The 113676-nt window shown below is 72.6% G+C and carries 103 protein-coding genes (2 of these 103 cut by a window edge); 46 read left to right on the plus strand and 57 right to left on the minus strand.

Going from position 1 to position 113676, the window contains the following annotated elements; all coding sequences use genetic code 11:
• A protein-coding gene (locus ACA511_RS37320) for a beta-ketoacyl-[acyl-carrier-protein] synthase family protein (RefSeq protein ID WP_375029444.1) crosses the window boundary here: on the plus strand, nt 1-329 show its 3' portion. The gene continues 976 nt to the left of window position 1, outside the view; 329 of the gene's 1305 nt are visible here — the last part of the coding sequence; its start codon lies off the left edge, out of view; the stop codon is at nt 327-329.
• A gap of 247 nt (nt 330-576) precedes the next feature.
• On the opposite strand, the gene ACA511_RS37325 is transcribed toward ACA511_RS37320, so the two are convergent.
• Entirely contained in the window at nt 577-1071 is a 495-nt protein-coding gene (locus tag ACA511_RS37325; RefSeq protein ID WP_375029445.1) for a DUF3145 domain-containing protein, read from the minus strand.
• Between the two features lie 255 nt (nt 1072-1326).
• On the opposite strand from ACA511_RS37325, the gene ACA511_RS37330 reads away from it, so the two are divergent.
• The 4 genes from ACA511_RS37330 to ACA511_RS37345 are packed head-to-tail and all read left to right on the plus strand — an operon-like array spanning nt 1327 to nt 6184.
• Complete coding sequence (locus ACA511_RS37330) at nt 1327-2622, plus strand: S8 family serine peptidase (protein WP_375029446.1); 1296 nt, start codon at nt 1327-1329, stop codon at nt 2620-2622.
• A gap of 36 nt (nt 2623-2658) precedes the next feature.
• Nucleotides 2659-3183 carry an RNA polymerase sigma factor gene (locus tag ACA511_RS37335; protein WP_375029447.1) on the plus strand — a complete coding sequence of 175 codons (525 nt, stop codon included), beginning with the start codon at nt 2659-2661 and terminating at the stop codon, nt 3181-3183.
• A complete protein-coding gene (locus tag ACA511_RS37340) occupies nt 3180-3638 on the plus strand; it encodes a hypothetical protein (RefSeq protein WP_375029448.1) in 459 nt (152 codons plus the stop codon). The genes ACA511_RS37335 and ACA511_RS37340 overlap by 4 nt, the downstream gene beginning before the upstream one ends.
• On the plus strand, nt 3635-6184 hold the full coding sequence (locus ACA511_RS37345; RefSeq protein ID WP_375029449.1) for a CHAT domain-containing protein: 2550 nt from the start codon (nt 3635-3637) through the stop codon (nt 6182-6184). Before ACA511_RS37340 ends, ACA511_RS37345 begins: the two co-directional genes overlap by 4 nt.
• A gap of 29 nt (nt 6185-6213) precedes the next feature.
• On the opposite strand, the gene ACA511_RS37350 is transcribed toward ACA511_RS37345, so the two are convergent.
• The 3 genes from ACA511_RS37350 to ACA511_RS37360 are packed head-to-tail and all read right to left on the minus strand — an operon-like array spanning nt 6214 to nt 8880.
• Nucleotides 6214-7044 carry a sulfurtransferase gene (locus ACA511_RS37350; RefSeq protein WP_375029450.1) on the minus strand — a complete coding sequence of 277 codons (831 nt, stop codon included), beginning with the start codon at nt 7042-7044 and terminating at the stop codon, nt 6214-6216.
• Between the two features lie 50 nt (nt 7045-7094).
• A complete protein-coding gene (locus ACA511_RS37355; RefSeq protein ID WP_375029451.1) occupies nt 7095-8255 on the minus strand; it encodes an alkaline phosphatase family protein in 1161 nt (386 codons plus the stop codon).
• Nucleotides 8256-8298: 43 nt separating this feature from the next.
• Entirely contained in the window at nt 8299-8880 is a 582-nt protein-coding gene (locus ACA511_RS37360) for a DUF5998 family protein (RefSeq protein ID WP_375029452.1), read from the minus strand.
• 87 nt (nt 8881-8967) lie between these two features.
• Here ACA511_RS37360 and ACA511_RS37365 point away from each other — a divergent pair, with 87 nt between their 5' ends.
• Nucleotides 8968-9273, plus strand: a complete 306-nt coding sequence (locus ACA511_RS37365; protein WP_375029453.1) for a hypothetical protein — start codon at nt 8968-8970, stop codon at nt 9271-9273.
• Here ACA511_RS37365 and ACA511_RS37370 read toward each other — a convergent pair.
• Nucleotides 9270-11708 carry a GNAT family N-acetyltransferase gene (locus tag ACA511_RS37370; protein ID WP_375029454.1) on the minus strand — a complete coding sequence of 813 codons (2439 nt, stop codon included), beginning with the start codon at nt 11706-11708 and terminating at the stop codon, nt 9270-9272. The two genes, ACA511_RS37365 and ACA511_RS37370, sit on opposite strands and share 4 nt — an antisense overlap.
• Before the next feature lie 168 nt (nt 11709-11876).
• Between ACA511_RS37370 and ACA511_RS37375 the strand changes: the two genes are divergently transcribed.
• Nucleotides 11877-12800: a carbohydrate kinase family protein gene (locus tag ACA511_RS37375; protein WP_375029455.1), complete on the plus strand. Its 924-nt coding sequence runs from the start codon at nt 11877-11879 to the stop codon at nt 12798-12800.
• Between the two features lie 79 nt (nt 12801-12879).
• On the opposite strand, the gene ACA511_RS37380 is transcribed toward ACA511_RS37375, so the two are convergent.
• Nucleotides 12880-13899, minus strand: coding sequence for a LysR family transcriptional regulator (locus tag ACA511_RS37380; protein ID WP_375029456.1), 1020 nt, complete (start codon nt 13897-13899; stop codon nt 12880-12882).
• A 994-nt stretch (nt 13900-14893) separates the two neighbouring features.
• On the opposite strand from ACA511_RS37380, the gene ACA511_RS37385 reads away from it, so the two are divergent.
• Together ACA511_RS37385 and ACA511_RS37390 are read left to right on the plus strand one after the other, a co-directional pair.
• Nucleotides 14894-16039 (plus strand): serine hydrolase domain-containing protein, encoded by a 1146-nt coding sequence (locus ACA511_RS37385; RefSeq protein WP_375029457.1) that lies wholly within the window; start codon nt 14894-14896, stop codon nt 16037-16039.
• A 16-nt stretch (nt 16040-16055) separates the two neighbouring features.
• The gene (locus ACA511_RS37390; RefSeq protein WP_375029458.1) at nt 16056-16568 is read left to right on the plus strand and encodes a pyridoxamine 5'-phosphate oxidase family protein; all 513 of its coding nucleotides are present in this window, start codon (nt 16056-16058) and stop codon (nt 16566-16568) included.
• Between the two features lie 24 nt (nt 16569-16592).
• Here ACA511_RS37390 and ACA511_RS37395 read toward each other — a convergent pair whose 3' ends face one another.
• Complete coding sequence (locus ACA511_RS37395) at nt 16593-18686, minus strand: RecQ family ATP-dependent DNA helicase (protein WP_375029459.1); 2094 nt, start codon at nt 18684-18686, stop codon at nt 16593-16595.
• Nucleotides 18687-18879: 193 nt separating this feature from the next.
• Here ACA511_RS37395 and ACA511_RS37400 point away from each other — a divergent pair, with 193 nt between their 5' ends.
• The 3 genes from ACA511_RS37400 to ACA511_RS37410 are packed head-to-tail and all read left to right on the plus strand — an operon-like array spanning nt 18880 to nt 21740.
• Nucleotides 18880-20208 carry a threonine/serine exporter ThrE family protein gene (locus tag ACA511_RS37400; protein ID WP_375029460.1) on the plus strand — a complete coding sequence of 443 codons (1329 nt, stop codon included), beginning with the start codon at nt 18880-18882 and terminating at the stop codon, nt 20206-20208.
• Between the two features lie 44 nt (nt 20209-20252).
• Nucleotides 20253-20579 carry a hypothetical protein gene (locus tag ACA511_RS37405; RefSeq protein ID WP_375029461.1) on the plus strand — a complete coding sequence of 109 codons (327 nt, stop codon included), beginning with the start codon at nt 20253-20255 and terminating at the stop codon, nt 20577-20579.
• A gap of 9 nt (nt 20580-20588) precedes the next feature.
• Complete coding sequence (locus ACA511_RS37410; protein ID WP_375029462.1) at nt 20589-21740, plus strand: DUF6745 domain-containing protein; 1152 nt, start codon at nt 20589-20591, stop codon at nt 21738-21740.
• A 129-nt stretch (nt 21741-21869) separates the two neighbouring features.
• Here ACA511_RS37410 and ACA511_RS37415 read toward each other — a convergent pair whose 3' ends face one another.
• The 12 genes from ACA511_RS37415 to ACA511_RS37470 form a co-directional block, all read right to left on the minus strand.
• Complete coding sequence (locus ACA511_RS37415; RefSeq protein ID WP_375029463.1) at nt 21870-22724, minus strand: STM4011 family radical SAM protein; 855 nt, start codon at nt 22722-22724, stop codon at nt 21870-21872.
• On the minus strand, nt 22724-24004 hold the full coding sequence (locus tag ACA511_RS37420) for an STM4012 family radical SAM protein (RefSeq protein ID WP_375029464.1): 1281 nt from the start codon (nt 24002-24004) through the stop codon (nt 22724-22726). Before ACA511_RS37420 ends, ACA511_RS37415 begins: the two co-directional genes overlap by 1 nt.
• Nucleotides 24001-24801 (minus strand): STM4013/SEN3800 family hydrolase, encoded by an 801-nt coding sequence (locus tag ACA511_RS37425; RefSeq protein WP_375029465.1) that lies wholly within the window; start codon nt 24799-24801, stop codon nt 24001-24003. Before ACA511_RS37425 ends, ACA511_RS37420 begins: the two co-directional genes overlap by 4 nt.
• Nucleotides 24789-25895: an STM4014 family protein gene (locus tag ACA511_RS37430; RefSeq protein WP_375029466.1), complete on the minus strand. Its 1107-nt coding sequence runs from the start codon at nt 25893-25895 to the stop codon at nt 24789-24791. Before ACA511_RS37430 ends, ACA511_RS37425 begins: the two co-directional genes overlap by 13 nt.
• Complete coding sequence (locus tag ACA511_RS37435) at nt 25892-26020, minus strand: hypothetical protein (protein ID WP_375029467.1); 129 nt, start codon at nt 26018-26020, stop codon at nt 25892-25894. The genes ACA511_RS37430 and ACA511_RS37435 overlap by 4 nt, the downstream gene beginning before the upstream one ends.
• Nucleotides 26017-26979 (minus strand): STM4015 family protein, encoded by a 963-nt coding sequence (locus ACA511_RS37440; RefSeq protein ID WP_375029468.1) that lies wholly within the window; start codon nt 26977-26979, stop codon nt 26017-26019. The genes ACA511_RS37435 and ACA511_RS37440 overlap by 4 nt, the downstream gene beginning before the upstream one ends.
• A 121-nt stretch (nt 26980-27100) precedes the next feature.
• A complete protein-coding gene (locus tag ACA511_RS37445; RefSeq protein WP_375029469.1) occupies nt 27101-27916 on the minus strand; it encodes a MetQ/NlpA family ABC transporter substrate-binding protein in 816 nt (271 codons plus the stop codon).
• Between the two features lie 20 nt (nt 27917-27936).
• The gene (locus ACA511_RS37450) at nt 27937-28593 is read right to left on the minus strand and encodes a methionine ABC transporter permease (RefSeq protein WP_375029470.1); all 657 of its coding nucleotides are present in this window, start codon (nt 28591-28593) and stop codon (nt 27937-27939) included.
• Nucleotides 28590-29654, minus strand: a complete 1065-nt coding sequence (locus tag ACA511_RS37455; RefSeq protein ID WP_375029471.1) for a methionine ABC transporter ATP-binding protein — start codon at nt 29652-29654, stop codon at nt 28590-28592. The genes ACA511_RS37450 and ACA511_RS37455 overlap by 4 nt, the downstream gene beginning before the upstream one ends.
• A gap of 458 nt (nt 29655-30112) precedes the next feature.
• Entirely contained in the window at nt 30113-30985 is an 873-nt protein-coding gene (locus ACA511_RS37460; RefSeq protein ID WP_375029472.1) for a DUF4097 family beta strand repeat-containing protein, read from the minus strand.
• Complete coding sequence (locus tag ACA511_RS37465; RefSeq protein ID WP_375029473.1) at nt 30982-31629, minus strand: response regulator; 648 nt, start codon at nt 31627-31629, stop codon at nt 30982-30984. The genes ACA511_RS37460 and ACA511_RS37465 overlap by 4 nt, the downstream gene beginning before the upstream one ends.
• Entirely contained in the window at nt 31617-32873 is a 1257-nt protein-coding gene (locus ACA511_RS37470) for a histidine kinase (protein WP_375029474.1), read from the minus strand. Before ACA511_RS37470 ends, ACA511_RS37465 begins: the two co-directional genes overlap by 13 nt.
• Before the next feature lie 339 nt (nt 32874-33212).
• Here ACA511_RS37470 and ACA511_RS37475 point away from each other — a divergent pair, with 339 nt between their 5' ends.
• The 5 genes from ACA511_RS37475 (at nt 33213) to ACA511_RS37495 (ending at nt 36506) form a co-directional block, all read left to right on the plus strand.
• Nucleotides 33213-33662, plus strand: a complete 450-nt coding sequence (locus ACA511_RS37475; RefSeq protein ID WP_375029475.1) for a hypothetical protein — start codon at nt 33213-33215, stop codon at nt 33660-33662.
• A gap of 94 nt (nt 33663-33756) precedes the next feature.
• Nucleotides 33757-34332, plus strand: coding sequence for a hypothetical protein (locus tag ACA511_RS37480; protein ID WP_375029476.1), 576 nt, complete (start codon nt 33757-33759; stop codon nt 34330-34332).
• Between the two features lie 33 nt (nt 34333-34365).
• The gene (locus ACA511_RS37485; RefSeq protein ID WP_375029477.1) at nt 34366-34947 is read left to right on the plus strand and encodes a TetR/AcrR family transcriptional regulator; all 582 of its coding nucleotides are present in this window, start codon (nt 34366-34368) and stop codon (nt 34945-34947) included.
• An 80-nt stretch (nt 34948-35027) separates the two neighbouring features.
• Nucleotides 35028-35777 carry an SDR family NAD(P)-dependent oxidoreductase gene (locus ACA511_RS37490; RefSeq protein WP_375029478.1) on the plus strand — a complete coding sequence of 250 codons (750 nt, stop codon included), beginning with the start codon at nt 35028-35030 and terminating at the stop codon, nt 35775-35777.
• 39 nt (nt 35778-35816) lie between these two features.
• Nucleotides 35817-36506, plus strand: a complete 690-nt coding sequence (locus tag ACA511_RS37495; protein WP_375029479.1) for a class I SAM-dependent methyltransferase — start codon at nt 35817-35819, stop codon at nt 36504-36506.
• Nucleotides 36507-36534: 28 nt separating this feature from the next.
• Here the strand turns inward: ACA511_RS37495 and ACA511_RS37500 are convergent, their stop codons facing one another.
• From ACA511_RS37500 to ACA511_RS37520, 5 genes are all read right to left on the minus strand, one after another.
• Nucleotides 36535-37140 carry a response regulator gene (locus ACA511_RS37500; protein WP_375029480.1) on the minus strand — a complete coding sequence of 202 codons (606 nt, stop codon included), beginning with the start codon at nt 37138-37140 and terminating at the stop codon, nt 36535-36537.
• Complete coding sequence (locus ACA511_RS37505; protein ID WP_375029481.1) at nt 37137-38282, minus strand: sensor histidine kinase; 1146 nt, start codon at nt 38280-38282, stop codon at nt 37137-37139. Before ACA511_RS37505 ends, ACA511_RS37500 begins: the two co-directional genes overlap by 4 nt.
• 53 nt (nt 38283-38335) lie before the next feature.
• Entirely contained in the window at nt 38336-38980 is a 645-nt protein-coding gene (locus ACA511_RS37510) for an ATP-binding cassette domain-containing protein (protein ID WP_375029482.1), read from the minus strand.
• A gap of 91 nt (nt 38981-39071) precedes the next feature.
• Nucleotides 39072-40352, minus strand: a complete 1281-nt coding sequence (locus ACA511_RS37515) for an alpha-amylase family protein (protein WP_375029483.1) — start codon at nt 40350-40352, stop codon at nt 39072-39074.
• 28 nt (nt 40353-40380) lie between these two features.
• Complete coding sequence (locus ACA511_RS37520; RefSeq protein ID WP_375029484.1) at nt 40381-41556, minus strand: lactate 2-monooxygenase; 1176 nt, start codon at nt 41554-41556, stop codon at nt 40381-40383.
• A gap of 136 nt (nt 41557-41692) precedes the next feature.
• Here ACA511_RS37520 and ACA511_RS37525 point away from each other — a divergent pair, with 136 nt between their 5' ends.
• Nucleotides 41693-44182 (plus strand): DNA topoisomerase (ATP-hydrolyzing) subunit A, encoded by a 2490-nt coding sequence (locus ACA511_RS37525; RefSeq protein WP_375029485.1) that lies wholly within the window; start codon nt 41693-41695, stop codon nt 44180-44182.
• A gap of 55 nt (nt 44183-44237) precedes the next feature.
• On the opposite strand, the gene ACA511_RS37530 is transcribed toward ACA511_RS37525, so the two are convergent.
• Complete coding sequence (locus ACA511_RS37530) at nt 44238-44939, minus strand: ATP-binding protein (protein ID WP_375029486.1); 702 nt, start codon at nt 44937-44939, stop codon at nt 44238-44240.
• A gap of 258 nt (nt 44940-45197) precedes the next feature.
• Between ACA511_RS37530 and ACA511_RS37535 the strand changes: the two genes are divergently transcribed.
• Both ACA511_RS37535 and ACA511_RS37540 read left to right on the plus strand, forming a co-directional pair.
• On the plus strand, nt 45198-46076 hold the full coding sequence (locus ACA511_RS37535; protein ID WP_375029487.1) for a helix-turn-helix domain-containing protein: 879 nt from the start codon (nt 45198-45200) through the stop codon (nt 46074-46076).
• A gap of 19 nt (nt 46077-46095) precedes the next feature.
• Nucleotides 46096-46299 (plus strand): DUF397 domain-containing protein, encoded by a 204-nt coding sequence (locus ACA511_RS37540; RefSeq protein WP_375029488.1) that lies wholly within the window; start codon nt 46096-46098, stop codon nt 46297-46299.
• An 81-nt stretch (nt 46300-46380) separates the two neighbouring features.
• Here the strand turns inward: ACA511_RS37540 and ACA511_RS37545 are convergent, their stop codons facing one another.
• The 7 genes from ACA511_RS37545 to ACA511_RS37575 form a co-directional block, all read right to left on the minus strand.
• Nucleotides 46381-46590, minus strand: coding sequence for a hypothetical protein (locus tag ACA511_RS37545; protein WP_375029489.1), 210 nt, complete (start codon nt 46588-46590; stop codon nt 46381-46383).
• A gap of 68 nt (nt 46591-46658) precedes the next feature.
• Nucleotides 46659-47231, minus strand: a complete 573-nt coding sequence (locus tag ACA511_RS37550) for a dihydrofolate reductase family protein (RefSeq protein WP_375029556.1) — start codon at nt 47229-47231, stop codon at nt 46659-46661.
• Between the two features lie 396 nt (nt 47232-47627).
• The gene (locus tag ACA511_RS37555) at nt 47628-48176 is read right to left on the minus strand and encodes a flavoprotein (protein WP_375029490.1); all 549 of its coding nucleotides are present in this window, start codon (nt 48174-48176) and stop codon (nt 47628-47630) included.
• Between the two features lie 44 nt (nt 48177-48220).
• Nucleotides 48221-48583, minus strand: coding sequence for a nuclear transport factor 2 family protein (locus ACA511_RS37560; protein WP_375029491.1), 363 nt, complete (start codon nt 48581-48583; stop codon nt 48221-48223).
• A 66-nt stretch (nt 48584-48649) separates the two neighbouring features.
• Nucleotides 48650-49294: a response regulator gene (locus ACA511_RS37565; RefSeq protein ID WP_375029492.1), complete on the minus strand. Its 645-nt coding sequence runs from the start codon at nt 49292-49294 to the stop codon at nt 48650-48652.
• A gap of 11 nt (nt 49295-49305) precedes the next feature.
• Entirely contained in the window at nt 49306-50442 is a 1137-nt protein-coding gene (locus ACA511_RS37570; RefSeq protein WP_375029493.1) for a sensor histidine kinase, read from the minus strand.
• Nucleotides 50443-50717: 275 nt separating this feature from the next.
• Nucleotides 50718-52808: a type IIA DNA topoisomerase subunit B gene (locus tag ACA511_RS37575; protein WP_375029494.1), complete on the minus strand. Its 2091-nt coding sequence runs from the start codon at nt 52806-52808 to the stop codon at nt 50718-50720.
• Between the two features lie 266 nt (nt 52809-53074).
• Between ACA511_RS37575 and ACA511_RS37580 the strand changes: the two genes are divergently transcribed.
• The 3 genes from ACA511_RS37580 (at nt 53075) to ACA511_RS37590 (ending at nt 55397) form a co-directional block, all read left to right on the plus strand.
• Nucleotides 53075-53977 carry an ABC transporter ATP-binding protein gene (locus ACA511_RS37580; protein WP_375029495.1) on the plus strand — a complete coding sequence of 301 codons (903 nt, stop codon included), beginning with the start codon at nt 53075-53077 and terminating at the stop codon, nt 53975-53977.
• Nucleotides 53974-55047: an ABC transporter permease gene (locus ACA511_RS37585; protein ID WP_375029496.1), complete on the plus strand. Its 1074-nt coding sequence runs from the start codon at nt 53974-53976 to the stop codon at nt 55045-55047. The genes ACA511_RS37580 and ACA511_RS37585 overlap by 4 nt, the downstream gene beginning before the upstream one ends.
• Before the next feature lie 119 nt (nt 55048-55166).
• The gene (locus ACA511_RS37590) at nt 55167-55397 is read left to right on the plus strand and encodes a hypothetical protein (RefSeq protein WP_375029497.1); all 231 of its coding nucleotides are present in this window, start codon (nt 55167-55169) and stop codon (nt 55395-55397) included.
• Nucleotides 55398-55577: 180 nt separating this feature from the next.
• Here ACA511_RS37590 and ACA511_RS37595 read toward each other — a convergent pair whose 3' ends face one another.
• Nucleotides 55578-56309: a GNAT family N-acetyltransferase gene (locus ACA511_RS37595; RefSeq protein WP_375029498.1), complete on the minus strand. Its 732-nt coding sequence runs from the start codon at nt 56307-56309 to the stop codon at nt 55578-55580.
• 23 nt (nt 56310-56332) lie between these two features.
• Between ACA511_RS37595 and ACA511_RS37600 the strand changes: the two genes are divergently transcribed.
• Nucleotides 56333-57085: a YaaA family protein gene (locus ACA511_RS37600; protein ID WP_375029499.1), complete on the plus strand. Its 753-nt coding sequence runs from the start codon at nt 56333-56335 to the stop codon at nt 57083-57085.
• A 73-nt stretch (nt 57086-57158) separates the two neighbouring features.
• On the opposite strand, the gene ACA511_RS37605 is transcribed toward ACA511_RS37600, so the two are convergent.
• From ACA511_RS37605 to ACA511_RS37615, 3 genes are all read right to left on the minus strand, one after another.
• Nucleotides 57159-58814: an RNA polymerase sigma factor gene (locus ACA511_RS37605; RefSeq protein WP_375029500.1), complete on the minus strand. Its 1656-nt coding sequence runs from the start codon at nt 58812-58814 to the stop codon at nt 57159-57161.
• A 252-nt stretch (nt 58815-59066) separates the two neighbouring features.
• On the minus strand, nt 59067-61214 hold the full coding sequence (locus ACA511_RS37610; protein ID WP_375029501.1) for a SpoIIE family protein phosphatase: 2148 nt from the start codon (nt 61212-61214) through the stop codon (nt 59067-59069).
• Between the two features lie 320 nt (nt 61215-61534).
• Nucleotides 61535-62116: an HhH-GPD-type base excision DNA repair protein gene (locus ACA511_RS37615; protein ID WP_375029502.1), complete on the minus strand. Its 582-nt coding sequence runs from the start codon at nt 62114-62116 to the stop codon at nt 61535-61537.
• Nucleotides 62117-62210: 94 nt separating this feature from the next.
• On the opposite strand from ACA511_RS37615, the gene ACA511_RS37620 reads away from it, so the two are divergent.
• The 9 genes from ACA511_RS37620 to ACA511_RS37660 all read left to right on the plus strand — a co-directional run bounded on the left by ACA511_RS37620 (nt 62211) and on the right by ACA511_RS37660 (nt 72236).
• Nucleotides 62211-62915 carry a molybdopterin-dependent oxidoreductase gene (locus ACA511_RS37620; protein ID WP_375029503.1) on the plus strand — a complete coding sequence of 235 codons (705 nt, stop codon included), beginning with the start codon at nt 62211-62213 and terminating at the stop codon, nt 62913-62915.
• Nucleotides 62902-63591 (plus strand): cytochrome b/b6 domain-containing protein, encoded by a 690-nt coding sequence (locus tag ACA511_RS37625; protein WP_375029504.1) that lies wholly within the window; start codon nt 62902-62904, stop codon nt 63589-63591. Before ACA511_RS37620 ends, ACA511_RS37625 begins: the two co-directional genes overlap by 14 nt.
• Nucleotides 63592-64163: 572 nt before the next feature.
• Nucleotides 64164-65702 carry a hypothetical protein gene (locus ACA511_RS37630; RefSeq protein ID WP_375029557.1) on the plus strand — a complete coding sequence of 513 codons (1539 nt, stop codon included), beginning with the start codon at nt 64164-64166 and terminating at the stop codon, nt 65700-65702.
• Nucleotides 65703-65807: 105 nt separating this feature from the next.
• Entirely contained in the window at nt 65808-67439 is a 1632-nt protein-coding gene (locus tag ACA511_RS37635) for an SseB family protein (RefSeq protein WP_375029505.1), read from the plus strand.
• A gap of 63 nt (nt 67440-67502) precedes the next feature.
• Nucleotides 67503-69575, plus strand: coding sequence for an SseB family protein (locus tag ACA511_RS37640; RefSeq protein ID WP_375029506.1), 2073 nt, complete (start codon nt 67503-67505; stop codon nt 69573-69575).
• Nucleotides 69572-69940 carry a hypothetical protein gene (locus ACA511_RS37645; protein WP_375029507.1) on the plus strand — a complete coding sequence of 123 codons (369 nt, stop codon included), beginning with the start codon at nt 69572-69574 and terminating at the stop codon, nt 69938-69940. Before ACA511_RS37640 ends, ACA511_RS37645 begins: the two co-directional genes overlap by 4 nt.
• A gap of 87 nt (nt 69941-70027) precedes the next feature.
• Nucleotides 70028-70780: a LamB/YcsF family protein gene (locus ACA511_RS37650; RefSeq protein ID WP_375029508.1), complete on the plus strand. Its 753-nt coding sequence runs from the start codon at nt 70028-70030 to the stop codon at nt 70778-70780.
• Nucleotides 70777-71391: a 5-oxoprolinase subunit PxpB gene (pxpB, locus tag ACA511_RS37655; protein ID WP_375029509.1), complete on the plus strand. Its 615-nt coding sequence runs from the start codon at nt 70777-70779 to the stop codon at nt 71389-71391. The genes ACA511_RS37650 and pxpB overlap by 4 nt, the downstream gene beginning before the upstream one ends.
• A complete protein-coding gene (locus ACA511_RS37660) occupies nt 71388-72236 on the plus strand; it encodes a biotin-dependent carboxyltransferase family protein (protein WP_375029510.1) in 849 nt (282 codons plus the stop codon). The genes pxpB and ACA511_RS37660 overlap by 4 nt, the downstream gene beginning before the upstream one ends.
• A 16-nt stretch (nt 72237-72252) precedes the next feature.
• Here ACA511_RS37660 and ACA511_RS37665 read toward each other — a convergent pair whose 3' ends face one another.
• The 3 genes from ACA511_RS37665 to ACA511_RS37675 are packed head-to-tail and all read right to left on the minus strand — an operon-like array spanning nt 72253 to nt 76691.
• Nucleotides 72253-72948 carry a histidine phosphatase family protein gene (locus ACA511_RS37665; RefSeq protein WP_375029511.1) on the minus strand — a complete coding sequence of 232 codons (696 nt, stop codon included), beginning with the start codon at nt 72946-72948 and terminating at the stop codon, nt 72253-72255.
• Between the two features lie 55 nt (nt 72949-73003).
• Nucleotides 73004-74089, minus strand: a complete 1086-nt coding sequence (locus ACA511_RS37670) for a winged helix DNA-binding domain-containing protein (protein WP_375029512.1) — start codon at nt 74087-74089, stop codon at nt 73004-73006.
• A gap of 37 nt (nt 74090-74126) precedes the next feature.
• Nucleotides 74127-76691 (minus strand): AAA family ATPase, encoded by a 2565-nt coding sequence (locus tag ACA511_RS37675; protein WP_375029513.1) that lies wholly within the window; start codon nt 76689-76691, stop codon nt 74127-74129.
• 216 nt (nt 76692-76907) lie between these two features.
• Between ACA511_RS37675 and ACA511_RS37680 the strand changes: the two genes are divergently transcribed.
• The 3 genes from ACA511_RS37680 to ACA511_RS37690 all read left to right on the plus strand — a co-directional run bounded on the left by ACA511_RS37680 (nt 76908) and on the right by ACA511_RS37690 (nt 79307).
• On the plus strand, nt 76908-77816 hold the full coding sequence (locus ACA511_RS37680; protein ID WP_375029514.1) for a haloalkane dehalogenase: 909 nt from the start codon (nt 76908-76910) through the stop codon (nt 77814-77816).
• A gap of 105 nt (nt 77817-77921) precedes the next feature.
• On the plus strand, nt 77922-78626 hold the full coding sequence (locus ACA511_RS37685; RefSeq protein ID WP_375029558.1) for a ribonuclease HII: 705 nt from the start codon (nt 77922-77924) through the stop codon (nt 78624-78626).
• A 48-nt stretch (nt 78627-78674) separates the two neighbouring features.
• Nucleotides 78675-79307, plus strand: coding sequence for an endonuclease (locus ACA511_RS37690; protein WP_375029515.1), 633 nt, complete (start codon nt 78675-78677; stop codon nt 79305-79307).
• Nucleotides 79308-79362: 55 nt separating this feature from the next.
• Here ACA511_RS37690 and ACA511_RS37695 read toward each other — a convergent pair whose 3' ends face one another.
• Together ACA511_RS37695 and ACA511_RS37700 are read right to left on the minus strand one after the other, a co-directional pair.
• A complete protein-coding gene (locus ACA511_RS37695) occupies nt 79363-80847 on the minus strand; it encodes a TerD family protein (protein ID WP_375029516.1) in 1485 nt (494 codons plus the stop codon).
• A gap of 114 nt (nt 80848-80961) precedes the next feature.
• A complete protein-coding gene (locus tag ACA511_RS37700) occupies nt 80962-82011 on the minus strand; it encodes a biotin/lipoate A/B protein ligase family protein (RefSeq protein WP_375029517.1) in 1050 nt (349 codons plus the stop codon).
• Between the two features lie 105 nt (nt 82012-82116).
• Here ACA511_RS37700 and ACA511_RS37705 point away from each other — a divergent pair, with 105 nt between their 5' ends.
• The gene (locus tag ACA511_RS37705; protein WP_375029518.1) at nt 82117-83085 is read left to right on the plus strand and encodes a pirin family protein; all 969 of its coding nucleotides are present in this window, start codon (nt 82117-82119) and stop codon (nt 83083-83085) included.
• Nucleotides 83086-83270: 185 nt separating this feature from the next.
• A complete protein-coding gene (locus tag ACA511_RS37710; RefSeq protein ID WP_375029519.1) occupies nt 83271-83972 on the plus strand; it encodes a DoxX family protein in 702 nt (233 codons plus the stop codon).
• Between the two features lie 54 nt (nt 83973-84026).
• Here ACA511_RS37710 and ACA511_RS37715 read toward each other — a convergent pair whose 3' ends face one another.
• From ACA511_RS37715 to ACA511_RS37725, 3 genes are all read right to left on the minus strand, one after another.
• Nucleotides 84027-86843 carry a vitamin B12-dependent ribonucleotide reductase gene (locus ACA511_RS37715; protein ID WP_375029520.1) on the minus strand — a complete coding sequence of 939 codons (2817 nt, stop codon included), beginning with the start codon at nt 86841-86843 and terminating at the stop codon, nt 84027-84029.
• A 120-nt stretch (nt 86844-86963) separates the two neighbouring features.
• A complete protein-coding gene (gene nrdR, locus ACA511_RS37720; RefSeq protein ID WP_375029521.1) occupies nt 86964-87437 on the minus strand; it encodes a transcriptional regulator NrdR in 474 nt (157 codons plus the stop codon).
• A 319-nt stretch (nt 87438-87756) separates the two neighbouring features.
• Entirely contained in the window at nt 87757-88092 is a 336-nt protein-coding gene (locus ACA511_RS37725) for a LysM peptidoglycan-binding domain-containing protein (RefSeq protein ID WP_375029522.1), read from the minus strand.
• 176 nt (nt 88093-88268) lie between these two features.
• Between ACA511_RS37725 and lexA the strand changes: the two genes are divergently transcribed.
• Nucleotides 88269-88970 (plus strand): transcriptional repressor LexA, encoded by a 702-nt coding sequence (gene lexA / locus ACA511_RS37730; protein ID WP_375029523.1) that lies wholly within the window; start codon nt 88269-88271, stop codon nt 88968-88970.
• A gap of 84 nt (nt 88971-89054) precedes the next feature.
• Here the strand turns inward: lexA and leuS are convergent, their stop codons facing one another.
• Entirely contained in the window at nt 89055-91523 is a 2469-nt protein-coding gene (gene leuS / locus ACA511_RS37735; RefSeq protein WP_375029524.1) for a leucine--tRNA ligase, read from the minus strand.
• A gap of 336 nt (nt 91524-91859) precedes the next feature.
• Between leuS and ACA511_RS37740 the strand changes: the two genes are divergently transcribed.
• Entirely contained in the window at nt 91860-93404 is a 1545-nt protein-coding gene (locus tag ACA511_RS37740; RefSeq protein WP_375029525.1) for a long-chain fatty acid--CoA ligase, read from the plus strand.
• A 17-nt stretch (nt 93405-93421) separates the two neighbouring features.
• Here ACA511_RS37740 and ACA511_RS37745 read toward each other — a convergent pair whose 3' ends face one another.
• Nucleotides 93422-94264 carry a helix-turn-helix transcriptional regulator gene (locus tag ACA511_RS37745; RefSeq protein ID WP_375029526.1) on the minus strand — a complete coding sequence of 281 codons (843 nt, stop codon included), beginning with the start codon at nt 94262-94264 and terminating at the stop codon, nt 93422-93424.
• Nucleotides 94265-94377: 113 nt separating this feature from the next.
• On the opposite strand from ACA511_RS37745, the gene ACA511_RS37750 reads away from it, so the two are divergent.
• Nucleotides 94378-95118, plus strand: a complete 741-nt coding sequence (locus ACA511_RS37750; protein WP_375029527.1) for an SDR family NAD(P)-dependent oxidoreductase — start codon at nt 94378-94380, stop codon at nt 95116-95118.
• Nucleotides 95119-95143: 25 nt separating this feature from the next.
• Here the strand turns inward: ACA511_RS37750 and ACA511_RS37755 are convergent, their stop codons facing one another.
• Both ACA511_RS37755 and ACA511_RS37760 read right to left on the minus strand, forming a co-directional pair.
• Nucleotides 95144-96391 carry a cytochrome P450 gene (locus tag ACA511_RS37755; RefSeq protein ID WP_375029528.1) on the minus strand — a complete coding sequence of 416 codons (1248 nt, stop codon included), beginning with the start codon at nt 96389-96391 and terminating at the stop codon, nt 95144-95146.
• Between the two features lie 148 nt (nt 96392-96539).
• A complete protein-coding gene (locus ACA511_RS37760) occupies nt 96540-97931 on the minus strand; it encodes an aspartate aminotransferase family protein (RefSeq protein ID WP_375029529.1) in 1392 nt (463 codons plus the stop codon).
• A 162-nt stretch (nt 97932-98093) separates the two neighbouring features.
• Between ACA511_RS37760 and ACA511_RS37765 the strand changes: the two genes are divergently transcribed.
• Nucleotides 98094-98972 (plus strand): alpha/beta fold hydrolase, encoded by an 879-nt coding sequence (locus ACA511_RS37765; protein WP_375029530.1) that lies wholly within the window; start codon nt 98094-98096, stop codon nt 98970-98972.
• Here ACA511_RS37765 and ACA511_RS37770 read toward each other — a convergent pair whose 3' ends face one another.
• Entirely contained in the window at nt 98973-99980 is a 1008-nt protein-coding gene (locus ACA511_RS37770) for an ATP-dependent DNA ligase (protein WP_375029531.1), read from the minus strand.
• Between the two features lie 66 nt (nt 99981-100046).
• The gene (locus tag ACA511_RS37775) at nt 100047-100646 is read right to left on the minus strand and encodes a TetR/AcrR family transcriptional regulator (RefSeq protein ID WP_375029532.1); all 600 of its coding nucleotides are present in this window, start codon (nt 100644-100646) and stop codon (nt 100047-100049) included.
• Nucleotides 100647-100735: 89 nt separating this feature from the next.
• Between ACA511_RS37775 and ACA511_RS37780 the strand changes: the two genes are divergently transcribed.
• Both ACA511_RS37780 and ACA511_RS37785 read left to right on the plus strand, forming a co-directional pair.
• Complete coding sequence (locus ACA511_RS37780; protein WP_375029533.1) at nt 100736-101101, plus strand: DUF4267 domain-containing protein; 366 nt, start codon at nt 100736-100738, stop codon at nt 101099-101101.
• 108 nt (nt 101102-101209) lie between these two features.
• Nucleotides 101210-101704 (plus strand): cupin domain-containing protein, encoded by a 495-nt coding sequence (locus tag ACA511_RS37785; RefSeq protein ID WP_375029534.1) that lies wholly within the window; start codon nt 101210-101212, stop codon nt 101702-101704.
• Nucleotides 101705-101777: 73 nt separating this feature from the next.
• Here the strand turns inward: ACA511_RS37785 and ACA511_RS37790 are convergent, their stop codons facing one another.
• The 4 genes from ACA511_RS37790 to ACA511_RS37805 all read right to left on the minus strand — a co-directional run bounded on the left by ACA511_RS37790 (nt 101778) and on the right by ACA511_RS37805 (nt 106064).
• Nucleotides 101778-103043, minus strand: coding sequence for a class I SAM-dependent methyltransferase (locus ACA511_RS37790; RefSeq protein WP_375029535.1), 1266 nt, complete (start codon nt 103041-103043; stop codon nt 101778-101780).
• A gap of 77 nt (nt 103044-103120) precedes the next feature.
• Nucleotides 103121-104488 (minus strand): FAD-binding oxidoreductase, encoded by a 1368-nt coding sequence (locus ACA511_RS37795; protein WP_375029536.1) that lies wholly within the window; start codon nt 104486-104488, stop codon nt 103121-103123.
• 200 nt (nt 104489-104688) lie between these two features.
• On the minus strand, nt 104689-105204 hold the full coding sequence (locus ACA511_RS37800) for a DUF1707 and DUF4870 domain-containing protein (protein ID WP_375029537.1): 516 nt from the start codon (nt 105202-105204) through the stop codon (nt 104689-104691).
• 35 nt (nt 105205-105239) lie between these two features.
• The gene (locus tag ACA511_RS37805; RefSeq protein ID WP_375029538.1) at nt 105240-106064 is read right to left on the minus strand and encodes a polysaccharide deacetylase family protein; all 825 of its coding nucleotides are present in this window, start codon (nt 106062-106064) and stop codon (nt 105240-105242) included.
• 152 nt (nt 106065-106216) lie between these two features.
• Between ACA511_RS37805 and ACA511_RS37810 the strand changes: the two genes are divergently transcribed.
• Nucleotides 106217-106588, plus strand: coding sequence for a hypothetical protein (locus ACA511_RS37810; RefSeq protein ID WP_375029539.1), 372 nt, complete (start codon nt 106217-106219; stop codon nt 106586-106588).
• Nucleotides 106589-106974: 386 nt separating this feature from the next.
• Here the strand turns inward: ACA511_RS37810 and ACA511_RS37815 are convergent, their stop codons facing one another.
• A complete protein-coding gene (locus ACA511_RS37815) occupies nt 106975-107964 on the minus strand; it encodes a DUF4192 domain-containing protein (protein ID WP_375029540.1) in 990 nt (329 codons plus the stop codon).
• Nucleotides 107965-108120: 156 nt separating this feature from the next.
• On the opposite strand from ACA511_RS37815, the gene ACA511_RS37820 reads away from it, so the two are divergent.
• Nucleotides 108121-110190, plus strand: coding sequence for an ATP-dependent DNA helicase (locus tag ACA511_RS37820; RefSeq protein WP_375029559.1), 2070 nt, complete (start codon nt 108121-108123; stop codon nt 110188-110190).
• 43 nt (nt 110191-110233) lie between these two features.
• On the opposite strand, the gene ACA511_RS37825 is transcribed toward ACA511_RS37820, so the two are convergent.
• Nucleotides 110234-111445, minus strand: a complete 1212-nt coding sequence (locus ACA511_RS37825; protein WP_375029541.1) for a pyridoxal phosphate-dependent aminotransferase — start codon at nt 111443-111445, stop codon at nt 110234-110236.
• 110 nt (nt 111446-111555) lie between these two features.
• Nucleotides 111556-113676: the 3' portion of an ABC transporter permease gene (locus ACA511_RS37830; RefSeq protein WP_375029542.1), read on the minus strand. It continues 390 nt past the right edge of the window; 2121 of the gene's 2511 nt are visible here — the last part of the coding sequence; its start codon lies off the right edge, out of view; it ends in the stop codon at nt 111556-111558.

The following is a 113676-nucleotide window of genomic DNA, read 5'->3' on the forward strand; positions in this document are numbered from 1 at the left end:
CCCCGGCCGGCGACGTCGCCGAACTCGCCTCCATCAAGGCGGGGCTCGGCGAGGAGGCGGCCCGGCAGGTGGTCGTGACCGCCACCAAGTCGATGACCGGGCACCTGCTCGGCGGCGCCGGCGCGCTGGAGTCGGTGTTCACGATCCTCGCGCTGAAGGAGGGCCTCATCCCCTTCGTCGCCAACCTGGAGGACCTCGACGAGGAGGCCGACCTGGACATCGTGCGGGACGAGCCCCGCAAGATCTCCGACGGCCCGGCCGCGGCGCTGAACAACTCGTTCGGCTTCGGCGGCCACAACGTCTCGGTCGCCTTCCAGCGCGCCCTCTGACCCGCGGAGGGCATGCGCACAGAGAAGACCTACGCGTAGCGAAGGCGCACGCGCATAAGGGAACGGCCCGGCGGATCCATTCCGCCGGGCCGTTCCCTTGTGTCGCGCGTCCGCGGAGGCGTCCCGCCCCGCTCCCGTCCGGCCCCGGCCGTTCAGGCGGCGGGCGGCCCGGCGCCGGCCGGGGCGGTGGGGCGCGTCCGTTGCGGGGCGGGCACGCGCCAGGCCGCCGGGGCCGGCGGGCGGGGCGTCACACGGCGGCGTGCAGCCAGCGGACGGGGGCGCCGTCGCCGGCCCTGCGGAAGGGCTCCAGCTCGTTGTCCCACGGCGTGCCGAGGAGGCGTTCGAGCTCCGGCTCCAGTGTGATCTTGCCGACGGCGGCGTTGGCCATGACGGAGCGGAGCCGGTCCTCGGGGACGAGGATGTCGCCGTTGGCCCCGATCACGCCGGAGAACACCCCGAGGGACGGCGTGAAGCTGAACCGGACGCCGTCGGTGCCGGGCGTCGGGTCCTCGGTGGCCTCGAACCGCACGAGCTTCCAATTGCGCAGCGCCGAGGTGATGCCCGCGGCGGTACCCGGCCTGCCCTCCCAATGAAGCTCGGCGCGCAGCGTTCCCGGCGCGGCCGCCTGATCTGCCCATTCAAGGGAAACGGGCACACCGAGAACACCTGCGGCGGCCCACTCGATATGCGGGCTCAGCGCAGGCGGCGCGGAGTGGACGTAAAAGACGCCACGTGCGGTCACCGGACCTCCTGGATCTGTACCGAGGCTCGTCTTCCCCTACGGCCTCGTACGTCCCAAGTCGGCGTCCGCGTCCCTCATTGTGCATCATCGGCCCGTCTCGCACCACCGGGAGGCCGTTGTTTATTGAACGCTTGACCATGCGATGCGCGCCGTTAACCGGGCTCGCGCGACAAGGTTAGGCGCTTCGCGGCCGGTCCGCGGCGAAAGCACGCAACACGGTCGGCGACGGCGGCGGCGACTTTCCGTCCATTTCCGGTGACCCGGAGTCGCCGGTCCGGCACCATGGGCGCGGAGGCGGGCACGGGCGAGAGCGAGGGGACGATGTTCGATCAACAGGCGCGGCTGGAGCGGGTGCTCGCGCGCCATCCCGACGCGCGGGTGGTGGAGCCGCTGCCGGGGCGTCCGGCGCTGGTCCGGCGGGACGAGATCCTGGTCGCCGGGCAGGACGCCGGCGCGGTCCAGGACGTCGTGCGGCGCTGGTACGACTCGCGGCAGGACGAGCACGGCGTCACCCGGCTGCGGCTGCGCGCCCCCGCGAAGGTGGACGTGTGCGAACTGTCCGCCCTGCTCGCCTCGGGCGGGATCGGCGCCGGCGGGCGGCTCCGCAGCCTGAGCGCCGCGCCGAACCACCTCGTCCTCGGCCAGCCGATGTGGTGGAGCGGGCCGGCGGACCTGCCCCGTCCGGCCGCGCCCCTGCCGGCGCCCCGGGCGGCCGCGCCGAAGCGGGACGCGACGGTCGCGATCCTCGACACGGGCCTGTCGCCGCATCCGTGGTACGCCGGGGCCGACTGGTTTCGCGAGCAGCCCGCGGAGGACGCCGAGGTCCTGGACGCCGACCTCGACTTCGCGCTGGACGCCCAGGCCGGGCACGGCACGTTCATCGCGGGCGTGGTGCTGGCGCAGGCGCCGGCCGCCCGGCTGCGGGCCCGCCGGGTCATCGGCGGCGACGGGGTCGGCGACGAACTGGACGTGATCCGGGCGCTGCACGGGCTCGCGGAGCGGGGCCGCGCCGACGTCGTCAACATCTCCCTCGGCTGCCACACCTACGACGACCGTCCGTCGCCGGTGCTCGCACGGGCGATCGCCGCGCTCGGCCGCCGGACGGTCGTGGTGGCGTGCGCGGGGAACTCGGCGACCGACCGTCCCTTCTGGCCCGCCGCGATGAAGCCGGTCATCGGCGTCGGGGCGCTGGACGGCGGCGGCCGCGCCTGGTTCTCCAACCACGGCTGGTGGGTGGACGCGTGCGCGCAGGGCGTCGACGTGGCCAGCACGTTCGTGTCGTTCGACGGGCCGCGGCCGCCCGTGCGCGGCCTCGACCCCGACCTGTTCCAGGGGTACGCGACCTGGAGCGGGACGTCGTTCGCGGCGCCGGTGGTCGCGGGCCGGATCGCCGGTCGGGCGGCGGCGGACGGCGTCGACGCGGTCACGGCGGCGGACCGCGTCCTCGATCCGGCGTCCCGTCCGGTGCTCAGCGATCTGGGCGTGGTCGTCGAAGCGCAGAAAGACACCGAATCACAGAAAGACACCGACTGTCAGGGATCGATGGCATAGGGTCATCGGAGCGGGGGGCCTCGGGAGGAGACTTCGGTGGCCCAGAAGGACGGAACGGACGAGCTGGTGGTCCGGGCGCGCGACGGCGACGGTGACGCGTGGGCCCGGCTGGTCGAGCGGCACAGCGCGCTGCTGTGGTCGATCGCCCGGTCGCACGGATTGAACGACGCCGACTCGGGCGACGTGGTGCAGACCACCTGGCTGCGGCTGGTGGAGCGGATCGACGGGCTGCGCGATCCGGCGGCGACGGGGTGCTGGCTGGCCACGACGGCGCGGAACGAGAGCCTGCGGCTGGTGCGGCGGAGGGGCCGCGACCTGCCGCTGGTGCCCGCGCCCCGGCGGGCGGAGCCCGGCCCCGACCGGGTCGTCGCGGCGCGCGAGCGGCTCAGCCGGGTCGGCGCCGCGCTCGACACGCTGCCGCGGCGCTGCCGGACGCTGCTGCGGCTGTTCGCGCTGGCGCCGAGCCACGCCGAGCTCGCCGCCGCGCTCGGCATCCCCGTCGGCAGCGTCGCCCCGACCCGGGCGCGCTGCCTGGACGCGCTGCGGAGGCTCGTCCCGTGAACGACGACGAGCTGATGTCCGGGGTCCGGGAGGCGTTCGAGACCCTGGACCCCGTGCCGGCGGACGTGCTGGCGGCGGCGCGCGCGTCGATCGCCTGGCGGGCGCCCCACGCGACGCTGGCGGAGCTGGCGCACGAGCGGCCCGGCCGGACGGCGGCCGGGGTGCGCGGCGCGGCGGCCCGGACGCTGACGTTCGCCTGCCCCGGCTCGGGGATCGAGACGGTGGAGATCGAGGTCGCCGAGCACGGCCGGCACCGGGAGATCACCGGGCGGCTCGTCCCGTCCTCGCCGGCGCTCGTCGAGGTCCGGCACCGCGACCTGCCGCCGGACGGGATCACGGCGCGGGCCGAGCCGGCCGGGCTGTTCTGCGTCCCGCGCGTCCCGCAGGGCCTGGTCAGCCTCGTGTTCCGGCTGGACGACGGCTCCTCGATCGTGACGAGCTGGATCCGCCTGTGAGCCCGGACGAGCGCGCGCTGCTGTGGATGGCCGCGAGGGACCCGGCGACCGCCTTCGCGCGTGCGCTGGACCTGCTGGAGGACGGCGGCGGCGTCCTCCAGCAGGCGGCGGACGGCGGAAACGTCCTCGCGCTCCGGGTGGCCGGGCTGGCCGCCAAGGAGCTGGGCCGTCTGGAGGAGGGCCTCGCCTTCCTGCACCGGGCGCTGCGCGCGGCCGCGGACGGCGGCGACGGCTATGCGGCGGCGCAGGTGCGGATGAATCTCGTCGGCCTGCTCGCGGCGCACGGCGACATCACCGGGGCGCTCGACCACGCGCTCGCGGCGGGGGCCGTGCTGCGGGGCCCGGACGCCGACAGGCTGGCCGCGAACAAGGCGTGCGCCCTGGCTCGCGCCGGACGGCTGGACGAGGCGCGCGACGCCGCCGCGGAAGCCCTGCCCCGCCTGAGGCAAGGTCACGACCCCGCCGCGCTGAACGGCCTCCTCACCAACCTGGGTCTCGCACTGGCCTTCAGCCGCGACTACGACGCCGCGGAGGAGGCCCTGGAGGAGGCCGTCGCAGTCGGTGAGGCGGCTGGGTTACGCCACCAGACGGCCATGGCGAAGGGCAACCTGGCCTTCGCGGTGTCGCGGCGGGGGGACGTCCCGCGCGCGCTTCGGCTCTTCGCCGAGGCCGAACCGGGCCTGTCCGGTGAACGCCTGGCGCAATGCCGGTTCGACCAGGCGGAGACGCTCGTCATGGCCGGGCTGCCCGGCGAGGCGCGGCCCGTCCTCACCGCCGCCTTGGAGGCCGCCATGGCGAACGGGTACGGATGCGACGTCGCCGACGGTCACCTCCTCCTCGCCCACGCCGAACTGGCGGACGGCCACCCGGAACAGGCCACGGACGCGGCCGAACGGGCCCGCGCCCTGTTCGCTCGGCAGGAGCGGACCGGATGGATGCTGCTGGCCGAGCACGTGCTGCTCAGGGCCCGGTGGGCGTCCGGCGAACGGTCCGCCGTGCTGCTCCGCTCGGCGGTGGCCGCGGCCGGTCGGCTGGAGGGCGGCGGCTGGCCGGACGCCGCCGACGAGGCCCGCATCGTCGCCGCCCGCGTCGCGCTGGCGCTCGGCAGGCCCGCCGGGCACCTGCTGTCATCCGTCGGCGGTACGCGCGGCCACGCGTCCACGCGGATCGCCGCATGGCACGCCCTCGCCCTCGAACGCGCGGCGCGGGACGACCACCGGGGCGCGGTGGCGGCCGTCAGGTCCGGGCTCCAGGTCACCGAGGACCACGCGGAAGTCCTCGGCGCGCTCGATCTGCGCGCCCGCGCGGCGGGCTTCGCCGCCGAGCTGGCGGAGCTCGGCCTCGGCCTCGCCCATTCGGCGCAGGAGGTGCTGGCCGTCGAGGAGCGGCGGCGGGCGATCGCGCGTCCGGTGCGGGTCCGTCCGCCGAAGGACCTCGAGCGCGCCGCCGCGCTGGCCACGCTGCGCGTCCTCAGCGTCGACCACACGGCCGACACCGCCCGCGGCGGCGTCCCGTCCGCGCTCTCCGCCGACATCGCGGAGCTGGAGGCGGCGATCCGCTCCCGGACGCGCCGCCGGCCGTCCGGCGCGTCCGCGCCGGCCCGCTCCGCGGGGACGGCGGAGCTCGCCGCGGCGCTCGGTGAGCGCGCCCTGGTCGAGCTGGTCCCGATCGGCGGCGAGCTGCACGCCGTGACCGTCGCGGACGGGCGGCCCCGCCGCCACCACCTGGGGACGTGCGCCGCCGCGAGGCACAAGACCGACCTCGTCCGGCTCGCGGCGCGCCGCCTCGCCGGGGCCGACGACGAGGAGCTGCTCGCCGCCCTCACCGGCGCGGCCGGACGCCTCGACCGGCTCCTGCTCGCCCCGCTGGGCCCCGTCGTCGGCGACCGCGATCTCGTCATCGCCCCGACCGGTCCCCTGCACGGGCTTCCGTGGGCGGTGCTTCCGTCGCTCGCCGGACGTCCGTTCACGATCGTCCCCTCCGCGGGCGCATGGCTCCACGCACGCCGGCCGGCGCCCGCGGACGGGCACGCCGTGCTCGTGGCGGGCCCCGGCCTGCGGCACACCGGACGCGAGATCGCCGCTCTGCGGCGCCTCCACCCGCGAGCCCGCGTCCTGGACGGCATGGACGCGCGCGCGGAACCCGTCCGGGACGCCCTGGACGGCGCCGCCCTCGCCCACATCGCCGCCCACGGCGAGTTCCGCCAGGGCAACGCCCTCTTCTCCCGGCTGCGGCTCGCCGACGGCCCGCTGATGGTGCACGACCTCGACGAGCTGACCGCGCCGCCGCACCTGATCGTCCTGTCCGCCTGCGACATCGGCCGCGCCGACGAGGGCGACGCCGTCCTCGGCATGGCCGGCGCCCTGCTCGCCCTCGGCGCCGCCACGGTGATCGCCAGCGTGGTCCCCGTCCGGGACGAGGCCACGCCGGAGTTCATGTCCGCCTTCCACACCGCCGTCGCGGCCGGGCAGAGCCCCTCCGCGGCCCTGGCCTCCATCGCCCGCACCCCCGCGACGGCCGGCTTCCTCGCCATGGGCGCCGGGTGACGGCCTCGGCGCCGGCCCCCGGGGCCGGGTCAGTCGTCGCCGGTCGCGACCGGGTTGGACGGGTCGGTCACCCAGTTCGACCAGGAGCCGACATAGAGGGCGGCGGGGATGCCCGCGAGGTTGAGGGCGAGGATCTCGTGGGCGGCGGTGACGCCGGAGCCGCAGTAGGCGCCGACGTCCAGGGCGTCGGTCGCGCCGAGCTGCGCGAAGCGCTCGCGCAGCAGCTCGGACGGCAGGAAACGGCCGTCCACCCCCACGTTGCCGGACGTGGGGGCGTTCCGGGCGCCCGGGATGTGCCCGGCGACCGGGTCGACCGGTTCCTGGTCGCCGCGGTAGCGCTCCGCGGCGCGGGCGTCGAGCAGGACGCCCGCCCTGGCCAGTTCGGCGGCGCCCTCCGCGTCCAGGACGGGGAGGCGGCCCGGCTTCGCGATGAAGTCGCCCGGTTTCACCTCGGCTTCGGCGGTGCTCACCCGGTGGCCCGCCTCCGTCCAGGCGTGGTGGCCGCCGTTCAGGACGCGGACCCTGTCGTGCCCGAAATAGCGCAGCGACCACCAGACGCGGGCCGCGGACGTCGAGTCGGCGTCGTCGTAGACCACGACCAGGCCGTCCTGCGACACCCCGGCGCGGCGCATCGCCGACTCGAAGACGACGGGGTCGGGAAGGGGATGGCGGCCGCCGGGGCCGGGCGGCCCGGCCACGTCGCGGTCGAGGTCGACGAACACGGCGCCGGGCAGGTGCCCCTTGCGGTAGGACTCGATCCCCGGCGGCCCCGCCAGATGCCATCGGACGTCCAGCAGGACCACGGGCGTCTGGCGTCGCAGCAGCCGATCCAGTGCGGGCACTTCGATGAGAGGGTGCACACGGCCAGTTTGACCGCCGATGCCCCGATAAGGGAGGGGCGAGGCCTGGTTCATCTCACAACCGCCGGGTCTCCGGGGCGGGACGTGCTGAGCAGCGGGACGAGCTGCTCGGCCGGGACGAGGGAGCCGTGCATGCCGACCATCCGGTTCAGCCAGGGCTCCCGCTCCGACGCGACGATCGCGAGATCGCCGTGCGGGACGGCGAGCACGTCGCCGATGCGCTCCGCCATCCCGTCGCCGAGCGGGCCGAACCAGCCGTCCGCCACGGCCTGCTCGCGCGGCACGACCCAGGCCCGGTCGCCGAGCAGGGCCGTCCAGGTGGCGAGCACGTCGCCGTGGGCGCCCGGCTCGCTGTAGACGTAGCGGCAGCGGGCGTCCCCGCCGAGGAGCGCGACACCGTCCCGCAGTTCGGGGACGGTGTCGGCGTCCACCCGCTCGGACGGGTCGACCATGCCGTGGTCGGCCGTCACGTACAGCGCCGAACCCGGTGGCAGGACCGCCGCGATCTGCTGGACGAGCACGTCCACGAACCGCAGCTGGTGCCGCCAGTCGGCCGAGTCGACGCCGAACCGGTGGCCGGTGCCGTCGAGGTCGGCGTGGTAGGCGGTGACGTACGCGCGGTCGCCCCGGCGCAGCGCCGCCTCGGTGCGGCCGACGAGCTGCCCGAGGCCGTCGGCGGACAGGTAGTCGGCGCCGCGGGCGGTCGCGCGGCTCAGCCCGGAGCGCCGGTACTGGCGGAGCGACACGTAGCCGGTCTCCACGCCGTCCGCCGCCGCCCGCTCGTACGCGGTCGGGACGGGCTGGAACGTGGCCGGGTCGGGGTCGTCGTCCTTCCAGTGCAGGCAGTTCAGCAGCCGTCCCGCGCCGGGGATCGCCACCTGCAGGCCGAGCAGCCCGTGCCCGCCGGGCGGCGCGCCGGTCCCCAGCGAGGCGAGGCTGGTGACGGTCGTCGCCGGGAAGCCCGCCGTGATCGGGCCGCCGTCCATCGCGTTCAGGTAAGGCGCCTCGTCGGGGTGCGCCTTGAGCTGCTCCCAGCCGAGCCCGTCGACGATCAGGACGCAGGCGCGCGGCAGGGCGGGCAGCCCCAGCACGTTCGCCTCGCCGGCCACGCCCAGCGCGGCCAGCACCGACCCCGGAAGATCGGCCAGCGCGCCCGACCCGTACCGCGGAACGGGCGGCTCCGGCCCCACGCCGGTCACCGGACTGCCCATCCCATGGGAGCGGGCCCCCGCACCCGCCGAAGTTCCGCTCCGGTCACCGGGCGGTCGCGGCGGACAGTTCCTCGGCGAACGCCAGCACCTGGGCCACCGCGTCCGCGCCGTCGGCCGCCTCGCTGACCCGCAGGGACAGGTCGTCGGCCGTGACGCTGCCGGTGTAGCCGTGGTCGGCCTCGCAGTTCTCGTCGCCGCACGTCGCCGGTTCGAGGTCGATGTGGGCGATGGCGCCCCAGCCGATGGTCAGCACGACCTCGGTGGGCGGCACCCCCGGCACGTAGGACGCCGGGTCCGGGACGACCCGCGTCACCGCGACCGACTGGACGCGCTCCAGTTTGACGGCCTCGGTGGTGGTGGAGGCGTGCGGCTGGGCCATTCCCTCGCCGGGCGGGTGCTCGTCGGTGTGGCACACCAGCAGCCGGGCCGCGGACAGCACGAGCACCGTCACGTGGCGCCGCACCTCCATCGCGGGGTCGAACGTCGCCTCGTGGTGAACGACATAGGCGACGACGCGGTCGTCGCCCACGGCCGACTCGACCGCGTCCGCGACCAGGGCCGGGTAGTAACCGCTGCGCTCGATCGCCGTGCGCAACCCGCTTGCGGTCGCTCGGGTTTCCCTCATGGCCCCATCCTGCCCTGTCCGGGGCGGTGGCGCACATGACCGTCCCGGCGCGCGGTCATTCGCGCGCCTGGCGGGTAGGGGGCGGGCATGGACGAGCATCCACTGCCGACCCCGCCGCCGGTGCCGCCGCCCACCCCGGACCCGGCCCCCGCGCCGCAGCCGCCGGTGCCGCCGCAGCCGCCGCCCGGCCCGGCGCCGCGGCCGCCCGGTCCCGTCCCGCCGGGGCCGTCGCCCGAGCCCGTCCCGCCCGGTCCGCCGCCGGAGCCCACTCCGCCCGGTCCGGCTCCGGAGCCGACGCCGCCGTCCCCGCCGCCGGAGCCGATCCCGCCGGGTCCCGAACCCGACCCCGTCCCGCCCACTCCGGACCCGCGCCCGCCGGGGCCGCCCGGTTAGAGGCGGCGGGGCCCCATCTCCGCGCGGGGGCCGAGGGGGCGCTCGAGCGTCAGCCTCGCCTCGCGCACCGTGGCGCCGGCCCCGTCGACCACGACCGGGGCCAGCTCCAGCCGCGCCACCTCGGGAAGGTCGTAGCCGAGGCGGGACGCGCGCAGCAGCAGCCGCTCCAGGGCCCGCACGTCCACGGGTTCGGCGCCCCGGTGGCCGAGCAGCAGCGGGGCGGTGCGGATCGCGCGGATCATCTCCGCCGCCTCCACGTCCGCGAGCGGCGACAGGCGGTAGGCGCGGTCGTCCAGCAGGGCGGCGGTCTCGTCGGCGATGCCGAACGAGATCAGCGCGCCGAAGGAGCGGTCCTCCCTGACCACGATGCGGGTCGGCACCCCGTCCCCGCCGCCGCCGACCTCGATGCCGTAGCAGCGGAGCAGCTCGGCCGCCTGCTCGGGCGCGACGTCCACCGGGCCGCCGTCGCCGAGCCATTCCGCGACCAGGACGCGCGCGCGGTCGCGGTCGACGTCGTCGAACACCGGCGTGCGGCCCGCGGGCCGCTGCCGCCACTGCGCGTACCGGATCACGTACGCCAGCGCGCGTACGGCGTCCTCCGGCGAGGGATAGGACGGCACCGAGCCCTCGGCGGGCATCCCGTCCGGGCCGGGGACGCGCAGGTCGGCGGGCATGCCCTCGCCGCCCAGGTAGGTCGCCACGATCGGCTTGCCGGTGCCGGCGGCGAGCCGGAGGATCTTCTCGGGGACGCGCACGTCGTAGCCGCCGATCGTCGGCGGCGTGAACAGCGCCACGACCGCGTCGACCGTGTCGTCGGCCAGCGCGCCGGCGAGCGCGGCCTCGTAGTCGTCGGCGTCCGCGCGGGGGCCGAGGTCGATGCGCGGCCGGACGTCCAGGCCGAGCGCGGCGGCCTCGTCCTGCGCCAGCAGGCCCAGCGAGTTGGAGTTGTCGATGATCGCGATGCGGTCGCCGGCGGGGAGCGGCTGGTAGGCGAGCACCTGCGCGACGTCGAACAGCTCGGACAGGTCCTCGACGCGGATGACGCCCGCCTGCTCGAACAGCGCGCTCACCGCGTGGTCGGCGAGCGTGAGCGCGCTCGCGGCGTGCCCGAGGGGGACGCCCTGCGTGCTGCGGCCGCTCTTCACCGCCACGATCGGCTTGCGGCGGCCGAGCCTGCGCGCCAGCCGCGCGAACTTGCGCGGGTTGCCCAGCGACTCCAGGTACAGCAGGACGGCCTTGGTCGCCGGGTCCTCCTCCCAGTACTGCATGAGGTCGTTGCCGGAGACGTCCGCCCGGTTCCCGGCGGAGACGAACGTGGACAGACCGAGGCCGCGTTCGGCCGTCCGCTGCAGGATAGCGATGCCGAGCGCGCCGGACTGGGAGAAGAAGCCGACCGGGCCGCGTCCCGGCATGGTCGGCGCCAGGGTCGCGTTGAGGCGCACGTCAGGGTCGGTGTTGGCGATGCCCAGGCAGTTGGGACCGACGACGCGCATCCCGTAGGCGCGCGCGAGGCTCACCAGTTCCTTCTGGGCGGCGCGTCCCTCCTCCCCCACCTCGCCGAAGCCGGACGACACCACGACCAGGCCGCGCACGCCCTTGCTCGCGCACTCCTCCACGACCTCGTGCACGGCGTCGGCGCGGACGGCGACGACCGCGAGGTCGACATCGTCGGGGATCTCCAGGACGGACGCGTACGCGCGGACCCCCGCCACCGCCACCGCCGTCGGATGCACCGGGTAGACGGGCCCGGTGAAGTCTCCGGCGAGCAGGTTGCGCAGGGCCGTCTGCCCGACGCTGTGCTCCGCGCGGCTCGCCCCGATCACCGCGACCGACCCCGGGAACAGCAGCCGCTGGATCGAGCGCGACTCGGCCCGGTGCTCGCGGGCCGTCATGACCTCCAGCGAGGTGTCGGTCGGCTCCAGGTCGAGGACGAGCTCGATCACGCCCTCCTCGAACCGCTGCTCGGCCCGGTAGCCCGCCTCCCGGAACACCCGCGTCATCCGGCGGTTGTCGGGCAGCACGCTCGCCACGAACCGGCGCACGCCCCGCTCCCGCGCGGCCGCCGCGATGTGCTCCAGCAGCACCGCGCCGAGGCCGCGCCCCTGGTGCGCGTCCTCCACGAGGAAGGCGACCTCCGCGGTCTCGGGCCGGTCGCTGAGCCGGTCGTACCGGACGACCGCCACCATCACCCCAGCGATCGTGGCGATCAGCGCGACGCGCCGGTCGTGGTCGACCGTGGTGAAGTGCTCGACGTCGCGGTCCGACAGGTGCGGGCGCGGCGAGAAGAACCGGTAGTAGATCGACTCGGGGGACAGCCGGTCGTGGAAGGCGCGCAGCAGGTCCGCGTCCTCGGGCCGGATGGGGCGCAGGTGGGCCGTCCCGCCGTCGCTGAGGACGACGTCGGCCTCCCATTGGTCCGGGTAACGCTCGGTCACGTACCCGAGGGTAAGGCACGGACGCTCGCGGCCCGCGCGGGAAAAATCAGGCTTCCCCGCGTTTCGCTGCGCGTTCGAGACCTAATCGGGGCTCAGGAGCTGTTACGGTCAACCACACGTCCAAGAATTGCCGCTCGCGCGGGCCGTGTTGATCGAGGTGATGACTCCATGACGCGCGTGGTCGTGGTCGGCGATCTTATGACAGATACCGTGGCGCGTGCCGCGTTCCCGTTGGCCAAGGGAAGCGACACGCCGGCCGCCGTGACGACTCACGGAGGCGGCTCGGGTGCCAATGTGGCAGCCTGGCTCGCCCTGGAGGGGGTCGAGGTCGCGTTCGTCGGCCGCCGCGGCTCCGACATCGCGGGCCGGAACCGGGACATGGAGATGATGGGGTACGGCGTCGACGCCCGCCTCGTCATGGACCAGGAACGTCCCACCGGCACGTGCGTGGTGATGGTCACCCACAAGGGCGACCGGACCATGCTGTCGGACCCGGGCGCCAACGCCGCGCTCCTCCCCGAGGACATCGAGCGCTGCAAGGACCTGTTCTCGCAGGGCACCCATATGCACCTCTCCGGCTACTCGCTGATCAACGAGGGCTCCCGCAAGGCCGCCATCCACACCCTGGACCTCGCCCGCAAGGCGCAGATGTCCGTGTCGGTGGACGGCGGCTCGTCCTCGCCGCTCAAGCGCATGGGCGCGGAGCCCTTCCTGGAGTGGACGCAGGGCGCCCGCCTCCTCGTCGTCAACACCAAAGAGGCCGAGATCCTCACCGGCCGGGACACGCCGGAGCAGGCAGCCAAGGTGCTGACCGCCTGGTACCCGCAGGTCGTGATCAAGACCGGCCCGGACGGCGCCATCTGGTACACCAACGGCCGCCCGGAGCCCGTCACCGTCGCCGCCGAGCCCGTCGAGAAGATCGTCGACGGCACCGGCGCCGGTGACGCGTTCGTCGCGGGCTTCCTGCCGCCCTGGCTGGACGGCAAGCAGCCCGCCGACGCCCTCACCGCCGGCTGCCGCCTCGCCGCCCAGGCCATGAAGCACCTGGGCGCCCGCCCCTCCCTCGACGTGATCGACAACCAGATCAACTGACCCGCTCGGAGCGCGGGCCGGAGTCCGGCCCGCGCGGTCGCCGTTGCCCGGCGGCGCGCTGGAAGTGGTCCGGCCGCGGTCAGGCGAGCGGGGTGTAGGTGCGGACGTCCTCCTTCACCGCCGCCCAGAGGCGGTTGAGGGGATGGCCGGCGTCGTAGCGCTCCAGGTCGGCGCGGCGGACGAAGGCGCCGGTCATCAGCTCGGCCTTGGGCTCCAGGTCGTCGTGGAGTCTGATGGCGCGGAGCGGGACGGCGTCGGGGTCGTCCTGGGCGGCCATGCCCCGGCCGATCGAACCGGTGACGATCATGCAGCCGCGGACGAACCCGGACCGCAGCAGCGACAGCCCGTAGTGGACGTCGTCGATGTCGGCGACGACGTTGAGCCGGTCGCGGAAGTTCGCCCCGTACCAGGTCGCCAGCAGGTCGGCGACCAGGCCGGCGGGCGGCACCACCAGCGGGACGCGGCCGAGCCCGCTGGTGTCGACGGGCGCGTCCGGCAGCTCGCCCTCCGGCAGGTTGGTCAGCAGCAGCGCCTGGCCCCGCGCGTACTCGATGACCTCGTACTCCTTCAGCCGCAGGTCGCCCTCGGGGGTGCTGACGATGCTGCCGCAGATCAGGTCGACCTGCCGGTTCTCCAGCCGCGACCACACGTCCTTGGTGCGGACGTGGGCGACCTTGAACTCCACCTCGCGCTGCCGGAACTCCTCCGAGACCCGGTTCCAGGCGCGGGAGACGATCGGCAGGGTGAACTCGGTGGTGCCGACGGTCAGCATCCGGCCGAGGCGGCGCCGGCTCAGATGAACGGATTCCAGCCATTTGTCGAACGTCATGCGCGCCAGTTCGACGGTGCTCTCACCCGTGGGCGTGAACAGGTAGTCCTTGCCGCGCCCCTGCCGGACGGTCAGCACCTCGCCGCAGAGGCCCTGGCTGTTGCGGTTCAGGATGTCGAGCTGCTTCTGGACGCTCGACTGCTCCCTCCCGAGGACGCGCGCGGCCCGCAGCGCGGACCCGGTCTCGTGCACCACCAGAAGGGTCCGCAGCTGGTCGAACGTCGTATCGAGCAGCCCGGACGGGCATTCCAGCAGCACGTCGAGGGTCACGGAGAGGGACATTACTACCTGTTTCGCCGTCCCGCGGAAATGGCCGAGCGGCCACCCGGGCGGGAACTGATGACATTTCCCGCTGAACTTATCTCAAGATGTTCTTGCAAACAACTGGACAGAGTTTTCTAACCTCTAGAACACTTTCTCCAGACCACGCCGCCGTCATCCGTCCCACCCGGACGGCGGCGTTCCCGGGCGTGCCCCGGCGGTGCCGGCCGCCGGGGCCGCCGCCCGGCGCCACCGACTCCCGCTCGCCGCGGCACTTCTCCGCCGCGGCGCCGGGACCGGACGCCGGCCCGTGCGCGGGGCCGCGCGCACGGGCCGGCCCGATCGTCCCGCCCGCGCCCACGGGGGCGCGCGGGCGGCCACGATCCGCCGGCCCTGGGCCGACACCCGGCGAAGGCGACCCCGCCAAGGTCGCGATACCTGGCGGGACCGGGGCACTGAATTCCCGACGAATCCGGGAAAGCCGAAGCTCCACCGATGAGTAAGCCACGGCCCGGAGGTCTACCAGGAGACCACCACCCCGCCACGGCCGCCGCACGGCCGACGACCACTCCGGGAGGGGGCACCATGCCCGGCCATGCGGAACACGCGTCAGGCCGGCCCGTGCCGCCCGCGCTCACAGGGGCGCGCGGGCGGGCCACGGCCGCCACCCGATCCCGCGCGCCGGGCCGGGCGACCCAAGCCAGGGCTCATGGCCTAGCAGACCGCCCCACCACGCCCCCCCTCACTCCCTCCGCCCCCGTCCACCGACGACGGAACACCCGGTCCCGGTGGGCTGCTCGCACACGGTGTCGTGAGCCACTCCCCCTGGGGCATGTCATGAGCGTTCGGACGGTCCTGCTCGGTCGACCGGCGGGTGGGGCGTGCGGTGAGCGCTTTGCGGAAGCAGGCGCAGGGACCGGTCGACCGGCTGAGGGGTGCGCGCGGTGAGCGGTCTGCGGGAGCTGGCGCAGGAGGCCGTCGACCGACTGGTGGGGGGCATGCGGTGACTGGTCTGCAGGAGCGGGTGCAGGGGGCCGTCGACCGGCTGGTGGGGGACGGCGGGGAGGTCGGGCTGCAGGTTTCGGTCGTCCAGCGTGGCCGGGTGGTCGCGGACGCGGCCGGAGGTGCGGCCGATCTCGGGCGGGGGCGCGCCGTCGCGCCGGACACGCTGTTCTACGCCGCCTCCGCCGCCAAGGGGGTGGCGTCGGCGGTGGCTCACGTGCTCGTGGAGCGCGGCGAACTCGCCTACGACATGAGGGCGGCGGACGTCTGGCCGGAGTTCGCGGCCCACGGCAAGGGCGGGGTGACGCTCCGCCACGTCCTGCTGCACACCGCTGGCGTTCCCGCGCCGCCGTACGACACCGCGGTCGAGGACCTGTGCGACTGGGACCGCATGTGCGCGATGCTGGCCGGGTCGCGGCCCTGGTGGGAGCCCGGCACTCGCTTCGGCTACCACGCGCAGACCTTCGGCTTCCTGCTCGGCGAGATCGTGCGGCGCGCCACGGGGCGCGGCCTCGCGTGGTGGCTCCGCGAAGCCGTCACCCGCCCGCTCGGCATCGAGGACGAGGTCCACTTCGGCGTACCCGAGGCCCTGCTGGGCCGGGTCGCGCGCCAGGAACCCGCGACCGGGCCGCCGCCCGGCCCGCCGGAGCCCGGATCGCCGCTCGACCGGGCGCTTCCGCCGGGCATCCGCCCCGACGCCGCCTACGCCAACCGGGCCGACGTGCTGCGCGCGGACATCCCCTCGGCCGGGACGATGACCGCCCGCGGGGCGGCCCGCCTCTACTCCGCCCTGCTGGGCCATGCCGACGGGGTCGACCTGGTCTCGCCGGCGCGGCTGGCCGAGATGGCGGCGTTGCAGTACGAGGGCAGGGACGAGGTCATGGGCATGTCCGCCACCTGGGCCTTCGGGTTCAGCGACTACCGGCCCGGCGGCGCGCGAGGCAGCGCCGGATCCGCCTCCGGCAGCGCCGGATCCGCCTTCGGCAGCGCCGGATCCGCCTTCGGCATGGTCGGCATGAACGGCTCGGCCGCGTACGCCGACATCGACTCCGGCGTCGCCGTGGCGGTGATGCGCAACCGCTTCGACGCGGACCTGACGGCCGCGTCGGAGATCGACCGCATCGTCGGCGACGCCTTCTCAGCATGAACCGATGGGAGAAATCATGAAGGATCCGATGGCCCGGCTCGACGAACGGTTCAGCGACCCCGGCGCCTCGCCGGTGCCGTGGGCGGCCGTCCGGGACGCCCTGGAATCGGCGCAGCTGTTCTGGATCACCACCGTCCGCACCGATGGGCGGCCGCACGTCACACCCCTCGTGGCCGTGTGGCTCGACGGTGCGCTCCACTTCTCCACGGGCGCCGAAGAGCAGAAGGCCCTGAATCTCGCCGGCAACCCCCAGGTGGCGCTGACCACCGGCTGCAACCGGTGGGACGAGGGACTCGACGTGATCGTCGAGGGTGCGGCCGAGCGCGTCACCGCGCGCGCCGACCTCGAACGGCTCGCCACCGCCTGGGCGGCCAAATGGGACGGCCAGTGGCGGTTCGAGGCGTCCGACAGCGGTTTCACCCATGCGGACGGGGGCGAGGCGCTCGTCTTCGCCGTCCACCCCGCGAAGATCCTCGCGTTCAGCAAGGGCACCTTCGCGCAGACCAGCTACACCGCGGCTGCTTCGTAGGGGCCGGGAGCACGGCTCCGCCGGTCAGTTGGGGATCGCCAGGGTCAGCGGCAGGACGGTTCCGGCGCCTGATTCCTTGAGGAGGCGGGTGGCCACGGTCATCGTCCAGCCGGACTCCACCCGGTCGTCCACGAGGAGGACGGGGACGGGGTTCTCGCGGAGTGCCGCGGCCAGGTCTTCGGGGACGGCCAGGGTGTGCCAGACGGACTGGAGGCGCTGGGCGCTGTTGTGGCGGCGCGGGACGGGATCGCCGAGGGGCGTGAGTTCGCCCAGGTAGGCCAGGCGGCCGATCTGGGCGATGCTCCGGCCGAACGTCGTCACGAGGCGGGGGCGGGAGCGGGAGCCGATCGTGACGACACCGGTGGGCCGGGCGGGCCAGTCCCAGGCGGCGAGGACCTTGACGACGGCGTCGACCAGGTCGGCGGGGACGTCGGTGTCGGGCGCGGCGAACAGGTCGCGGAGGCGGTTGCCCCAGCCGATGTCGGTGAGGCGGCCGAGGGCGCGGCCCGTCTCGGCCTGGAGGTCGGGTTTGATGCGGCCGGAGACGCCGAGGTCGTCCTTCACGCCGGTGGGCCACATGCGCCGGGGTGCGATGTCGACGCCGGGGCGGTGCAGGCGGTCGCGGGCCTGGGTGGTGCTCTCCCGGGTGACGTCGGTGGGCCAGTGGCGGCCCGTGCAGTTGTCGCAGCGGCCGCAGGGAGCGGCGCCGGGGTCGTCGAGCTGGCGGCGCAGGTACTCCTCGCGGCAGCCCCCGGTCGAGATGTAGTCGAGCATCGCCTGCTGTTCGCGGCGGCGCTCGGCGGTGACGCGCTCGTAGCGTTCGCGGTCGTAGGACCAGGGTTCGCCGGTGGCCGTCCAGCCGCCCTTGACGCGGCGGGCCGCGCCGTCCACGTCGAGGACCTTGAGCATCATCTCGAGCCGGGACCGGGTGAGGTCGACCATGGGTTCGAGGGCGCCGGTGGACAGCGGGCGGCCCGCCGTCTCCAGGACGTCGAGGGTGGCGCGGACGGTCTGCTCCGGCGGGAAGGCGAGGCTGGCGAAGTAGGCCCAGATGTCGCGGTCCTCCCGGCCGGGGAGCAGGATGACCTCGGCGCGCTCGACGCCGCGCCCGGCGCGCCCGATCTGCTGGTAGTAGGCGACGGGCGACTGCGGGGCGCCGACGTGGACGATGAAGCCGAGGTCGGGTTTGTCGAAGCCCATGCCGAGGGCGCTGGTGGCGACGAGGGCCTTGAGCTTGTTGTCCTGGAGGTCCTGCTCGGCCTGGAGGCGCTCGGCCTGCTCGGTCTGGCCGGAGTAGGCGGCGACCTCGTGGCCCCGGTCGCGCAGGTAGCCGGTGATCTCGTGGGCCGCGGCGACGGTGAGCGTGTAGATGATCCCGGAGCCAGGCAGGTCGGCGAGGTGCTCCTCCAGCCAGGCGATGCGCTGCTCGGCGGTGGGGAGCGCGACGACGGCGAGGTGCAGCGACTCGCGCTCCAGCGGGCCGCGCAGGACGAGGGCGTCGTCGCCGGCGAGCTGCTCGGCGACGTCCTGGGTGACGCGGGCGTTGGCGGTGGCGGTCGTGGCGAGCACCGGGACGCCGGGCGGCAGCTCGGCGAGCAGGGTGCGCAGCCGCCGGTAGTCGGGCCGGAAGTCGTGGCCCCAGTCGGAGATGCAGTGCGCCTCGTCGACGACGACCAGGCCGGCGCCGGCCGCGAGCTTGGGCAGGACGAGGTCGCGGAAGTCGGGGTTGTTGAGCCGTTCGGGGCTGACGAGCAGGACGTCGACCTCGCCGGCCTCCACCTCGTCGAAGATCTGGTCCCAGTCGCCGGTGTTGGACGAGTTGATCGTGCGGGCGTGGATGCCGGCCCGGTCGGCGGCCTCGATCTGGTTGCGCATCAGCGCCAGCAGCGGCGAGACGATCACGGTGGGGCCGGCGCCGCGCTCGCGGAGCAGCCGCGTCGCCACGAAGTAGACGGCGGACTTGCCCCAGCCGGTGCGCTGCACGACCAGGGCCCGGCGCCGCTCGACGACGAGCGCGCGGATCGCCGTCCACTGGTCGTCGCGGAGCCGCGCGTGGTCGCCGGCGAGTGCGCGCAGGCACCGCTCGGCATCGTCCCGGAGCCGGTCTGAAGTGCTCATGCGTCCTTGGTACCAGCGCCGCGGAGGACACCGCACCAGAATCGCGTTCTGTGGACAAGCCGGGTGGGAGCCGCGCATTTTGGATGACCGGGCCGCGGGTAGCCTGCCAGTCAAGATCGGTTACAAGGCGGGAAGGGGCACGAGCGGGGGGATGCGCGCGGCCGAACGCTTGCGACGGACATGGCATGTCCTGATGGACGTCTCGCCTCCCGAACCCCCGGAGGAGGAGCCCGGCGAGACCGTCGATCCGCTGGCGATCGACCTGGTCCTGCGCGTGGGCGAGCTGCTGCTGGCCAGTGGCGAGACCACCGAGCGCGTCAACGAGGCGATGCTCAGCCTGGCCGTGGCCTACGAACTGCCCCGCTGCGAGGTCCAGGTCACGCTGACGAGCCTTCTGGTCTCGGCCCATCCCGGCAAGGGCGGGGCGCCCATGACGGGGACGCGGGCCATCCGGCGCCGTACCCCGGCCTACTGGCGGCTGACCGCGCTGCACCAGCTCGTCCAGGACGCGTCCATCGGCATGTTGGAGCTGGACGACGCCCACAAGCGCCTCGCGGAGATAAAAAGGGGCCGCGCTCCCTATCCGGCCTGGCTCATGGTCGCGTCGCTGGGCCTCATCGCCGCGTCGGGCAGTGTGCTGTCCGGTGGCGGGCCCCTGGTGGCGTCCACCGCTTTCTTCGCCACGCTGCTCGGCGACCGCACCGCCGCCGCCCTGGCGCGGCGCGGCATCGCGGAGTTCTTCCAGCTGACGGTGGCCGCCGCGATCGGCGCCGCGGCCGCGGCCGTGGTGGTGGCCCTGGGCAACCCGGAGCACGCCGCCACGATCGTCACCGGGGCGATCCTGGCCCTGCTGCCGGGACGCCCGCTGGTCGCCAGCATCCAGGACGGCATCACCGGCGACCTGGTGAGCGCCGGGGCCCGGGTCCTGGAGGTGTTCTTCATGATCGCCGCGATCGTCGCGGGGCTCGGCGCGGTCGTCTACCTCGCGGTCAACATGAACGTGCCCATCGACGTCAAGCACCTGCCCACGGCGGCGGCGGAGCTGAGACCGGTCGCGGTCCTGGCCGCCGCCGCCATCTCGGTCACGTTCGCCATCTCCCTCGCCGCGCCGAGGGAGGTCCTCATGGCCGCGGGCGTGGGCGGAGGGCTGATCTGGGTGCTGTACGTCCTCGCGCGCGGGTGGGACGTCCCGCCCGTGCTGGCGGCGGCACTGGCGGCCATCGTCGTCGGTATCGCGGCGAACTGGCTGGCCCGCAGGAACAACCAGCCCGCCATGCCGTTCGTGGTCCCGGCCATCGGGCCCCTCCTGCCGGGGACGGCGCTCTACCGGGGCATGGTCGAGCTCAACACCGGCTCGCCGAACACGGGGGTGCTGAGCCTCATCGGGGCCATCTCCGTCGCGCTGGCGCTCGGAGCCGGCGTGAACCTGGGCGGCGAGCTCGTCCGGGCGTTCCAGCACGTCGGTCTCGGCGGGTCCGGACGCTGGGCGCGGCCGGCGGCGCGCCGCACCCGCGGCTTCTGATCTCCGCCCGCCGTTCTGTCGGTGGCGGAGGTTACGTTCGCCGCATGTACCGACAGGGAGACATCCTGATCCTGCCCGTACCGGAGGAGGCGGTCCCGCGGTCCGTCCGCGACCGGCCGCCGGCCCCGCGCGACGGCCGGGGGCGCATGGTGCTGGCGCTCGGCGAGGCGACCGGGCACGCGCACGCGCTGACCGCTCCCGGCGCGCTGCGGCGGGTGCCCGATCCGCTCGCACCGGACCATCTGCACCTGCCCTCGGGCGGGCGCCTCGTCCACGAGGAGCACGCGGCGATCACCCTGCCCAAGGGGTGGTACCGGGTGATCCGGCAGCGCGAGTACGTGCCCGGCGCCGTCCGCGTCGTGGCCGACTGAGGGGGCGGGATGCTCAGCGCGACGGTACGCGAGTCCCACTTCGTGGTCGGCGACTGGCAGTCGGCGGCGTTCGGCACCGGTCCCGCCGACCGGAGCCGGGCCGAGGCGGGCGTGGCCGCGGCCTACGCCGCCGCCGGCCTGGACGCCCCCGAACGGTTCGTGTGGGTGCCCTCCCCCGCGCGCGGCGCCGTCGCGGCGGCCGTGCTGGCGGGGCACGGCGACGTCCTCCGGGCGGCGGGGCTCGGCGGCCTGGTCGAGCGGGCCCGCGCCGACCTGGGCGAGGGAGCGGCGGGCGGGAGCGTCCTCGCGGACGTGCGCACCCGCCCCTGGGAGGCCGAACGTGCGGCGGCCTCCGCCGAACAGGGGCCGGAGCAGTGGCCGCGCACGTGGGCCGAGACCGGCGGCCTGCTCTGGGACCAGGTCCAGTCGCTGGTGACGCGGGTCCGCGCCGCCGTCGGCGAGCAGGCCCACGCCCGTCCGCCCGCCGCCGGGAGCCCGCTGCCCGCCCCGGAGCGGGAGCAGGCGGCGTCGCTGCTGCGCGCCGCGACGCTCGACGCGGTCCTGGGCCAGCACGACGCGCCGTGGCTGGCGCTGTTCGAGGCGGTCGGACGGCTGGACGGCCCGCTCGCCGGCGTCGCGGAGGTCGCCCGCTCGGCCGGCTGGTGGTGGCCCTACGAGCGGCTGGTGATCCTGTCGGAACGTCCCGGCGAGCTGCATCGGGACGAGCCCGGGCGCCTGCACCGGGGCGACGGCCCCGCCCTCGCCTACCCGGACGGATTCGCCCTGCACGCCTGGCGCGGCATGCCGATCCCGCCCGACTTCGTCTCCTCGCTGACCGGCCTCACGCCCGACCGCATCTCGTCCGAGGAGAACGCCGAGCTGCGGCGGGTCATGCTGGAGATCTTCGGATACGACCGGTACCTGGCCGAGACGGGCGCGCGTCCCCTGCACCGGGACGAGACCGGCGTCCTCTGGTGCATCGACCTGCCCGGCGACGAACCCGTGGTGATGGTCGAGGTGGTCAACTCCACGCCCGAACCCGACGGCACGCATCGCATCTACTATCTGCGCGTCCCGCCCGGCACCCGCACAGCGCGCGCGGGCGTCGCCTGGACGTTCGGTGTGGACGAGGCCGACTACCACCCCGAGAAGCAGACCTGAGCCCGCGGGCGCCCCTTGGTCGCACTTCCCCAGTCACCAAGGGGCGCCCGCCTCACGCGTCGCCGTCCGCGCCCAGGTGAGCTTGCCGCCGGCGCGGTGGAGCGCCGGCCCCGGGGCCGCTGCTGCGGCCTATGGGAGGCCGAGGAGGGCGGGGATCCGTTCCAGCACGCCGTTGGCGAAGGTCTCGTAGAGGCCCAACGGCTCCAGGTGGACGTAGCCGATGTGGCAGTCGCAGGTGTCGAGGGGGCAGGGGCGCGGGGCCAGCGCGTCGCGGAACGTGCCGTCGTAGAGGTTGCCCAGGACGGTCGGGACGAAGTGGCAGCGCCGGACGGTGCCGTCGCCGTCCACGGACACGACCGTCTGCCCCGTCCGGCAGGGGAGGCCGCGGCTGGCGTGGGGGCGGCGGCTGAGCGGGAAGAGCGGGTCGATGTCGGTCCACTGGGCCGCCTCCGCGTCGTCGTAGACGCGTCCCTCGGCGGCGTTGACCCAGAGGTAGGTGTCGGCGGGCAGGTCGGCGCGCAGCCGGCGGGCGGCGTCGAGGTGGCCCGGTTGCCCGACGATCCCGACGCTGTGGCGGACGCCGCGGTCCGTCAGGTCGCGGCACTTGCCCAGGAACCGCTCGTAGGGGACCTGCCCGGGGTGGTACGTCGCCCACAGCGCGAGCCGGGTGAGGTCGGCGTCGGCCGTCCAGGAGACGCGGTGGCTGAGGTTGGTCTGGATCGCGACCCGTTCCACATGGGGCAGGTGGCTCAGGGCGGTGAGGGCCTGCCGGTACCAGGAGCGCACCAGGCCCTCGCCCCACGGCGTGAACAGGACCGAGACCGGGTGGCCGCAGGCGGAGACCCATTCCGTGAAGCGTTCGAGCGCGGCGCGGTCGGCGCGGAGCTGGGCCGGGGTGTCGCGGCGCTTGGCGAAGGGGCAGTACGGGCAGTCGTAGTCGCAGCTGGAGAGCGGGCCCCGGTAGAGGATGGTGAGGTGGTCCATCAGCGGGCCTCGTAGGAGTCCATGAGCGCCTGGACGCTGGACGAGAACAGCGCGGGGCCGATGGCGTCGGAGTAGGCGAGACCTTCCGGCGTCAGCCGCACCGTGCCGTCCGTCGCGTCCAGCCATCCGCGGTCGCCGAACGATGCGAGATCGCCGGTGAAGTCGTCCAGCGGGTCGGCGCCGAAGCGCGCGCGGTAGGCGGCCCGGTCGACCCCGCCCGTCTGGAGGAGGGATTGGATCAGGTGGCGGCGGCGCTTCTCGTCGTCGTCCAGAGCGAAGCCGACACGGGCGGTCGTGAAGTCGGTCTCGCTCACGTAGGAGTCGATGATGGACCGCACCTGGCCGGCACCGACCGCGTACTCGAATGAGTAGTGCAGGCGGGACGTGTAGGAACGGGCCCCGCATCCCAGGCCGACCATGCCGTCGGTCTGGCAGCAGTACTCGGTGCCGGTGGCGGCGTCGCCGGGCAGGCGGAACATCCGCATCGACACCTGTTCGTAGCCCTCGGCCAAGAGGTGGTCACGCCCGATGCCGTAGAGGGTGAGGCGCTGGTCGTCCCAGTCTTGGGCACGGCGTCCCAGACCGGTCAGCGGCCGGACGTAGAGGGGGTACAGGTAGATCTCCTCCGGACGCCACGCGAGCGCGGCGTTCAGGGAGTGCAGCCATGTCGCCGGTGTCTGGCCGTCGATGCCGTAGATGAGGTCGATGTTGAGGGTCGGGAAGCCCACTGCCCTGATCCGGTCTAGCGCGGCCTCCACTTCGGCGCGTTTCTGGGGCCGCACGGCCGCGCGCGCCTCTTCGTCGATGAAGCTCTGCACGCCGATGGAGATCCGGGTGGTTCCGCGTTCGGCGAGCACGGTGAGCCGGTCGGTCGTCGCGGTGGCGGGGGACGTCTCCACGCCGAGGGGGATCGAGCCGAAGCCGCGGAACCGTCCGGCGATGTCGCAGAGGCGTTCCAGTTCAGGCGCCGTGAGGTAGGTCGGGGTGCCGCCGCCGAAGGCCGCCGTGGCGAAGGCGGCGCCGTCCAGGGCGTCCAGTACGGCGGTCGCCTGCCGGTCGAGCGCGTCCAGGTAGGCGCCGGTCAGTTCTTCGGGGGCGCCCGTGCGGGTGAAGAGGTTGCAGAAACCGCACCTCATCTCGCAGAAGGGCACATGGAGGTAGAGGAAGAGCGCGTCGAGCGACTCCGCCGTCCACACATCGCTCAGCTGGGGGGACGGGTCCAGCGGCCGGTAGGCGGTCTTGTGCGGGTACGCGTAGACGTATCCCTGGTAAGGCTTCACGTTAGAACGAACTCTCCGTACGGAACGGTCCAGACGGCCTCGTGGCCGATGCGGTGCCCGGTGTGGCCGTCCTCGCCGTAGGCCGTCCCGTGGTCGGAGCAGACGATGACGAAGCAGGGGCGGCGCATCGACGCGAACAGCCGGCCGATGTGGGCGTCGACATGGCGGAGGGCGGCGGCGTGGCTGGCGCGGGTGTCCCCGTCCTCCCGCGTGGCCCCGGGCAGATAGAACCAGTTGGGCTGGTGCAGGGACGCGACGTTCAGCAGCATGAACAGGCGCCGGTCGGCTGGGAGCCGCCCCGCGACCTCGGCGGCGCGGTCGATCTGGTTGGGCAGCGCCTCCGGGTCGGTCACGCCGAACGCGCGCTCCCAGTGGCTCTCGGCGAACAGGGACGGCAGCGCCGACCCGAGCGGCGTCAGCTTGTTGAAGAACCCGACGCCGCCCACGCAGACGGTGTGGTACCCGGCGGCCGCGAGCCCGGACGGCAGGTCGGCGGCGTCGAACGTCCACGTACCGGGCGCGGTCGTCTCGCTGCCGGGGAACGCCCCGGCGAAGAGCCGCGGGTGCGGCCCGGGGGACGCGGGCGTCGGCATGAACCCGGCCAGCATCGCGGCGTGCGCGGCGTAGGTGAAGCTGCCCGGCGTGTGGCGGCGCTCCCAGCGGCCTCCCGGCAGCAGCCCGGCGAGCGTGGGCGTCCCGCCGGACGCGGCCAGTTCGGCGGCCACGTCGTAGCGCAGCGTGTCGAGGGTCACCAGCAGCAGATCGTGGCTGCCGATGACGCGGTTCATGTCGCGCATGCGAGCGACCTGACCCGCGCGGCACACGACTCGGCCTGCGCGGCGTACGACCTGACCTGCGCGGCGTAGGTGTCGAGCCCCTCGGCGGGGCCGCCCGGAAAGCCGGTCAGCCCGGGAAGCAGGTCGCCGAAGGCGTTCACCTCGCACACCGCGAACCGTTTCATGCCCGCCCCCACGAGCAGGTCGACGCCGACCATCGGGCTGCCCGGGAAGCAGGCGGCGGCCCGCGCGCACACGTCGAGCGCCCGCCGCCATCCGTCCTCGCCGAGCGCGCGCCGCACCGCTCCCAGGTCTCCCCTGGCGCCGCCCAGGTGCAGGTTGGTCATCGGCGTGCGGCTCGTCCGGACGACCGCATGCGTGGGCTCGCCGCCGACCACGACGACGCGCAGGTCGAACACGCGTCCGCCGAGTGCGGCCTTGGGCAGCCACCGCTCCACATGCAGGCCGTCCGGCGCGAGCAGGCCGATCAGCGCCCCGACCTCCTGCTCGCTCCCGTAGGAGCGCACGCGCAGCGCGTTGAGCAGCCGGTCGCCCGCCATGAACGCCGAGGTCACGGCCCTCACCCGGCCCGGCGCGGTCTGCAGCGCGACGACCCCGGACGCGGACGAGCCGTGCGCCGGCTTGACGAACACCCGCCGCTCCCCCGTCTCGTCCATCCGCGAGCGGAGCGCCGCGTACCCGTCGATGTCCGGCAGGACGGCGGGGACGGGCACCCCGGCGGCCGACAGCCGGGCCTGCGACAGCCGCTTGTCGAACATGACGGCGATGTCGCCGATGTCGCAGAGCAGCCGCGCCCCGGCCGCCGTCGCCTCGCCGGACAGCCGCCGCAGCGCCGCCGTGAACGTCGCGTACCAGCGTGCGCCGCCGCCCACCCGGGCCGGTTCGCCGGGGCCGCGCAGCAGCGCGTCGGCCGCGCGGTCCTCCCCCGGCGAGTCGACGCGCACCAGATCGCCCGCCCGAAAGGGAAGCGGGACGCCGCGCAGCACGTCCGTCCAGGGGACGAGCCGCGGTCCGGGCAGGCCCGCGGACCGGCACGCCTCCGCGAACAGCCCGGGACGCCGGTCGCCGGGCGTCCCCACCACGACGAGGTTCATTCCGCGATCGCGATGCGGGAGCCGCAGGCGGCCTCGCCGGCGGCGGGAGGCGGGCCGCCCGCCGGCTCCCCGCCGAAGGCGTGGACGGGGAGACCGGCGAACGCCGGGAGGCGTTCCCCGATCATTCGGATACCGCGATGTAGTGCCAGTCGCCGTCCGGCTTCTCCTGGTCGTCCAGGTCGACCTCGACGCCGGGCAGCGCCGCCTTCACCCGCTCCACCATGGCGTCCGACAGGAAGTGGTGGTGCAGGTCCAGCTTGCGCAGGTGGGTGAGCGGCTGCCCGGCGAGCAGCGCCTCGGCGCCCCGGTCGGTGAGGACGCCCATCGCCAGGCTGAGCGATTCCAGCCGCGCGACGACGGGCGCGCCCGCCACGGCCGCGGCGATCTCGTCCTGGATCTCGCTGTCCTCCAGGCCGAGGTGGCGCAGCGCGGGCAGCCGCTCGCCGCTGAGGATCGGCGCGAGGTCGGCGACCGCCGCGTCGCCGCCGTAGTTGTCCTCGCCGAGCCACAGGTCGAGGTGCTCCAGGTTCGGCAGCTCGCTCGCCGCCACGGCCCGGACGATGGCGGCCGGCAGCCCGCCCGACTCGAACCGCAGCACCTTGAGCCGGTCGCTCTTGACCGGGTCGAGGACGAGGCCCTGCGCGCCGCGCACCTCGAACCGCTCCAGGTCGGGGAACGCGGCGAGCAGCGGCGAGACGTCGGAGTGCTCGATCCAGGAGATCTCCGACTCCTCGCCGGTGATGTCGCCGAGGAACAGGGCCCGCAGCTTGGGGAAGGACGCGGCGGCCTCGGTGAGCACCGCCGCCGGGTCGGCGGCGCCGCTGTCGTAGGACGCGCCCCAGTAGCCGATGATCAGCGCCGTGACCTCGGTGGTGTCGACCGTGCGCAGGAACCGCGCGAAGACGTCGCCGAACGGCTCCTCGTCGAAGGACGTCCCGACGAACCAGGCGGCCTCGGCCGCGGCCGGCAGCGCGTCGCCGCCGCGGCCGTCGTCCTCCTCGGTCACCTCCTCCACGTCCGTGTCCTCGTTGAATGTGGCCACCGGCAGGCCCGCATATTCGTCGAGGTGCTGGTAAATGCCCATGGTTCGTCCCCTTCGCGAGTTCGTCGGCACATGTCCTATCAGGACTGGCGGACAAACCGCGGCGGTTTCCGTCCGGACGGCTCCCCGCGCCGGGGGCGCGCCGCCGGGCGGCGACCGTGCGTCAGGAGGCGATCAGCACCGAACCCTTGTACTTGTCCTCGACGAACTTCTTCACCTCGGGGCCCTGCAGCAGCCCGACGAGCTTCTTCACGCGGGCGTCGTCCTTGTTCTCCGGCAGGGTGACGACGCCGTTGGCGTACGGGTTGCCCTCGGCCTTCTCGGCGGCGAGCGCGTCCTTGTTCGGCGCCAGCCCGGCCTCGATGGCGTAGTTGCCGTTGATGACCGCCAGGTCCACGTCCGCCAGCGAACGGGGCAGCTGCGCCGCCTTGACCGGCGTGAACTTCAGCCCCTTCGGGTTGCTCGCGATGTCGCGCGGGGTCGCGGTGGCCGGCGCGTCCGGCTTCAGGGTGAGCAGCCCGTTGGCGGCGAGGAGCTTCAGGGCGCGGCCCTCGTTGGCGGGGTCGTTCGGGACGGCGACCTCCGCGCCGCGCGGGACGTCCCGCAGGCTCTTCGCCTTCTTGGAGTAGACGCCGAGCGGCTCCAGGTGGACGGGCGCGACGAACGTCAGCTTCGTCCCCGCCTGCTTCTCGAACTCCTCCATGAACGGCACGTGCTGGAAGTAGTTCGCGGTGACCTGCTTCTCCGCCAGCGCCGTGTTCGGCTGCTGGTAGTCGCTGAACTCCACGATCTCGATCTTGAGGCCGGCCTCGGCCGCCAGATTGTCCTTGACGTAGGTCAGGATGTCGCCGTGGGGGACGGGGTTGACCGCGACCTTCAGCGGGGCGTCCGGATCGTCCGACGCCGCCGAGGAGCCGCAGGCGGTCAGTCCCGCGAGGAGACCGACGGAGGCCAGCGCGACAATGATCTTGCGAAGCACGACGAGTGCCTTTCTGTGGATCAGCGGTGGGTCAGCCGGCGGGCGACGAGGTCCCCCGCGGCCTGGATGAGCAGGACGAGGACGATGAGCAGCGCGACCGTGGCGACCATGACCTTGGTCTCGAACCGCTCGTAGCCGTAGACGACGGCGAGGTTGCCGAGCCCGCCGCCGCCGACCGTCCCCGCCATGGCCGTGTAGCCGATCAGCGCGATGACGGTGACGGTCAGCCCGGACACGAGGCCCGGCCGCGCCTCGCGCAGCAGGACCTTGCCGACGATCTCCCGGCGGGTGGCGCCCATCGCGTCCGCCGCGGCGAGCACGCCGGGGTCGACCTCGCGCAGCGCGATCTCGACGAGCCGCGCGTAGAAGGGAATGGCGCCGATCGTCAGCGGCACGATCGCGGCGGCGTTGCCGATGCTGGTGCCGACGACGATCCGGGTGAACGGGATGATCGCCACCATCAGGATCAGGAACGGCAGCGAGCGGCCCATGTCGACGACCACGCCGAGCGCCCGGTTGACCGGCGGCGCGGGCAGCAGCCCGCCGCGGCCGGTGACCACCAGCAGCACCCCGAGCGGCAGGCCGAGGACGACGGTGAACAGCGTGGCCACGCCCGTCATGTAGAGGGTGTCCACGGTGGCGGGCCACAGCAGCGGTGCGACTTCGTTCCAGGTCATCGGGCGTCCTCCCGGTTCTCGACGCCGGCGTCGTGGACATCGGCGTCGTGGACGTCTCGGGGGTTCCGGACGCCGCCGGGGTTCCGGACGTCGACGGCCAGCCCGGACTCGCGCAGGAACGCCAGCTGCGCCGCGTTCACCGCGGGGTCGCCGGGCAGTTCGAGCTGGAGCCGCCCGACGCGTTCGCCGCCGACCGTCTCCACGGCGCCGCCGAGGATGTTCACGTCCAGCGAGTACTTGCGGGCGAGCGCCGACACGAACGGCTCGTCGGTGGCGCCGCCGGTGAAGGTGACCTCGATGAGGGTCCACCCGTCGCGGGGCTCCGCCGGCGGCAGCGGGAACAGGTCGCGCGCCAGTTCCGAGCCCGGCCGGGCGAGCAGCCGCGTCACCGGCCCCGACTCGGTGAGGCGGCCGTCCCGCATGACCGCGGCCGAGTCGCAGATGCGCTTCACGACGTCCATCTCGTGGGTGATCAGCAGGATGGTGAGGCCGAGCCGCCGGTTCAGGTCGCGGAGCAGTTGCAGGATCGACGCGGTCGTCTCCGGGTCGAGGGCGGACGTCGCCTCGTCCGACAGCAGCACCTTCGGGCGCCCGGCGAGGGCGCGGGCGATGCCGACGCGCTGCTTCTGCCCGCCGGAGATCTGCGCCGGGTAGGCGCGTGCGTGCTCGCCGAGCCCGACCAGCTCCAGCAGTTCGGCGACGCGCCGGGCCCGCTCGGCGCGCGGGACGCCCATGACCTCCAGCGGGAACGCCACGTTCCCGGCGACCGTCCGGCTGCCGAGCAGGCCGAAGTGCTGGTGGATCATGCCGATGCCCTGGCGGGCCCGGCGCAGGCTCGCGCCGCGCAGCGCGAGCAGGTCCTGGCCGCCGACCGTGATGCGGCCCTCGTCCGGACGTTCCAGCAGGTTGACGCAGCGCAGCAGGGTGCTCTTGCCGGCGCCGCTGCGGCCGAGCACGCCGAAGACCTCGCCCTCGGCGACGGCCAGATCGACGCCGTCGACGGCGATGACCTCGCGGTCCCGGTCACGGTAGCTTTTTCGGAGTTTTTCGATCTGAATCACAGGGAATCACCCAGGCATGCGGGGGACGCCGCACGAGCGGCGACGGTCAGCGGAACAGCGGGGCGCAGCGGAACAGCGGGGCGCGCAGCGCGCGAGCGCCTAGGACAGGCCGGGCGGGAAGGGCGCGTGGCTCAGCAGATGGCGTTCGAAAGGCATGTGAGGCTCTGGGTCGTCGCGAACGGGCTCGCTTCGGGGGCGCGAGGCTAAGGCAGGGGCCCTCAGCGGTCACACATTCGCGGTCGACACGTACACCGCATGGCCCGCCGCGTCGGCGGGCGGTGCTCACGGCACGGGCGTACGGAGGACATGTCAGCAGTTAACCGGCTCCACACCAGTGACGCAAACCCAGCCGGTGTGACATTGATCGCTGCGCGTCACGGCGGCGGACGGGGACGGGGACGGGGACGGGGACGGGGACGGGGACGGGGACGGGGACGGGGACGGCGCGCCGGCCGGGTTCACGGTTCGTCGCGGTAGTCGACGTAGGTGGTGCCGGACCCGGTGTGCACGGAGATCGATCCTGGCGCGTGCGGGTCTATGACGGCCTGGTTCAGGTGGACGTCCCCGGAACCCGTCCCGGCCTGGACGGCGTAGTGCGAGCCCGGCGGCACAATGATCTTCGCGGCGCCCGAACCGGCGGACGCCTCCACCGTCCGCGGCGGCTCGGCGTAGCGGAGGTCGAGGGCGCCGGACGACACCCGCGCCCGCGTCTCCGGCGACGCCAGCCCCGTGCCGGTGATCGCACCCGACCGGGCCCGCAGCCGGAGCCTGCCGCGCGCGCCCGCGACGCCGATCCGGCCCGACCCGGTCCGCAGATCGAGGTCGCCCGTCAGCCCCCGGACGTCGATCTCCCCGGCCCCCGACACCGCCGACACGCGCGTGCCCGCCGGCACCCGGACGTCGATGTCGGCGCCGCAGCCGCCGCCGGGCAGCCCCGTCCCGCCGCAGCGGAAGGCGACGGACAGGACGCCGTCGACGAGCGACTCGGTGACGCCGGGTTCGCGCAGCCCCCACCGGAGGTCCTTGTAGACGCGCGCCTCGCCGTCCGGTCCGGGGCCGACCGAGACGGCGGCGCCCTCCATGTCGAGCCGCAGCTCCCTGATCGCGTGGTGGTAGGGCGTGACGGACGAGGAGGTCTGCCGGACGGCCCGTCCGAGCGCCGCCGGCAGCACGGGCGCCACCACGACCAGCGCGGTCGCGATCGCCAGCGCGATCCAGACGCCGCGCCGCCGGGGCCCGTCCGGACCCCGCCGCAGGGGCCCGTCCGGGGCGTGCCGCAGGGGCCCGTCCGGGCCGTGCCGCAGGGGCCCGTCCGGGCCGTCGGCGGTCACGTCTCGCCGTCCAGGAACCGCAGGACGGCGAGGACCCGGCGGTGGTCGCCCTCGGCGTGCGGCAGGTCGAGCTTGGCGAAGATGCCGTTGATGTGCTTGGCGACCGCGCTCTCGCTCACCACCAGCGCCGCCGCGATCCCCGCGTTCGAGCGGCCCTCCGCCATCACCGACAGGACCTCCCGCTCGCGCGGGGTGAGCCGGTCGAGCGGGTCGCGATGCCGGCGCAGCAGGAGCTGGGAGACGACCTCGGGGTCCAGGGCGGTACCGCCGGACGCGACGCGGCGCAGCGCCTCCAGGAAGACCGAGACGTCCGCGACGCGGTCCTTGAGCAGGTAGCCGACGCCGCTCGTGCTGGTCGACAGCAGGTCGGCGGCGTACCGCTCCTCGACGTACTGCGACAGCAGCAGGACCGCGACCTCCGGCGCCTCCCGCCGCATCACCAGCGCCGCGCGGACGCCCTCGTCGGTGAAGCCGGGCGGCATCCGGACGTCCACGATCGCCGCGTCGGGGCGGTGCTCGCGCACGGCGGCGAGCAGGCCCTCGGCCTCCCCGACGGCCGCCGCGACCTCGAACCCGGAGGTCTCCAGCAGCTTGATCAGCCCGGCCCGCAGCAGGACCGAGTCCTCGGCGATCACAACGCGCACGGCAGCTCCACGGTGACGGTCGTCGGGCCCCCGGCGGGGCTGGCGATCCGGAACGTACCGTCCACGGACCGGACGCGGCGCGCGAGCCCGGTCAGGCCCGTCCCGGCGGACGGGTCGGCGCCGCCCGCGCCGTCGTCGCGGACGGTCACCCGCAGCACGCCGCCGTCGCGGAGGACGGCGACGTCGACCTCGCGCGCCTTCGCGTGCCGGACGACGTTGGTCAGGGCCTCCGACACGACGAAGTAGGCGACGGCCTCGACCGTGGACGAGGCGCGCGGTTCCGCCTCGACCCGCAGCCGGACGGGCAGCGGCACCCGGGCGGCGACGCCGGACAGCGCGGCGTCCAGGCCGCGGTCCTCCAACACGGCCGGGTGCAGGCCGCGGACCAGCGTGCGCAGCTCGGCCAGCGCCTCCTTGGCCTCCTCGTGCGCCTCGGCGATCACCCGCATGGCCGCGTCCGGGACGCCGGTGAGCGTCTCGCGGGCGAGGCCCAGGTTCAGCGCGAGGGACACGAGCCGCTGCTGCGCCCCGTCGTGCAGGTCCCGCTCGATGCGGCGGCGCTCGATGTCGGCGGCGTCCACGACGCTGGCGCGCTTCTCGGCCAGGTCCTCGACGCGGCGCTCCAGTTCCTTCGCGCGGTCGGGGCCGAGCAGCGCGGCGGCGGCGCGGGCGTCCAGCCGCCGGACTCCCGCCGCGGCCCACGGCGCCGCCGCCAGCAGCAGGACGCCGGCCGCGGTGAGCGCGGCGACGTGCGACGGCCGGCCGGTCTGCGCGCCGGCCGGCAGGGCCCACGCGTACAGGCCCGACGTCACGAGGACGGAGCCCGCCGTCCACGTCAGGATCACGGTCACCCCGCCGAGCGCGAGGAGCGGCCCCGCGACCAGGTGGTACCGCAGGACCCGCCACAGGTCCGGCGAGCGGAGGTTGCGGAGCGGGTCCCACGGACGACCGTCGTCGAGGTCCGGCATGCGGGGGATGCGGAGGCCGAGCATCGCCCAGCACCGCTCCCGCTGCCAGGCCGTCAGCGGCCGCAGCGCGAGCAGCAGCAGGAGGATCGACGCCCCGGTGAGCATCAGGACCGGCGTCACGGCCACGGGTGTCCAGGCCGTCCAGAACGAGCCGAGGATCAGCCATCCGGCGAGTTGCAGCGGCACCCCGGAGGCGACGAACACCGTGTCGCGCCACGCCTCCGCCGACCACGGCGCGCGCACGCGGGCCCGGCGGGCCGCGGTGATCGATGCCATGGAGCAACCGTATTGCCGCATTTCGTCCGCCACCATGGACCAGGCCGGAGGCCCGGGGGTGAACCTAGTGCCACCCCGAGTCGGATAGCGGCGCTACTGACCGTGATGGACGCCGCGGCGAGGCTTTGATCACGCATCCGGAGCGGATGCGCCTCGATCGCCTCCACAGGAGTCCGCATGGTCATCACCGCGCCTCGCCGCCGCGGAGCCCCGTCGCGCGTCACGCCGGCCTCGCGGTCGTCGGCGGGCGTCCCGGTCGCGGTCAGGCCCCTGGCGGACTGCGCGCCTACCGGCCGCGGGCCCGTTCGGCGCCCGCCTCGCGGCGCCTTCGGTCCCGCCGTGCGGCGGGCGGCGGACCGGCGGTGGATCGGATGGGGGCTGGTCGGGGGCGCGGCGGCGCTGATGCCGTGGATGTGGGTGCTCGCGACCACCATGCCGTCCACCGCCACGGTCTCGAACTGGTCCACGGCCTGGGTGGGGCTGGACGCGATGGAGGCCGCCGCGCTGCTGGGCACGGGCGTGCTGCTCCTCCGCCGCGACCCCCGGTACGGGCTGGGCGCCGCCGCGGCCGGGGCGCTGCTGGCGGCGGACGCGTGGTTCGACGTGGCGACCGCCGCGCCGGGCGCCGGACGCGCCTCGGCGATCATGCTCGCGGCCGGGCTGGAACTTCCGCTGGCGGCCCTGTGCGCGACCCTGGCCGCGCGGCCGTTCACGCAGCGTGGAGCCGTGATCGACGATTGGGTGAACAGTGCTCGGCAAAGCCTTGACGGGAGTACGCCAGATGGGTGAAACCAGACGAGCCGGACCTCTAGAGTGAGTGCCACGTGAGGGCCCTCTCGCGAGAGGGCCCTTTCTCCTGCCTGCACGATCCAGAGGTCCCGACATGAACGACCACGAGGTGCACGAGGAGTGCATGCGGCTCCTCCGGGACGGCCTTCCCGTCCCCGCTCCCGCCGCCTTCCAGGATGGACGGGACTTCCTTCCCCTCGGCCTCGATATGGACGGCGACGTCGCCGTCGTCACGTTCCTCCACCAGTGGGGCGACGCGTCCGCGTTCATCGAGGGCTGGACCTTCCACCGCCGCGACGGCGAGTGGCGGGAGCTGGGCGGCGCCGGAGGGTCGGCGCCCGCCGAGCCGCTCGCGCGCCGCTCGTCCGGGGAGATGGGCCGCCACCTGCTGAAGTACGGGTCGGGCCGGACGGTCCGCAACTCCAACCGGCTGCTGCCGTGGGGCGCCAAGTGGGTGAACGAGGCGCGGCTCCGGGCCTCGGCGGAGGTGGCGCGGGTCCGGGTCGGCAACCGGATCCTGGACGTCCCCGAGCACGGGCACGTCGTCGTCGTGTGGGGCGCCCGCCGGGGGCCGGTCGTGGAGGCGCTCGCCGGCGACGGCTCCGTGCTGGACGCCATGGACCTCGACCACCCGGCCGTCCCCGCCCGCCCGCAGGGAGCCGATATTTGACCGTTCGTTCCTGAAAGGGTTATCGTCCCGATCATGGCACGGACCAAGGAGTTCGACCCCGACGCCGCTCTCGGGCGCGCACTCGACCTGTTCTGGGAGCGCGGGTACGAGGCGACCTCCATGGCCGACCTCGTCGACCATCTCGGCATCGCCCGCGCGAGCATCTACGGGACGTTCGGCGGCAAGCGCGAGCTCTACCTGAAGGCGCTCGAACGCTACCTCCAGGACACCGATCCGAAGATCGCCGAGGCGCTGTCGCAGCCGGGGCCCGTCCTGCCGGCGGTGCGCGCGCTGATCGGGCGCTACACCGACGAGTCGGCCCGCGACCGGCCCCGACGCGGCTGCCTGGTGGTGAACACGGCGGTCGAGCTGGCCGCCCGCGACGCCGACGCCGCCCGGCTGGTCGAGGCGAGCTGGTCGTTCCTTGAGGCGTCCCTGACGTCGGCGCTCACCCGCGCGCGGGCGCAGGGCGAGCTGTCCCCTGGCAAGGACCCGCGCGCCCTGGCCCGGCTGCTGCTCGTCCTCCTCCAGGGCATGCGGGTCCTCGGCCGCGCCCCGGCCGACGACGGCCGCCTCCGGGACGCGGCGCGCGAGGCGCTGTCCCTCCTCGACTGATCGCTGTTCCCGGCCGGGCCGGCCGGGTTTCCGCACGCCCATATTCGAGAACGTTCGATCTAGAATCTAGGAGTCACGGCATGGCCTTCGACGGCAAGATCGTCCTCATCACCGGCGGCGCGGGCGGCATCGGCCGCGCCATCGGGCACGCCTTCGCCCGCGCGGGCGCCACCGTGGTCCTCGCCGGGCGCGACGTGACCGCGCTCGCCGACGCCGCCAAGGAGATCGGCCCCGGCACGGCCGATCACGTGGTCGCCGACGTGACCGACGCCGCGTCCACCGCCCGGATGGTCGAGACGGTGACCGGACGCCACGGCGGCCTGCACGTCGCGGTCAACAACGCCGGGATCCTCGGCCCGGTCGGGCCCGTCGCCGACCTCGGCGCCGCCGCCTGGGGCGACGTCCTCGACGTCAACCTGACCGGGGTGTTCCTGTCGATGAAGCATGAGATCGCCCACATGCGGGCCCACGGCGGCGGGACGATCGTCAACGTCTCGTCCAACATCGGGGCCCACGGGAGGCGGCCCGGCATGGCGGCGTACGCGGCGTCCAAGGCGGGGGTCAGCGTCCTCACCCGCACGGCCGCGCTCGACCACATCGCCGACGGGGTCCGCATCAACGCCGTCAGCCCCGGGGCAAGCGACACCCCCATGTCGCTGCTACCGGGCGAGAGCGAAACCGGCCGCGCCGTCCGGATGCGTGGGGCGATCCCGGCAGGGCGTGTGGCGAACACGTCCGAGGTCGCCTCGACCGTCCTGTGGCTCGCGTCCGACGCGTCGGCCCACGTGGTGGGGCACGACCTCGTCATCGACGGCGGCAGCACCGCCTGACGACGCTTTTCGAGGCGGCTCACCGGGCAGACTCTGAGCATGGCCCTCACACCCGACTACGACTCCGACCCGGAGCGCTTCCGTCTCGCCGGAAGGGTCACCAGGAAGTACCTGATCGGGGCGCGGAGCCTGCACGACCACATCGCCTCGAAGCTGCTGGCCGCCGGTGCGTCCCTCGTCCTGGACATCGGCTGCGGGGAGGGCGCCCTCAGCGCGGCCCTCCCCCGCCGTCCGCCGCTCCGGCTCGTGGGCCTGGACGCGTCCGCCGCGCTGCTGGCCGCCCATCCGGGCCCGCGCGTCCGGGCCGACGCGCTGCGCCTGCCGTTCCGCGACGGGGCGTTCGACGCCGCCGTCGCCGTGAACATGCTCTACCACCTGGAGGATCCGTGCCCCGCGCTGCGCGAGGCACGCCGCGTCCTCGCCCCCGGCGGGCTCCTGCTCGTCTCCGCGATCTGCCGGGACGACAGCCCCGAGCTGTCGCCCGTCTGGCGTCCCGAGCCCACCCCGTTCGACGCCGAGGACGCCCCGGACCGCGTCGGCGAGGTCTTCGGCGAGGTCGAGGTGGAACGCTGGGACGCCCCGCTGATCACGCTTCCCGACCGCGCCGCGATCCGCGACTACCTGATCGCCCGCCGCATGCCCCGCCCCCAGGCGGCCGAGGCCGCCGCCCACCTCGACACGCCCCTCCCGGTGACGAAGCGGGGCTCCCTGGTCCTCGCCCGCCGCTGACCCGGGCCCGAACCCCGGCCTCGGCGGGTCACAGCCAGCCGAGGTCGTGGGCGGTCCGGGCGGCGGCGTGGCGGTTGTCGGCGCCGAGCTTGGTGACGGCGGCCGAGAGGTAGTTGCGGACCGTGCCCTCCGAGAGGCCGAGGTCGCGGGCGATGCGGGAGACCGGGGCGCCGCCGGCGGCGGCGCGGAGGGTGTCGAGCTCGCGCCGGGTGAGGGGGCACTCCTCGGCGGCGAGGGCGTCGGCGGCGAGCTGCGGGTCGATGTAGCGGGCGCCGGCGGCGACCTGCCGGATGACCTGGGCGAGCTGCCGGCCGGGCGCGTCCTTGCCGAGGAAGCCGCGGACGCCGGCGGCCATCGCGCGGCGCAGGTTCCCGGGCCGTCCGTGCGCGGTCACGATCACCAGGCGGCACGCGGGCAGGTCGCGGGAGAGGCGTTCGGCGGCGGCGAGTCCGTCCAGGCCGGGCATGTCGATGTCGAGGACGGCGACGTCGGGTTTGAGGGCGAGGGCGCGGTCGACGGCCTCGTCCCCGCGGCCGACGTCGGCGGCGACCTCGATGCCGTCCTCGGTCTCCAGCAGGAGGACGAGCGCCTCGCGGATCAGGAGGTGGTCGTCGGCCAGCAGCACGCGGATCATGCCTCGTCCTTCGCTTCGGTGGGCACGGCGGTGGTGGGAACGGCGGCCGTCACCCGGAACGTCCCCTCGCCCGCCGGGCCCGCCGAGAACTCGCCGCCGGCGGCGGCGATCCGCTCGGCGAGGCCGGTCAGGCCGCTGCCCGCGTCGCCCGCGCGGCGCCCGGCGCCGTCGTTGACGATCTCCAACCGGACGCTGTCGCGGCCGGCCCGCACGGTGATCTCGCACCAGGCGGCGCTGGAGTGCCGCAGGACGTTGGTGGCCGCCTCGCGGGCGACCCAGCCGAGCGGCTCGTGGACGTGCGCGGGCAGCGCCGGGGACACCTCGGGCCGCTCGCACCGGATGCCGGCGGCGCGCAGCACGGCGGACATGCCGTCCAGCTCGGTGCGCAGGGACGTGGCGCGGTAGCCGCGGACGACCTCGCGCACGTCCCGGACGGCGTCCCGCGCCATCGTCTGGATCTCGGTCAGCTCCTTGCGGACGCGCCCGTCGTCGCGTTCCAGGAACCGTTCGGCGACCTCGGCGCGCAGCGCGACCGCCTGGAGGCTGTGGCCGAGGACGTCGTGCAGGTCGCGGGCGAAGCGGAGCCGCTCCTCCCCCACGGCGGACCGGGCCAGCTCGGCCCGCGCCTCCCGGAGCTCCTGGACGACGTGGAACAGCCAGACCGTGACATAACCGGAGAAGGCGCCGAGCGGCACCCCGGTGACCTCGTACAGGACGGTCAGCGCGGGCAGCCCGAGGAGCGCGCCGTAGACGGGCGTCAGGACGGTCGCCGCCGCCGTCACGGCGATCGCCTCCCGGACGGGGAGGACGACGGCGATCAGCCCGGACGGGACCAGCAGCGCGTTGCCCCAGCCCGCGCCGGTGCCGAGCAGCAGCGGCATCGCCCAGCAGACCAGCGCGATCGCGGCCAGCCCGAGCCGGTGCGCGGGCGCGGTCCGGCGCATCAGGTTCTGCCACAGGAGCCGGGCGTACAGGGTGAACGCGACGCCGACGCCGCTGAGGGCGAGGAGCAGGCGGCCGGCCTCCCGACGCTCGATGATCTCGTACCAGAGCGGCGGCAGCAGGAAGCCCGCCAGCGTCAGCACCGTCATCCCCACGATGATCGCGGCGATGACGGTGGGGCGCGGGATCCTGGGCTGCACGCGCCCAGCGTATGCGGCCGGCACGGGGGTGCGGCGGAACGGCCGGCGGCCGGTCAGGCCGCGCGGAGCCGGACGGCGTCCCGGCCGGTGACCAGGCGGCCCTCGTCCAGGACCCCGACCCGGTCGGCGCGGCACGCCTCGCCGGGGTCGCGGGTCGCGACCACCGCGCTGACCCCGTGCGCGGCCAGCATCAGCAGGGCGGCCCACACCTCGCGGGCGGACGCGTCGTCCAGGCCGGCGGTGGGTTCGTCCAGGAACAGGACGTCGGACCGTCCGACGAGGGCGAGGGCCATGTCGAGCATGCGCCGCTGCCCGGGGGTCAGGTGCTCGAACGCGACGTCGGCGACGTCGGCGAGGCGAGCCAGGCGGAGGGCCTCGTCACGGGTGAGCGGGTCGAGCGTCCAGCGCCGCCACGTGTCGATGATCTCGGTGACGGTGAGCCCTGGGAACAGGCCGCCGTCGTGCCAGACGGCCCCAGCGCGCGCGGAGTCGCGCTCGCTGTAAGGGTCCGCGCCGTGGAGGCGGACGGTTCCGCTTGTGGGACGGCGCAGCCCGGCGAGCATTTCCAGGAGGGCGGTCTTGCCGGAGCCGTACCGGCCCAGCAGCGCGTAGACCTCGCCCTCGGCCACGGTGAACGAGACGTTCCGCACGGCCTCGCTCAGGTCCAGGTCGCGTACCTCGATCACAGGTGCCTTCATGACATCCATGCTGGCCGCCGGCAGCGCGGACGGTCAGTCACAGGCGTCAGGAACCGCACGTGAGGATTTCAGGGGTGACCCATGACGAATGTCATGGTTCGGCGATCGCCCATCCTGCGGCCGGGACGGTGGCGCCGTCGGTGGTGAAGCTCGCTTCACCGGCTGCGCACGTCCAGTTCGCGGCGGGCAGGTCCGCCTTGGCTGGCTCGCCGTCCAGGTTGAGGACGACCGCGAGCCGTTCTGCGCCGTGCCCCACTGTGTAGGAGAGAGCCGTGTTGGTCAAGGTCGCGACCGTCGTCTGAGCGCGGACCAGCCACGGGTGGCGGCGCCTTAGGCCGATCAGGCTCTGGTGGAGGCGGTGATGGGGGGAACCGTATCCGGCGGTCTCGTCGGGACGTTCCGGGAAGGCCGGTCGTATGGCGTCGTCCCCGCCGGCGCGTTCCTCCTTGACACCCTCGAAACCGAACTCGTCGCCGGCGTAGATGGACGGAACACCACCCACCGTCATCAGGACCACCAGCGCGTGCTCGCGGAGCCGCGGCTCGCTCAGGCGGCTCGCGATGCGGGTCACGTCGTGGTTGCCCAGGAAGGTCTGGGGGGCGAACGTGTCGAGCATCGTGTTGTGCCGGCCGAGGGCATGGGCCAGTTCGAAGAAGTTGCGGTCGTTGAGCGAGCTCCAGATGGCCTTCCAGAGTTCGTACTGGGTGATGGAGTCGAATCCGGTGTGCTCGATGAGGCCGGTGTAGTCGCCGTGGATGACCTCGCCGACGAACCATGCGTCGGGGAAGCGCGCGCGGACCCGGTCTGTGACCAGCCGCCAGAACGGTGGCGGGACGGCGTACGCGGCGTCGAGTCGCCATCCGTCTATGCCGCGCTCCAGCCAGTGGGTCATGACGTCGGTGACGTAGTCGGCGACCTCGGGTTCGGCGTGGTTCAGCGTGACGAGGCGGTCATGGCCCTCGAACGTGCGCAGGTCCGGGTGGAACCAGTTGCGGTACGGGGAGTCGTCGCCCCTGGCGGTGAGGTCGCCGAAGGGGTCGAAGCCGTGTCCGACGTGGTTGAAGACACCGTCGAGCAGAACTCTGACGCCCCTCTGGGACGCCTCGTCGATGAGCCGCCGCAGGTCGTCCTCGCCGCCGAGCCTCGGGTCGACGCGGTAGTGGTCGACGGTGTCGTAGCCGTGGGTCTCGGACGCGAACACCGGCCCGAGGGCGAGCCCGTTGCAGCCGAGCCCGACGAGATGGTCGAGCCAGCCCGTGAGCCTTGCGAGCCGTGGTTCGGGGGCCGTCCTCGCTGGGAGGGCCTCACGTTCGGCGCCGACGAAACCGAGCGGATAGGCGTGCCACCAGATGGCGTGATCGGGCCAGCGCATGCACGGGTCCCTACCCGAAATGGTGTCGCTACGCGCGCACGAGGACGTCCGGAGTCAACTCGTCCGGAGTCCTGATCCCGGAGAGGGTCATGGTCAGCTCCAGTTCGGCCTGGAGGCAGCGCAGCACATGCTGGACTCCCGCCTGGCCCGCCAGCGCCAGCGCATACGCGTACGGACGCGCGACCAGGACGGCCTTGGCCCCGAGCGCGAGAGCCTTGGCGACGTCCGATCCCGTCCGGATTCCGCTGTCGAACAGGACGGTCGCCTGGTCGTGGACGGCCTCGACCACACCGGGCAGTGCGTCCAGTGAGGCGATGGCCCCATCCACTTGGCGTCCGCCGTGGTTGGAGACGATGACGGCGTCCATTCCGGCGTCCACTGCCTGGCGGGCGTCGTCGGGGTGCTGGATGCCCTTGAGCGCGATGGGGCCGTCCCAGTGGTCCCGCAGGAAGATGAGGTCGTCCCACGTCAGGCTGGGATTGCCGAAGTTGGCGACCCAGTGCAGGATCGCCATGTCCCGGTTGGCGGCAGTGACCTCCCCGCCGACGGCCTTTTGGAAGACCGGATCGCTGAAGTAGTTCGCGACACCGATCCCGCGCAGGAACGGCAGGTATGCCCGGTCCAGGTCGCGTGGACGCCACGCCAGCGTGAACGTGTCGAGAGTGACGACAAGGGCCGTATAACCGGATGCCTTGGCCCGCTCCAGGAAGCTGACCGCGAGTTCCCTGTCCTTGGGCCAGTACAACTGGTACCAGCGCGGCCCGTCACCATTGGCTTCGGCCACGTCCTCCATCGAATACGAGGCCGCGGTGCTGAGCACCATCGTCACGCCCTCGGCCGCCGCCGCCCGCGCGACGGCCAGCTCGCCGTCCGGATGGAAGATGGACTGGACGCCGATGGGCGCGAGCAGGACCGGGGACGGCATCGCGGTGCCCAGCACGTCCACCGACAGGTCCCGGTGGGCGACGTCCCGCAGCATGCGGGGCACGATCCGCCACCGCTCGAACGCCGCCCGGTTGGCCCGCGCCGTCGACTCGCTGCCCGCCGACCCCGCCGCGTACCCGAACGCCTGCGCCGACAGCCCCCGCTCGGCGAGGCCCTCCAGCTTCGTCAGGTCCGTCGGCAGCGACGGGACGACGTCGCCGAGCCCCTGAAGGTAGATCGAGTTCTGGAAGTCGGCCAGCCCGCTCAAGGAAACCTCCACCTGGGGAAATCGAAACCGTCCGTCCTCAATCTGCCAGGTTCGGGAAGGTGACGGAACGGCACCAATCCACCGAGTTGGGCGGCACGCCCGGTGGGGCTGGCGAAAGATGTCCCTGGGACCGGCCACAATGTGGGGCATGGCACGACGCGGATCCCAAGCCCCTCCCCCGCCGCCGGACTTCGAAGAGAACATCGTCGACGTCGATGTCTCCGACGAGATGCGCGGCAGTTTCCTCGAGTACGCCTACTCGGTCATCTACCAGCGGGCGCTTCCCGACGCGCGCGACGGCATGAAGCCCGTCCAGCGCCGGATCCTGTACTCGATGAACGAGATGGGGCTCCGCCCCGACCGCGGGCACGTCAAATGCGCGCGCGTCGTCGGCGAGGTCATGGGCAAGCTGCACCCGCACGGCGACAGCGCCATCTACGACGCCATGGTGCGGATGGCGCAGCCGTGGGCGATGCGGATGCCGCTCGTCGACGGGCACGGCAACTTCGGCTCGCTCGGCGGCGACGACATGCCCGCCGCCATGCGGTACACCGAGGCCCGCATGTCGCGCGAGGCGATGCTGCTGGTCGAGTCGATCGACGAGGACACGGTCGACTTCCGCCCCAACTACGACGGGCAGGAGCGCGAGCCCGAGGTCCTGCCCGCCGCGTTCCCGAACCTGCTGGTCAACGGGGCGTCCGGCATCGCGGTCGGCATGGCGACGAACATGGCGCCGCACAACCTCGGCGAGGTCGTCTCCGCGGCCCGGCACCTGATCGACAACCCCGACGCGTCCCTCGAAGACCTGATGCGCTTCGTCCCCGGCCCCGACCTGCCCACCGGCGGCAAGATCGTCGGCCTGGACGGCATCCGCGACGCCTACGAGCGCGGCCGGGGCACCTTCCGCACCCGCGCGACGGTCACCATCGAGAACGTCACGCCGCGCCGCAAGGGCATCATCGTCAGCGAACTGCCGTACGCCGTCGGGCCCGAACGCGTCAAGGCCAAGATCAAGGAACTGGTCAACAACAAGAAGATCCAGGGCATCTCCGACCTGAAGGACCTCACCGACCGCATGGTCGGCCTCCGCCTGGTCATCGAGATCAAGAACGGTTTCAACCCCGAGGCCGTCCTGGCCGACCTCTACCGGCTGACGCCGATGGAGGAGACGTTCGGCATCAACAACGTCGCCCTCGTCGACGGCCAGCCGCGCACCCTCGGGCTGCGCGAGATGCTGCAGGTCTACGTCGACCACCGCATCAACGTCGTCCGCCGCCGCTCGATGTTCCGCCGCAAGAAGCGCGAGGACCGCCTCCACCTGGTCGAGGGCCTCCTGATCGCCCTCCTCAACATCGACGAGGTCATCCAGGTCATCCGGCAGAGCGACGACGCCGCCCAGGCCAAGCAGCGCCTCATGCAGATCTTCGAGCTGTCGGAGATCCAGGCGCAGTACATCCTGGACACCCCGCTCCGCCGCCTCACCCGCTACGACCGGCTCGAACTGGAGAAGGAGAAGGAGCAGCTCGCCAAGGAGATCGCCCGCCTCACCGCGATCCTCGACTCGGAGCGCAAGCTCCGCGGCGTGGTCTCGAAGGAGCTGGGCGACGTCGCCAAGGAGTTCACCACCCCCCGGCGGACGATCCTCCTCGAGTCCTCGGGCCAGACGGCCGCCAACGCCGTCCCTCTCGAAGTCGCCGACGACCCGTGCACGGTGCTGCTCTCCTCCACCGGCCTCATGGCCCGCACCCACGACGCGTCGCCCCTCCCCGACAGCGGCCCCCGCGCCCAGCACGACGTCCTGACCTCGGTGGTCCCCGCCACCGCGCGCGGCCAGGTGGGCGCGGTGACGTCCCTCGGCCGGATGATCCGCGTCGACGTCCTGGACCTGCCGACCCTGCCCCCCTCGGCGACGCCTCCGTCCCTGGCGGGCGGAGCCCCGGTGGCCGAGTACGTCGACCTCGAACCGAACGAGACGGTCGTGGGCATAGCCGCCGTGGGCGATGAAGGCGGCGGCCTGGCCCTGGGGACGGCCCACGGCGTGGTGAAACGAGTGGTCGCCGACTTCCCGGCCAACCGCGACGAGTTCGAGGTGATCGGCCTCAAGGAGGGCGACCGGGTCATCGGCGCCGTCCAGCTCCTCTCCGAGGAACAGCACCTGGTCTTCATCACCACCGACGCCCAGCTCCTGCACTTCGCCGCGTCCCTCGTCCGTCCGCAGGGCCGGGCCGCCGGCGGCATGGCGGGCATCAAACTGGCGGAGGGCGCGACCGCCATGTGGTTCGGCGCCCTGGACCCGGCCCGCGAGGCCCGCGTCATCACGATCTCGGGCGCGTCCTCGGCGCTCCCCGGCACCCAGACGGGCGCGATCAAACTGGCCGACTTCGCCGACTTCCCGGCCAAGGGCCGCGCGACGGGCGGCGTCCGGGCCCACCGCTTCCTCAAGGGCGAGGACGTGCTGCTCCAGGCCTGGGCGGCGCCGACACCCCTGCGCGCCGCGGCCGCCAACGGCAAACCGGCGATGCTGAACGTCACCATGGGCCGCCGAGACGGCTCCGGCGACCCCCTGGACAACCCCATCGTCTCCATCAGCGGCCCCATAGGCCCCGCCCCAGAAGAAGACGAAACAGCCGAAGAGTGACCCCAGAGGCCCCGGGGCCGCACTCCCCGGGGCCTCTCCCCCTCGCCGGACGATCTCACCTGCGAGCACAGGCATTGAGATCCTCGTTGCACCGGACGATCGCCTCCGCCACCTCGACAACATCGCAGACCGGGTGGCACGCGGCACCCGCCCCCGGCAGGGTGATGAAGAACGTCTCGTCCCGCACCCACACCGTGATCTCGGCCCGTACCGAAACGACGGCCATCCGCCACCCCTCGTTCAGATGCAGCGGCCCGATCCCCCGCGCGGCGAGCAGCCGCCGTAGCTCCCGAGCCGCCTCGTGGCAGTCCCGCCGTGTCGGACGCCACGGCATCGCCACAGGCAGCGTGAAGTAGACGACCTTTCCGGAAACCGGCGTGAGCCCCGTTTGCGACCGGCTCCGATGCGCGCCCCACCGCCCACCGTGCTCCACGGTCAAGGCGTTGACCAGCTCAAGCCCGCGCCCGCCCTCGGCCTCCGTCGGCGGACGCAGGTTCCCCGCCCCGGACGGCACCGTCCCGCACCATGACGCCGAGTCGAAGACCCGCACCACGACCTCCGTCCCCCGCCCGCGCCCGCGTCCGTAGATCTGCACCTCAGGCAGCCCGGCCGTGGGCATGACCAACAGCGGCCGCCCGCCCAGCGCATGCACGAACGCGTTGGTCGCCAGCTCGGAAACCATCGTGACCGCGTCGTCCACCACGCCTTCGGCCAGCCGCAGCGCCCCAAGAGTCTCCCGGACGGCCTCCCGCGCCACCCCGGCACACCGAGCCTCCGGCGGCAGCACCCGAACCGCACACCCGCCCGCCCGAACCACCTCGGCCGCGTCCGACGCCTCAGACACTGCAACCCCCAGGATCCGTGATCAAACGGACACCCTTTGTGATGTCCTCGCGACGCATAGTGGCTGGAGCGAACTGCTGATCGCAACTAGTGATGGAAAATTCCATCACACTCTCCAAAGAATTTCCGGAACCGTCACTCGCCGCCGTAGCGAACACGGCACACTCGGTACATGCCTGAACGCCGGCCCACGATCCGCGAGCGCAAACTCGCCGCCGAGCTGCGCCGTCTGCGCGAACGATCGACGCTGCGCTTGGACCAGGTCGTCGCGGAGTTGCAGACGCATGGCGCGGGGCGATGGTCCACTCCGAAGCTGTCCCGCATCGAGACCGCCGCCCAAGGGATCAAGACCTCGGACGTGAACCAGCTCTGCGCGGTCTACGGCGTGCCGCCCGAGAAGCGCGAAGCGCTACTCGCCCTGACCAGGACGGCACGGCAACGCGGCTGGTGGGACGCCTATGCCGACACGATCCAGACCGACTACGCCGCGTACATCGAACTCGAGGCCGAGGCCAAGTCGCTCCGCTGCTACAACGCCCTCGTCCTCAACGGGCTATTGCAGACCGACGAGTACGCGCACGAGGTGATCCGCGTTGGACTGATGCAGTTCGCTCCGCCGGCGGAAGTAGATCGGCGGGTGGAGATCCGCAAGACGCGCCAAGGACTCGTGAAGGACACGGCGTCCGAGGCACTCCGCGTCTGGTCCGTCATCGATGAGGCGGCCCTGCGCCGAATCGTCGGCAGTAGCGACATCATGCGGCGGCAGTACGCGCACCTGCTGGCACTGTCAGAGCAGCCCAACATCATGCTTCAGGTCCTGCCCTTCGAGGCCGGAGCCCATCCCGCGTTCAGCGGCGCCTTCTCCTACATGGAGTTCCCCGAGCATCACATGCCCGACGTGGTCTACATCGACGGGCTGACCAGCGCGCTCTATGTCGAGGACGACGCCCAGGTGCACACGCACTTGCTGACGTTCAACCAGCTCGCGATGGCCGCTCTCGGGGCGGACGAGTCAATGGAGCTGATCTCTGAGCTGGCGGAGACCCATTAGGCCGGGCATATTAACTTCAATGGACATTGGCGACAACAGGCTCAACTGGCGCACCAGCTCCTACACAGCCCAGGGCGCCGACTGTGTCGAGGTCGCGCAACTCGGTGACAGGCGCGCGGTCCGCGACTCCAAGGATCCGAGCGGCCCGATCCTCACCTTCACCACCAGCGCTTGGGCCGCCCTGCTGGGCACCATCAAGACCGGCGCCCACGGCCTCCCCTGAACGCGGCCACCACGTGGTCTTCAGTCTTCGCCTGCCGGTGATCGGCGATGGCCGCGGCCGGTGCACCCACGAAATCACGGTCTATGGCTGGAGCGGCAGGTCGCGCTGGTACCGGGTGCCCGGCTTGCCGCCGAGGTCGGCTGGGTTCGCCGGGCCGGCGGGGACGAACCCGGCCTTGATCAGCGCCCTTCGGGACGCGGCATTGCTGTGGGAGCTGGCCGCCCGCAGTGTGCGCAGCCCGTGCCGCGACGCCGCCAACCGGCACAGGTCCAGGACGGCCGCGATCCCCACCGCGCCGCCGGGCCCGAGCGGATCACGTCGTGAGCCGGCAGGAGGCCGCGCTCGGCAGCGGAGGGACGTCAGCGGACGACGTCGAAGACGTTCTTCTGGATGCCGTTGGAGTAGGTCTCGTACTCGACGAGCTTGAGCTGCTGGGTGTCCTTGTCGGCGGTGCTGAACAGGCGCTTGCCCGCGCCGAGCAGCAGCGGGAACACGAGCAGGTGGTACCGGTCGATCAGGCCCGCGTCCGAGAGGGCGTGGTTCAGGGCTGCGCTGCCGTGGACGATGATCGGGCCGCCCTCGGTCTCCTTCAGCGCCGCGACCTGGTCGAGCGAGCGCAGGATCGTGGTCTCGCCCCAGTCCGCGACCAGGTCGTCATCGGTGAGGGTGGTGGAGACGACGTACTTCGGCATCACCTTGTAGTCGGCGAACTCCTCCATGGCGGGCCACACCGGGCTGAACGCCTCGTAGCTGGCCCGGCCCAGCAGCATCGCGGTGGACTCCTGCTGTTCCCGGCCCTTGATCTCGTACGCCTCGGGGACGAACTCGATGTCCTTGAAGGTCCAGCCGGTGTTCCGGTAGCCGGATTCGCCGCCCGGAGCCTCCATGACGCCGTCGAGCGAGACGAAGGCGGTGCTGATCAGAGTGCGCATCGTGGTCTCCTCGGTGTCGTGCGGTACAGTCACCAGCATGCTCCGGACAAATAGATTTGTCAAGAACGATTCGATTGTCGGTGGTGCCGCGCCTCGCGCCGAGGCGGACCTCGGGCAGGCGTCCGTGCTCGTGGCCCAGACAGCGAGGCGCGGTCAGGTCGGCTCGCACCCGGCCGAGGTCCCGAGCACGTCGCACCAGTTCGGGCGGCGGCCTCTTCGACGGGATGGCATCGCGCGCCCAGCGGGCTGCGGGCATTCACTCGGCTGCGTCCGCGGCACGTCCGGACGTCGGCGGGGCGGCTCGGGCAAGGCCGAGCGGCTGCCGGGGTGGCGGGGGCCCGCGCTTGGCGCGGCTACCTCAAGGAGAGCGGGGACCCCGCTGCCCTGGTGACCGCCTCAGTCATTGAGGTGTGCGCGCGTTTCCCTGAGTTCACGCCGCAGTTCCGTCCAGGGGAAGGTGCCCTTGGCCATGTCGGGCGAGTCGGGTGCCGGGAGCGTCGCGGGGTCGAAGACAACGGTCACGCCCCAGTCGCGCAGCTCCGCGATGCTGCGGACGAAGACCGGGTGGCGGGCGAGCGCCGAGTTCGGCCATGGCGCGGCGATGATGGGGCGGCCCAGGCCGACGGCCTCGTTGAGGAGGCCCAGGGCGAGGGTGTCGCTGGTTCCGTGAGCCCACTTGTTGACGGTGTTGAACGTGGCCGGCACCACGGCGAACGCGTCGGCGGGCGGCAGGACGTCCGGTTCGTCAGGTTGCTTGTAGTCGGAGCGGACCGGGAAGCCCGTCGATTCGGCCAGCCGGGCCGTGTCCAGGAACTTCGTGCCGGACGGGGTGGCGACGACGCACACCGTCCAGCCGTCGGCGTGGAGGCGCTCGACGAAGGGCGGGAGGTCCGCGGCGGGGCGGCCGCCGCAGGCGATCACGTAGAGCACCGGATCCTTGGCCACCTCCCCAGCCTGCCACGGCGCGGGAGGCGGCCCGGACGGTCGGGTCAGGACTCGATGTCGTCGGGGCCCCAGTGGGCCTGCATGCGGGTGATCTTGCCTTCGTCGTTGAAGGTCATGACGTCGATGGCGCGGATGCGCAGGCCCGGGACGTCCACGGTGAAGGCCATGGCGGCGCGGTCGCCGTGGGAGCCGCGGATGGGCGCGTCCAGGGTGAGCTTGGCGCCGCCGGCGATGGCGTTCGTGTAGAACTCCTCGATGGCGGCGCGGCCGGTCATCGGGGGGTTGCCGACCGGGTCCTCGACGACCGCGTCGTCGGTGTAGAGGCCGGAGATGGTCGCGGCTTCGCCGGCGTTGAAGGCGTCGATGTAGGTCTGAAGCGTCTGCTTCATGTGCTCCTGTGTCGGCATGAGCGAAGCGTACCAAGCGATCGCTTGGTTAACGAGACGGCGCCGTCGCGGATCGCGGGCCGGTGATCAGCCGGTGAGGCCGTGCTTGTACGCATAGGTGACTGCCTGGGCGCGGTCGCGCAGGTTCGCCTTCGCGAACAGGTTGTTGATGTGCGTCTTGACGGTGGCCTCGGAGATGAACAGGTCGCCGGCGATCTCGGCGTTGGAGCGTCCCCGGGCGATGAGGGTGAGCACCTCGGCCTCGCGGCGGGTCAGACCGTCCGGCAGGCCGGCGCGGCGCGGGCGTTCGCCGGCGGCGACGGCCTCGACCAGGCGGCGCTGGACGGCCGGGTCGAGCTGGGACCCCCCGCCGCGGACGGCGTCGACGGCGCGGGCGATCTCGTCGGCGCCCGCGTCCTTGGTGAGGTAGCCGCGGGCCCCGGCGCGGAGCGCGGCGAAGATCGAATCGTCGTCGGCGTAGGTGGTGAGGACGACGACTCCGACGTCGGGGTGGGCCTCCTTGATGCGGCGGGTCGCCTCGACGCCGTCCATGCGCGGCATCCGCAGATCCATGAGGACGACGTCGGGACGCAGTTCGGCGACCATCGCCACCGCCTGCTCGCCGTCGCCGCACGCGCCGGCCACGTCGATGCCGGGCAGCAGCTCCAGGAGGAGGACCAGGCCCTCGCGCACCACGGTCTGGTCGTCGACGACCAGGATTCTCGTCCGCACCGCGCCTCCCGTCACGCCGGCACCTGGAGGGCCACACGGAACCCCTTGCCGTCCGGTCCGGTGACCAGGGTCCCATCGATCAGTTCGGCGCGCTCGCGCATGCCGACGAGGCCGTATCCGCCGCCGTTCAGCTCGACGACCGATTCGGTCCCCCCGCTGTCGGTCACTTCGAGTTCGACCTTGTCGCGCAGGTAGCGCAGGGCGACCTGCGCGCGGGCGCCGGGAGCGTGCTTGCGGATGTTCGTGAGCGCCTCCTGAGCGGTGCGGACGACCGTGAGCCCGGCCTGGGCCGACAGTTCTCGCGGCGTACCCGTCACCCGCACGTCGCAGGGGCGGCCGGTGCTGGCGTAGAACTCCTCGGCGAGTTCCGCGATGACCTCCTTGGGTTCCGGTATCTCACCGCGGAGCGTGGCGAGCGCGCGCCTCGTCTCCTCCAGGCCCGAGCGGGCGAGGTTCCGCGCGCGCTCCACCCGGTCCAGGGCCTGGACGCGGTCGCCGTCCCGCGAGAGGAGCAGCCTCGCGCCCTCCAGATGGACGATCTGCGCCGACAGCGAGTGGGCGAGGATGTCGTGGATCTCCCGCGCGATGTGCGACCGCTCGGCGAGCACCGCGTTGGCGGCCTCGGCGCGGCGGGTCGCCTCCTGCGCGGCCGCGCCCTGGCGGCTGGCGACCGCGCCCAGCGTGAGGCACGCGAACGCCGACATCAGGCCGATGTCCGCGCCACCGGACCGGAAGCCCTCCCCCAGTCCGCCGATCGCGGCGATGGTCAGCGCGCTCACCGTGATGCCCCACGGCAGCGGCAGCCGCATCATCAGCACCCAGAGGCCGGCCATGCAGAAGAAGAACCCGCCGCCGGCGTGGGGCGCGATCGCGTACAGCGCCATCGCCACCGCCATGGACGCGAGCAGCAGGACGATCGACGGCCCGCGCCACGGCGACTCCCGGTGCCGTCCGAGCCAGATTCCGGCCGCCAGCAAGGCGAACAGGGTCGCGTTGAGGATGACGATGCTCAACCCGACCCCGTGCAGCGACGGCGCCGGGTCCGAGCGGGCCAGCCCCCGGACGTAGGCGACGACGCCCCACGTCGCCAGCATCCCGACGACCAGCAGCCTGGTCAGCCGCTCCCCGCGGCTCGCCTCGCAGTTCACGAGTCGACGCTAACCGCTGCCGGTGCGCCGAGCCGCTCCGCTCGCGGGCCGACGACCGGGCACCGGGCGGGAAGGACGTCGTCCAGCGTGTTCATGGCGTCGACGCTAAGGAACGACGGCCTCCACCGGATCGGCGCACGGCTGGACATCCCGGCCTCCACCTCCGGGTGGACGCCCCCGGCCCGCCCGCGCCGACTCGGCCGGATGTGGCCATGCCGGGCGGGGGCCGTTCGCCACGGTGACGGCCCCCGCCATCGCCCGGCGTCTCCCGCCGGTCAGGTGTCGATGCGTTCGACGTCCAGCTCGGTGGCGCTGGCGGTGAGGAAGGCCCGGCGCGGCGCGACGTCGCTGCCCATCAGCAGGTCGAACACCTTCGCCGCCTCCTCCGCGTCCTCGATGCGGACGCGCCGGAGCACCCGGTACCGCGGGTCGAGCGTCGTCTCCGCGAGCTGGTCGGCGTCCATCTCGCCGAGGCCCTTGTAGCGCTGGATGGGCTCCTTCCAGCGCTGGCCCTTGCGCTCCAGCTCGACGAGCCGCTGCCGCAGCTCGGCGTCGGAGTAGGTGTAGATGTACTTGTCCTGGCCCTTCTTCGGCTTGATCAGCTCGATGCGGTGCAGCGGCGGGACGGCGGAGAAGACCCGCCCGGCCTCCAGCATCGGCCGCATGTAGCGGTGGAAGAGGGTGAGCAGCAGGGTGCGGATGTGCGCGCCGTCGACGTCGGCGTCGGCGAGGACGACGACGCGGCCGTAGCGGGCGGCGTCCACGTCGAACGTGCGGCCCGAACCGGCGCCGAGCACCTGGATGATCGCGGCGCACTCGGCGTTCTTCAGCACGTCGGCGACGGACGCCTTCTGCACGTTGAGGATCTTGCCGCGGATCGGCAGCAGCGCCTGGAACTCGGAGTTCCGGGCGAGCTTGGCGGTGCCGAGGGCGGAGTCGCCCTCGACGATGAACAGCTCGCTGCGGTCGTCGGTGGTGCGGCAGTCGACGAGCTTGGCCGGCAGCGCCGAGTTCTCCAGGGCGTTCTTGCGCCGCTGGTTGTCGCGCTGGGTGCGGGCGGCGATGCGGGTCTTGGCCGCGCCGACGACCTTCTCCAGGACGGCGCGCAGCGGCTGCTTCTGCCCGCGCGGCGGGTTCTCGAAGACCGCGCGCAGCTCGCGCTGGACGACCTGGGACACGATGCGGGTCGCCGCGGACGTGCCGAGGATCTCCTTGGTCTGCCCCTCGAACTGCGGTTCGGGCAGCCGGACCGTCACCACCGCGGTGAGGCCCTCCAGGACGTCCTCCTTGATGACGTCCTCGTCGCCGTTCTTCAGCAGCTTGACCGCGCGGAGCTGCTCGTTGAGCACCTTGAGCACGGCGCGGTCGAAGCCGCGCAGGTGGGTGCCGCCCTTCGGGGTGGCGATCACGTTGACGAACGACTTGGTGATCGTGTCGTAGCCGCTGCCCCAGCGCAGGGCGACGTCGACCTCGAGGTCGCGTTCGACGTCGGTCGGGGTGAGGTGGCCCTGCTCGTCCAGGACGGGGACGGTCTCGGTGAAGTGGCCGCGGCCCTGCAGGCGCAGGACGTCGACGATGGGCGCGTCCTTGGCCAGGTAGGTGCAGAACTCGCTGATGCCGCCGTCGAACCGGAACGTCTCGTCGACGACCTCTTCGCCGCGCTCGTCGCGGACGTCGATGGTGAGGCCGGGGATGAGGAACGCGGTCTGCCGCATCCGGTTGAGGACGAGCTCCTGCTCGACCGTGGCGTCCTTCAGGAAGATCTGGGTGTCGGGCCAGAAGCGGGTGCGGTTGCCGGTGACCTTCTTGGCGACCTTGCGGATCTGCCGCAGGCCCGACTTCTTCTTGAACCGGGCGTTGGGGCGCCCCTCGTCGGCGAACTCGCCGGGCAGGCCGCGCCGGAAGCTGATCGCGTGGGTGTGGCCGTCGCGGTCGACCTCGACGTCCAGCCGGGCGGACAGCGCGTTGACCACGGACGCCCCCACGCCGTGGAGCCCGCCGGACGCGGTGTAGGAGACGCCGCCGAACTTGCCGCCCGCGTGCAGCCGCGTCATGACCAGCTCGACGCCGGGCAGCCCCGTCTTGGGCTCCAGGTCGACCGGGATGCCGCGGCCGTTGTCGCCCACCTCGAAGGAGCCGTCGGCGTGGAGCGTCACGCCGATGTGGGTGCAGTAGCCGGCGAGGGCCTCGTCGACGGAGTTGTCGACGATCTCCCACAGGCAGTGGGCGAGGCCCCTGCTGTCGGTCGACCCGATGTACATGCCAGGCCGTTTCCGGACGGCCTCCAGCCCCTCCAGCACCGACAGGTGCCGGGCGGAGTAGCCGTGCGGGTCTTCTGTTGTCGCTTCGGCGGTCGCGGCGGTCAACGTGCGTGCGCTCCTCGGGGGTAGGACGGTCGGCAGCAGGGTACCCCCGGCCGCCGACATTCCACCGGCAGGCTCGCCGCCCGGCTCGTCCAGGGGGTTCCGCGCGTCCGGTCCGATTGTCCGCGCGGCGGGCTTGTTCGTCCGCGCGGCGGTGCGGGTCCGGGCGCGTCCGGTTCCGCCAGGCTATCCGGACCTCGACTTCTAGACCCTAACGTCCACCTTTAGGTGGGTGTGCGGGGTCGGCGTCGCTGCCTAATGTCCTGTGCATGGTGCAAACGATCGAGGTCTCGGACCTCCGTAAACACTACGGAGACGTCCGGGCCGTGGACGGGGTGACGTTCGGGGTCGAGGAGGGCGAGTTCTTCGGCATCCTCGGGCCGAACGGGGCGGGCAAGACGACGACGCTGGAGATCATCGAGGGGCTGCGCAAGGCCGACGCGGGGGGCGTCTCGGTGCTCGGGCTCTCCCCGTGGCCCCGCAACCCCAAGCTGCTGCCCAGGATCGGCGTGCAGTTGCAGGCGTCGTCGTTCTTCGAGCGGCTGACCACCCGCGAGCAGTTGCGGACGTTCGGGTCCCTCTACGGCGTCTCCCCCAAGAAGGCCGACGCGATGATGGAGCTGGTGGGGCTGGCCGACAAGGCCGACGTGCGGGTGGAGAAGCTGTCGGGCGGCCAGGCGCAGCGCCTGTCCATCGCGTGCGCGCTCGTCCACGACCCCGAACTCGTGTTCCTGGACGAGCCCACCGCCGCGCTGGACCCGCAGGCCCGCCGCAACCTCTGGGACCTGCTACGGAAGATCAACACGGAGGGCCGCACGGTGGTCCTGACCACCCACTACATGGACGAGGCCGAGATCCTCTGCGACCGCGTCGCCATCATGGACTCGGGCAGGATCCTGCGGCTCGGCCCGCCCGCCGTGCTGGTGCGCGGGCTGGACGCCCCGTCCAGGATCAGCGTCGCCAGCGGTGTCCTGGAGCTCGGCGACGCGCGGCTGCTGCCGGGCGCGGACGACGCCGCCGACGACGGCGTCTCGCTGACCATCTCCACCCGCGACCCGTCGGCCGTGGTCGCGGCCATGGCGGCCAAGGACGCCCTGGACGGCGTCCAGATCCGCGGCGCCACCCTTGAGGACGTCTTTCTGGAGCTCACCGGACGGGAGTACAGGGCGTGAGCACGTACGAGAGCTTCAAGAGCCTGTCCCGGGCCATGTACCTGGGCTTCAAGCGCGACCGGACGGCGCTGTTCTTCACCGTCCTGTTCCCCCTGATGTTCCTGGTCATCTTCGGCGGCGTCTTCGGCCACCAGACGACGTCCAAGGTCGAGGTCCTGGAGGTCGGCAAGGCCCCGATCCTGGAGGGGGCCGTCGCGCACGGGGGCGAGCAGGTCGGGAACGTCATGAAGGTCACCAGGACGTCCGACCGCGACGCGGCCCTGCGCAAGGTGGAGAAGGGCGATGCGGACGCGGCCGTGGAGCAGCGCGGCAACCAGCTCGTCGTCCACTACTCCGCCGCCGACCAGGTCAAGTCGGGGACGGTGCGGGGGCTGATGGACTCGATCGTCCAGGCGGCGAACCAGTCCGCTACGGGCAGGCCGCCCGCGTACACGATGGCCACCCAGCAGGTGGAGGACGACTCCCTCAAGGCCATCCAGTTCTTCACGCCCAGCCTGCTCGGGTGGGCGCTGGCGTCGGCGGGCGTCTTCGGGGCGTCCCAGACGCTGGTGACGTGGCGGACCAAGGGCATCCTGCGCCGCCTCCAGCTCTCCCCTGCCCCGATCCCCACCGTGTTCGCCGCCCGTGTCGCGGTCAGCCTCGCCATCGCGCTCGTGCAGTTCGCGCTGTTCGTGCTCGTGGCCCAGCTTCCGATGTTCGGGTTGCAGCTCAGCGGGGCCTGGTGGATGGCCATCCCGATGGTGATAGCCGGCGTGCTCGCGTTCCTGTCGATCGGGATGCTGATCGGCGCGTGGGCCAAGACGCAGGAGACCGCCCAGGCCGTGACGCAGCTCGTCGTCCTGCCAATGGCGTTCCTCGGCGGTTCGTTCTTCCCTCTCGACGCGTCACCGGGCTGGATGAGGACGCTGTCCTACATCTTCCCGTTGCGGTATCTGAACGAAGGGATGCTCAACGTGATGGGCCGCGGCCTGGGGCCGGCCTCCGCACTGCCCCAAATCGCCGTTCTGGTGGGCGTCGCGGTCGTCGGCGCGTTGATCGCCATGCGCCTGTTCCGATGGGACGCCGCCTAATGTGACCTCGGTCACTAATTGGGCCATTCTGCTCTGGGCGTACGAGGAACCAGGTTGGGAACGCCAGCGTCGGGTTAGATGTTGTCCTAAGTACCGACCCCGAGCATGAGGAAGGTGCCGTGACTGGAGCCCTTGCCCCAACCAAGCCGCTGACCGTCGCCGACCGATGCGACCGCTGCGGCGCCCAGGCCTACGTCCGTGCTGTGCTTGTAGGCGGCGGCGACCTTCTGTTCTGCGCCCACCACGGACGCAAGTACTCAGAGGCGCTCCGCGCAAACGGGGCCGACATACAGGACGAGACCGACCGGCTCAACGAAACCCCGGCCACCGTTCCCCCCGAGGAGCGGTAGATCTCCCAATAGAAACCCCAGGGACGGCGGCCACCGACACGGTGGCCGCCGTTCGCATTTCACCCGTTCCGGCTCGCCGTGGAGTCAATGGGACGCGATCACATAGCGTCATTGATCGGCCACGGATCGTATCGACATTCGGTCACCGCGGTGAGGTGAATCACAGAATGCACGGTTCTCTCACTCGGGAGTGACACTCTTCACTCGGTAGTGATAGCCGGCGACCGGCGCGAAACCCTCCGCCTCGTACATCGCCCGCGCCGGGGCGTTCCGTTCGACGACCACCAGGTACGCGCGCTCGCATCCCTGCTCGCGCCCCCAGCCGAGAAGAGACCGCAGGACGCGCCGTCCCAGGCCCCGCCTGCGCGCGGCCGGCGCGACGGCCATGGCGTAGACGCCCAGCCACTCCCCCTGGGGGACGCCGCGGCCGACGGCGGCACCGTCCAGGAAGGCGTAGCCCGCCCGTACCCCCGTCAGGATCCTCTCCGCCATCGGCAGCTGATGGTCGTACCGGCCGTCCACCGACCACCAGAGGTCGAGCCACTCCTGGGACGGCGTCTCCGCGATCTCCACGCCGTCCCGGTCGCAGGGGCCGTCCAGGGCGGTCGCCATCGCGATCGTCGGATCGACCAGCTCGTAGCCCCGTCCCTCCAGGACCGCGTCGAGCCCCTCGGGCCGCGCCCCCGCGTCCAGCGAGAACACGGCCGGCAGCCCCAGCGCGGCATAGCAGCGCTCAACGCTTTCGACGGCCACGTCCACGTCCCCCGGGTCGCGCAGGGGCAGGACGGAGTTGGCCCGCTTGGTCACCCCGCCGGCGTGGCGCAGCAGCCAGCCGCCAATATCCTGGGCGGACGGCGCGGGCCATGCCTCGGCGACGAGTTCGCCGAGCCGTGTCTCCAGGCGCCGCGTCATCTGTCACCGCTTTCGGGGGGATCGTGCACATCCTGCTGCCACCGTCGGAGAAGAAGGCTACCGACGGGGACGGTCCGCCCCTCGACCTGGCCGCGCTCAGCTTCCCCGAACTGAACCCGGTGCGCAGGCGCGTCCTCTCGGCCCTGACCAAGACGTGCCGGCGGGCCGACGCGCCGGACGTGCTCGGCCTGCCGCCCGGTCAGGTGGACGACGCGCTCGCCCGCAACAAGGCGCTGCGCGGCGCGCCCACACTCCCGGTCGCCCGGCTCTACACCGGCGTCCTGTACGACAACCTCGACCTCACCGACCTGGACGCCGGGGCCGCCAGCGCCGCCGAAGCGCAGATCATCGTGTTCTCGGGCCTGTGGGGCGCGCTGAGGCTCACCGACCGGATCCCGCCCTATCGGCTGGCCATGGCGGTGTCGCTGCCGCCTACGGGCCGCCTGGGCGCGCTGTGGCGCCCCGCGATGGGCAAGGCGCTCCGGCCGGACGGCGACCTGATCGTGGACATGCGCTCCGGGCCCTACGCGTCCGCGTGGAAACCCCCGCAGCCGGCCGTCGCCGTCCGCGTGTTCCGCGAACGGCTCGTCGGCGGCGCCCCCAAGCGGACGGTCGTCAGCCACATGGCCAAGGCGACCCGCGGGCAGATCGCCCACGACCTGCTCAAGGCGGGCGCCGCGCCGCGCACCCCGGACGAGCTCCTGAAGGCCGTCGCCGACCTCGGCCACACGGTCGAGCTCAACGGCCCCAACCTCGACGTCGTCCTGCACGACTGAACATCCCCGCACGACTGGACAACGAGAGGGCCCCGCGCGTAGGCGCGGGGCCCTCTCGTCGTTCAGTCGCGGATCAGTCGAGGTAGTCGCGCAGGACCTGCGAGCGGGACGGGTGGCGCAGCTTCGACATGGTCTTGGACTCGATCTGGCGAATGCGCTCCCGGGTCACCCCGTAGACCTTGCCGATCTCGTCCAGCGTCTTCGGCTGGCCGTCGGTGAGACCGAACCGCATCGACACCACACCGGCCTCGCGCTCGCTGAGCGTGTCCAGGACGGAGTGGAGCTGCTCCTGCAGCAGCGTGAAGCTGACCGCGTCGGCCGGGACGATGGCCTCGGAGTCCTCGATGAGGTCGCCGAACTCGCTGTCGCCGTCCTCGCCGAGCGGGGTGTGCAGGGAGATGGGCTCGCGGCCGTACTTCTGGACCTCGACGACCTTCTCCGGGGTCATGTCGAGTTCCTTGGCCAGCTCCTCCGGGGTGGGCTCGCGGCCCAGGTCCTGGAGCATCTGCCGCTGCACGCGGGCCAGCTTGTTGATGACCTCGACCATGTGCACCGGTATGCGGATGGTGCGGGCCTGGTCGGCCATCGCGCGGGTGATCGCCTGCCGGATCCACCAGGTGGCGTACGTGGAGAACTTGTAGCCCTTGGTGTAGTCGAACTTCTCGACGGCGCGGATCAGGCCGAGGTTGCCCTCCTGGATGAGGTCCAGGAACAGCATGCCGCGCCCGGTGTAGCGCTTGGCCAGCGAGACCACCAGGCGGAGGTTGGCCTCCAGGAGGTGGTTCTTGGCACGGCGGCCGTCCTCGGCGATCCACTCGAAGTCCTCGAGGTCTTCCTCGGACATCGTGGGACCGGAGGCGGCGAGGCGCTCCTCGGCGAAGAGCCCGGCCTCGATGCGCTTGGCGAGCTCCACCTCCTGCTCGGCGTTGAGCAGGGGGACCTTGCCGATCTGCTTGAGGTAGTCCTTCACCGGGTCGGCGGTGGCGCCGGCGGCGGCGATCTGCTGGGCGGGCGCGTCCTCGTCGTCGTCGCCGAGGGTGAAGCCCTCCTCCTCGGACGAGGGGGTGCCCTCGGCGCCGGGCTTGCCGGCGGGCGCGGGCGCCTTGGCGGCGGGCGCGGCCGGGGCCGCGGCCTCCTCCTCGTCGGCCTCGGGCTCCTCGACCTCGGCGGCCGCGAGCTCGACGTCGAGGTCGGCCAGGTCCGCGTCGAGGTCGACCTCGACCTCGTCGTCGGCCTCCGGGTCGGTGCCCTTCTTGGCCGGGGCCGCCTTGATCGCCGCGCCCTTGGCGGCGGCCTTCTTGGCGGGCGCGGCCTTCTTGGCCTTGGCGCCCTTGGCGGGCGCGGCCTTCTTGGGCGCGGGCTTGGCGGCGGCCGGACGCGGCTCGGCGGCGGCCTCCTCCGGCGCGTCGTCGCCGACGACGGCGGTCACCGTGTCGGGCTGCTCCTTGGCGGCGGCGGCGGTCTTGGGCCTGCGCGCCGGCGGCGTCGCGCGCTTGCGCGGACGCTTCGGCGCCGCGGAGTCGGCAGCGCTCACCATGACCGTCACACCCTCCTTGCTGAGGCTCCGCAAAATGCTGGAGGCCTTCGACACGGGGATGTCGGCCTCCTCGAACGTACGGCGTACGTCGTCGGCTTCGAGGTAACCCTGGGACCGTCCACGCTCGATCAGCTGCGCGATGACGTGATCGTGCAGATCCGACGCTTTCGAGGTCGAGCTAGCAGGCGACACAAATACCTCTCGAACGAACGTGTGGCTTGGTTGACCCAAGTGCCCTGACGGGCCCGGCCTCACACTGGGTGGGACCACACACGGAGCGGACCACCGGTGCGGGACCGCAGCGTACCCGCTCTGTCTGGGTCAAGCATTCTGGCACTGCTGCGCATTCCGCCCTGAAGTCCTACCCGGTAACACTCCACCTTAGAGGGCGCGGGACGGTCCTTCGAACGTGCTACTCCGTCTTCACGCGGTCTCAGGCGGATTTCACGCGGGCTCGGGCGGGACGTGCAGGGCGAGCACGGTCACATCGTCCACCTGCTCGTATCCGGCAAGCATCCGATCGACCAGGAAGTCGACGAGTCTCTCGGGATCTCCTACCACTTCAGGTGGGGCGTCCGCGGCCACGGCGACAAGCTCGTCCAGCCCGGCGTCCACCCCACGCCTACGGTTCTCCACAAGTCCATCGGAATAGAAGACCACAGTGTTGCCGGTCTCGATGGAAAAACTTGTCTGCTGCCGCTGGCTCGGCCAGCCGAGCGGGGTGCCCGGCTCGAGCGTGCTCACGCGCGCAGGCGTGTCGGGGGAGATCAGCAGGGGTGGCGGGTGGCCCGCGTTGCTGAACTCCCCGTGGCCGGTCTCGGGGTCGATCACCACGTACGCGACCGTGGTGAACTGCTCCTCGTCCTCGGTGGCGCTGAACAGCCGGTCGAGGCCGGCGAGGACCGCGGCGGGACGCGCGTCGTTCAGCGCGAGCGCGCGCAGGGCGTTGCGGACGCGTCCCATTCCGGCCGCGGCGAGCACGCCCTTGCCCATGACGTCGCCGACGGCGACGGCGAGCCGGTCGTCCGGGAGGCGGAAGACGTCGTACCAGTCGCCGCCGACCTGGACGTGGCGCGTCGCGGGGTTGTACCGGGCGGCCAGCACCATGTTCGGCAGTTGCGGGAGATCGCTCGGCAGGAGGCTCCGCTGGAGCTCCTCGGCGGTCTTGTGCTCGCGCTCGAACAGCAGGGCCCGCTCGACGGCCAGGGCGCACTGCCCGGCCAGCGCCTCCAGGAAGACCCGTTCCTCCTCGGTGATCTCCCTGGGGCGGGTGAAGGAGAACCGGAGCGCGCCTATCGGGGCGCCCGCCGCGAGCAGCGGAAGGCCGACCCAGGCGCGTTCCCCGGTGTGCTGGGCGAAGAGGTCGCGCTCGCCATGGCCGAGCTGGAGGCGCAGGCTGTCGGGATGCTCGGCCAGGAACGGCCGGCTCTCGCGCACCGCCACCGACATCACGGTCTGGTCGCTGACCTTGATGTCGTCGCGGGAGGCGGGACTGGTCTCGACCTCCGCCCCCGGCTGGGACGGCGCCACGATGCTCAGCCGCAGCTTGTCGTCGTCCAGCAGCGCCACGGCCGAGTAGTCGGCGCCGATGGCGGACCGCCCGACCTCGGTGATGACCTGGACGACCTGGGAGACGGTCAGGGCCTCGGCGAGCATCGAGGTGGCCTGCTGGAGGCGCGCGGTGCGCAGCGCCGCCGCGGACAGCTGCTCGGTCAGCCGGCCGCGCATCTCCTCGGCCTCGCGCTGGCCGGTCACGTCGGTGTTGGCGCCGACCCACTCGATCACCGCGTCGCCCTGCCAGATGGGCACGGCCCTGACGTCGAAGTGCCGGTAGGTCCCGCTCTTGGTGCGGATCCGGTAGTTGGTCTCGAAGACGCGGTTCTCGTCGACGCACTCCTGCCACGCGGACTCGATGCGCGGCCGGTCCTCGGGGTGGACCACCGACAGCCAGCCGCCGACCGCGTAGTCGTCCGGGGTCTGCCCGGTGATCGCGCGCCACTCGGGCGCGTCGTCGATCACGCCGCCGGCCGGTGCGGCGACCCACACCACCTGGGCGCTGGCCTCCACGAGCGAGCGGTAGCGCTGCTCCTTGCGGCGGATGACCTCCTCGGCGCGGCGACGCTCGGTCACGTCCAGCGCGGTCAGGACGACGCCCTGGTGCTCGCCGTCGCCGTTCCTGGCGGGCAGCCACGTGCAGGCGAGGATGCGCTCTTCGACTGCGGTGGCGACGCCGGCCGCATCACCGGGCGCATCGCCGGGCGCGGGCGGCTCGCCGGCCGGGACGACCAGGTCGAGGTCGCTGACCGGGCGGTCCTCGGCGACGACCTTCCGCAGCGCCGTCTCGAACGCGGCCGCCAGCGCCTCGGGCAGCACCTCGGACGGTCTGCGCTTCTGCAGCTCGCGGACGGGCACGCCCAGCAGCGCGGCGAGCGCGTCGTTGGCCCTGCGGCAGCGCAGATCGCGATCGAAGAACGCCAGGCCGCCGGGGGCCTCCTTCAGCAAGGTCGCGTACAGCGCGGCGTCGGACGCATCCATGGGCTGGCCCTCCACCCCTGAGACGCGGGGATGCGGGACGGACGTCTCGGTGCTCATGGACAACACCTCCGCCCCAGAGGGTCCCGTACCGCGCGGCAATTTTTCATCACTATGAGTGAATGGGAGCAGGCTAGCGCTCCCGCCTCCATCACAACACCGGTCGGATTCAGGTATTCATCATCCCGATGGTTCGCCGTGTACGGAACCCCTGCTGAACATCCTTGTCCCTTCGGTCCCGGACGAACGCGTCGGATTCGGGCACCGTCGCAGGGGACCGCAGGAGGCGGCCCGCCCGGACGGCGAGTAGGAGATGTTACGGCCCCCGGACGTCACGGCGCGTCAACCGCCAGAGCCCGGGTGTGTCTCCGGCCCGGCTGCTACCCGGCCGCCTTGGCGGCGGCCTTCTGCTCCTGCTTGAAGGCCCGCACCCTGGCCAGCGACTCGGGACCGGTGATGTCGGCCACGGAGCGGTGCGAACCCTCCTCGCCGTAGGCGCCGGCGGCCTCGCGCCAGCCCTCCGGCCGCACGCCGTACTGCTTGCCCAGGAGCGCGAGGAAGATCTGGGCCTTCTGCTTGCCGAAGCCAGGGAGGCCGTTGAGCCGCTTGAACAGCTCCTTGCCGGTGCCGACGTCCTTCCACACCTTCTCGGCGTCCCCGTCGTAGTTCTCCACGAGGTACCGGCACAGCTGCTGGACGCGCTTGGCCATCGAACCGGGGTAGCGGTGGACGGCCGGCTTCTCCGACAGGAGCGCGGCGAACCGCTCCGGGTCGCAGGCGGCGATCTCGTGCGCGTCCAGGTCGTCCGCGCCCAGCCGCTGGACGATCGTGTAGGGGCCGGAGAAGGCCCACTCCATCGGGACCTGCTGGTCGAGCAGCATGCCCACCAGCGCGGCCAGCGGACTGCGTCCGAGCAGCTCGTCGGCTTCCGGGCGCTGTGCGAGGTGAACCTTCGTGGCCATGGGGCCAGCTTAGGGCGGCCCCGAGATCTGTCAGAAGTCTTACGCGCGCCGCAGGACCCTGGCGGCGGCGACCCCGCGGTGCTCGAATGAAGAGGTGAACGAGGAGGAGCGAAGGGAAGGCAGCCCCGTCGGGCGGAGGGTGGTCCTGGGGATGCTCGGCCTCGGCGCGGCGGGGGTCGCCGTGGGAGCGTCCGTCCAGGACAAGGTGAGCCGGACCCTGGCGCCGGTAGGACCGATCGGTGATGTCCTGCCGGCCGCGGGCGGGTTCCGCTACTACTCCGTTACCGACAGTGTGAAACGACACCGCGCCGCGACCCATCGCGTGGCCGTTAGTGGCCTCGTCGAGAGGCCCCAGGCGTTCCGGCTGGCCGATCTGGCACTGCTTCCGCAGACCGTCCTCGACCGCGACTTCCAGTGCGTGACGGGCTGGCGCGTACCGGACGTGCACTGGGTCGGGGTCGCCCTGCCCGACCTCCTGGACGCGGTGGGCGTGTCCCCGCAGGCACGCGCCGTGCGGTTCACGTCGTTCGACGGCGTCTACACCGAGTCGCTCACGCTGGACCAGGCACGCCGCAGGGACGTCCTGGTGGCGACCCAGATGGACGGCAAGCCGGTGACACACGACCACGGCGGGCCCACGCGGCTCTACGTGGCGCCCATGTACGGCTACAAGTCGCTGAAGTGGCTGGGCGGCATCGAACTGACCGGCAAGGTGGAGCCCGGTTACTGGGAGAACCTCGGTTACGACGTGGACGCCTGGGTCGGACGATCGAACGGGCGTGACGATGCGCCGACATGACGCCCCCGGATGGATCGTCCGGTTCACGCGGGCTGAACGGTCGATCCACCACGTGACCGCGCTGCTGATGCTCGCCTGTCTGCTGAGCGCCGCGCTGCTCTACCTGCCGGTGCTGTCCACGCTGGTGGGCCGCAGGGAGATGGTCAAGACCGTCCATGTGTGGTGCGGGTTCGCGCTGCCCGTGCCGGTCGTGCTGGGCCTGGTGTCCCGTGCGTTCAGAGCGGACCTCGGGCGGCTGAACAGATTCGCTCCGCACGACTGGGAATGGCTGAGACGCGGCGACCGGAGGGCCGTGCGGGGCGGGCGCGGGATCCTGCCGGTGGGGAAGTTCAACGCAGGGCAGAAGCTCAACGCGGCGTTCACGGCGGGCGCGATCCTCGTCATGCTCGGCACGGGCGAGATCATGACGTTCCCGAACCCCTGGGGCGACCGGTGGCGGACGGGCGCCACGTTCGTCCACGACTGGCTCTTCCTCGTCATCGTGGTGGTGACGGCCGGTCATCTGTGGGAGGCGCTGAGGGACCGCGACGCGCTCAGCGGCATGCTGACCGGGCGGGTCGGCCGCGACTGGGCGGCGCGGCATCACGCGGGCTGGGCCGACGCCGAGCGGGCGCCCGAAGCGCGTCCGGAAGAGGCCGGGCCGGAATTTGCCAAACGACCTCCCGGCATGTCTTGACTCTCCCCGCAAAAGCGCTGGAATGGGACATCGAGGCGGGGTTCTCGCGGAAGCTCCCACCAGGGTCGGTCCGTGCCGCGCTTCGTCTCGGCCGGCGGCGTTCCCGTCCGCCGGAACCCCGTGCGCGGAGGTGTGCGCAAGATGCCTGCACTGGCCGGTCACCGAAGCGAGACACGCGACACGCTCGCACAACGGCTTTGCGACGAGTTCGCTACCTTCCCCTCGGACGCGGTCCAGCGATGCGTGGCCGACGTCCAGGCTTGCATGGCCCACCTAGGGCTGGAAGCAACGCCCGCCAGAGTCGAACGGATGGCGCGCGAGCACCTCACCGGAGTCCTGAAATCGGAGCCGCCGTCTGGGCGGGCCTCCGGCGGAGGGGTGGACGGCTGAGCGGTCCCCCTGGCCCGGGGCACGGGCAAGGCGCCGGACGGCGCCTTCTTCGGCCGTGTCCTGGACATCGTCCGCGCGGGATCTGAGAGGCTAGAAGGGTGAGTCCCCGCAGCCGCAACCGCTCCTCCGGGGATCCTGCCCGGGACGACCCCCCGGACGAGGTCTCGGCGATATTCGACGGCATGCTCCAGCACGCGCGCGAACTGCTCGCCGTGCGCAGCCCCCTGGACGCGGAACTGATCGTCAGCGAGATCCTCGGTTCCTGGTGGGGGCACCGGGTTCCGGACGGCGACGTCGAGGAGGTCATAGGCGAGGCCCTGGCCGACTACGCGGCGGCCGCCGGGACGCCCGCCGCGCTGGCGCTGCTCACGGGGATGGCCTACATGGGCACCCCCAGGCAGGCGGCCAAGGCGGAGCGCGCCGCGCTGGAGTTGATGGCCGGCGGCGTAGCGCGACCGGGGTGGGCCGACCGCGTGGGGATGGTCGAGCCCGAAGGGTGCTTCGTCTCCAGGGACGTCTACGGCGACCAGGACTCCATCGTCTGCACCTACACCTATGGCGGCACCGAGCGGCACGCCCTGGTCATCCTGGTCGACCGCACCAAGGCGGGGGCCGTCCAGCCCGCGCGCGACCCGTTCGCCCCCGCCGCGCCCGCGGGGCTTGCCCCGGTGAGCGGGATGGTCAGGGACGCGTGGGTCTCCTCCCGGGTCGACACCCTCCTCGACCACTGCCGCCGTGAGGGCCGCGACAACCCGCTCATGCGGTTCGAGGAACTCGACCCCCGCGACACCAAGGCGCTGCTGCAGAGCGCCCTGGACCTCACCGACGCCATCGACCACCCCCCGGTGAACGACAATTTCGGCACTTACCACGCCTTCGTCCGCGCGCGCGTGGACATCCTCCCGCCGGGCGGGCGGCTGCCTCAGCCGCCGGTGTACGGGCGCGACAGGCGCGCGACGATCGCGGCCCGTTTCCTCGCCTCGGACGAGGCGGAGGGGCTGTCCGACCTTTCCGCGGCGAGCCGTTGCGTGGACCGCATCATCGACTACGGCTGCACCCACGACTTCGGGCGGCCGCTGCGGGTCTCCCCGGTCAAGTGCGAGATGTTCCTGCTCGACTGGCTTCCGAGAAAGGTTCTGCTCTCCCCGACGGAACAGGAAGCAGTCCCCCACGTCCTCGCCGCCTGGGTCCGGTGGGCGGGCGGGCGCACCGGCCTCCCGGAGGAGGGCGTCAGGGCCACCTTGGACGCGCTCTGGGACGCCACGGCGAAGTTCGCCGAGGCGTACCGCGATCCGGCCGCATTCGGCCTCGACAGAGACCTGGTCACCCGGCTGCTGCCCGACGGCGACCTGGAGGCCCTCCCCCGCCGCGCGTTCGCCCTGCCCTTCCTGTCGGGCACCCACCGGCGATCGGGGCGGCACGGGTTCGTCGACCTGTCGAAACTCGATCCGGCCGATCCCGACGACCGCCGTACCATCCTGGAGTTCGAGCACCCGGGCGCCGACGAAACGCACCTCGACGCGCACGAGCGCCTCACCGAGATGCTGTGGGACGGCCGGCCCACGCAACTGTGGACGACCGCCCAGGCCCTGCTGGACGTCGGCTACGAACGCCACGAGATCCTGCACAAACTCATCGGCGTCCTCGACCGCTCCGGGGACGACCCGGACGCCCTCCGCGAGGCCCTGCGTGTGCTTCGTCACGAACCTCCGCCCGGGTGAACTCCCGGTTTGCGCGCGGCGTCCCCGGCGACAATCATCGGGACCCGGGCATGGTCTCGGGGTCTCGCGGGCCCGGGGCCCGGCCCCCGGTCGTAGGGAGTGATCTTGTTGGAGTGGTCCGAGTTCGCCCGGCGGCTGGGACGTGAGCTGGCGGGGCTCGAGCGCGACACGATCCTCATCGTGCGCGAGCGCGAGGAGAGCCGTCACTACGTCCAGGCCATGCGCGAGCCCGACCGGCTCTATGCCGAGGCCGTGAGCAACAACTTCCTCGACGGGCCGCTGCTGCTCACGGTGGCGGACGAGGAGGTCATGAGCGACGCGGGCTGGCGCCCGCCCGTGGACCCCGCCCCGCGCAACTGGTGGACGGAACTGCCGGCGGCAGGCGTCCCCGGCGGGATGCTGAGCGTGACGGACGGCGACTACTCGCGGCTGGCCGACGTGATGGTCACGGCCCTGCGGGACGTCCAGGGCGTCCGGCGCCCGTCCGACCTCGTGTACGAGTCGTTCCACCGGCACGGGACCGGCCTCGTCGAACTGCTCGACTTCGGCATCGACGTCGCCGACCCGTCCCGCGTGAACAAGCGGCGGACCACGTCCGGCGGCGCGCTCCCCGAAGCGGACCCGCTCTCGGCCGTCCCGCCCCCGGCGGGGACCCCGATGCCGCCGCCGGCGGAGGGGCCGCCAAGCGCGGACGCCGACCACCTCGAGCCCCGCCTGGCCGAGGCCAAGGCGAACGGCGACAACACCGGCTACTTCAGGCTGCTGGCGGACGCCGACCTGGTGCTCCCGGCGTCCGCGTCCGCCGTGGAGGACCCCGACCGCGCCGAGTTCCCCACCATCGTGATCGGCGGCGACACCTACGTCACCGTGTTCACCTCGCCGGGCGCCCTCGCGCGCACCGGCGACCGGCATCCCGGCCTGTACCGCCGCACGTCGTTCGCCCGGCTGGCGTCCGGCTGGCCGGATCCGGCGTGGCGGGTGGCGATCAACTGGGGCCTGCCCAGCGAGGTGCTGCTCGACTCGTCCGTCATCGGCCGGCTGACCGGCGGCCAGGACGCGGCGCCCGCCACCGGGATGGACGCGCCCAACCCGTACGGAACGGTCGACCCGCACGCGCTTTCAGGGCCGAACCCCGTCGCCGGGGGGTCGAGCCCTGGTCTGAACGGCGCCGTCCCCGGCATGAACGGCTCGGAGCCCGAACTGAACGGATCGGAGCCCGAGCTGAACGGCTCGGGGCCTGACCTGAACGGCTCGGGGCCTGACCTGAACGGCTCGGCCCTTGGCGCGGACGACCCCTACGACGACTCGCATACGGCGGTCGACCCGTACACGGTGGCCGACTTGAAGGCGGCACTGGACGCGGGCACCGCCGAGCCGGGGTCCCGCGAACCGGAGACCCGCGAGCCGGCGGCGGCCGCCGGGCCTCCCCTGGGCGCGCCGACGGACAGGCCGGGCCCCCAGCCACCGAACGAGCAGCCACCGGTCGGCCAACCACCAGTCGGCCAACCACTGGGCGGGCAACCACTGGGCGGGCAGGCGCCGGTCGAGCCGCCGCCGAGCAGGGCCCCCGCCCCTGAGCGGCAGCCCGCGGGCGTCCCGATGCGGCCTCCCCATGGGACGCGCCTCTGGCGGTCCGCCGGAGACGGCGACGAGACGCCGCTCGCGGTGTACGACGCCATAGGCGGTGTCTGGGCACAGGTGAGGGCCGACGCTGTTCCGGCTCCCTGGACCGAGTGACGCGCCGTTCGACTACCGTCGAGTACGGAATCCTCGCCCCGCGGACGTGAAAGTGGATCCCGAGTGGACTGGAACGACTTCGCCAAACGGCTGACGCTGGAGCTCTCACGGCTGCCGGTCAAGTCGTTCCTCATCGTGCAGGGCCCGAGCGGGCTGCCCTACGTCCAGGCGATGCGCTCCGAGGGCGTGCTGGACGCGGAGGCCGTCGGCAGCGCCTTCCTGCCCCGTCCGCTGGCCCCGCGGCAGGAGCGGCGGCTCAGGGCGCTCGGCTGGGAGCCGCCGGACGAGGAGGAGCGCAAGAACTGGTGGGACCGGTTCACCTGGCGTGACCGGGGCGGCCGCGCCTCCGCCGAGTACCTGGAGGCGTGCGCCCTGCTCGCCGGGCAGGTGGTCGGCGCCTTCCGCGACGTGTACCGCATCGAGTCCCCGCTCGAACTCGTCTACCAGGCGAGCAAGGCGGGGCCGGATGGCGGGCCGCTCGCGCTGCCCGGCCTCGGCATCCCGCTGGCCGTGCCCGAGGACGCCGGCCGCCGTGCCGCGTCCTCCGCGCGTCCTGCCCGGCCCTCCGGCTCCACCCTGGAGGCGGCCCTCACCGACGCCCGGGAACGCGGTGACCAGCACGGCTACCTGGAGCTCCTCGCGCGCGCGGTCCTGTACCTGCCGTCGCCGGGCGAGCCGGGGGCGGCCGGGCACCAGTTCGCCACGGCCCAGTTCGGGGACGGCACGTTCGTGTTGGCGTTCACCTCCCCCGAGGCCATGGACCGCTCCCTGCAGGGGCAGGCCGTCCACCACCGCGAGGCGTCGCTGGCGGAACTGTCGCGCCGCTGGCCGCATCCCGATTGGCAACTCGCCGTCAACCCGGGCCTGCCCAGCGCGTGCTACCTGGACGCGAACGCGCTCCTTGAGCCGGAGGAGTCCCGCGAGCCCGCCGCGCCCGTGCCGCCCGTGCCACCCGTGCCCACGGACGTCCATGTGGCGGGCCCGACGTCCCGTCCCCGTCCCCGCACCCGCACACGCGGCGTCAAGCCGCCCCGAACCGGCGCCGGGCGGCAGGCTCCGAGACCGCCGCAGAGCCCCGAACCGGCGCGGGGTCGTCCGGAGGCATCCCCGGCGGCCGGCGCGCCGCCACAGGCGCCCACAGACCCGCGCGGCGGCTCCGCCGCGCCGCCGCCGCCCGTGCGCACGCCGCGGCCCCCGGCGCCCGCCGCTCCGGCCCCGGCAGCCGCCGCCCCGGCTCCGGCGCCCCCTCCCGCGCCCCGGGCTCCGGCGCCCGCGCAGCGCCCGGCGGCGCCCGACCCGCGCCACCAGGCTCCCGCCGCGCGACGCCCGGCACCCGCCCCGCCCGCGCCCGCTTCCCCTGCACCCATTCCATCTGCAGTTCCGCCGCCACCAGCCCCGCCTGCACCCACTCGTCCCACACCCACTCGTCCCACACCTACGGCGCGTCCGCCTGCGCCCGCGCGGTCTCGACCGGAGCCGTCCCCGGGGGCCAGGAAGACGCCGAGCGACCCGCACGGCCTCCCCGTCGCACCGCTCTACGGCCAGGGCGACCGCGACAAGACCGCCACCAGGCGGGAGACCGTCCCCGCCGACGCGCCGGCCGGGGACCTGGCGTCCGAGGACGTGCCGCGCGAGGGGCCGACCCAGGTCGTGGTCATGCAGAAGGTGGTGCGGCCCGAGCACGTGCAGCACTACCTGGAGGGCGGCTACGACCTCGTCGCCGGGTACGTGCACCGGCTGGACGACGTGGCCGAGATCAGATCGCCCGCATCGGTGATCAGGGCGCTCGGCCTCATGTACGAGGGGTCGCCCTTCACGCACGCGGACGAGCAGGTCTTCGTGATCCGGTGGCCGGCGGTGAAGCCGCCGCTGTTCCGCCGCCCGCTGGGCGGGATCGACGAGTGGAGCATGGGGATCATCCCGGGCGGATGGGTGATCGAGCGGGCGCCGTTCCCGGGGTCCGGGTACGCGCCCGGCGACGGTCCCGCCATCCCGGAGTTCAAGATCGAGAGCCAGCGGCTCCCGCACGGGGCCGAGCTGTACCGGCTGGACGCGCGCGGGGCGGAGTCCCTCGTGGCGGCGTTCGACGCCGATCTGCGCAGGTGGCTCGTGAAACTGCCGGGAGGACGCGGATGAGCATCCGGCACGGGTTCTACGCGGGCTGGCGCGGCGCCGAGTACGAGGCGAGCCCCGACGGCGACCAGGTGCGGCTCTACTCGCGGCGGCACGCCGACGGGTTCCGGCAGGTCTCGCCCGACCGGTACGTCCAGGTGGTGCCTCTGGCGGACGTCGACCGCGTCCAGTACGTGACCACGCACTGCACCTGGCGCAGCGAACCGTTCGTGGTGCTCGGCGAGCACGAGGGGTGGCTGCGGGTGGAGTACTGCGGCGGCAAGGCGCCGGTCGCCGAAGCGCTCGGGCTGGAGCTGTTCGACCGCGGCGTGTACCAGGCGTGGGCGTCCAGGCACGAGGTCGAGGACCTGCACGAGGAGACCGTCTGAACCGCCCCGGCCCGTGGTGCCGGCCCGTGGCGCGGGATCCGGTGACGCGAGGCCGGTGAGGCGCGGGATCGGTGATAGGTCTTGGACATGGCGGTCATCGACATCAACGCCGACCTCGGCGAAGGGTTCGGCATCTGGGAGCTGGGCGACGACCTGGCGCTGCTCGACGTGATCACCAGCGCGAACGTGGCGTGCGGGTTCCACGCGGGCGATCCGCTGATCATGCGCCGGGTGTGCGCCGCGGCCGTCGAGCGCGGGGTGACGATCGGCGCGCAGGTGTCCTACCGGGACCTGGCCGGTTTCGGACGCCGCGAGATGGACGTGGCGCCGCCCGAGCTGACCGCCGAGATCCTCTACCAGCTGGCCGCCCTGGACGGGATCGCGCGTACGGAGGGCGGACGTGTCGCCTACGTGAAGCCGCATGGCGCGCTCTACAACAGGGTCGGCCGTGACCCCGTCCAGGCGGGTGCGGTGGCCGACGCGGTCCGGGCGTACGATCCGTCGCTTCCGTTGCTGACCCTTCCGGGCTCTGCGGTGCATGACGTCGCCCATGGGCTCGCCGTGGTCGCGGAGTGCTTCGCCGACCGCGCCTACACGCCGTCCGGCGGGCTGGTGTCCCGCCGTGAGCCGGGGGCCGTCGTGCACGACGAAGAGGCGGTCGTCCGGCGCGCGGTCAGGATGGCCGTAGACGGCACCGTCGTCGCGGTGAACGGCGACGAGGTCGCGCTCAAGGCCCGTTCCATCTGCGTGCACGGCGACACACCGGGCGCGGTGTCACTCGCGCGGTCCGTCCGGTCGGCGCTGTCCGCGGCCGGTGTCGTGCTGGAGCCGTTCGCGTGAAGGTGCTGCGGGCCGGTGACGCGGCCCTGCTCGTGGAGACGGGCGATCTGGCCACCGCGCACCGGCTCAACGCCGCCCTCCGGGACGATCCCCTGCCGGGCATCGTGGACGTCGTGCCGGGCGAGCAGACCGTTCTCGTCGTGGCCGACCCGTCCGCAGACCTGGACGGCCTTGCCGCGCGTCTGCCCCGCATGCCCCTGCCAGATGACGCGGAGGGCGACGCAGAGCCGGTGGAGATCCCCGTCGTCTACGACGGCGAGGACCTCGGTGAGGTCGCCGACCTCACCGGTCTGTCGCGGGAGGAGGTCGTCCGCCGGCATTCCATGGGCGCGTACACGGTCGCCTATCTGGGCTTCTCTCCCGGCTTCGGCTACCTGACCGGTCTCGACCCGGCGCTGCACGTGGCGCGCCGCGCATCGCCCCGGACGGCCGTCCCCGCCGGGTCGGTGGCGATCGCGGGGCCGTACGCGGCGGTCTACCCGTCCCGGTCGCCGGGCGGATGGCGGCTGCTCGGGCGCAGCGGGCTGCGGCTGTGGGACGTCGCGCGGGATCCGCCGTCGCTGCTCCGGCCGGGCACCCGCGTCCGCTTCGTCCCCGAGGAGCGTTCTTGATCCAGGTCGTGCGGCCCGGACCGCTCGCGACCGTCCAGGACCTAGGCCGGCCCGGCCGCGCCCATCTCGGCGTCCCGCGGTCGGGCGCCGCCGACGAGCGCGCGTTCCGGCTGGCGAACCGGCTCGTCGGCAATCCCGAGGGCGCGGCGGGTGTGGAGCTCACGTTCGGCGGCGCCGCGCTGCGCTTCCGCAGGGGCGCGTGGATCGCGGTCACGGGCGCGCCCGCGCCCGTGCGGATCGACGGCCGCGCCCATGGGACGAATGCACCGTGCTTTGTGCCGGACAGTGCGTTGGTGGAGGTCGGTACACCCTCGTCCGGGCTTCGCAGCTATCTCGCCGTGCGGGGTGGTGTCGTCGTCGACCGCGTTCTTGGAAGCCGTTCGACCGACCTTCTGTCCGGCCTGGGCCCGGCACCGCTTTCGCCAGGCGACCGTCTGCCGATCGGTTCCGCGGAGGGCTTCGACGACATCAGCGTGGACGTCGCACCCGTGCCGTCCATACCGGCGACACCGGTGCTGCGCATCTTGCCGGGGCCGCGCGACGACTGGTTCACAGACGACGCGTTAGCGACGCTCACGTCCACGCTCTACGAGGTGTCGTCCGACAGCAACCGCGTCGGCGTCCGGTTGGACGGGCCGCCCCTCGTGCGCGCGCGTGAAGGCGAACTGGGCAGCGAGGGAGTGGCCACAGGCTCGATCCAGGTGCCGCCCAGCGGGCTGCCCATCATCTTCCTGGCCGACCATCCGACCACGGGCGGATACCCGGTGATCGCCGTGCTCGCCTCCGACGCCGTCGCGGGCGCGGCGCAGCTGAGGCCGGGCCAGAAGGTCCGCTTCCGCCTCTAGGACGGCGGTGCGAGGGTCAGGTCAGCGGTGCGGGGGCGGACCAGTCCAGGTGGGACACGTCGTTGAAACCGCGGATGGACGTCAGGTCGCCGAGCCGCACCAGCCGGGAGATCGACGCGTTGTCCGGGGCGAGGAACGCGAACGGCCGGGCGCCGGTCGCGGCGGCGAGCGCCTGGGCGATCACCCCGCCGTGGGTGAACAGAGCGATCCGGCCGCCGGCGTGGGCCGCCGCGAGCCGGGTGAGGCTCTCCTCGATGCGGGCGGCGAACCGGTCGCCGTCCTCCGCTCCGGGGATGACGTCCCAGCGCTCCTCGGCGAACATCCGCTGCGCCACCGGGTCGTTCTCGGCGACCTTCTGGCGGAACAGGCCGCCCTCCCACTCGCCGAGGTGGACCTCGCGCAGGCCCGCCTCGACGCGGGGCTCCAGGCCGAGGCGGCGGGCCAGGGGCGCCGCCGTCTCCGCGGTGCGCCGCAGGGACGTCACGTAGAGCGCGTCCAACTTCTCCTCCGCGAGGCGGTCGGCGACCCGTTCGGCCTGCTCGCGTCCCTCGGGGGCGAGCTCGGGGTCGGCGTGGCCGTCCACGAGCGGGAACGGCCGGTCGGCCCGCGCCGGCGCCGAGGCGCCGTGCCTGATCAGAAGCAGCTCGGTCGCGCCGTCCGGCGCCTTGTACCGCGTCTGCCGGTACTCGACCGGCTCCTCCCGTTCGTCCACGGACGGCACCCTAGAGGATCGCCGCGGACCGGCACCCGACCGGCCCCAGCGCGGGTCAGGTCAGCAGCGGGGCCACCCGGTCGATCTCGTCCTTGAGCGGCCCGGCCGGGACGTCCTCGAACGCGGTCACGGCCACACCCTCGTCCCGCGCCTCCCAGACGCCCGCCACACGGCCCTCGTGCAGCACCACAGGGGAGATCCAGCCGCCCGTACGGCTCACCTTGGCGCGATGCTCCGCCGGCACCAGATAGGTCGAACCCGTGCCCGCCCCCAGGACGTACTGGTCGAACGCGCCGAGCAACCGGACGGACGTACTGGGCGTGGTGGCGAGCAGGTCGTCGCGGTGCTCGTCCAGTACATACATCTGGACGCCCTCCACCTCCACTGTGGACAGGCCGTCCTGCGCTGCCTCGAACCAGTTTCTGACGTCCTTCTTCCGGCTCGTCTTGCGCGTCAGCCAGTTGTCGAACATGTCGGGTGTCGCGGGCCCGTGCGCGCCCAGAAAGGCATGGACGACGGTCCTGGCGGCGTCCTCCACCGGCGGCAGGCCCGTCCAGCCGGGCAGCCATCGTTCCGGCGAGGCGAACGTGACGCGGGTGCCCTGCGCCGGGCCGTAACACAACACGCCCCACCAGGCGAGCGGCTTGAGCAGGGTGCCCCAGCCGGAGCCCAGGACCTCGGCGAGATGCCGTGAGCCGGTCTCCTCGACGACGGCCTCGGTGAGTTCCTCACGGGTCAGCGCCTGGCCGCCCGCCAGGGCGACCGTGGCCGCGTCGGCGAAAGCCTCCAGATCGGCGGGCGTCGCCCCGAAGGTCTTCTGCCAACTGGGCTTCTCCCAGTTGCGCACGGTGGAGCACAACGCCAGGTACGCGGCGGCCTCATCAGCGGGGAGAAGATGCAGCGTGCCGCGCATGGCCCAGGTCTTGACGAGGGTCCGCTCGCCGAGCAGCGCCTCCGCCACGGCACCGCGTTCGGGGATCGCCTGCCGCACCGCCACCGAGAGTTCCGCCGCCGACGCCACCTGCGCCTGAAGACCCGCCAGCCGCCGCGCGACGTCCACCGCGGACGCCTCGCCCAGGGGGTCGATGTACTGCCGCCGCATCCGCCAGGCGAGGACCTGTCGCCACGTCACCGATGTCATGCCCCGATTACATCTCAGGCGACGGACATCGGTGCCGTCACGCCAGGCGGTGGGCGAGGTCGGCGAACGCGTTGCGGACGTCGTCGGTGGTGAGGAGGGTGAGGTCGTCGGCGGTGGCACGGTCGCCGAGGCCGGCCGCACGCAGCGCCCGGCACGCGCACGCCTTCTCGTAGATGGAGCGGGCGAAGCGCCCGTTGCCGAACTCGTCGATCCGGCCCGTCCCGCAGACCCGCTGGAAGACGAGGGCGAGGTCGTCCAAGGCGACGTCCTCCCACCGGTCCCCGCCCTGCTCGGCGATGAGCTGGGCGATGCGGAGCAGTTCGTCCGGCCCGTAGGAGGGGAAGGCGACGCGGATGTCGAACCGTGAGGCGAGCCCTGGGTTGGACGCAAGGAACCGGTCCATGTCGGCCTCGTAGCCGGCGAACACGATGACGAGCCGGTCGCGGTCGTCCTCGGCGCGTTTGAGCAGGGTCTGCACCGCCTCCGCGCCGAACGCGTCGCCGCCGGAGTAGCCCGGATTGCTCAGCGCGTACGCCTCGTCCACGAACAGCACGCCGCCGAGCGCCGAATCGACGACCTTGTTCGTCTTCAGGGCCGTCGCCCCGAGGTGCTCGCCGACGAGGTCGGCGCGCTGTGCCTCGACCACCTCGGGACGGGCGAGCAGCCCCGCCGCGGCGAAGATGCCGCCGAGCACGCGCGCGACGGTGGTCTTGCCCGTCCCGGGCGGCCCGGTGAAGACGAAGTGGCGCGTCGGCGGGCGGGTGACGAGGCCCTGCTCCTGCCGCATCCGGGCCACCTGGAGCTGGGCGGCGATCTCCCGGACCTGCCGCTTCACCGGCTCCAGCCCGATCATCGCGTCGAGGGAGCCGAGCGCCTCGTCCAGCGTCGGCGTCTCGGCGTAGCCGCGGTACCGCTCGGTGACCTCGGCGAACGCGGCCTCCACGTCCTCCGCGCGGAGGGTGACCAGGTCGTCGGCGCTCGGCGTGCCCGACGCGCCGGACACCGCGCCGACGACACGGACGTCCCGCGCGCGCGCCGCCGCCTCCATCAGTGACCGGACGAGCCGTCCGTTGCCCAGTTCGTCGACGATCCCGCGCCGCTCGACCTCCTCGAAGCGGGCGGCGAGCCGCCGCCGGGCCTCCGGATCGAGCCGGTCCTCGCGGAGCCCCGTGTGGTAGTCGGCGATCCGCAGGAGTTCGGACGGGCGGTAGGACGGAAAGTGGACGCGCGTACCGAAGCGGGACGCCAGCCCTGGGTTGGAGTCGAGGAACTCGGCCATCTGCGCGTCGTAGCCCGCGAGGATGATGACGAGGTTGTCGCGGTCGTCCTCGGCGCGCTTCAGCAATGTCTGGACGGCCTCGTCACCGAACCGGTCGGGTTGCCCTTCGGCGGAGTTGACCAGGCTGTAGGCCTCGTCGATGAACAGGACGCCGCCCAAGGCGGAGTCGACGAGCCGGTTGGTCTTGAGGGCCGTGGCGCCGAGGAACTCACCGACGAGGTCCGCGCGATGGGCCTCGACCAGGGCCGGCTCTGGCAGCAGCCCGAACGCGTAGAAGATTTTGGCCAGCACGCGGGCGACGGTGGTCTTGCCCGTGCCCGACGGGCCGACGAAGACGAAGTGCCGCATGGGCTTCTCGGTGGGCACACCGGCGGCGGCCCGCATGTGCGCGGCCTCGATGGACGCGGCGATGGAGCGCACCTGCCGCTTGACCGGCTCCAGCCCGATCATGTTCTCCAGTTCGGCGAGCGCGTCCGCGACGGAGATGGCCGGGGACGCGTCCGTACGGCGCTCGGGCGCCGGGCGCTCGGGCGCCGGGGCGTTCTCGGCGGCCTGCGCGGCGGCGCGCTGCTCGTGGGCCGTCTGCGCGGCCGCCGCCGCGGCGCCGGGGCCCTGCCGGTCGGACCGGCCCGGCCGGTCCCGCTTATCCGATTTGTCGGGCTTGTCCGGCTTGTCGACGTTCGACGGGTTCTTTCGCGGTCCCGGCACGGCGTCCCCCTTCGGGCTCGCCTGCTCCTGCACCCAGCCGGTCTCGTACGCCTCGGCGGGCACCGTGCGGCGGGCCCGGTCCCACCGGTAGGCGAGGACGGCCAGGGCGGCGGCCCAGCCGGGCGCCGCGTTCGCCTCCGGGAGCGGCTGGGCGGTCGCCGCCGTCGCCGCCCCGGCGGCGGCCAGTGCGAGCAGGGTCGTGCTCCACGGCGCGTACCCGCGCAGCCGGAACGCGACCACGGCCACGGGCAGGGCGAGCACCGCCAGAAGCAGCGTCGGACTCAGAAACGACAGGTCGTCGCCGTCCGGATAGAGCCGTCCCAAGGGCACTGACAGCGCGAGCCAGGAGGCGATGACCGCGACCACCGCCATGCCCGTCGGCGAGCGCAGCGTCAGGTGGACGACGACCAGCAGGACCGCCGTGCCCGCCGCGGCGGCCAGCGCCGGCCCGTCGAGGACGACCGCGGCGGCCGGCACCAGGGCGATCAGCAACAGCCCGCCCAGGAACCGCAGCCCCGGAGTGACGTGGAAATAGCGCACCCGCAGGCGCTCGAAAAGATCCCGCGCCGCGGCGTCCTTCGCCGGGCGGGAGCGGGACCTGCCGAACAAAGCCATCAGAAGCGAGTAAAGCGCAGGACCGCCCGGAACGGGACTCCCCGCGCGCGGTTCGTTGGTCCCCGCCCGGCCTGCCTGGAACGGGCCCGGCGCGTCCCGGACCGGAGACCAGGACATTTGTACTGTCCAGAAGTCGGGGTTCGATTCCGCTGCCGACACCGGTCGAATCCGTAACGTCGAATCCGTGGCACGGGGGCCGCTGCCATGATTGCGCCCATGCGGATCCTGCGCACGCCCGACGAACGCTTCGACGGCCTACCGGACTTCCCCTACGAACCCCGCTATGCCGACGTCCCCGCCCAGGACGGTGACGGAACCCTGCGGATGGCCTATGTCGAGGCAGGCCCGCACGACGGACCCGTGGTGCTGTGCCTGCACGGTGAGCCGAGCTGGTCGTTCCTCTACCGCCACGTCATGCGGGTCTTGGCCGACGCAGGGCTGCGCGTCGTGGTGCCGGATCTGGTCGGCTTCGGCCGCTCCGACAAGCCCGCCGAGATGACCGACCACACCTACGCCCGCCACATCGAGTGGACGCGCTCGCTGGTGTTCGACGTCCTCGACCTTCGGGACGCGACCCTCGTCGGGCAGGACTGGGGCGGCCTGATCGGCCTTCGCCTGGCGACCGCCCATCAGGACCGCTTCGCCCGCGTCGTCGCGGCCAACACCGGCCTCCCCACGGGCGACTTCCCCATGCCGGAGACGTGGCTGAAGTTCCGCCAGTCCGTGCGCAGCGCCCCCGAGTTCGACATCGCCCGCAACATCGCCGCCGGATGCCGCACCGCCTTCGCCGACGACGTGCGCGCCGCCTACGACGCGCCTTTCCCGGACGAGACGTTCAAGGCGGGGCCGCGCGCCATGCCGGCGCTCGTCCCGGCCGAACCCGGCGACCCGGAGGCGCAGCCCAACCGCGACGCCTGGGACGTCCTTCGCGCGTGGGAAAAGCCGTTCCTGGTGGCCTTCAGCGACAAGGACCCCATCACCGGCGCGATGGCGCCGCTGTTCAAGCAGTTGGTTCCGGGCGCGCGGGGCATCGCGCACCCTACGATCGACGGCGCGGGCCATTTCCTCCAGGAGGACGACGGGGAACGGCTCGGTCACGCGATCGCGGCGTTCGTACGTTCCTGAGGAGTCTTTTTGCCCGGCCCCACCGAGTTGCCCGGCCCCACCGAGCCCACCGGCTCCACTGACGCCCTGCCGGGGCTCGCCCCCTCCCCCGCCGACACACGAGCGATCTCACGGGCCGCGGGTTACGAGATCGAGGACGAGCTCCGGGCCGCGCGCCCGGTCACGATCGCCGGGGTGGACGAGGTCGGCCGCGGCGCCTGGGCGGGGCCCGTCGTGGTGTGCGCGGCCGTCACCGACCTGAGCCCGCCGCCGGTCCTGCCGGGCCGCGGCAAGAAGACCGTCGCGCTGACCGATTCGAAACTCCTCACCGAGGCGCACCGCGAGTCGTTCGCCGGGCTGCTGCCCGGATGGCTCACCGGGCACGCCATCGGCGCGTCGTCCCCCGAGGAGATCGACGAGGTCGGCATGACGGAGGCGCTGCGGCGCGCCGCCGTCCGCGCGCTGGAGTCGCTGCCCGCGCGCCCCGACGTCGTCATCCTCGATGGCAAGCACGACTTCCTGGGCCGTCCCTGGCGCGTCCGGTGCGAGGTCAAGGCCGACCAGAGGTCGGTCACGGTCGCGGCTGCGTCCGTCTTGGCGAAGGTCCACCGCGACCGGCTCATGGCAGGGCTGGACGGCGAGTTCCCCGGTTTCGGGTTCGCGGACAGTGCCGGGTACCCGTCACCCGTCCACCAGAAGGCGCTGCAGGAGCACGGGCCCACGCCCCACCATCGGATGTCCTGGTCGTACCTGGACGACCTCCCGCGCTGGCGGCACCTGAAGAAGCACCGCGATCCGCTCGCCGGCGAAGGGCAGCTCAGCCTCCTGTGAGTCATCCGCGCCCCGCCGGGTAAGCGCCGTCCACGGGAGGTACTTGCCATGGACGCCGTCGTGAAGAACCTGCTGCACGAGTCCGGCCGGACGTTCGCCGAGGAGGCCGGCATCACTCTGAAGGACCAGCCGGCCGCGCTGTTCAAGCTGCTCGTCCTGGCCAACCTGCTGAGCGCGCGCATCTCGTCCGACATCGCGGTCTCCGCCGCCCGCGAACTGTTCGAGGCGGGCGGCGGAACCGCGCGCGGCATGGGCAGGCTGCCGTGGCAGGACCGCGTGGACGCCCTCGGACGCGGCCACTACGTCCGCTACGACGAGAGCACCGCGTCCCGCCTGGGCGACACCGCGGAGATCGTCCAGGACGAGTACCAGGGCGATCTGAGGCGTCTCGCCATCGCGGCCGAACGCGATCCCGGAAAGGCGGCCGGGCTGCTCCAGGAGTTCCCCGGCATCGGCCCCACCGGCGCGGACATCTTCTGCCGCGAGGCGCAGGCCGTCTGGCCCTGGCTCCGCCCCCACATCGACGACCAGGTGAAGAAGGGCGCCGAGCGACTCGGCCTGCCCGCCGACCCGGGCACGCTCGCCGGGAAGGTGCCGGACAAGGACCTGGCCCGCTTCACCGCCGCCCTCGTCCGGGTCGCCCACGACAAGAAGCTCGCGGACCAGCTGAAGGCCGCGTGAGACCGGGGCGTCCGGCGAAAACCGGCGACGCCCCGGCGCGCTCCCGCCGCCTCCGTCAGTCCTTGCCGCGGGAGGCGACCCACTCCAGGTTCCAGGCGTAGGCCTGGTCGACCGCCATCTTCCCCCAGCGCGCACGTCCGGGCGGCGGCAGGACGAACCGGCCCTCGCGGCGGACGACCAGCTCGCCGTTCACGTTCTCGATGAGCGCGAGGACGGCGTCGCGGGAGGCGTCCACGCAGTCGTCCATCCGCATGTCGATGGGCGGCGCGCCCACCGGGAACAGCGTGGCGATCGCGTCCAGGCCGCGGAAGTCCTCGGCGCCTTCGTAGATCTCGGCGAACACCAGGATCCGCTTGAACTCGGCGGTGTGGTCGAGGTTGATGTGGAGGTTCTCGCCCGTCTCGATGGCGCCGGTGCGGTCGTCCTTGTCGAGCTTGATGAAGGGTGCGCGGTCGAGCGCGCCCATGTCGCCGATCGCGTGGATGATGCCCTTGCGGCCGTCCTGCAGCTCCCAGAGGCAGCACAGGTCGAGGTCGAGGTCGACGCCGCGGCGGCGCTTGCCCAGCCGTCCCTTGGCGACGCCCTCACGCGCGCTCCAGTTGAGGTTGACCCGCATGTGGCCGCCCCTCGCACCGTGCTTGGTGAGCGACACCGACGGGGAGTTCTTCGTCAGGGAGATCTTGCCGCCCTGCTCTTGCTGCGGAGCCGCGCCAGGCGGGGGCGGAGCCGCGTACTGGCCGGGCGGAGGCGGAGCGTACTGCCCCCCGGGAGGAGGCGGGGGCGCGTACTGGCCCGGTGCAGGCGGGGGCGGAGGCGGAGCGTACTGGCCGGGCGGAGGCGGCGGCGTGTACTGCCCGCCGGGCGGGGGCGGCGGCGTGTACTGCCCACCGGGCGGGGGCGGCGGCGTGTACTGGCCGCCGGGCGGAGGAGGCGGAGGCGCGTACTGCTGCGGAGCAGGAGGCTGGGCAGGCTGGGCGGGCTGGGGAGGAGCCGGGGGCGGCGGCGCCGCCTGGCCCGGGTCCTCGACCGAGATGCCGAAGTCGGTGGCGAGACCCCCGAGACCCGAGTCGTAGCCCTGGCCGATCGCGCGGAACTTCCACGCGCCCTGCCGCCGGTACAGCTCACCGAGCACGAACGCCGTCTCCGTGGTGGCGCCCTCGCTGTCGAACCGGGCGACCTCCGTGCCGCCCGCCGCGTCCACCACGCGCACGTACAGGCCCTGGAACTGGCCGAACGTCCCGCCGTCCGAGGACGCCGCGATGACGATCTTGTCGATGGCCGGCTCGACCCGGTTCAGGTCCACCGAGAGGACGTCCAGGACCGTCGGCCCCCGCTGCTTGCCGTCGTGCCGGACCGCGCCGGAGCCGTGCGCCGGCTGGTTGTAGAAGACGAAGTCGTCGTCGGAGCGCACCCGGCCGGTCTCGGTGACCAGGAGCGCCGACGCGTCCGCGTCCGGCACGCCTGGTCCGGCCTGCCAGCCCAGCTCCACCCGCACCGCGGGAACCGGCACCGCGGTGTTGGCGCCCTTCTGCATCGACATGAACGCTCCTCATCATCGGCCGACGTCACAAACCTAAGGCGTGCCGCACGGCCCCGCGACCTGCCATGAGGGGAGGACGCACGGCGGTGCCCCAAGGTTCCGTCCAGGAAACCGTCAGGGGACCCGCGCCGTCCATTCCGGGGTGCCGAACTTGTCGGTGACGTACTTGCGGGCCAGCCGCATCTCGTCCTCGCCCACCCGGTCGCCGGTCAGGCCGTACCGGGCCCGGAAGTGCGCGATCATCCGGTCGATGACCTCCTCGCGGGGCAGGCCGGTCTGCCGCCGCAGCGGGTCCACCCGCTTCACCGCGCTGGCGATGCCCTTGTCGGAGATCTTCTCCCGGCCGATCCGCAGCACCTGCGTCATCTTCTCGGCGTCGATGTCGTAGGCCATCGTGACGTGGTGCAGCACCGCGCCCGCCGCGAGCCGCTTCTGCGCCGCGCCCGCGATCTTTCCGTTGTCGGAGGTGATGTCGTTCAGCGGCTGGTACCACGCCTTGACGCCGACCTCCCCGAGCGCGCCGAGCACCCAGTCGTCCAGGAACGCGTAGCTCTCCGCGTACGACATGCCCGCGACCAGCGTCTCCGGCGCGTACAGCGAGTACGTGATCGTGTTGCCGGGCTCGATGAACATCGCGCCGCCGCCGCTGATGCGCCGGACCACGTCCACCCCGTGGCGCCGCGCCGCCTCCGCGTCGACCTCGTTGCGCAGCGACTGGAAGCTGCCGATGACCACGGCGGGCGACGCCCACTCCCAGACCCGCAGGGTCGGCGGGCGGCGTCCCGCGCCGACCTCCTCGGCGAGCACCTGGTCGATCGCCATGTGCAGCGCGGGCTCCTGCGGCGGCTCGTGGATCAGCCGCCAGTCGTGCTCGCGCCAGTCCGACGCCCGCGCCACGGCCCGCCGCACCGCGATGCCCACGGCCTCGGCGGTGATGCCGAGCATCACCGTGCCCCGCGGCAGCCCCGCCTGGACGCGGACCCCGATCGCCCTCGCGTCCAGCGCGGCGGGCAGCCCGTCCAGGACGCCGTTGATCGCGGCCAGCGCCTCGTCCGGTTCGAGGAAGAAGTCGCCGCTGATCCGGGGGGCGCGCAGCAGGCCGTCCACGACGTCGACATCGGCGACCACGAGCTTGCCGCCGGGAACCTTGTACTCACCGTGCATCACGTAAAGGTCAACCCGGCGTCCGCACGCCCCATTCCGCGGGGTTCGGCGGCGGACGCGGTAGGGCATTGTTAAGGGACGGTCTTGCGGGGAGGGACGGTACCGGTGAGCAATCTGGATGTCCGGCCGAACACGGTCGACTGCGGCGGACGCGACGACGTCGCGGGACGGCCCGTCCACGAACTGCTGCCGCCGCGGCGGGTTCCGCTGGGCGAGAGCACGGTCGTCCGGCGGCTGCTGCCCAGCCTGGGGCGGCGGATGGTCGGCGCGTGGTGCTTCGTCGACCACTACGGGCCGGACGACATCGCCGGCGAGCCCGGCATGCAGGTGCCGCCGCACCCGCACATCGGGCTGCAGACGGTGAGCTGGCTGCACGGCGGCGAGGTGCTGCACCGCGACAGTCTCGGCAGCCTGCGGACGATCCGCCCGAGGGAACTCGGGCTGATGACCGCCGGGCGGGCCATCGCGCACTCCGAGGAGTCCCCGCGCGGCCATTCGCCGGTCCTGCACGGAGCCCAACTGTGGGTCGCGCTCCCCGACGCCCACCGGCACACCGAACCCGCCTGGGAGTACCACGCCGACCTGCCGGTGGTGACCGCGCCCGGCTTCACCGCGACTCTGCTCCTGGGCGGACTCGACGGCGCCGTCTCGCCCGGCTCGACGTTCACCCCCATCATGGGGGCGGACATCACGCTGGAGGACGGCGCCGCGGCGCGCATTCCAGTCGAACCAGACTTCGAGTACGCGGCGCTCACCATGTCCGGCACCGTCGAGATCGACGGTGAGCCGGTGGAGCCCGGCTCCATGCTCTACCTCGGCTGCGGCCGCCGCGAACTGGCGGTGCGGGCCGCCGATGGGCCGGGCGGCTTCGTGCTCCTCGGCGGCGAGCCGTTCGAGGAGAAGCTCGTCATGTGGTGGAACTTCATCGCCCGGACCGGCGAGGAGATCGTCCAGGCGCGGGAGGACTGGACGTCCGGCGACCGGTTCGGCACGGTCCAGGGCTACGACGGCGCCCGCCTCCCCGCGCCCGCCATGCCCGCGGCGCGGTTGAAGCCGCGGGGCCGGACGCGCTGAGCGGTCCTCCGGGAGACCCGCCTCGCGGCGGACGGGAAAGCTGCGGCGCGCTCGCAGGCGCGGCACGAGCCCGTCCCGGTCATCGATCGACCCGGCTCCACCTGCGGCGTTCGCGATTTCTCCCACCAGGCCGTCATACTCTCCGTCAAACCGGGCCCCATCCCCGCGCTGAAGGAGTCGACGGCATGCGCTCTCGGCCGCTCTACGACGTCGTGGCCGTCCTCGCGCGGCTCGGCGTGGGCATCGTGTTCATGGCGCACGGCTGGCAGAAGATCGAGGCGGGCATCACCGCGACCGGACGCACGTTCGGCGACCTCGGCGTGCCACTCCCCACCGCGGCCGCCGTCTACTCCGCGTTCGTCGAACTGCTCGGCGGGGCCGCGCTCATCGCCGGCCTGGGCCTGCCCGTCACCGGCGTCCTGCTGTTCCTCGACATGGCGGGCGCGTTCGTCTTCGTCCACGCCGACCAGGGCCTGTTCGTGGTGGACGAGGGGACGGTCCGCAACGGCTACGAACTGGTCCTCGCCCTCGGCATGGCCAGCCTGGTGTTCGCCGCGGGCGGCGGCGGCCGCCTGACCCTCGACCAGTGGGTCATCGGCAAGCGCCTGCGGCGCCCGGCCGACGACGAGGACGACGAGGACGACGCCGCCAGCTTCGTGAAGTCGCTCCGCGAGGCCGAGCTGAAGCCGCCGAAGAAGCCCCGCCGCTCACCGAAGCCGCCCGCGCCGGCGCCGGCGCCGCCCGAGACGGCGGACAAGCCCGCCGTCTCCGAAGGCACCGAGGACGACACCCTGGTCGCCGGCCGCCGCAAGTCCCCCCAGCGCCGCCGCGCCTCGACCACCCAGCCGATCAAGCCCGCGAACGACGACAAACCCGCGTCCCCCTGACCGGGAAGGCCCCGGCAGGCGCACCACACGCCTGCCGGGGCCGCCTGCCGGGGATCAGCTGCAACCGCTGGTCGAGCCGCAGCCCTCGCAGACGTAGCAGCTGCCCGCCGGGCGCATCTTGGTGCCGCAGGTGAGGCAGAGCGGCGCGTCGGCGGTGCGGCCCTGGCGGCTCTCGATCGCCTCCATGGACGAGTGCGCCTCGGTCGCCGGGGCCGGCGCCGCGGCGGCCGGCCGGGTGATCGCGGCGGACTGGGCGAGCGACTCGTGGTCGACCTCGTCCTCGGCGTGCAGGGCGGCGGGGTCCTCGCCGTTGGCCTGCATCGCGCGCTCCCCGGCGGTGAAGATGCCGAGGCCCGCGCGCTCCTCGTAGGGGAGGTGGTCCAGCGCCAGGCGGCGGAAGATGTAGTCCATCACCGAGGTCGCCATGCGGATGTCGGGGTCGTCGGTCATGCCCGCGGGCTCGAACCGCATGTTGGTGAACTTCTCCACCCACGTCTCCAGCGGGACGCCGTACTGCAGGCTGATGGAGATCGCCATGGAGAAGGCGTCCATCACGCCGGCGAGCGTGGAGCCCTGCTTGCCGAGCTTGAGGAAGACCTCGCCGACGCCGTCGTCCGGGTAGGACGAGGCCGTCATGTAGCCCTCGGCGCCCGCGACGGAGAAGCGGGTGACGGTCGCCGGACGCTGCTTCGGCAGCCGCCGCCGGATCGGCCGCGGGACCGCCGCCTCCGCCGGCTCCTCCTTGTCCTTGCCCTGCCTGCCGGCGGCCGACAGCGGCTGGCCGACCTTGCAGTTGTCGCGGTAGATCGCGAGGGCCTTCAGGCCGAGGCGCCAGCCCTCGAAGTACACCTTCTCGATGTCCTCGATGGCGGCCTGCTCGGGCATGTTGACCGTCTTGGAGATCGCGCCGGACAGGAACGGCTGGACGGCCGCCATCATCCGGACGTGCCCCATCGGGCTGATCGCGCGCTCGCCCATCGCGCAGTCGAACACCTCGTAGTGCTCGGGGCGCAGGCCGGGCGCGTCCACCACGTAGCCGTGCTCGGCGATGTACTCGACGATCGCCTCGATCTGCTCCTGCTGGTAGCCGAGCTTCTCCAGCGCGCGCGGCACCGTGTGGTTGACGATCTGCATGGACCCGCCGCCGACGAGCTTCTTGAACTTGATCAGCGCGAGGTCGGGCTCGATGCCGGTGGTGTCGCAGTCCATCATGAGGCCGATGGTGCCGGTCGGCGCGAGCAGCGACGCCTGCGCGTTGCGGTAGCCGTACTTCTCGCCGGCCTTCAGGCACTCCGTCCACTGCTTGGCGGCGGCGGAGTGGATCTCCCGGTCGACCTCGTCCAGCGGGCGGACGCCGTCGTTGGCGGCGGCGTGCTTGCGCATGACGCGCTTGTGCGCCTCGGCGTTGCGCGCGTAGCCGGCGTACGGGCCGACGACGCCGGAGATCTCGGCCGAGCGCCGGTAGGCGACGCCGGTCATGAGCGACGTGATCGCCGCGGCCAGGGACCGCCCGCCCTCGGAGTCGTAGGCGTGCCCGGTGGCCATGAGCAGCGCGCCCAGGTTGGCGTAGCCGATGCCGAGCTGCCGGTACTCGCGGGTCGTCTGCGCGATCTTCTCGGTCGGGAAGTCGGCGAACGTGATCGACACGTCCATCGCCGTGATGATCAGCTCGGTGAGCTTCACGAACTTCGCGACGTCGAACGTCCCCGCCGGGGTGAGGAACTTCAGCAGGTTGATGCTCGCGAGGTTGCAGGACGAGTTGTCCAGGCTCATGTACTCCGAGCACGGGTTGCTCGCGGTGATGCGCCCGGTCTCGGGGTTGGTGTGCCAGTCGTTGATCGTGTCGTCGTACTGGATGCCCGGGTCGGCGCACTCCCACGCGGCCTTCGCCATCAGCCGGAACAGGTCCTTGGCCTTGACGGTCTCGACGACCTCGCCGGTCATCCGGGCGCGCAGCGCGAACTCGCCGCCCGACTCGACGGCCTGCATGAACTCGTCCGACACGCGGACGGAGTTGTTGGCGTTCTGGTACTGGACGCTGCCGATGTCCTTGCCGCCGAGGTCCATGTCGAACCCGGCGTCCCGCAGCGCGCGGATCTTGTCCTCCTCGCGCGCCTTGGTCGCGATGAACTCCTCGATGTCGGGGTGGTCGACGTCGAGCACGACCATCTTCGCGGCGCGGCGGGTCGCGCCGCCGGACTTGATCGTCCCCGCGGAGGCGTCGGCGCCGCGCATGAAGGAGACCGGGCCGCTGGCGGTGCCGCCGGAGGAGAGCAGCTCCCGGCTGGACCGGATGCGGGAGAGGTTCAGGCCGGCGCCGGAGCCGCCCTTGAAGATGACGCCCTCTTCCTTGTACCAGTCGAGAATCGACTCCATCGTGTCGTCCACCGACAGGATGAAGCACGCGCTCACCTGCTGCGGGGACTGCGTCCCCACGTTGAACCAGACCGGCGAGTTGAAGCTGAAGAGCTGGTGGACGAGCGCGTACTTCAGTTCGTGGTCGAAGATCTCGGCGTCCTGCTCGGAGGCGAAGTACCCCTCCTCGACGGCGGTCTCGGTGTAGACCCGGACGACGCGGTCGACGAGCTGCTTCAGGCTCCATTCCCGCTGCGGGGTGCCGACCGCGCCGCGGAAGTACTTGGACGTGACGATGTTGACGGCGTTCAGCGACCAGAAGTCGGGGAACTCGACGCCGCGCTGCTCGAAGTTCACCGAGCCGTCGCGCCAGTTGGTCATGACGACGTCACGACGCTCCCAGCGCATCTCGTCGTACGGATGCACGCCGGGCGTGGTGAAGATGCGCTCGACCTTCAGCCCTTTGCGGCCCCCCTTGCCGCGCCGCGCCGCCGAGCCGCTCACCGTCTCCGTCATGGCCTTCCCCCTTCTCGGGCCCTCCCGCCGGACCCTGCTCAGGAACAACTCCGCCGCCGCACGGGACATGCCCGCGCGGAGGCGCCTTCAATGTGCTGCTTTGTGGTGCCGGAACCGTCCCTATCGGGACGGGCCGGGCTCCCCCGAGGAACCGGCCTTCCGCAGTGCTTCGATCTCCTTGGCGAAGTCGTCCAGCGACTCGAAGCCCCGGTAGACCGAAGCGAATCGCAGATAGGCGACCTCGTCGAGTTCGCCGAGCGGCCCCAGGATGGCGAGGCCGATCTCGTGCGAGGGGATTTCCGCGGATCCGGACGATCTGATCGCCTCTTCGACCCGCTGCCCCAGCTTCGCGAGCGCATCCTCGTCGACCGGACGGCCCTGGCAGGCCCTGCGCACCCCGGCGATGATCTTTTCCCGGGAGAACGGCTCGGTGACCCCGCTGCGCTTGGCCACCATCACGAGCACATTCTCCTGCGTCGTGAATCGCTTGCCGCATTCCGCGCACGACCGGCGCCGCCGAATGGCGCCGCCGTCGTCGGTGGAACGGCTGTCGATCACTTTGGTGTCAGGGTTGCGGCAGAACGGACAGTGCACGCTCGATCCCTCCCCTGACGAAAACGAGTTACACCGATGTAGGTGCCACATATAGTGAACTACATCGATGTGACTACTAGATGTTGTGGTCCAACCGTACGGCTCGCCGCAGGCGTTCGCAACCTGATCCGCCGCCCCGTGCGTCACATCCGGCCCGTCCGCGCAGGTCATCTCACGGCCCGCGGATTTTTCGCCGGGCGTGTCGCCGCGCGGAGCGCGCCGCGGCCACGGATGGCCAGGTGGGACGGGTCGCCGGGCACGCCCCGGAGCCGGCGGCCAGGGGTGCGCGGAGCACGGGCGCGCGGCCCCGGAGAGGGCGTCATCCGGACGGGAGGCGGATCTCCTGGCCGGGTCGGACGATAGGGTCGCCGCCCAGGCCGTTGAGGTCCATGATGCGCTCGACGGCGCGGCGCGGGTCGCCGCCGGGGTCGGCGGCGGACGCGATGCCCCAGAGGGTCTCCCCCGGCTCGACGACGACCGTCCTGGCCGGACGGGACGTCCCGTCCCCGCTCTCGCCCGAGCCCGCGAAGGCGCCGGGGCCCACCGTCAGCCAGAGGGCGACGAGGGTGACGGCGGCGGCGAAGGCGACCAGGACGGCGCGGCCGCGGCGGGTCAGGCGGATCGGGGCACGGTCACTGTGCGGTGAACCGGACATCTCTCCCCTCCTCGACGTCGAATGAATTTTCGATCGAACGTCTGTACGATGTTCTACCAGGAGGGGATCGCGAAAAGCGAGTACATCTTCGAACAATTGTTTGATCATTAGGCCGGGACGCGATAGCGTTCCATGACAAGGAGTGACCGATCGAGGCGCCCGGGAGGCGACTAGCGATGAGCAAGGTCCGGGAGCTGCCCGACGGGCCGATGGACGAGACGGGCCTGACCCAGCGGCAGCGCATGGTGCTGGAGGTGATCCGCGACTCGGTCCAGCGGCGCGGGTACCCGCCGTCGATGCGCGAGATCGGCGAGGCCGTCGGGCTGACCAGCACCTCCAGCGTGTCGCACCAGCTCCGGTCGCTCCAGCGCAAGGGCTACCTGCGGCGCGACCCCAACCGGCCGCGCGCGGTCGAGGTGCGGGTGCCGGGCACGACGCCGGTGCGCACCGAGGACGAGGCGTTCGAGGCGGCCGGGGGCCAGCCGACCTCGGCGCGGCCCGCGCCCGCCTACGTGCCGCTCGTCGGGCGGATCGCCGCCGGCGGCCCGATCCTCGCCGAGGAGGCCGTCGAGGACGTCTTCACCCTGCCGAAGCAGCTCGTCGGCGAGGGCACGCACTTCCTGCTGAAGGTCACCGGCGACTCGATGATCGAGGCCGCGATCGCGGACGGCGACTGGGTCGTCGTCCGGCAGCAGCCGGTCGCCGAGCAGGGCGACATCGTGGCCGCCATGATCGACGGCGAGGCCACGGTGAAGACCTTCAAGCGCCGCGACGACGGCCACATCTGGCTGATGCCGCAGAACTCCGCCTACGAGCCGATCCCCGGCGACGAGGCATCGGTGCTCGGCCGCGTCGTCGCCGTCCTCCGCAAGATGTAGCGAACGTACGCCGAAACGGCCGCCGGAACGTTCCGGCGGCCGTTTCCGCATGCCCGCGCCCCGGGCAGGGGCGCGGGGCGGGTGTCAGCGCTTGGGCACGATGTTGACGATCTTCGGCGCCCGGACGATGATCTTGATGATCTCGGCGCCGCCCAGGGCGTCCTGGACCTTGGCGGAGGCCAGGGCGCGCCGCTCCAGCTCCTCGGCGGCGATGGTCGGTGCGACCTCCAGGCGGTCGCGGACCTTGCCGGCGATCTGCACCACGCAGGTGACCGACTCCTCCACCAGCAGGGCCGGGTCGGCCGCGGGCCAGCCCGCGCGGATCACCGGGGCGGTGCGGCCCAGCAGCTCCCACGCCTCGTCGGCGGTGTAGGGCGCGAACAGCGACAGCAGGACCGCGATCGTCTCGGCGGCCTCCCGGACGGCCGGGTCGGCGGCGCCGGGACCGGAGTCGATGGCCTTGCGGGTCGCGGTGACCAGCTCCATGATCCGCGCGATCGCGACGTTGAACCGCTCCGTCTCGACCAGCGTCGTGGCCTCGTCGACGGTGCGGGCCGTCACCCGCCGCAGCGCCGTGTCGCCGGCGGCGAAGTCGGCGCCGGGGGCGGACGCCACCTCGGTGGCGATGCGGTGGACGCGGGTCAGGAACTTCGACATGCCGTGCGGGGACACGTCCGCCCAGTCGATGTCGTCCTCGGGCGGGCCGGAGAACAGGATCGCCAGCCGGACGACGTCCACCCCGAACTCGCCGATCTGCTCGCCCAGGTCGACGCCGTTGCGCAGCGACTTCGACATCGCCTTGCCCTTGTTGATGACCTGGCCCTGGTTCAGCAGCCGGCGGAACGGCTCGGTGAACTCGACCATGCCCATGTCGTACAGGACCTTGGTGAAGAACCGGCTGTACAGCAGGTGCAGGATGGCGTGCTCGACACCGCCGGTGTACTGGTCGACGGGCATCCAGCGGCGGACCTGCTCGACGTCGAACGGGCCGTCCTGGTAGCCGGGCGAGCAGTACCGGAAGTAGTACCAGGACGAGTCGACGAACGTGTCCATCGTGTCGGTGTCGCGCTTGGCGGCGCCGCCGCACTTGGGGCACTCGGTGTTGACCCAGTCGGACGCGGCGGCCAGCGGCGAGGTGCCCTTGGGCGCCAGGTCGACGCCGCGCAGCCCCTCGGGCAGCCGCACCGGCAGCTGCTCGTCCGGGACGGGGACCTCCCCGCACGCCGCGCAGTGGACGATCGGGATCGGGCAGCCCCAGAACCGCTGCCGGGACACCAGCCAGTCGCGCAGCCGGAAGTTGACGGACGCGCGGCCGGTGCCGCGCTCCTCCAGGACCTCGATGATGCGGGCGATGCCGTCGGTCTTGGTCAGCCCGTCGATCGGGCCCGAGTTGACGATCGCGCCGTCGCCGGGGGTGGCGACGCCGGTCGCGGCGGGGTCGTCCAGGCCGGTCTCGACGACGACGCGGACGGGCAGGCCGAACTTCAGCGCGAAGTCCAGGTCGCGCTGGTCGTGCGCGGGGACGGCCATGATCGCGCCGTGCCCGTACTCGGCCAGCACGTAGTCGGACGCCCAGACCGGCAGCCGCTCGCCGTTGACCGGGTTGATCGCGTAGCGGCCCAGGAACACGCCGGTCTTCTCGCGCTCGATGGACAGCCGCTCGATCTCGCTCTCGCGGGAGACCTCCTCGCGGTAGGCCTCGAACGCGGCCCGGTGGTCGGGGTGGCAGACCTCCTCGGCCAGCGCCGCGTCGGCCGCCACGACCATGAACGTGGCGCCGTACAGCGTGTCGGGACGGGTGGTGTAGACGGTGACGGGCTCGTCGCGGCCCTCGATGACGAAGTCGACGTCGGCGCCGGTGGAGCGGCCGATCCAGTTGCGCTGCATCAGCAGGACGCGCTCGGGCCACTTGCCCTCCAGCTGCGCCATGTCGTCCAGCAGCCGGTCGGCGTAGTCGGTGATCTTGAAGTACCACTGGGTCAGCACGCGCTTCTCGACCAGCGCGCCGCAGCGCTCGCAGTGCCCGCCGACGACCTGCTCGTTGGCCAGGACGGTCTGGTCCTTCGGGCACCAGTTGACGTGCCCGCCCTTGCGGTAGGCCAGGCCCCGCTCGTAGAAGCGCAGGAACAGCCACTGCGTCCACTTGTAGTACTCGGGGTCGGAGGTGTGCAGGCGGCGCGACCAGTCGAAGGACGGCGCGTACCGCTGGAAGGACGCGGCCTGCGTCTCGATGTTGGCGTACGTCCATTCGGCGGGGTGCGAGTCGCGCTGGATGGCGGCGTTCTCGGCGGGCAGGCCGAAGGAGTCCCACCCGATGGGGTGCATGACGTTGTAGCCGCGCTGCGCCCAGTAGCGCGCGGGGACGTCGCCGATGGCGAACGCCTCCGCGTGGCCCATGTGCAGGTCGCCGCTGGGGTAGGGGAACATGTCCAGCGCGTAGCGCCGCTCGGTGGCGGTGTCCTTCTCGTCGGCCGCGAACGGGTCGAGCTCCGCCCAGCGGGCCTGCCACTTGTCCTGAACCGCCCGTGGGTCGTACTGCTCGTCGCTGCTCACGCTTACAGACTCCGCTTCGTGCTGCTGGATCCCGGGCCGTCCGCCGACATGAAACGGCCCCTCGCAAGGAGGGGCCACCACGCTGACGTCACTTCGTCAACGTGGTCCTTCGAGGAGCAGCCTGGCTGACATACATCAAGAATAGCGCAGCCGCAAGCCCTCTCGCCGGTACTTAACGCCCCGGACGGCCCCGCCCGGGGTGGGGGCGGCCTGAAACGGCACGTCAAAGCGCCGGAAAAGATGGCCTTCCCGTAGTCCCGTACAGCAGGATGTGCGGAACCGTTCGTAGACTCGTCGGTAACTAACCGACCGGTCGCCTTTCGCGCGAGGAGTGCCATGCTCAACCTGTCCGTGCTGCTGGAGGACGCCGCCCGGGAGACGCCCGACCGGGACGCCGTGGTGTTCGGCGACCTGCGGCTCTCCTACGCGTTCATCGACTCGGTCGCCAACCAGGTCGCGAACCTGCTGCGGTCGCGCGGCATCGGACCGGGCGACAAGGTGGCGCTGTCCAGCCCGAACCTGCCCTACTTCCCGATGGTGTACTTCGGGGCGCTGAAGGCGGGCGCGGTCGTCGTCCCGCTGAACGTCCTACTCAAGCCGCGCGAGATCGCCTACCACCTCGGCGACTCCGACGCGAAGGCGTTCTTCTGCTTCGAGGGCACCCCGGAGCTGCCGCTCGGCGAGATGGGCCGCGCCGGCTTCGAGCAGGCGGACGGCTGCGAGCACTACTTCCTGCTGCCCGCGAACCCGGCGGCGGCCGAGTCCCCGATCGAGGGCGCGGAGCTGTTCTGGGCCGCGCTCGCCGGGCAGCCGGGAACGTTCGACACCGCGCGGACCGGCCCGGACGACACCGCGGTGATCATCTACACCAGCGGGACGACCGGGCAGCCGAAGGGCGCCGAGCTGACGCACAGCAACCTGCTGTCCAACGCCATGGTGGACGACACGCTGTTCTACCGGACGCTGCACGACACCTCGCTGGTGACGCTGCCGCTGTTCCACATCTTCGGGCAGACCTGCGTGATGAACGTCGGCTTCTACCGCCGCGCGACGCTGGTCATGCAGCCGAGGTTCGACGCCGGGCAGGCGATCGAGCTGATGGTGAAGGAGAAGGTGAACATCTTCGCCGGCGTCCCGACGATGTACTGGGGGCTGCTGACCCACGACACCTCCGCCGAGGACATCGCGACGATCAAGGAGAACCTGCGGGTCGCGGTGTCGGGCGGGTCCGCGCTGCCGATGGAGGTCCTCAAGGGCGTCAAGAACAAGTTCGACGTGGACGTCCTGGAGGGCTACGGCCTGTCGGAGACGTCCCCGGTCGCCTCGTTCAACCGCCCCGACCGGCCGACCAAGCCCGGCTCGATCGGCCTGCCCGTGTGGGGCGTGGAGATGAAGCTGATCGACGACGACTGGAAGGAGATCGAGGGCGAGGGTCCCGGGGAGATCGCCATCCGCGGGCACAACATCATGAAGGGCTACTACGACCGGCCGGAGGCGACCGAGGCGTCCATCAGGGACGGCTGGTTCCGCACCGGGGACGTGGCCCGCCGCGACGAGGACGGCTACTACTACATCATCGACCGCTCCAAGGACATGATCATCCGAGGCGGGTACAACGTGTACCCGCGCGAGTTGGAAGAGGTCCTGCTGACCCACCCGGACGTGTCCCTGGTCGCGGTCGTGGGCGTCGAGCACCCGTCCCACGGCGAGGAGATCAAGGCGTACGTGATCCGCGAGCCCGGCGCCGCCGTCACCGAGGACGAGCTGGTCGCCTGGGGCAAGGAGCAGTTCGCCAACTACAAGTACCCGCGCATCGTGGAGTTCCGCGACGAGCTGCCCATGACCGCCACGGGCAAGATCCTCAAGCGCGAACTGCGCTAGCGGCGCCTCCCAGGGCCTCAGCGGACGCTGAGGTCCTGGGTGCCGACCACGCGCAGCAGTTTCAGCGCCTCGTGGGACGGCGTGCCGGGCGCGGCCGTGTACAGGACGACCCGCTGGTCGCGTTCCGGCACGTACAGGACGTCGCAGTGCAGTTCCAGCTCTCCGACGACCGGATGCCGCATCGTCTTGCGGCTGCCGCGCCTGACCCCGACCTCGCCCTCGTCCCAGAGCCGGGCGAACAGCGCGCTGCGGGCGGACACCTCGGCGACCAGTTCGGCGATGCCGGCGTCGCCGGGATAGCGGCCCGCCGACGACCGCAGGTCCGCCACCGAGGTGCGGGCGAGCTGTTCCACGTACTCGTCGGTGTCGAACCGCTCGATGGCGGGCCCGGTGAACAGCCACCGGAGGACGTTGCGGTCGCGGGGCTCCATGGCGGCGAAGTCGGTCATGAGCGCCGCGGCCAGGGCGTTCCAGGCGAGGATGTCGTGGCGCGCGTTCAGCACGTAGGCGGGCGTGTCGTCCAGGCGGTCGAGCAGGTGCAGGATGCCGGGCGGGACGTCCCGCGAGGGCGCGCCGGGCGGTTCCGGAGGTTCGCCCGCGAGGTGGTAGAGGTGGCGGCGCTCGTCATCGGTCAGCCTCAGCGCGCGCGCCACCGCGCCGAGGATCTGCCGGGACGGACGGGGGCCGCGGCCCTGTTCCAGCCGGATGTAGTAGTCCACCGACATCCCGGCCAGCTGGGCGATCTCCTCGCGGCGCAGCCCCGGCGTCCGGCGCCGCCTGCCCGCCGGGAGCCCGACGTCCGCGGGCTGGATGCGCGCGCGACGCGAGCGCAGGAACGCCGCCATCTCCTGCCTGTCCATGCCCTCCAGCATGTCCGACGCGGCGCGGCCACCGCCAGGCGCAGGGTGGTACCGCCGATCCCAGCCTCCGCCGGTCTCTCCTCACCCGGGCGGCCGCCGCGCAGGCTGGGGGCATGACGACACAGATCGCGCTCATCACCGGAGCCAACAAGGGCATCGGCTTCGAGACGGCCCGCATCCTGGGCGGCGACGGGATCACCGTCCTGGTCGGGGCCCGGTCGGCCGGACGCGGCGAGCGGGCCGCAGCGGCGCTGCGCGCCGAGGGGATCGACGCCCGCTTCGTCCGGCTCGACGTCACCGATGCCGGGACCGTGGAATCCGCCGCCGAGTGGATCGACGCGGAGTTCGGCCGGCTCGACATCCTGGTCAACAACGCCGGGATCACGACGACCGGCGCCGCCGGGAACGGGCTGTACCCGCCGAGCCGGACGGCGCCGGACCTCGTCCGGACCGCGTTCGAGACGAACGTGTTCGGCGTCGTCGCCGTCACCAACGCGATGCTGCCGCTGCTGCGCCGCTCCCCCGCCGGGCGGATCGTCAACGTCTCCAGCGAACTCGGCTCGCTGGGCCTGCACAGTGACCCGTCCAGCTCCGTGCACGCCGTCAACCTGCTGCCGTACAACGCGTCGAAGTCGGCGCTCAACGCCGTCACCGTCGCCTACGCCAAGGAGCTGGCGGGCACCTCGGTCACGGTGAACGCCGCCGCGCCCGGGTACTGCGCGACCGACCTGAACGAGCACGCCGGGCACCGGACGGCGGCGCAGGGGGCGTCCGTGATCGCCGGGGTGGCCGTGCTCGGCGACGGCGGCCCGACGGGCGCGTACGTCTCCGAGGACGGCCCCGTCCCCTGGTAATGCAGGCGGCCCCTGGTAGTTCAGGTCAGAACGTGTAGGGCAGGCGCTTGATCCCGTTGATGAAGTTGGACTCCAGCCGGTCGGGCTCGGCGGAGGCGCGGATGCCGGGCGTCCGGCGCAGCAGCTCGCGGAACATCACGGTGATCTCGCGCCGGGCCAGGTGGGCGCCGAGGCAGAAGTGCGGGCCGGGGCCGCCGAACCCGACGTGCGGGTTCGGGTCGCGCAGGATGTCGAACTTCTCCGGCTCGGTGAAGACGGATTCGTCGCGGTTGCCCGACCAGTAGTAGAGGACGAGCTTGTCGCCCTCCTTGATCTCGTGCTCGTTGAGCGTGGTGTCGCGGGTCGCGGTGCGGCGCATCCAGATGACCGGCGACACGTATCGGACGATCTCCTCGATGGCGCCCGCGATGCGGCCGTCGAAGTCCGCGGTGAGCAGCGCCCGCTGCTCGGGGTTGCGGGTGAACAGGTCGAGGCCGTGCGCGATGGCGTTGCGGGTGGTCTCGTTGCCGGCGACGACCAGCAGGATGAAGAACGAGCCGAGTTCCTGGTCGGTGAGCGACTCGCCGTCGACGTTGGCGTTCACCAGGGCGGACGTCAGGTCGTCGGTGGGGTTCTCGCGGCGCCGCCGGCCGAGGTCCTCGACGATGCCCTTGAGGGTCTCGCCCGCGCCGAGCAGCGCCATCGCCATGTCCTCGGCGCTCTCGGACGGGACGAACTCGGGGTCGTTCCCGGCGAGGATGACGTTCGTGGAGTCCAGGACGGTCTGGTAGTGCTCCTCGCCGATGCCCATCATGTCGCAGATGATCCGCAGCGGGAGCCGGGCCGCGACGTCCGCGACGAAGTCGCCGGTGCCGCCGCCCGCGGCCATGTTCTCGACGATCCCGCCGGCGACGCTCTCGACCTGGTCCTCGAACCGCTGGATCATGCGCGGGGAGAACGCCCGGGACACGATCCGCCGGATCTTGGCGTGCCGGGGGTCGTCCATGCTGATCATCGAGCCGAAGTACTCGTGCATGTCGCCGGGCATGTCCGGGATGCTGATGGCGCCCTTGCCGGAGCAGAAGTCCTGCGGGCGGCGGGACGCCTCGACGATGTCGGCGTGCCGGGTGAGCGCCTTGTAGCCGGGCCCCTGCGGCATGATGACGATGTCGGGTTCCTCGAAGTGGACCAGCTCCGAGTGCCGGCGCAGAGCCTTGAACGCCTCGTGCCGATACTCGTGCGGCCGCCGCCAGAACTCCCAGTCGGTCAGGTTGATGTCCTCGACCTTGAGCACGCGCCCCACCACCTCGCCCGTTCCGAACCCGATTCGGTTTACATGCAGCCTGTCAGAGTAAAGCCATAAGCGCACACTGATCGGGGCGGTGACGCGCCTCACACTAACGGCGCCGGGCCCGGGCCGGCGCCCGGACCCGGCGGCCCGGTCAGATCCGGGCCCACGCCTCCGTCAGCACGGACCGCAGGATCTGCTCGATCTCGTCGAAGTGGCCCTGGTCGCAGATCAGCGGCGGCGCCAGCTGGACGACGGGGTCGCCGCGGTCGTCGGCGCGGCAGTACAGGCCCGCCTCGTAGAGCGCCTTGTCGAGGAACCCGCGCAGCAGCCGCTCGCACTCGCCGTCGTCGAACGTCTCGCGGGTGTCCCCGTCCTTCACGAGCTCGATGCCGTAGAAGAAGCCGTCGCCCCGGACGTCCCCGACGATCGGCAGGTCGAGCAGGCGCTCCAGGGTGCCGCGGAAGGCGTCCCGGTTGCGCATGACGTGGCCGTTCAGGTCCTCGCGCTCGAACAGGTCGAGGTTGGCGAGCGCCACGGCCGCCGCCACCGGGTGGCCGCCGAAGGTGTAGCCGTGCGCGAACATCTCCGTCCCGTGCCGGAACGGCTCGAAGAGGCGGTCGGCGACGAGCATGCCGCCGAGCGGCGCGTACCCCGAGGTCACCCCCTTGGCGAAGGTGATGATGTCGGGCTCGAAGCCGAAGCGCTGCGCGCCGAACATCGTGCCGAGGCGGCCGAACGCGCAGATCACCTCGTCCGACACCAGCAGGACGTCGTGCCGGTCGCAGATCTCCCGGACGCGCTCGAAGTAGCCGGGCGGCGGCGGGAAGCAGCCGCCCGAGTTCTGCACCGGCTCCAGGAACACCGCGGCGACGGTGTCGGGGCCCTCGAACTCGATGGCCTCCTCGATCCGGCCGGCGGCCCACCGGCCGAACGCCTCGGGGTCGTCGCGGTGCTCGGCGGCGCGGTAGATGTTGGTGTTCGGCACCCGGAACGCGCTCGGCACGAGCGGCTCGAACGGGGCCTTCAGGTCCGGCAGCCCGGTCAGCGACAGGGCGCCGTGCGGGGTGCCGTGGTAGGCGACCGCACGGCTGATCACCTTGTGCTTCGCCGGCTTCCCGGTCATCTTGAAGTACTGCTTGGCGAGCTTCCAGGCGCTCTCGACGGCGTCGCCGCCGCCGGTGGTGAAGAAGACGCGGTTCAGGTTCGCGGGCGCGAGGCCGGCGAGCCGCTCGGCCAGCTCCACCGCCTTCGGGTGCGCGTACGACCAGATCGGGAAGTAGGCCAGCTCGGCGGCCTGCTTGGCGGCGGCCTGCGCCAGCTCCTCGCGCCCGTGCCCGGCCTGGACGGTGAACAGCCCGGACAGCCCGTCCAGGTAGCGGCGGCCGGCCGAGTCGTACACGTACGGGCCGTCCCCGCGGACGATCATGGGGATCTCGCCGCCGCCCTGGGAACCCGAGTGGCGCGCGAAGTGCATCCACAGATGGTCGCGCGCCGCCCTCTGCATCGTTTCGTGCTGCTGGCTGGTCACGTCCGGCTCCGTCATCACGTTTCCCTCAGTGCGATTGATCCAGTTGTATTGATGCTAAGTGAGTACGGATTCCGCTGTAAATAGATAGTGAGACACCGATATCCGAAGGATAGCCGACCCGGGCGTCCGGGCCGCGCGGCGGCCCGGTAGCGTGCGCCGCGAACCGAGGAGGCGGACATGAGCGGCATCACGACCGGATCGGTCACGGCGAACGGGCTCGACTTCGGATACCTCACGGCGGGCCCCGCGGACGGCCCCCTCGCGCTGCTCCTGCACGGCTTCCCCGACTCGCCGCACACCTGGCGGCACCTCATGCCCGAACTCGCCGCCGCCGGATACCGCGCCGTCGCCCCGTTCATGCGCGGCTACGCGCCCACGTCCGTCCCGGCGGACGGCGCCTTCCAGACCGGCGCCCTCGCCGCCGACGCCGTCGCCCTGCACGAGGCCCTCGGCGGCGGCCCCGACGCCGTCGTCATCGGCCACGACTGGGGCGCCTTCACCACCTACGGCGCGGCGAACGTCGCACCCGGCCGGTGGCGGAGGGCCGTCGCCATGTCCGTCCCGCCGATGTCGGTGATGGGGACCGCGTTCTTCGACTACGAGCAGCTCAAGCGCTCGTTCTACATCTTCGTCTTCCAGACGCCGCTCGCGGAGACGGCACTCGACCGCGCGTTCGTCGAGGGCCTGTGGCGCGACTGGTCGCCCGCGGACGGCCGCGACCGCACGGCGGACGTCGACCACGTCATGGACTGCCTCGCCGCACCCGCCAACATCGAGGCCGCGATCGGCTACTACCGCGCCATGCTCGACCCGTCCCGCCTCGTCGAGCGCTACGCGGCCGAGCAGGCGGCCGCCTCCGCCGTCGGCGAGCTGCCCGTCCTCTACCTGCACGGCGCCGCCGACGGCTGCCTCGGCGCCGACGTGGTCGACATGGGCGCCGTCCAGGCCGCCCTGCCGCCCGGTTCCAGCGCCCGCCTCGTCCCGGACGCCGGCCATTTCCTCCAGCTCGACCGCCCGGACGAGGTCAACCGGCACATCCTCGGCTGGCTGCCCTGATCAGGGCGGTTCGCCGAACTCCGGGACCTGGGCCGGCGACAGGTCCGTCCGGATGCGGACGTAGCGGACGGCGTGCCGCCACCGGCCGCCCTCCACGGCGGTGTCCCCGCTGAACTCCACCACGACGTCGGGCTCCGTCCGCACGTAGCGGATCGGCGGATGTGCCCCGTACAGCCCGCCCGCGAACCCGGCGGGCAGCTCCGGCGGCCACGGATGGTCCGGCCCGGCGTGCCGCAGCACGCCCGCGAGGCCGGTGCGGGCGGCCGGCGCCAGCGGGGTCGTCCGCGCGACGACGCGGAGCCGCCCCTCCGCGTCGGGCCGGCCGAGGATCAGCGACTCGGGCGCCTGCCGCGTGCCGGTCACCCCGCCGACGACCGCCTCGGCGGTGACCCGCCGCTTCACCTTCCACCAGCGGCGGCGCCCCTCCAGGTACGGGCCGTCGGCGTCCTTCACCACCAGGCCCTCGATGCCCTGGCCGGCCAGCGCGTCGAACCAGATCCGCGCCTCCTCGGCGTCGGCCGTCTGCGGCGTGCCGACCACCCGCGCGCCGGGCGGCTCGTCGCCGAGCAGCGCCTCCAGGACGCGGCGCCGCTCGCGCAGCGGCCGCGGGCGCAGGTCGGCGCCGTCCGATTCGAGGACGTCGAACACGACGTAGTGGCAGGGCTCGGCGCGGGCGAGTTCGTCACGGCGGCGTCCGGCGACGTGCCGGCGCTGCAGCGCGCCGAAGTCGAGGCGTCCGTCCGGCCCCCAGCGGACGATCTCCCCGTCGACGACCGTGCCGGGCGGGAGCCGCTCGCGGACGGCCGCCACCACCTCGGGGAACGCGTCGTTGAACCGGATCCGGCGGCGGGACGACAGGTGCACGGCGCCCGCCTCGTCCACGATCGCGATCGCGCGGAACCCGTCGAACTTCGGCTCGTACCGGCAGCCCCCCGGGCACGCCTGCGGCGGCGGGATGCGGTCGACCGTCGTGGCCAGCATCGGTTTGACCGGGGACCGGATGTGCATGGCCGTCCGTCCCCTCTCGCTGGTCCTGGTCCTCGCCTACCCGCGCTGACCTGGGGCGATATCGGGTCAGGACGAATGTTGACCGGCGGCAGGCCAGTTCGAGAAGCGCCGGATCAGGACGGCGAGGCGCCGCTCGTGCTGCTCGCGGCGCATCCGGCCGTCGCGCATCAGGGTGACGAGGCCGTGCAGCGCGCTCCAGAACGTCTCGGTGAGCACCTCCGGGTCGTCCTCGCCCGCGAAGGGCCGGACGGTCTCGCGCAGCTCGCCGAACGCCTCTTGCAGCGGGGCGGGGGCCTCGGGGGTCGCGAAGGGCAGGTCGACGGCGTGGGTGAACATCGCGTCGTAGAGGGCGGGCCGGCGCTCGGCGAACCCGGCGTAGGCCCCGGCGACGTTCGCGAGGCCCCCGGCCGGATCCGCGGACCCGGCGCGCGCCTCGCGGAGTTCCGCCGCGAGTTCGGCGCACCCCTCGACCGCGACGGCCGCCATGATGGCGTCCTTGCCCTTGAAGTGGCTGTAGAGGACGGGCTGGCTGTACTCGATCTCCGCGGCGAGCCGCCGCGTCGTCACCGCGTCCCAGCCCTCGGCCTCGGCCAGGTCCCGCGCGGCCGTGACGATCAACCGCTCCCGCTCGGCCCGCTCGCGCTCCCGGCGCGTCTGGATCGACATGACCCCGATCCTAGCAGCGCTAGCGAACATGCCGACGCTATGCTAGCATCATTCTTGTTCCTAGCACCGCTAGCTTCGGAGTCGCCGCAATGCTCACCATCACCGCCTATGCCCTGGCCACCGTGCTCACCCTGTTCGTCGCCTTCATCGGCGCGCGCTTCCTGATCACGCCGCGGGCGGCGGCCGCCGGCTACGGCGTCCCCGCCGAGACGGACGTGGCCTACCTGGAGATCAAGGGCCTGCGCGACCTGACGTTCGGCCTCCTCGGCCTCGCCCTGATCGCCTTCGCCGGCGCGGAGGCCGCGGGCTGGTACATGCTGGTCGTCGCCCTGGCGCCGCTCGGGGACACGCTCATCGTCCTGCGGCACGGCGGCACCAAGGCCGTCGCCTTCGGCATCCACTTCGCCACCGCCGTGACCGTCCTGGTCAGCGCCGCCCTGCTCTTCGCCGTATGATGCCGCGCCCGGACCTCCGCCGACCGCGGCGGCCGTCCGACGGGCAGGGGCCGCTCGCACGTCCTGGTATTCCGTCTTCTGATCGTCCGTCCTGAACGGGGAGTGAACATGTCGTTGATCGCACCGGGATTCGATGAATCCGTGATCGTCCGGTCCGCCGAGGCCGAGGTGGTCGGGCGGGCGCCCACCACGATCCGGCTGCTGGCCGACAGCAGCTCGACCGGCGGGGCGCTGTCCACCCAGCGGGTCACCCTGAGCGGCGGGGCGGACGGCGCGAAGCCGCACCGCCACGACGGGTCGGCCGAGCTGTTCTACATGCTGGACGGCACCGCGCAGCTGCTGTCCGGCGACCAGGTCGTGACCGCCGGGCGCGGCGACCTCGTCGTCGTCCCGCCCGGCCTCCCGCACGCCTTCGCCGCCGCGCCCGGCGAGGACGCCGACATCCTCATCGTCATCACGCCCGGCGTCGAACGGTTCGAGTACTTCCGGCACCTGGAGCGCATCGCCTACGGGAAGGTCCCCCCGGAGAGCCTCCTCGACGTCCAGGAGGTCTACGACACCTACTTCCTCGGCAGCGCGGCCTGGGACGAAGCACGGGCGTGACGCACGCCGAGACGGCGACGAGCCGACCGGAGCATCCGGTCGGCTCGTCCTCGTCGCGGGAGCGGCTCCGCCGTCACGAATTCCAGTCGGGACGCAGCGGCATGTGGCTCGTGCCGTCGTCGTCCACCTTGACACCGAGCGTCTGGTGCAACTGGATCCAGTTCTGGTTGAAGCCGAGCACACAGCCCGCCATGTACACGCGCCACACGCGGGCGATGCCGTCGCCGACCTCGGCGACGGCCTCGTCCCAGTGCTCGTCGAGGTTCTCGCACCAGGCGGTCAGCGTGCGGGCGTAGTGCTCCCGCAGGTTCTCCTGGTGGCGGATCTCGAAACCCGCGTCGTTCATCTGCATCTGGACGTAGCCGGGGCCCTCCAGCTCGCCGTCCGGGAACACGTACCGGTTGATGAACCCGTTCTCCTTGCGGGACGGGGCCGTGTTGTCCGGACGCGTGATGGTGTGGTTCAGCATCCGCCCGCCCTTGCGCAGCTTCCCGTACAGGAACGAGAAGTAGGCCGGGAGGTTCGCCTTGCCGATGTGCTCGGTGAGGCCGATGGAGCTGATCGCGTCGAAGCCGGTCTCGGTCACGTCCCGGTAGTCCATGTGCCGGACCTCCGCGAGATCGGACAGGCCCCGGTCCGCGATCGCCTTCTGCGCCCACTCGGCCTGCTGCTTGGACAGCGTGACACCGAGCGCCTTGACGCCGTACTCCTTCGCGGCGTGCATCACCATGCCGCCCCAGCCGCAGCCCACGTCCAGCAGCCGCATCCCCGGCTTCAGGGCGATCTTCTTCGCGACCAGGTCGTGCTTGGCGAACTGCGCCTCCTCCAGCGTCGCGTCCGCGTGCGGGTAGCACGCGCACGTGTACGCCATGGAGGGGCCGAGCACCCACTCGTAGAAGGTGTTGGACACGTCGTAGTGGTGGGAGATGGCCTTCGCGTCCCGCCGCTTGGAGTGCCGCAGCCACGACGGGATCCGGCTGAACGGCGCCTCCTGCGGAGGCGGGTCCAGCCGGCGCGAGACCGCGCCGCGCAGCAGCGGGTCGCCGAGGACCGCCCCGGCGATCCGCGCCTTGTCGCGCGGCGTCACATCGCTCAGCACCTGCTGCATCGTCGTCAACGCGGTGATCATGTCCCCGTTGACGTCGATCATGCCGGTGACGTAGGCGCGGGCGAGGCCCAGCGCGCCCGGCGAGTGCAGCAGGTACGACACCGCGTACGGCGAACGCACGTCGAACCGGATGTCGGCGCCGGGCACCCCCGCCCGCGATCCGTCGTACGCCGTGAACTCCACTGGCGCCTCAGCCCCGGCGAGCTGCTCGAAGACCCTGGCCAGCGTCATCTTGTTCCCTCCTGTCTCTCCGCCCCGGGCCGGTGCCTGCCGGCCCCGTTGGGCTCCCCCGATACCGCGGGCGCATGTCAGCGTCCGCGCACGCACTTGTCGTAGAGGTCCAGCAGCCGCTCGCCGGGGTCGTACGTCCCCTTGAGCCGGCGGTAGGTCTCCCCGTCGTAGTAGCGCCAGAACTCGTCCCGGCCGTAGAACGAGGTCGAGTAGAGGGACTTGTGCCCCTCAAGCGCCGCGACCTTACGCTCGATGAGCCGGTTGTGGTACTCGGGGATCTGACCGGGCGGGATCCGCACCGTCCCCCAGAAGCCGACGTTCACGTAGGCGCGGCCGACCTCCAGCGGATACAGCGGCCACCGCTCCTTCGCGCGCAGCGGGCACAGCCAGATCGGGCTCATGCCGACCTTGTCGTGGAAGAACTCCAGGAACTCGGGCAGCCGCTCGACGGGCACCTCGATGTCCTGGATGACGTCCTCGCGCGGACGCAGGCCGCGCCACCGCTCCGCGCGCGCGACGACATGGTACCGGCGGTCGTACGCGACGAGCTTGCGGTACACGTCGGAACGCTTGTACTTGTCCGGCCACAGGCGCCGGACGGTCGCGTTCTGCACGCCGAACGCGCCCGAGCACCAGAACCAGTCGGTGTCCCAGCGCCAGATGTAGTCGCGGATCGTCAGGAAGTCGACCGACCGCTCCTGGACCGACCGGTAGTAGATCTGCTGGCCGGTGTAGTCGGACGTGTACGGCACCGAGTCGGCGAAGAAGCCGAGCGTGATGTACTGCTCGCCGGCGCCGAAGACCGTTCCGTCCATGAAGTCGACGGACTCGCCCTCGAACGTCCCGGACTCGGTGATCTCGGCCATCGTCTTGGCCAGCTCCGCGGCGTCGGCGAACCGCAGGTGCCGGAGCCGGACGTACGGGCTCACCTGCCGCAGCTCGATCTTCAGCCGCAGCGTGTAGCCGAGCGTCCCGTAGGAGTTCGGGAACCCGTAGAACAGGTCCGCGTGCTCGTTGTCGCGCGTCGCGGTGACGATCTCACCGCTCCCGGTGAGGACCTCCATCTCCAGGACGCCCTCGTGCGGCAGCCCGTCCCGGAACGACGTCGACTCGATGCCGAGCCCCGTCACGGCCCCGCCCAGCGTGATCGTCTTCAGCTGCGGCACGACCGTCGGCATCAGCCCGTGCCGCAGCGTCGCGTCGACGAGGTCCTCGTAGGTCGTCATGCCCTGGACCTGCGCGGTCCGCTCGTCGGCGTCGACGCTCAGCACCTTGTCGAACCCGGACACGTCCAGGCCGGGCGCCGCCGAGGGGTCGCGCCACCGGAACAGGTTCGAGGTCCGCTTCGCGAGCCGCACCGGCGTGCCCGCCGGGATCGCCTCGTAGGACCTCCTGAGCGCGTCCACCGCCCGCTGATGATCGCCCTTGATCGCAAGCTCCGTCATCTACCCCTCCCCGGACACACAGTTAATCGATCATCCCATGCATGGTCCACATAATTCGGACGTTGCAGGTGTCACAGGCAGGGAAGGGAATAAGGCTATGAGGTTAGACATCGGCGTCGTTTCGTCTCCTGGAGGCGACAGCACCGCTACAGGGCGGCCACGTCAACCTTTCCCCTAAGGCGTATGCCGACAAACCCCGGTCACCTGACCAGGCGAAGAATCCACGGGTAGCGGTACGTCCGGCCGGACAGCGCGAACACCGCCGCGACCGCCGACAGCACCCACGCCACCGCGTACACGACCCCGCCGACCCCGAACGTGACGATCGTGAGCAGCAGCAGCGTCACCTGGAAGTTCACCGCCTCCGCCGCCTGCCGCCGGACGTACTCCGACCGCTTGCCGCTCAGCAGCATCAGCACGAGCGGCCCCACGAAGAGCGTCGGGACCGCCACCGCGTGCGCCGCCGCCGCGAGCATCCTGTCCTCGCCCGTCGGCGGATCGCCCGGCAGTGCGACCTTCCGGCCGGGCGCGGGCTCGGGCGCGAGGTCGTGCGTGACGGCCCCCAGGTCACGCCTCGTCCTGGCCGTGATCGCCAGTTGCACGCGCATGTCGAACTCGTCCTCGTCGAGCCGTCCCTCGGCGTACGCGTCCTGAAGACGCTGGATGACCGGTTCGCGCTCGGCGTCCGAGACCCTCAGATCCCCGCTGGTGTCCATGCCTCCATGCTGGACACGGCCGCGCCCCCCGACCATCAGGGAAGACCCTGAGCCGCCCCTGAATCGTCCGCTTGGTGCATCGTCCTCCCCGTCTGGCCGTACTCCCTCCCGGGGACGAGCCTGCCGCCGTACAGCTCCGACACGGTCACGAACACGTACCCCTCGGCGGCCAGCCGGTCGATGATCCGCGGGACGGCCCGCACCGTCGTCGGGTGGATGTCATGCATGAGCACGACATAGCCGGGCTTCGCCGACTTCAGCACCCGCTTCTCGACGTACTCGCTGTCGCGGTGCTCCCAGTCGAGCGGGTCGACCGTCCACAGCACCTGCGCCAGGCCCATTTTCCGCGTGATCTTCGTCAGCCGTTCGGACATCGACCCGTACGGCGGCCGGAGCAGCACCGGTGTGAACCCCGCCGCCCGCTTGACGGCGTCCTGCGTCCGGGTCAGCTCGGACAGGATCTTCTCCTCGGACGCCGTACCGAGATCGGCGTGCGTGTAGCTGTGGTCGCCGATCTCGTGCCCGGCCTCGAGCTCCTGCCGGACGACCTCCGGATACTTGACGACGTTCTCCCCTACCAGGAAGAACGTCGCCTTGACGTTCCGGGCGGCGAGGATGCCCAGCAGTTCGCCGGTGGACTCCGCCGGCCCGTCGTCGAACGTCAGCGCCAGGCACTTGACGCGCGAGCAGTCCGGCGGGGGCTTGGGGGCCGGTTCCGGCTTCGGTCTCGCCCTAGGCGGTTCGGGCGCGGCGGCGAGTTCCACCGGCCCTCGCGCCGGGGTCAGCGTGCTCAACCCCGCGAAGACCGCACCCGCGAGGACGGCTGCCGCCGCCCTCCGGACGACGTCCAGCCCGCCCATCGACACCCCCGCCGCCGTTCCCCCAAAGGCCCCGCCAGTCTAGGGCTCGGGCCCCCGCACGCCGGGGATTCCGCCCCCTGTGTCGGGAACCGGTGCGCCCGGATCGTCGTTATCGTCGTACACCGCATCCGCACCAGACGACGGGGTAGGCGATGAGGTTCCGGGACCGGTTCGGGATCCGCAAGAACCGCGGCTCCACGGTGACGAAACTCGACCGCGAGGCGACCGACACCGACATCGAGGCGCTGATCGCCTTCGCGCGGTCCCGCCGCGGCGTGGAGTTCTTCGTGGAGCCGGAGACCTTCGCCACCGACACGACCGCCGTGGCCGTCGCCCACGACGGCGAATGGACCCGCCGCCGCGTGGGCTCCCCCAAGGTCATCGGCAAGGTGGCCCGCGACCTGGGCCTCCCCGTCTACGACGTCCAGATAGTCGGCTACCCGCCCCGGATGCGCGCCTGGAACGCCCGCAACACCGACCGCCGGATAGACCCGGGCACCCCCGGTGAAGCCGTAGCCCCCTGACCCCGTCCGGGCCCCGGCCCACGGCACACCGCCGCCCCTGCCCCGACCGCCCGCACCACGAGCACCGATGCCGCACGCCACGCGACCGCGTCCCGCCCCCGTTCCCGGACGGGATCCTCGCCGTACATTTCAGGCGCGTCGCAGTCGACTTCTCCGACGTCGCCGATACCGGGACGCGCTCGGCCATGTCGCCTCTGCCGACCTTTCGAGGATCGCCGCCGTAAGCCCGCGCCCACTCGGCCGAGGACGCCCGCAGGCGAAGCCGGAACGGGAGGCGGTCGGTCATGTCGGTCAGCCCGCCTTTCAAGGATCGCCGCCGTAAGACGGCCATTCGGCGGAGCACGCGCCCAGGCGAAGCCGGAACGGGAGGCGGTCGGTCATGTCGGTCAGCCTGCCTTTCGGGGGTTGTCGTCGTAGGCGGCGGCCAGTTGGTCGGAGGTCATGCGCAGGCGGAGCTGGGCGGGCGGGATTCCGGCGTCGATCACCTCGCGGAGGATGACGGCCATGGAGTAGGCGGGGTCGGCGTCCAGGGCGCGTTGGAGGGCGACGTTGGCGAGGCCGCCGTCGCCGGCGGAGTAGGCGGCGAATGCCAGGAGGGACGCGGGGGCGGGGGCGCAGGGTTCCTCGACGCGGCGCACGATGCCGCGCCAGAAGGCGATGTCGGCGGCCGGGGCCTCCTCGTCGATGCGGATCCATGCCTCGTCGCGCAGGCGCAGGTCGGTGAGGAGGAAGCCGAGCCGGGCGACCTCGTCGTCGGTGGGGGCCGTGCCGGTGCGGGCGTGGGCGAGCAGGACGAGGAGGAAGGCGAGGTCTTCTCCGGCGGCGGCGGGCGAGCGGACGCGGGCGAGGTGGCGCCGTTCGGCCCGGGCGGTGGCGAGGCGCATGGCGGTGCGGGCGGCGCCTTCGAGGGGCTGCACGGAGCGGACGAGGTCGGCGCGGTCGGCCAGCGCGACGTGGCCGGCGTAGGTGGCCTGGGCGGCGAGGACGCTCGCGGAGATGTCGTAGGAGGTGCCGCCGGGCGGGCAGCAGTCGTCGTGGCAGGTGAGCGACCACCAGCGGCCGTCGGCGACGCGGATCGCCTCGGCGGCGGGGACGCCCGCGGCGGTGAGCGCGTCGCGCATCGGGCCGGCGGCGTCCTCGACCTCGGCGGCGGGGCCGTAGCCGAGGAGGAGGGAGCGGGCGAACCCGTTGGCGGCGAGGAGGGCGGCCACCCGGCCCGCGGCCCCGGTGGCGGGTAAGTCGAGCCGGATCGCGCATGTGCCGTGGTCGCGGCCGTCGAAGCCGATCACGACGAGGCTGCGCGACGGGTGGAAGCCCAGCAGGTACGGGACGGCGGCGATGGCGTCCTGGGCGGTGCGGATCACGAGAGGTGCCATGCCGTCGACCTTCGCAGCGCCCGCGACCGCCCTGCCGGGGAACCGGAACCTGTGGATAACCCCGTCGCGGGACGCGGGTGTCCGCCGTGGACGGTAGCGTTGGCCGACGTGCCCGCCCCTGATCTGCTGACCGGCAGCGATACCCAGATACCGGACATGGCGACCCTTCTCGCCGCAGCCGTCGCGTCCGTCGGGGGCGCCGAGCGCCTGGGACAGGTCGAGATGGCGCGGGCGGTGGAGAAGGCGATCGAGTCCGGGGAGCATCTCGCCGCGCAGGCCGGCACCGGGACGGGCAAGTCGCTCGCCTACCTCGTCCCGGCGATCCGGCACGCGGTCGAGAAGCAGACGACGGTGGTGGTGTCGACCGCGACGATCGCGCTGCAGCGCCAGCTCGTCGACCGCGACCTGCCCCGCCTGGCGGAGGCCCTCGGGCCGCTCCTCGGGACGGAGTTGAAGTTCGCGATCCTGAAGGGCCGCCGCAACTACCTGTGCCTGCACCGCGTCCAGACGGGCGCGCCCGAGGAGGAGGACGGCCCGGGCCTCTTCGACCCGCAGCAGCTGTCCACGCTGGGACGGCAGGTCAAGCGCCTGAACGAGTGGGCCGAGGAGACCCGCACCGGTGACCGGGACGAGCTGGTCCCCGGCGTGAACGAGCAGGCGTGGCGGCAGGTGGCCGTCACGGCGCAGGAGTGCCTGGGCGCGCAGCGCTGCCCGCAGGGGACGGAGTGCTTCGCCGAGCTGGCCCGGGCGGAGGCCGGCGAGGCGCACATCGTGGTCACCAACCACGCGTTGCTGGCCATTGACGCGCTGGAGGAGTTCCAGGTCCTGCCCGAGCACGATGTCGTCATCGTGGACGAGGCGCATGAGCTGGTCGACCGGGTCACGTCGGTCGCGACGGGAGACTTGAGCGCGGCGGGGGTCGAGACGGCCGCACGCCGTTGCGGGCGGCTGATGGAGGAGGCCGTCGCGGACCGGTTGAAGGAGTCCGCCGAAGGGCTCGGCGTCCTGCTTGAGGATCTGCCGCAAGGGCGAATGGACGTCCTCCCCTCTGCCCTGGGCAACACCCTCGCCGCCGTCCGGGACGCCGCGCACGCCTGCGTCACGGCTATCGGGCCGGAGAAGAAGGACTCCGATCCGGGCGACATGGCCGCGCGCAAGGCCGCACGGTCGTCGCTGGAGGAGCTGCATGAGACGACCGTCCGGATGCTGGAGGCGTTCCAGCCCGAGATGGCGCAGCGCTTCGACGTGGTGTGGCTGGAGCAGCCGTTCGTCCAGGACGGGCGGCCGAAGCGGCCGCCGACGCTCCACGTGGCGCCGATCGGAGTCGGCGCCCTGCTGCGGTCGACCCTGTTCGAGCGGCGCACCGCGATCCTGACGTCGGCGACGCTCACGCTGGGCGGGTCGTTCGAGCCGCTGGCGCGCCAGTGGGGGCTGCCGCCGTTGGACGAGGGCGGGTCGCGGGACGCGAAGACCGCCGCCGAGGGCCTCGGCCGCACCGCCACGCAGAAGGGCGAGGAGACGCAGGTCGTGTGGTCCGGGCTGGACGCCGGCTCGCCCTTCGACCATCCGAAGGCGGGCATCCTGTACGTCGCGCGCCATCTGCCGCAACCCGGGCGGGACGGTCTCGCCGACGCCTACCTGACCGAGATCACCGAGCTGATCGAGGCGGCCGGCGGCCGGACGCTCGGCCTGTTCTCCTCGATGCGGGCCGCGCGGCGGGCCGCCGACGAGCTGAAGGACCACCTGTCCCACCCGCTGCTCTGCCAGGGCGAGGACTCCACCTCTCTGCTGGTCAAGCAGTTCGCCGAGGACGAGCGGACCTGCCTGTTCGGCACCCTGTCGCTCTGGCAGGGCGTGGACGTCCCCGGCCCGTCGCTGCAGCTCGTCATCATGGACCGCATCCCCTTCCCGCGCCCGGACGACCCGGTCTCGTCGGCGCGGTCGCGCGCGGTCGCGGCGCGCGGCGGCAACGGATTCATGTCGGTCGCCGCCACGCACGCCGCGCTGCTGCTCGCGCAGGGCGCCGGCCGGCTGCTGCGGTCGATGGACGACCGCGGCGTCGTCGCCGTCCTCGACCCGCGGCTCGCCACGGCCCGCTACGGCGGGTTCCTCAAGAACTCGCTGCCGCCGTTCTGGGCCACGACCGATCCCGGCGTGGTCCGCGGCGCCCTCCGCCGCCTCGACAGCGCCGCGTCGGAAGCGACCGCGTCGGAAGAAGCGACCTAGGCCCCGCCCGGCGGGCCGCCGAACGGCGGTGCGCGTCGCCCGGTCAGCGGCGGTACGCGCCGAGGAACTCGCCGATGCGCCCCACGGCGTCCTCCAGGTCGTCGGCGTACTGCAGGGTGACGACGCGGAAGTGGTCGGTGGACGGCCAGTTGAAGCCGGTCCCCTGGACGACGAGGAGCTTCTGCTGTTCGAGCAGGTCGAGGGCGAAGCGCATGTCGTCCTCGATCGGGTACATCTCGGGGTCGAGGCGCGGGAAGACGTAGAGGGCGCCCTGCGGCCGGACGCAGCTGACGCCCGGCAGGTCGTTCAGCAGTTTCCAGGCGCGGTCGCGCTGCTCGCCGAGGCGGCCGGTCGGCAGGACGAGGTCGTCGATGCTCTGGTAGCCGCCGAGCGCGGCCTGGATGGCGTGCTGGCCGGGGACGTTCGGGCAGAGCCGCATGTTGGCGAGGATGTCGAGGCCCTCGATGTAGGACTCGGCGTGCTCCTTCGGCCCGGACAGGACGACCCAGCCGGACCGGAACCCGGCGACCCGGTAGTTCTTCGACAGGCCGCCGAAGGTGAGGCACAGCAGGTCGGGCGCCAGGGACGCGATCGGGACGTGCTCGGCGTCGTCGTAGAGGATCCGGTCGTAGATCTCGTCCGCGAAGATGATCAGGTTTCGGCGGCGGGCGACCTCGACGATGCGGGCCAGCGCCTCGCGCGAGTAGACGGCGCCGGTCGGGTTGTTCGGGTTGATGATGACGATGGCGCGGGTCCGGTCGCCGATCTTGGACTCGATGTCGTCCAGGCTCGGCTGCCAGCCGTCGTCCTCGTCGCACAGGTAGTGGACGGGCGTGCCGCCGCAGAGGGACACCGACGCCGTCCACAGCGGGTAGTCGGGCGTGGGGATGAGCACCTCGTCGCCGTCGTTGAGCAGCGCCTGCAGGGTCATGACGATGAGCTCGGACACGCCGTTGCCGAGGTAGACGTCCTCGACGTCGATGCCGGTGACGCCGCTGTCCTCGAAGCGCTGCACGATGGCGCGGCGCGCGGGGAGGATGCCCTTGGAGTCGCTGTAGCCGTGCGCCTCCGGCAGGTTGCGGATCATGTCCTGGAGGAGTTCGGGCGGGGCCTCGAACCCGAACGGCGCCGGGTTGCCGATGTGCAGCTTGAGGATGTTGTTGCCCTCGTTCTCCAGCTGCTTGGCGCGCTTCAGCACCGGCCCGCGAATGTCGTAACAGACGTTGGTGAGCTTGCCCGACTGGTTGACCTGCATGGACTCACCATAACCGCGACGCGTCCGCGAAACGCCCGGCACCCCGCCACGTCCGTGGCCGAGGCCGGACGCTCCGGTCCCCGCCCCCGCGGGGGACCGGAGCGGACGCCTCACGGGGCGGCGATGGCGGAGAGGACCGCCAGCCGCGCGGCGCGGCGCGCCGGGCGGATCGCGGCGAGCGCCCCGGCGACGGCGCCGACCAGCGCGATGACCGCGATCTGCACGGCGGACGGCGCGAACGGGTTGCCGAGGGCCGTGCCGAGGCCCCAGCCCAGGAACACGCCGAGGCCGAGCCCGCCGCCGGTGCCGAACAGCGCCACGATGACCGACTCCCACCGGACCATCGACCTGACCTGCGGGCGGGTCGCGCCGACCGCGCGGAGCAGCCCGAGCTCACGGGTCCGCTCGTGGACGGCGAGCGACAGCGTGTTGGCGATGCCGAGGAGCGCGACGACGATGGCCAGGATGAGCATCCCGTAGATGACCGAGATGAAGCCGGCCATCTCCTCGGTCTGCGCGGCGACGAAGTCGTCCCGCGACTGCACCTCGGGCGCCCCGTACGGCTCGGCGAGGGCCGTCAGCGCCTGCCGAGCGGACGCGGCCGACGCGCCGGGCTTCAGTTCGACGAAGGCACGCGTGTCCAAGGGCTGCGTGGTGTGCGCGTCCCACACGGTGCGCGGGACGAGGTAGTCGCCGGTCAGGTCGGTGTTCTCGTAGACGGCCCCCACGGTGAGGTTCTGCGAGGCGCCGTCCGCGAACGTCACGCCGACCGGGGCGCCCACGCGCCAGCCGTTGTCGTCCGCGGCCTTCTTCGACACGGCGAACGTGCCGGCGGCGGCCAGGCCGCCGTCCCGGACGCCGAGGTCGAGGACGCGCCGCAGCTCGGACGGGTCGGCCACGCTGACGGTCGCCGGTGAGCCGTCCACCCGCATGCTGCCCGTGCCGAGCCCCGCGACCTCGCTCACCTGGGGCAGCCCGGCCGCCTCCCGGACGAGGCCGGTGCCGAACCCGCCGGTCTCGTTGCTGCCCGCGTTCACGACGATCGGGCCCTTGAACGAGCCGGCGACGCCGTCCTCCAGCGACGCGCGCAGCGACCCGATGAACACGGTCATCAGCGTGACGACCCCGACGCCGATCATGAGCGCGGTCGCGGCGCCGGCGGTGCGCGCCGGGCTGCGGGACGCGTTGTCGCGGGCGAGCGTCCCCGGCACGCCGCGCAGCCGCGCCGCCGGCCCGCCGAGGAGCGCCGCGACCGGGCGGGCGGCGACCGGCCCGAGCGCGACCATCGCGACCACGGTGACCACCGCGCCGGCGGCGGTCATCGCCATCTGCTCGGTGACGGCGCCGAACACGACGGTCCCGATCGCGACCGCCGCGAAGACGCCGCCGACGATGAGCCGCGTCTCCGACGGTCGGGAGTTCTCCGCCGCGACCTCGCGGAGCGCGGCGAGCGGCGGCACCCGCGACGCCTTCAGCGCGGGTCCGAGCGCCGCGATCAGCGTGACGAGCAGCCCGACCGGCACCGCGATGATGACCGAGGTGGCGGCGACGGTGAGGCCCTCCATCGCGATCCCGATCCGGAACCGCGTGAACAGCTCCCGGAGGAGGGCGGCGAAGCCGAGCCCGCCGGCGAGCCCGGCGAGGGTGGCGGCGGCGCCGACCACGAGGGCCTCGAAGCCGACGATCGCGACGACCTGCCGGCGTCCGGCGCCGAGGGCGCGCAGCAGCGCGGACTCGCGGGTCCGCTGCGCCATCGTGATCGCGAACGTGTTGTGGATGGAGAACGCGGCGACGAGCAGCGCGACCCCGCCGAACGCGGCCAGCACGATCCGGAACACCCGCAGGAAACCGCTCTCGACGAGGCTCAGCCCCTCCTCGACCTGGGCCTTGTTGGTGACGGCCTCCACCCCGCCGGGCAGGACCGGCTTGATGCGGGACACCAGTTCCGCCTGGCCGACGCCGTCGTCGGCCCGGACGGCGACGGTGCTGACGCGGTCGCCTCCCTTCGCGACGTACTCGCGGGCGCCGTCCAGGGAGAACGCCGTGAACGACGTCTCGCCGAACGCGTCCTCGTCACCGAACCTGCTGATCCCGACGACGGTCACCGGGACCTTCTGCGGCGTGAGCACCGCCGTCCGGTCGCCGACCTTCAGATGCCCCTCGTCGGCGAACATCTTGTTGACGACGACCTCGTCCGGCGCGCGGGGCGCGCGTCCTGACACGAGGTGGTA

The sequence above is a fragment of the Actinomadura sp. GTD37 genome, from assembly GCF_041951365.1.
Taxonomy (GTDB): domain Bacteria; phylum Actinomycetota; class Actinomycetes; order Streptosporangiales; family Streptosporangiaceae; genus Spirillospora.

Bases quoted from the DNA above. Each gene is read 5' to 3' on its own strand.
- ACA511_RS37740 (WP_375029525.1), top strand. From the start codon at position 91,860: ATGCTCAACCTGTCCGTGCTGCTGGAGGACGCCGCCCGGGAGACGCCC.
- ACA511_RS37745 (WP_375029526.1), bottom strand. From the start codon at position 94,264: ATGGACAGGCAGGAGATGGCGGCGTTCCTGCGCTCGCGTCGCGCGCGC.
- ACA511_RS37650 (WP_375029508.1), top strand. From the start codon at position 70,028: ATGGCGGTCATCGACATCAACGCCGACCTCGGCGAAGGGTTCGGCATC.
- ACA511_RS37400 (WP_375029460.1), top strand. From the start codon at position 18,880: ATGGACGTCTCGCCTCCCGAACCCCCGGAGGAGGAGCCCGGCGAGACC.
- ACA511_RS37415 (WP_375029463.1), bottom strand. From the start codon at position 22,724: ATGGACCACCTCACCATCCTCTACCGGGGCCCGCTCTCCAGCTGCGAC.
- ACA511_RS37410 (WP_375029462.1), top strand. From the start codon at position 20,589: ATGCTCAGCGCGACGGTACGCGAGTCCCACTTCGTGGTCGGCGACTGG.
- ACA511_RS37395 (WP_375029459.1), bottom strand. From the start codon at position 18,686: ATGAGCACTTCAGACCGGCTCCGGGACGATGCCGAGCGGTGCCTGCGC.
- ACA511_RS37375 (WP_375029455.1), top strand. From the start codon at position 11,877: ATGACGCGCGTGGTCGTGGTCGGCGATCTTATGACAGATACCGTGGCG.
- ACA511_RS37470 (WP_375029474.1), bottom strand. From the start codon at position 32,873: ATGGCATCGATCACCGCGGCCCGCCGGGCCCGCGTGCGCGCGCCGTGG.
- ACA511_RS37405 (WP_375029461.1), top strand. From the start codon at position 20,253: ATGTACCGACAGGGAGACATCCTGATCCTGCCCGTACCGGAGGAGGCG.
- ACA511_RS37775 (WP_375029532.1), bottom strand. From the start codon at position 100,646: ATGTCGATCCAGACGCGCCGGGAGCGCGAGCGGGCCGAGCGGGAGCGG.
- ACA511_RS37765 (WP_375029530.1), top strand. From the start codon at position 98,094: ATGAGCGGCATCACGACCGGATCGGTCACGGCGAACGGGCTCGACTTC.
- ACA511_RS37510 (WP_375029482.1), bottom strand. From the start codon at position 38,980: ATGAAGGCACCTGTGATCGAGGTACGCGACCTGGACCTGAGCGAGGCC.
- ACA511_RS37790 (WP_375029535.1), bottom strand. From the start codon at position 103,043: ATGACGCTGGCCAGGGTCTTCGAGCAGCTCGCCGGGGCTGAGGCGCCA.
- ACA511_RS37480 (WP_375029476.1), top strand. From the start codon at position 33,757: ATGAACGACCACGAGGTGCACGAGGAGTGCATGCGGCTCCTCCGGGAC.
- ACA511_RS37535 (WP_375029487.1), top strand. From the start codon at position 45,198: ATGCCTGAACGCCGGCCCACGATCCGCGAGCGCAAACTCGCCGCCGAG.
- ACA511_RS37670 (WP_375029512.1), bottom strand. From the start codon at position 74,089: ATGACATCGGTGACGTGGCGACAGGTCCTCGCCTGGCGGATGCGGCGG.
- ACA511_RS37675 (WP_375029513.1), bottom strand. From the start codon at position 76,691: ATGGCTTTGTTCGGCAGGTCCCGCTCCCGCCCGGCGAAGGACGCCGCG.
- ACA511_RS37800 (WP_375029537.1), bottom strand. From the start codon at position 105,204: ATGGACACCAGCGGGGATCTGAGGGTCTCGGACGCCGAGCGCGAACCG.
- ACA511_RS37785 (WP_375029534.1), top strand. From the start codon at position 101,210: ATGTCGTTGATCGCACCGGGATTCGATGAATCCGTGATCGTCCGGTCC.
- ACA511_RS37825 (WP_375029541.1), bottom strand. From the start codon at position 111,445: ATGCAGGTCAACCAGTCGGGCAAGCTCACCAACGTCTGTTACGACATT.
- ACA511_RS37500 (WP_375029480.1), bottom strand. From the start codon at position 37,140: ATGATCCGCGTGCTGCTGGCCGACGACCACCTCCTGATCCGCGAGGCG.
- ACA511_RS37430 (WP_375029466.1), bottom strand. From the start codon at position 25,895: ATGAACCTCGTCGTGGTGGGGACGCCCGGCGACCGGCGTCCCGGGCTG.
- ACA511_RS37710 (WP_375029519.1), top strand. From the start codon at position 83,271: ATGCGCTCTCGGCCGCTCTACGACGTCGTGGCCGTCCTCGCGCGGCTC.
- ACA511_RS37580 (WP_375029495.1), top strand. From the start codon at position 53,075: ATGGTGCAAACGATCGAGGTCTCGGACCTCCGTAAACACTACGGAGAC.
- ACA511_RS37715 (WP_375029520.1), bottom strand. From the start codon at position 86,843: ATGACGGAGACGGTGAGCGGCTCGGCGGCGCGGCGCGGCAAGGGGGGC.
- ACA511_RS37360 (WP_375029452.1), bottom strand. From the start codon at position 8,880: ATGAGGGAAACCCGAGCGACCGCAAGCGGGTTGCGCACGGCGATCGAG.
- ACA511_RS37625 (WP_375029504.1), top strand. From the start codon at position 62,902: ATGCGCCGACATGACGCCCCCGGATGGATCGTCCGGTTCACGCGGGCT.
- ACA511_RS37810 (WP_375029539.1), top strand. From the start codon at position 106,217: ATGAGGTTCCGGGACCGGTTCGGGATCCGCAAGAACCGCGGCTCCACG.
- ACA511_RS37615 (WP_375029502.1), bottom strand. From the start codon at position 62,116: ATGGCCACGAAGGTTCACCTCGCACAGCGCCCGGAAGCCGACGAGCTG.
- ACA511_RS37515 (WP_375029483.1), bottom strand. From the start codon at position 40,352: ATGCGCTGGCCCGATCACGCCATCTGGTGGCACGCCTATCCGCTCGGT.
- ACA511_RS37725 (WP_375029522.1), bottom strand. From the start codon at position 88,092: ATGTCCGGTTCACCGCACAGTGACCGTGCCCCGATCCGCCTGACCCGC.
- ACA511_RS37820 (WP_375029559.1), top strand. From the start codon at position 108,121: ATGGCGACCCTTCTCGCCGCAGCCGTCGCGTCCGTCGGGGGCGCCGAG.
- ACA511_RS37550 (WP_375029556.1), bottom strand. From the start codon at position 47,231: ATGCGCACTCTGATCAGCACCGCCTTCGTCTCGCTCGACGGCGTCATG.
- ACA511_RS37495 (WP_375029479.1), top strand. From the start codon at position 35,817: ATGGCCCTCACACCCGACTACGACTCCGACCCGGAGCGCTTCCGTCTC.
- ACA511_RS37355 (WP_375029451.1), bottom strand. From the start codon at position 8,255: ATGGGCAGTCCGGTGACCGGCGTGGGGCCGGAGCCGCCCGTTCCGCGG.
- lexA (WP_375029523.1), top strand. From the start codon at position 88,269: ATGAGCAAGGTCCGGGAGCTGCCCGACGGGCCGATGGACGAGACGGGC.
- ACA511_RS37390 (WP_375029458.1), top strand. From the start codon at position 16,056: ATGAAGGATCCGATGGCCCGGCTCGACGAACGGTTCAGCGACCCCGGC.
- ACA511_RS37595 (WP_375029498.1), bottom strand. From the start codon at position 56,309: ATGACGCGGCGCCTGGAGACACGGCTCGGCGAACTCGTCGCCGAGGCA.
- ACA511_RS37425 (WP_375029465.1), bottom strand. From the start codon at position 24,801: ATGCGCGACATGAACCGCGTCATCGGCAGCCACGATCTGCTGCTGGTG.
- ACA511_RS37645 (WP_375029507.1), top strand. From the start codon at position 69,572: ATGAGCATCCGGCACGGGTTCTACGCGGGCTGGCGCGGCGCCGAGTAC.
- ACA511_RS37560 (WP_375029491.1), bottom strand. From the start codon at position 48,583: ATGCCGACACAGGAGCACATGAAGCAGACGCTTCAGACCTACATCGAC.
- ACA511_RS37770 (WP_375029531.1), bottom strand. From the start codon at position 99,980: ATGCACATCCGGTCCCCGGTCAAACCGATGCTGGCCACGACGGTCGAC.
- ACA511_RS37695 (WP_375029516.1), bottom strand. From the start codon at position 80,847: ATGTCGATGCAGAAGGGCGCCAACACCGCGGTGCCGGTTCCCGCGGTG.
- ACA511_RS37760 (WP_375029529.1), bottom strand. From the start codon at position 97,931: ATGACGGAGCCGGACGTGACCAGCCAGCAGCACGAAACGATGCAGAGG.
- ACA511_RS37540 (WP_375029488.1), top strand. From the start codon at position 46,096: ATGGACATTGGCGACAACAGGCTCAACTGGCGCACCAGCTCCTACACA.
- ACA511_RS37450 (WP_375029470.1), bottom strand. From the start codon at position 28,593: ATGACCTGGAACGAAGTCGCACCGCTGCTGTGGCCCGCCACCGTGGAC.
- ACA511_RS37815 (WP_375029540.1), bottom strand. From the start codon at position 107,964: ATGGCACCTCTCGTGATCCGCACCGCCCAGGACGCCATCGCCGCCGTC.
- ACA511_RS37435 (WP_375029467.1), bottom strand. From the start codon at position 26,020: ATGATCGGGGAACGCCTCCCGGCGTTCGCCGGTCTCCCCGTCCACGCC.
- ACA511_RS37525 (WP_375029485.1), top strand. From the start codon at position 41,693: ATGGCACGACGCGGATCCCAAGCCCCTCCCCCGCCGCCGGACTTCGAA.
- ACA511_RS37680 (WP_375029514.1), top strand. From the start codon at position 76,908: ATGCGGATCCTGCGCACGCCCGACGAACGCTTCGACGGCCTACCGGAC.
- ACA511_RS37440 (WP_375029468.1), bottom strand. From the start codon at position 26,979: ATGGGCATTTACCAGCACCTCGACGAATATGCGGGCCTGCCGGTGGCC.
- ACA511_RS37690 (WP_375029515.1), top strand. From the start codon at position 78,675: ATGGACGCCGTCGTGAAGAACCTGCTGCACGAGTCCGGCCGGACGTTC.
- ACA511_RS37485 (WP_375029477.1), top strand. From the start codon at position 34,366: ATGGCACGGACCAAGGAGTTCGACCCCGACGCCGCTCTCGGGCGCGCA.
- ACA511_RS37630 (WP_375029557.1), top strand. From the start codon at position 64,164: ATGCTCCAGCACGCGCGCGAACTGCTCGCCGTGCGCAGCCCCCTGGAC.
- ACA511_RS37490 (WP_375029478.1), top strand. From the start codon at position 35,028: ATGGCCTTCGACGGCAAGATCGTCCTCATCACCGGCGGCGCGGGCGGC.
- ACA511_RS37780 (WP_375029533.1), top strand. From the start codon at position 100,736: ATGCTCACCATCACCGCCTATGCCCTGGCCACCGTGCTCACCCTGTTC.
- ACA511_RS37805 (WP_375029538.1), bottom strand. From the start codon at position 106,064: ATGGGCGGGCTGGACGTCGTCCGGAGGGCGGCGGCAGCCGTCCTCGCG.
- ACA511_RS37365 (WP_375029453.1), top strand. From the start codon at position 8,968: ATGGACGAGCATCCACTGCCGACCCCGCCGCCGGTGCCGCCGCCCACC.
- ACA511_RS37795 (WP_375029536.1), bottom strand. From the start codon at position 104,488: ATGACGGAGCTTGCGATCAAGGGCGATCATCAGCGGGCGGTGGACGCG.
- ACA511_RS37750 (WP_375029527.1), top strand. From the start codon at position 94,378: ATGACGACACAGATCGCGCTCATCACCGGAGCCAACAAGGGCATCGGC.
- ACA511_RS37700 (WP_375029517.1), bottom strand. From the start codon at position 82,011: ATGCACGGTGAGTACAAGGTTCCCGGCGGCAAGCTCGTGGTCGCCGAT.
- ACA511_RS37610 (WP_375029501.1), bottom strand. From the start codon at position 61,214: ATGAGCACCGAGACGTCCGTCCCGCATCCCCGCGTCTCAGGGGTGGAG.